114 protein-coding genes, 3 tRNA genes and 1 pseudogene (2 of these 118 only partly in view) are annotated in these 112522 nt (G+C 71.6%); 55 read left to right on the top strand and 63 right to left on the bottom strand.

Annotated features, from left to right (window positions below; genetic code table 11):
• The 4 genes from FB462_RS01710 to FB462_RS01695 form a co-directional block, all read left to right on the top strand.
• Positions 1-617 carry the final stretch of a phosphatidylserine decarboxylase family protein gene (locus FB462_RS01710; protein ID WP_167509965.1) on the top strand. Its footprint begins 658 nt before the window's first position, so the window shows 617 of its 1275 coding nt (coding positions 659-1275); its start codon lies beyond the left edge, outside the window; the stop codon is at positions 615-617.
• Between the two features lie 103 nt (positions 618-720).
• A complete protein-coding gene (locus FB462_RS01705) occupies positions 721-1716 on the top strand; it encodes an SDR family oxidoreductase (RefSeq protein WP_141859748.1) in 996 nt (331 codons plus the stop codon).
• Between the two features lie 35 nt (positions 1717-1751).
• Positions 1752-2045, top strand: coding sequence for a hypothetical protein (locus FB462_RS01700; RefSeq protein ID WP_141859746.1), 294 nt, complete (start codon positions 1752-1754; stop codon positions 2043-2045).
• A gap of 63 nt (positions 2046-2108) precedes the next feature.
• The gene (locus tag FB462_RS01695) at positions 2109-2315 is read left to right on the top strand and encodes a hypothetical protein (protein WP_114850618.1); all 207 of its coding nucleotides are present in this window, start codon (positions 2109-2111) and stop codon (positions 2313-2315) included.
• A 51-nt stretch (positions 2316-2366) separates the two neighbouring features.
• Here FB462_RS01695 and FB462_RS01690 read toward each other — a convergent pair whose 3' ends face one another.
• Together FB462_RS01690 and FB462_RS01685 are read right to left on the bottom strand one after the other, a co-directional pair.
• Complete coding sequence (locus FB462_RS01690; RefSeq protein ID WP_114850617.1) at positions 2367-3122, bottom strand: tyrosine-protein phosphatase; 756 nt, start codon at positions 3120-3122, stop codon at positions 2367-2369.
• Positions 3115-6693: a bifunctional proline dehydrogenase/L-glutamate gamma-semialdehyde dehydrogenase gene (locus FB462_RS01685; protein ID WP_141859744.1), complete on the bottom strand. Its 3579-nt coding sequence runs from the start codon at positions 6691-6693 to the stop codon at positions 3115-3117. The genes FB462_RS01690 and FB462_RS01685 overlap by 8 nt, the downstream gene beginning before the upstream one ends.
• Positions 6694-6812: 119 nt before the next feature.
• On the opposite strand from FB462_RS01685, the gene FB462_RS01680 reads away from it, so the two are divergent.
• Both FB462_RS01680 and FB462_RS01675 read left to right on the top strand, forming a co-directional pair.
• Positions 6813-7289 (top strand): MarR family winged helix-turn-helix transcriptional regulator, encoded by a 477-nt coding sequence (locus FB462_RS01680; RefSeq protein ID WP_167509964.1) that lies wholly within the window; start codon positions 6813-6815, stop codon positions 7287-7289.
• 117 nt (positions 7290-7406) lie between these two features.
• A complete protein-coding gene (locus FB462_RS01675) occupies positions 7407-7652 on the top strand; it encodes a hypothetical protein (RefSeq protein ID WP_141859740.1) in 246 nt (81 codons plus the stop codon).
• Between the two features lie 59 nt (positions 7653-7711).
• On the opposite strand, the gene FB462_RS01670 is transcribed toward FB462_RS01675, so the two are convergent.
• The 4 genes from FB462_RS01670 to FB462_RS01655 all read right to left on the bottom strand — a co-directional run bounded on the left by FB462_RS01670 (position 7712) and on the right by FB462_RS01655 (position 10435).
• The gene (locus FB462_RS01670; protein WP_114850615.1) at positions 7712-8434 is read right to left on the bottom strand and encodes an anti-sigma factor family protein; all 723 of its coding nucleotides are present in this window, start codon (positions 8432-8434) and stop codon (positions 7712-7714) included.
• On the bottom strand, positions 8431-8940 hold the full coding sequence (locus FB462_RS01665) for a sigma-70 family RNA polymerase sigma factor (RefSeq protein ID WP_114850614.1): 510 nt from the start codon (positions 8938-8940) through the stop codon (positions 8431-8433). Before FB462_RS01665 ends, FB462_RS01670 begins: the two co-directional genes overlap by 4 nt.
• A 2-nt stretch (positions 8941-8942) precedes the next feature.
• Positions 8943-9641 (bottom strand): YceI family protein, encoded by a 699-nt coding sequence (locus FB462_RS01660; RefSeq protein WP_058741601.1) that lies wholly within the window; start codon positions 9639-9641, stop codon positions 8943-8945.
• A gap of 116 nt (positions 9642-9757) precedes the next feature.
• Entirely contained in the window at positions 9758-10435 is a 678-nt protein-coding gene (locus FB462_RS01655; protein ID WP_141859738.1) for an ABC transporter substrate-binding protein, read from the bottom strand.
• A 236-nt stretch (positions 10436-10671) separates the two neighbouring features.
• Here FB462_RS01655 and FB462_RS01650 point away from each other — a divergent pair, with 236 nt between their 5' ends.
• Positions 10672-11535 (top strand): NAD-dependent epimerase/dehydratase family protein, encoded by an 864-nt coding sequence (locus tag FB462_RS01650; RefSeq protein ID WP_114851224.1) that lies wholly within the window; start codon positions 10672-10674, stop codon positions 11533-11535.
• A gap of 95 nt (positions 11536-11630) precedes the next feature.
• Here the strand turns inward: FB462_RS01650 and FB462_RS01645 are convergent, their stop codons facing one another.
• From FB462_RS01645 to FB462_RS01630, 4 genes are all read right to left on the bottom strand, one after another.
• Positions 11631-11819, bottom strand: a complete 189-nt coding sequence (locus FB462_RS01645; RefSeq protein WP_114851225.1) for a zinc transporter permease — start codon at positions 11817-11819, stop codon at positions 11631-11633.
• 61 nt (positions 11820-11880) lie between these two features.
• A complete protein-coding gene (locus FB462_RS01640) occupies positions 11881-12060 on the bottom strand; it encodes a hypothetical protein (RefSeq protein WP_114851226.1) in 180 nt (59 codons plus the stop codon).
• A 46-nt stretch (positions 12061-12106) separates the two neighbouring features.
• Positions 12107-12670, bottom strand: a complete 564-nt coding sequence (locus tag FB462_RS01635; protein ID WP_167509963.1) for a M23 family metallopeptidase — start codon at positions 12668-12670, stop codon at positions 12107-12109.
• A gap of 309 nt (positions 12671-12979) precedes the next feature.
• Positions 12980-13933, bottom strand: coding sequence for a DNA-3-methyladenine glycosylase family protein (locus FB462_RS01630; protein ID WP_114851316.1), 954 nt, complete (start codon positions 13931-13933; stop codon positions 12980-12982).
• A 79-nt stretch (positions 13934-14012) separates the two neighbouring features.
• Between FB462_RS01630 and FB462_RS01625 the strand changes: the two genes are divergently transcribed.
• The 4 genes from FB462_RS01625 to FB462_RS01610 all read left to right on the top strand — a co-directional run bounded on the left by FB462_RS01625 (position 14013) and on the right by FB462_RS01610 (position 17789).
• On the top strand, positions 14013-15041 hold the full coding sequence (locus FB462_RS01625; protein ID WP_058741596.1) for a 6-phosphofructokinase: 1029 nt from the start codon (positions 14013-14015) through the stop codon (positions 15039-15041).
• 202 nt (positions 15042-15243) lie between these two features.
• On the top strand, positions 15244-16221 hold the full coding sequence (locus FB462_RS01620) for an MDR family oxidoreductase (protein WP_141859734.1): 978 nt from the start codon (positions 15244-15246) through the stop codon (positions 16219-16221).
• Between the two features lie 108 nt (positions 16222-16329).
• A complete protein-coding gene (locus tag FB462_RS01615) occupies positions 16330-16995 on the top strand; it encodes a GntR family transcriptional regulator (protein WP_114851229.1) in 666 nt (221 codons plus the stop codon).
• Positions 16995-17789 (top strand): ABC transporter ATP-binding protein, encoded by a 795-nt coding sequence (locus tag FB462_RS01610; protein WP_141863205.1) that lies wholly within the window; start codon positions 16995-16997, stop codon positions 17787-17789. The genes FB462_RS01615 and FB462_RS01610 overlap by 1 nt, the downstream gene beginning before the upstream one ends.
• A 104-nt stretch (positions 17790-17893) precedes the next feature.
• Here the strand turns inward: FB462_RS01610 and hemL are convergent, their stop codons facing one another.
• From hemL to hemE, 11 genes are all read right to left on the bottom strand, one after another.
• Complete coding sequence (hemL, locus tag FB462_RS01605) at positions 17894-19264, bottom strand: glutamate-1-semialdehyde 2,1-aminomutase (protein WP_141859732.1); 1371 nt, start codon at positions 19262-19264, stop codon at positions 17894-17896.
• On the bottom strand, positions 19261-20316 hold the full coding sequence (gene hemB, locus FB462_RS01600; RefSeq protein ID WP_167509962.1) for a porphobilinogen synthase: 1056 nt from the start codon (positions 20314-20316) through the stop codon (positions 19261-19263). Before hemB ends, hemL begins: the two co-directional genes overlap by 4 nt.
• Positions 20313-20867 (bottom strand): uroporphyrinogen-III synthase, encoded by a 555-nt coding sequence (locus tag FB462_RS01595; protein WP_229666932.1) that lies wholly within the window; start codon positions 20865-20867, stop codon positions 20313-20315. The genes hemB and FB462_RS01595 overlap by 4 nt, the downstream gene beginning before the upstream one ends.
• Before the next feature lie 285 nt (positions 20868-21152).
• Entirely contained in the window at positions 21153-22232 is a 1080-nt protein-coding gene (hemC, locus tag FB462_RS01590; protein ID WP_373286876.1) for a hydroxymethylbilane synthase, read from the bottom strand.
• Positions 22229-23467 (bottom strand): ferrochelatase, encoded by a 1239-nt coding sequence (locus tag FB462_RS01585; RefSeq protein ID WP_180225874.1) that lies wholly within the window; start codon positions 23465-23467, stop codon positions 22229-22231. Before FB462_RS01585 ends, hemC begins: the two co-directional genes overlap by 4 nt.
• Positions 23464-24189 carry a hydrogen peroxide-dependent heme synthase gene (hemQ, locus tag FB462_RS01580; RefSeq protein ID WP_058741589.1) on the bottom strand — a complete coding sequence of 242 codons (726 nt, stop codon included), beginning with the start codon at positions 24187-24189 and terminating at the stop codon, positions 23464-23466. Before hemQ ends, FB462_RS01585 begins: the two co-directional genes overlap by 4 nt.
• Before the next feature lie 70 nt (positions 24190-24259).
• Positions 24260-24490, bottom strand: coding sequence for a hypothetical protein (locus tag FB462_RS01575; RefSeq protein WP_114851233.1), 231 nt, complete (start codon positions 24488-24490; stop codon positions 24260-24262).
• A 37-nt stretch (positions 24491-24527) separates the two neighbouring features.
• Positions 24528-24959, bottom strand: coding sequence for a phage holin family protein (locus FB462_RS01570; protein ID WP_058741587.1), 432 nt, complete (start codon positions 24957-24959; stop codon positions 24528-24530).
• The gene (locus FB462_RS01565) at positions 24956-25210 is read right to left on the bottom strand and encodes a hypothetical protein (protein WP_058741586.1); all 255 of its coding nucleotides are present in this window, start codon (positions 25208-25210) and stop codon (positions 24956-24958) included. Before FB462_RS01565 ends, FB462_RS01570 begins: the two co-directional genes overlap by 4 nt.
• 98 nt (positions 25211-25308) lie before the next feature.
• Positions 25309-26637: a protoporphyrinogen/coproporphyrinogen oxidase gene (locus FB462_RS01560; RefSeq protein ID WP_141859730.1), complete on the bottom strand. Its 1329-nt coding sequence runs from the start codon at positions 26635-26637 to the stop codon at positions 25309-25311.
• Entirely contained in the window at positions 26634-27776 is a 1143-nt protein-coding gene (gene hemE, locus FB462_RS01555) for a uroporphyrinogen decarboxylase (protein ID WP_229666931.1), read from the bottom strand. The genes FB462_RS01560 and hemE overlap by 4 nt, the downstream gene beginning before the upstream one ends.
• Positions 27777-27865: 89 nt before the next feature.
• Here hemE and FB462_RS01550 point away from each other — a divergent pair, with 89 nt between their 5' ends.
• Complete coding sequence (locus FB462_RS01550; protein WP_141859728.1) at positions 27866-29176, top strand: glutamyl-tRNA reductase; 1311 nt, start codon at positions 27866-27868, stop codon at positions 29174-29176.
• Between the two features lie 29 nt (positions 29177-29205).
• Positions 29206-29604, top strand: a complete 399-nt coding sequence (locus FB462_RS01545) for an NUDIX hydrolase (RefSeq protein ID WP_229666930.1) — start codon at positions 29206-29208, stop codon at positions 29602-29604.
• Positions 29605-29620: 16 nt separating this feature from the next.
• On the opposite strand, the gene FB462_RS01540 is transcribed toward FB462_RS01545, so the two are convergent.
• Complete coding sequence (locus FB462_RS01540; RefSeq protein WP_141859726.1) at positions 29621-29902, bottom strand: hypothetical protein; 282 nt, start codon at positions 29900-29902, stop codon at positions 29621-29623.
• A 100-nt stretch (positions 29903-30002) separates the two neighbouring features.
• The gene (locus FB462_RS01535; RefSeq protein WP_141859724.1) at positions 30003-30650 is read right to left on the bottom strand and encodes a hypothetical protein; all 648 of its coding nucleotides are present in this window, start codon (positions 30648-30650) and stop codon (positions 30003-30005) included.
• Positions 30651-30794: 144 nt separating this feature from the next.
• Here FB462_RS01535 and FB462_RS01530 point away from each other — a divergent pair, with 144 nt between their 5' ends.
• On the top strand, positions 30795-31511 hold the full coding sequence (locus FB462_RS01530; RefSeq protein WP_141859722.1) for a DUF4232 domain-containing protein: 717 nt from the start codon (positions 30795-30797) through the stop codon (positions 31509-31511).
• 31 nt (positions 31512-31542) lie between these two features.
• Complete coding sequence (locus tag FB462_RS01525; protein ID WP_114851242.1) at positions 31543-31959, top strand: GNAT family N-acetyltransferase; 417 nt, start codon at positions 31543-31545, stop codon at positions 31957-31959.
• A gap of 21 nt (positions 31960-31980) precedes the next feature.
• On the opposite strand, the gene FB462_RS01520 is transcribed toward FB462_RS01525, so the two are convergent.
• Both FB462_RS01520 and FB462_RS01515 read right to left on the bottom strand, forming a co-directional pair.
• Positions 31981-32940 carry a serine hydrolase gene (locus FB462_RS01520; RefSeq protein ID WP_114851243.1) on the bottom strand — a complete coding sequence of 320 codons (960 nt, stop codon included), beginning with the start codon at positions 32938-32940 and terminating at the stop codon, positions 31981-31983.
• Positions 32940-34952, bottom strand: a complete 2013-nt coding sequence (locus tag FB462_RS01515; RefSeq protein ID WP_141859720.1) for a M13 family metallopeptidase — start codon at positions 34950-34952, stop codon at positions 32940-32942. Before FB462_RS01515 ends, FB462_RS01520 begins: the two co-directional genes overlap by 1 nt.
• Positions 34953-35049: 97 nt before the next feature.
• On the opposite strand from FB462_RS01515, the gene FB462_RS01510 reads away from it, so the two are divergent.
• Positions 35050-36387: a uracil-xanthine permease family protein gene (locus tag FB462_RS01510; RefSeq protein WP_141859719.1), complete on the top strand. Its 1338-nt coding sequence runs from the start codon at positions 35050-35052 to the stop codon at positions 36385-36387.
• A 186-nt stretch (positions 36388-36573) separates the two neighbouring features.
• Here FB462_RS01510 and FB462_RS01505 read toward each other — a convergent pair whose 3' ends face one another.
• The gene (locus FB462_RS01505) at positions 36574-37236 is read right to left on the bottom strand and encodes a GAP family protein (RefSeq protein ID WP_058741580.1); all 663 of its coding nucleotides are present in this window, start codon (positions 37234-37236) and stop codon (positions 36574-36576) included.
• Between the two features lie 31 nt (positions 37237-37267).
• On the opposite strand from FB462_RS01505, the gene FB462_RS01500 reads away from it, so the two are divergent.
• Positions 37268-38611, top strand: a complete 1344-nt coding sequence (locus tag FB462_RS01500) for an MATE family efflux transporter (protein WP_229666929.1) — start codon at positions 37268-37270, stop codon at positions 38609-38611.
• The gene (locus tag FB462_RS01495; RefSeq protein WP_141859717.1) at positions 38608-39819 is read left to right on the top strand and encodes a lipopolysaccharide biosynthesis protein; all 1212 of its coding nucleotides are present in this window, start codon (positions 38608-38610) and stop codon (positions 39817-39819) included. Before FB462_RS01500 ends, FB462_RS01495 begins: the two co-directional genes overlap by 4 nt.
• Positions 39820-39833: 14 nt before the next feature.
• On the opposite strand, the gene FB462_RS01490 is transcribed toward FB462_RS01495, so the two are convergent.
• From FB462_RS01490 to FB462_RS01460, 7 genes are all read right to left on the bottom strand, one after another.
• On the bottom strand, positions 39834-40091 hold the full coding sequence (locus tag FB462_RS01490) for a hypothetical protein (RefSeq protein WP_141859715.1): 258 nt from the start codon (positions 40089-40091) through the stop codon (positions 39834-39836).
• 1078 nt (positions 40092-41169) lie between these two features.
• Complete coding sequence (locus tag FB462_RS01485) at positions 41170-41493, bottom strand: hypothetical protein (protein ID WP_167509961.1); 324 nt, start codon at positions 41491-41493, stop codon at positions 41170-41172.
• A gap of 1143 nt (positions 41494-42636) precedes the next feature.
• Positions 42637-43419 (bottom strand): hypothetical protein, encoded by a 783-nt coding sequence (locus FB462_RS01480; RefSeq protein ID WP_167509960.1) that lies wholly within the window; start codon positions 43417-43419, stop codon positions 42637-42639.
• A gap of 511 nt (positions 43420-43930) precedes the next feature.
• The gene (locus FB462_RS01475; RefSeq protein WP_141859708.1) at positions 43931-46432 is read right to left on the bottom strand and encodes an RHS repeat-associated core domain-containing protein; all 2502 of its coding nucleotides are present in this window, start codon (positions 46430-46432) and stop codon (positions 43931-43933) included.
• Between the two features lie 42 nt (positions 46433-46474).
• The gene (locus tag FB462_RS01470) at positions 46475-47041 is read right to left on the bottom strand and encodes a PA14 domain-containing protein (RefSeq protein ID WP_208738878.1); all 567 of its coding nucleotides are present in this window, start codon (positions 47039-47041) and stop codon (positions 46475-46477) included.
• Positions 47042-47238: 197 nt separating this feature from the next.
• On the bottom strand, positions 47239-48345 hold the full coding sequence (locus FB462_RS01465) for an alpha/beta hydrolase (protein WP_141859704.1): 1107 nt from the start codon (positions 48343-48345) through the stop codon (positions 47239-47241).
• A 71-nt stretch (positions 48346-48416) separates the two neighbouring features.
• Positions 48417-49568, bottom strand: a complete 1152-nt coding sequence (locus FB462_RS01460; RefSeq protein WP_141859702.1) for a LacI family DNA-binding transcriptional regulator — start codon at positions 49566-49568, stop codon at positions 48417-48419.
• A gap of 84 nt (positions 49569-49652) precedes the next feature.
• Here FB462_RS01460 and FB462_RS01455 point away from each other — a divergent pair, with 84 nt between their 5' ends.
• The 4 genes from FB462_RS01455 to FB462_RS01440 all read left to right on the top strand — a co-directional run bounded on the left by FB462_RS01455 (position 49653) and on the right by FB462_RS01440 (position 53815).
• Positions 49653-51032: an MFS transporter gene (locus tag FB462_RS01455; RefSeq protein ID WP_141859700.1), complete on the top strand. Its 1380-nt coding sequence runs from the start codon at positions 49653-49655 to the stop codon at positions 51030-51032.
• Between the two features lie 9 nt (positions 51033-51041).
• A complete protein-coding gene (gene nucS / locus FB462_RS01450; RefSeq protein WP_141859698.1) occupies positions 51042-51737 on the top strand; it encodes an endonuclease NucS in 696 nt (231 codons plus the stop codon).
• Between the two features lie 165 nt (positions 51738-51902).
• On the top strand, positions 51903-52568 hold the full coding sequence (locus FB462_RS01445; RefSeq protein WP_141859696.1) for an HAD hydrolase-like protein: 666 nt from the start codon (positions 51903-51905) through the stop codon (positions 52566-52568).
• The gene (locus FB462_RS01440; protein ID WP_141859694.1) at positions 52565-53815 is read left to right on the top strand and encodes an MFS transporter; all 1251 of its coding nucleotides are present in this window, start codon (positions 52565-52567) and stop codon (positions 53813-53815) included. Before FB462_RS01445 ends, FB462_RS01440 begins: the two co-directional genes overlap by 4 nt.
• 114 nt (positions 53816-53929) lie before the next feature.
• Here FB462_RS01440 and FB462_RS01435 read toward each other — a convergent pair whose 3' ends face one another.
• From FB462_RS01435 to FB462_RS01425, 3 genes are read right to left on the bottom strand one after another with little or no spacing between them, the layout of a single operon-like run.
• A complete protein-coding gene (locus tag FB462_RS01435; protein ID WP_141859692.1) occupies positions 53930-54763 on the bottom strand; it encodes an SDR family oxidoreductase in 834 nt (277 codons plus the stop codon).
• Between the two features lie 32 nt (positions 54764-54795).
• Positions 54796-55425, bottom strand: coding sequence for a nucleoside/nucleotide kinase family protein (locus FB462_RS01430; protein WP_141859689.1), 630 nt, complete (start codon positions 55423-55425; stop codon positions 54796-54798).
• Positions 55426-55477: 52 nt separating this feature from the next.
• Positions 55478-57217: an alkaline phosphatase family protein gene (locus tag FB462_RS01425; protein ID WP_141859687.1), complete on the bottom strand. Its 1740-nt coding sequence runs from the start codon at positions 57215-57217 to the stop codon at positions 55478-55480.
• Positions 57218-57287: 70 nt separating this feature from the next.
• Here FB462_RS01425 and FB462_RS01420 point away from each other — a divergent pair, with 70 nt between their 5' ends.
• On the top strand, positions 57288-57656 hold the full coding sequence (locus tag FB462_RS01420; RefSeq protein WP_141859685.1) for a VOC family protein: 369 nt from the start codon (positions 57288-57290) through the stop codon (positions 57654-57656).
• Here FB462_RS01420 and FB462_RS01415 read toward each other — a convergent pair.
• Positions 57643-57984 (bottom strand): hypothetical protein, encoded by a 342-nt coding sequence (locus tag FB462_RS01415; protein WP_141859683.1) that lies wholly within the window; start codon positions 57982-57984, stop codon positions 57643-57645. The genes FB462_RS01420 and FB462_RS01415 overlap by 14 nt on opposite strands.
• A gap of 31 nt (positions 57985-58015) precedes the next feature.
• Positions 58016-58456: an NUDIX hydrolase gene (locus FB462_RS01410; RefSeq protein ID WP_114851263.1), complete on the bottom strand. Its 441-nt coding sequence runs from the start codon at positions 58454-58456 to the stop codon at positions 58016-58018.
• Between the two features lie 274 nt (positions 58457-58730).
• Here FB462_RS01410 and FB462_RS01405 point away from each other — a divergent pair, with 274 nt between their 5' ends.
• Genes FB462_RS01405 through FB462_RS01395 form a run of 3 tightly spaced genes read left to right on the top strand, consistent with a single transcriptional unit; the run spans position 58731 to position 61653 of the window.
• Positions 58731-60032, top strand: coding sequence for an alpha/beta hydrolase (locus FB462_RS01405; RefSeq protein ID WP_114851264.1), 1302 nt, complete (start codon positions 58731-58733; stop codon positions 60030-60032).
• Positions 60032-61186 carry a DUF4184 family protein gene (locus tag FB462_RS01400; protein WP_167509959.1) on the top strand — a complete coding sequence of 385 codons (1155 nt, stop codon included), beginning with the start codon at positions 60032-60034 and terminating at the stop codon, positions 61184-61186. The genes FB462_RS01405 and FB462_RS01400 overlap by 1 nt, the downstream gene beginning before the upstream one ends.
• Positions 61183-61653: a DUF4265 domain-containing protein gene (locus tag FB462_RS01395; RefSeq protein WP_167509958.1), complete on the top strand. Its 471-nt coding sequence runs from the start codon at positions 61183-61185 to the stop codon at positions 61651-61653. The genes FB462_RS01400 and FB462_RS01395 overlap by 4 nt, the downstream gene beginning before the upstream one ends.
• A gap of 24 nt (positions 61654-61677) precedes the next feature.
• Here the strand turns inward: FB462_RS01395 and FB462_RS01390 are convergent, their stop codons facing one another.
• The 3 genes from FB462_RS01390 to FB462_RS01380 form a co-directional block, all read right to left on the bottom strand.
• Positions 61678-62256 (bottom strand): TetR/AcrR family transcriptional regulator, encoded by a 579-nt coding sequence (locus tag FB462_RS01390; protein ID WP_141859677.1) that lies wholly within the window; start codon positions 62254-62256, stop codon positions 61678-61680.
• Positions 62257-62437: 181 nt separating this feature from the next.
• Positions 62438-63757, bottom strand: coding sequence for a carboxylesterase family protein (locus tag FB462_RS01385; protein ID WP_141859675.1), 1320 nt, complete (start codon positions 63755-63757; stop codon positions 62438-62440).
• A 102-nt stretch (positions 63758-63859) separates the two neighbouring features.
• Positions 63860-65155 carry an MFS transporter gene (locus FB462_RS01380; protein ID WP_141859673.1) on the bottom strand — a complete coding sequence of 432 codons (1296 nt, stop codon included), beginning with the start codon at positions 65153-65155 and terminating at the stop codon, positions 63860-63862.
• A 234-nt stretch (positions 65156-65389) separates the two neighbouring features.
• On the opposite strand from FB462_RS01380, the gene FB462_RS01375 reads away from it, so the two are divergent.
• The 3 genes from FB462_RS01375 (at position 65390) to FB462_RS01365 (ending at position 67947) form a co-directional block, all read left to right on the top strand.
• Complete coding sequence (locus FB462_RS01375) at positions 65390-66205, top strand: sugar phosphate isomerase/epimerase family protein (RefSeq protein WP_188868877.1); 816 nt, start codon at positions 65390-65392, stop codon at positions 66203-66205.
• Positions 66202-67317, top strand: coding sequence for a Gfo/Idh/MocA family protein (locus tag FB462_RS01370; protein ID WP_058741071.1), 1116 nt, complete (start codon positions 66202-66204; stop codon positions 67315-67317). The genes FB462_RS01375 and FB462_RS01370 overlap by 4 nt, the downstream gene beginning before the upstream one ends.
• Positions 67318-67386: 69 nt before the next feature.
• A complete protein-coding gene (locus FB462_RS01365; RefSeq protein ID WP_141859671.1) occupies positions 67387-67947 on the top strand; it encodes an MOSC domain-containing protein in 561 nt (186 codons plus the stop codon).
• A gap of 45 nt (positions 67948-67992) precedes the next feature.
• On the opposite strand, the gene FB462_RS01360 is transcribed toward FB462_RS01365, so the two are convergent.
• The 4 genes from FB462_RS01360 to FB462_RS01345 all read right to left on the bottom strand — a co-directional run bounded on the left by FB462_RS01360 (position 67993) and on the right by FB462_RS01345 (position 70329).
• Positions 67993-68796 carry an SDR family NAD(P)-dependent oxidoreductase gene (locus FB462_RS01360; RefSeq protein WP_141859669.1) on the bottom strand — a complete coding sequence of 268 codons (804 nt, stop codon included), beginning with the start codon at positions 68794-68796 and terminating at the stop codon, positions 67993-67995.
• A gap of 106 nt (positions 68797-68902) precedes the next feature.
• Positions 68903-69526, bottom strand: a complete 624-nt coding sequence (locus tag FB462_RS01355; RefSeq protein ID WP_141859667.1) for a TetR/AcrR family transcriptional regulator — start codon at positions 69524-69526, stop codon at positions 68903-68905.
• A gap of 41 nt (positions 69527-69567) precedes the next feature.
• Positions 69568-70101 carry a MarR family winged helix-turn-helix transcriptional regulator gene (locus FB462_RS01350; protein ID WP_114851273.1) on the bottom strand — a complete coding sequence of 178 codons (534 nt, stop codon included), beginning with the start codon at positions 70099-70101 and terminating at the stop codon, positions 69568-69570.
• A gap of 45 nt (positions 70102-70146) precedes the next feature.
• Positions 70147-70329 carry a hypothetical protein gene (locus FB462_RS01345; RefSeq protein WP_058741066.1) on the bottom strand — a complete coding sequence of 61 codons (183 nt, stop codon included), beginning with the start codon at positions 70327-70329 and terminating at the stop codon, positions 70147-70149.
• A gap of 234 nt (positions 70330-70563) precedes the next feature.
• Here FB462_RS01345 and FB462_RS01340 point away from each other — a divergent pair, with 234 nt between their 5' ends.
• From FB462_RS01340 to mgrA, 7 genes are all read left to right on the top strand, one after another.
• Positions 70564-71292 carry an HAD family hydrolase gene (locus FB462_RS01340; RefSeq protein WP_141859665.1) on the top strand — a complete coding sequence of 243 codons (729 nt, stop codon included), beginning with the start codon at positions 70564-70566 and terminating at the stop codon, positions 71290-71292.
• A gap of 47 nt (positions 71293-71339) precedes the next feature.
• Positions 71340-72365, top strand: coding sequence for a phosphate/phosphite/phosphonate ABC transporter substrate-binding protein (gene phnD, locus FB462_RS01335; RefSeq protein WP_141859662.1), 1026 nt, complete (start codon positions 71340-71342; stop codon positions 72363-72365).
• Positions 72365-73186, top strand: a complete 822-nt coding sequence (gene phnC / locus FB462_RS01330; RefSeq protein ID WP_141859661.1) for a phosphonate ABC transporter ATP-binding protein — start codon at positions 72365-72367, stop codon at positions 73184-73186. The genes phnD and phnC overlap by 1 nt, the downstream gene beginning before the upstream one ends.
• The gene (phnE, locus tag FB462_RS01325; protein ID WP_141859659.1) at positions 73183-74022 is read left to right on the top strand and encodes a phosphonate ABC transporter, permease protein PhnE; all 840 of its coding nucleotides are present in this window, start codon (positions 73183-73185) and stop codon (positions 74020-74022) included. The genes phnC and phnE (FB462_RS01325) overlap by 4 nt, the downstream gene beginning before the upstream one ends.
• Entirely contained in the window at positions 74019-74939 is a 921-nt protein-coding gene (gene phnE / locus FB462_RS01320) for a phosphonate ABC transporter, permease protein PhnE (protein WP_141859657.1), read from the top strand. The genes phnE (FB462_RS01325) and phnE (FB462_RS01320) overlap by 4 nt, the downstream gene beginning before the upstream one ends.
• Positions 74936-75790, top strand: a complete 855-nt coding sequence (locus tag FB462_RS01315; RefSeq protein ID WP_141859655.1) for a MurR/RpiR family transcriptional regulator — start codon at positions 74936-74938, stop codon at positions 75788-75790. Before phnE (FB462_RS01320) ends, FB462_RS01315 begins: the two co-directional genes overlap by 4 nt.
• A 69-nt stretch (positions 75791-75859) precedes the next feature.
• Entirely contained in the window at positions 75860-76903 is a 1044-nt protein-coding gene (mgrA, locus tag FB462_RS01310; RefSeq protein WP_141859653.1) for an L-glyceraldehyde 3-phosphate reductase, read from the top strand.
• A gap of 443 nt (positions 76904-77346) precedes the next feature.
• Here the strand turns inward: mgrA and FB462_RS01305 are convergent, their stop codons facing one another.
• Positions 77347-78138, bottom strand: coding sequence for an alpha/beta hydrolase (locus tag FB462_RS01305; protein ID WP_141859651.1), 792 nt, complete (start codon positions 78136-78138; stop codon positions 77347-77349).
• Positions 78138-78665: a phenolic acid decarboxylase gene (locus tag FB462_RS01300; RefSeq protein ID WP_114851281.1), complete on the bottom strand. Its 528-nt coding sequence runs from the start codon at positions 78663-78665 to the stop codon at positions 78138-78140. The genes FB462_RS01305 and FB462_RS01300 overlap by 1 nt, the downstream gene beginning before the upstream one ends.
• Positions 78666-78728: 63 nt before the next feature.
• Between FB462_RS01300 and FB462_RS01295 the strand changes: the two genes are divergently transcribed.
• The 3 genes from FB462_RS01295 to FB462_RS01285 all read left to right on the top strand — a co-directional run bounded on the left by FB462_RS01295 (position 78729) and on the right by FB462_RS01285 (position 80112).
• Entirely contained in the window at positions 78729-79223 is a 495-nt protein-coding gene (locus FB462_RS01295; protein WP_141859649.1) for a MarR family winged helix-turn-helix transcriptional regulator, read from the top strand.
• A gap of 123 nt (positions 79224-79346) precedes the next feature.
• On the top strand, positions 79347-79787 hold the full coding sequence (locus FB462_RS01290; RefSeq protein WP_058741058.1) for an Hsp20/alpha crystallin family protein: 441 nt from the start codon (positions 79347-79349) through the stop codon (positions 79785-79787).
• A 19-nt stretch (positions 79788-79806) separates the two neighbouring features.
• Entirely contained in the window at positions 79807-80112 is a 306-nt protein-coding gene (locus FB462_RS01285) for a hypothetical protein (RefSeq protein ID WP_141859647.1), read from the top strand.
• 85 nt (positions 80113-80197) lie between these two features.
• Here FB462_RS01285 and FB462_RS01280 read toward each other — a convergent pair.
• Positions 80198-80422, bottom strand: a pseudogene (locus FB462_RS01280) (manganese catalase family protein); the annotation flags it as partial.
• Positions 80423-80494: 72 nt separating this feature from the next.
• Between FB462_RS01280 and FB462_RS01275 the strand changes: the two are divergent.
• The 4 genes from FB462_RS01275 to FB462_RS01260 all read left to right on the top strand — a co-directional run bounded on the left by FB462_RS01275 (position 80495) and on the right by FB462_RS01260 (position 84471).
• Positions 80495-81178: an SDR family NAD(P)-dependent oxidoreductase gene (locus tag FB462_RS01275; protein WP_141859645.1), complete on the top strand. Its 684-nt coding sequence runs from the start codon at positions 80495-80497 to the stop codon at positions 81176-81178.
• Between the two features lie 663 nt (positions 81179-81841).
• Positions 81842-83101 carry a sensor histidine kinase gene (locus tag FB462_RS01270; RefSeq protein ID WP_229666926.1) on the top strand — a complete coding sequence of 420 codons (1260 nt, stop codon included), beginning with the start codon at positions 81842-81844 and terminating at the stop codon, positions 83099-83101.
• Positions 83098-83775: a response regulator gene (locus FB462_RS01265; RefSeq protein ID WP_114851284.1), complete on the top strand. Its 678-nt coding sequence runs from the start codon at positions 83098-83100 to the stop codon at positions 83773-83775. Before FB462_RS01270 ends, FB462_RS01265 begins: the two co-directional genes overlap by 4 nt.
• A 3-nt stretch (positions 83776-83778) precedes the next feature.
• The gene (locus tag FB462_RS01260) at positions 83779-84471 is read left to right on the top strand and encodes a YdcF family protein (protein ID WP_141859643.1); all 693 of its coding nucleotides are present in this window, start codon (positions 83779-83781) and stop codon (positions 84469-84471) included.
• A 114-nt stretch (positions 84472-84585) separates the two neighbouring features.
• Here the strand turns inward: FB462_RS01260 and FB462_RS01255 are convergent, their stop codons facing one another.
• Positions 84586-85497 carry a GNAT family N-acetyltransferase gene (locus FB462_RS01255; RefSeq protein WP_141859641.1) on the bottom strand — a complete coding sequence of 304 codons (912 nt, stop codon included), beginning with the start codon at positions 85495-85497 and terminating at the stop codon, positions 84586-84588.
• Positions 85498-85581: 84 nt separating this feature from the next.
• Between FB462_RS01255 and FB462_RS01250 the strand changes: the two genes are divergently transcribed.
• Positions 85582-86445: a protein kinase family protein gene (locus FB462_RS01250; protein WP_114851287.1), complete on the top strand. Its 864-nt coding sequence runs from the start codon at positions 85582-85584 to the stop codon at positions 86443-86445.
• A 226-nt stretch (positions 86446-86671) separates the two neighbouring features.
• Here FB462_RS01250 and FB462_RS01245 read toward each other — a convergent pair.
• A tRNA-Leu gene (locus FB462_RS01245) sits at positions 86672-86758 on the bottom strand.
• 110 nt (positions 86759-86868) lie between these two features.
• Here FB462_RS01245 and FB462_RS01240 point away from each other — a divergent pair.
• The 7 genes from FB462_RS01240 (at position 86869) to pknB (ending at position 96013) form a co-directional block, all read left to right on the top strand.
• Positions 86869-87549, top strand: a complete 681-nt coding sequence (locus tag FB462_RS01240; protein WP_114851288.1) for an FhaA domain-containing protein — start codon at positions 86869-86871, stop codon at positions 87547-87549.
• Positions 87546-88103: an FHA domain-containing protein FhaB/FipA gene (locus FB462_RS01235; RefSeq protein WP_141859639.1), complete on the top strand. Its 558-nt coding sequence runs from the start codon at positions 87546-87548 to the stop codon at positions 88101-88103. Before FB462_RS01240 ends, FB462_RS01235 begins: the two co-directional genes overlap by 4 nt.
• Positions 88104-88110: 7 nt before the next feature.
• Positions 88111-89463, top strand: a complete 1353-nt coding sequence (locus FB462_RS01230; RefSeq protein ID WP_058741048.1) for a Stp1/IreP family PP2C-type Ser/Thr phosphatase — start codon at positions 88111-88113, stop codon at positions 89461-89463.
• The gene (locus FB462_RS01225; protein WP_141859637.1) at positions 89460-90896 is read left to right on the top strand and encodes an FtsW/RodA/SpoVE family cell cycle protein; all 1437 of its coding nucleotides are present in this window, start codon (positions 89460-89462) and stop codon (positions 90894-90896) included. Before FB462_RS01230 ends, FB462_RS01225 begins: the two co-directional genes overlap by 4 nt.
• Complete coding sequence (locus FB462_RS01220; protein ID WP_141859635.1) at positions 90893-92347, top strand: peptidoglycan D,D-transpeptidase FtsI family protein; 1455 nt, start codon at positions 90893-90895, stop codon at positions 92345-92347. The genes FB462_RS01225 and FB462_RS01220 overlap by 4 nt, the downstream gene beginning before the upstream one ends.
• Positions 92344-94098, top strand: coding sequence for a protein kinase domain-containing protein (locus FB462_RS01215; RefSeq protein WP_141859633.1), 1755 nt, complete (start codon positions 92344-92346; stop codon positions 94096-94098). The genes FB462_RS01220 and FB462_RS01215 overlap by 4 nt, the downstream gene beginning before the upstream one ends.
• A 121-nt stretch (positions 94099-94219) precedes the next feature.
• Positions 94220-96013, top strand: a complete 1794-nt coding sequence (gene pknB / locus FB462_RS01210) for a Stk1 family PASTA domain-containing Ser/Thr kinase (protein WP_258554896.1) — start codon at positions 94220-94222, stop codon at positions 96011-96013.
• A gap of 299 nt (positions 96014-96312) precedes the next feature.
• Here the strand turns inward: pknB and FB462_RS01205 are convergent, their stop codons facing one another.
• Entirely contained in the window at positions 96313-96957 is a 645-nt protein-coding gene (locus FB462_RS01205) for an anthranilate synthase component II (protein WP_114851291.1), read from the bottom strand.
• Positions 96958-97039: 82 nt separating this feature from the next.
• Here FB462_RS01205 and FB462_RS01200 point away from each other — a divergent pair, with 82 nt between their 5' ends.
• A complete protein-coding gene (locus tag FB462_RS01200) occupies positions 97040-97294 on the top strand; it encodes a cell division protein CrgA (protein WP_058741043.1) in 255 nt (84 codons plus the stop codon).
• Between the two features lie 371 nt (positions 97295-97665).
• On the opposite strand, the gene FB462_RS01195 is transcribed toward FB462_RS01200, so the two are convergent.
• A complete protein-coding gene (locus tag FB462_RS01195; protein WP_114851292.1) occupies positions 97666-98535 on the bottom strand; it encodes a rhomboid family intramembrane serine protease in 870 nt (289 codons plus the stop codon).
• A 5-nt stretch (positions 98536-98540) separates the two neighbouring features.
• A complete protein-coding gene (locus FB462_RS01190; protein WP_058741041.1) occupies positions 98541-99080 on the bottom strand; it encodes a peptidylprolyl isomerase in 540 nt (179 codons plus the stop codon).
• Positions 99081-99196: 116 nt separating this feature from the next.
• Between FB462_RS01190 and FB462_RS01185 the strand changes: the two genes are divergently transcribed.
• A complete protein-coding gene (locus FB462_RS01185) occupies positions 99197-99772 on the top strand; it encodes a hypothetical protein (protein ID WP_058741040.1) in 576 nt (191 codons plus the stop codon).
• A 306-nt stretch (positions 99773-100078) separates the two neighbouring features.
• Here FB462_RS01185 and FB462_RS01180 read toward each other — a convergent pair.
• The 10 genes from FB462_RS01180 to dnaA all read right to left on the bottom strand — a co-directional run bounded on the left by FB462_RS01180 (position 100079) and on the right by dnaA (position 111599).
• A tRNA-Ala gene (locus tag FB462_RS01180) sits at positions 100079-100151 on the bottom strand.
• A 31-nt stretch (positions 100152-100182) separates the two neighbouring features.
• Positions 100183-100259, bottom strand: a tRNA-Ile gene (locus FB462_RS01175).
• A gap of 75 nt (positions 100260-100334) precedes the next feature.
• A complete protein-coding gene (locus FB462_RS01170; protein ID WP_058741039.1) occupies positions 100335-100742 on the bottom strand; it encodes a DUF3566 domain-containing protein in 408 nt (135 codons plus the stop codon).
• Positions 100735-103365, bottom strand: coding sequence for a DNA gyrase subunit A (gene gyrA, locus FB462_RS01165; RefSeq protein ID WP_229666925.1), 2631 nt, complete (start codon positions 103363-103365; stop codon positions 100735-100737). The genes FB462_RS01170 and gyrA overlap by 8 nt, the downstream gene beginning before the upstream one ends.
• Positions 103366-103499: 134 nt before the next feature.
• Positions 103500-105509, bottom strand: coding sequence for a DNA topoisomerase (ATP-hydrolyzing) subunit B (gyrB, locus tag FB462_RS01160; RefSeq protein WP_114851293.1), 2010 nt, complete (start codon positions 105507-105509; stop codon positions 103500-103502).
• 134 nt (positions 105510-105643) lie between these two features.
• Complete coding sequence (locus FB462_RS01155; RefSeq protein ID WP_058741037.1) at positions 105644-106144, bottom strand: DciA family protein; 501 nt, start codon at positions 106142-106144, stop codon at positions 105644-105646.
• Positions 106144-107370 carry a DNA replication/repair protein RecF gene (gene recF / locus FB462_RS01150; RefSeq protein WP_114851294.1) on the bottom strand — a complete coding sequence of 409 codons (1227 nt, stop codon included), beginning with the start codon at positions 107368-107370 and terminating at the stop codon, positions 106144-106146. The genes FB462_RS01155 and recF overlap by 1 nt, the downstream gene beginning before the upstream one ends.
• A gap of 33 nt (positions 107371-107403) precedes the next feature.
• Entirely contained in the window at positions 107404-108291 is an 888-nt protein-coding gene (gene gnd, locus FB462_RS01145) for a phosphogluconate dehydrogenase (NAD(+)-dependent, decarboxylating) (RefSeq protein ID WP_141859631.1), read from the bottom strand.
• 69 nt (positions 108292-108360) lie between these two features.
• Positions 108361-109506 carry a DNA polymerase III subunit beta gene (gene dnaN, locus FB462_RS01140; protein WP_058741034.1) on the bottom strand — a complete coding sequence of 382 codons (1146 nt, stop codon included), beginning with the start codon at positions 109504-109506 and terminating at the stop codon, positions 108361-108363.
• Between the two features lie 626 nt (positions 109507-110132).
• Positions 110133-111599 (bottom strand): chromosomal replication initiator protein DnaA, encoded by a 1467-nt coding sequence (dnaA, locus tag FB462_RS01135; RefSeq protein ID WP_058741033.1) that lies wholly within the window; start codon positions 111597-111599, stop codon positions 110133-110135.
• 570 nt (positions 111600-112169) lie between these two features.
• Here dnaA and rpmH point away from each other — a divergent pair.
• Together rpmH and rnpA are read left to right on the top strand one after the other, a co-directional pair.
• A complete protein-coding gene (gene rpmH / locus FB462_RS01130) occupies positions 112170-112307 on the top strand; it encodes a 50S ribosomal protein L34 (protein WP_019181680.1) in 138 nt (45 codons plus the stop codon).
• 55 nt (positions 112308-112362) lie between these two features.
• On the top strand, positions 112363-112522 hold the 5' end (the start) of the coding sequence (gene rnpA, locus FB462_RS01125) for a ribonuclease P protein component (RefSeq protein ID WP_114851296.1). The gene runs 185 nt beyond the window's last position; 160 of the gene's 345 nt are visible here — the first part of the coding sequence; the start codon lies at positions 112363-112365; its stop codon lies beyond the right edge, outside the window.

The following is a 112522-nucleotide window of genomic DNA, read 5'->3' as shown; positions in this document are numbered from 1 at the left end:
GCCCGTGCGAGGCGACGCCGTACCGGATCGCGAGCGGTGTCCACCGCCGTGACGACTTCTGGATCAAGGCCGAGCCGTACTCCGTCGAGGAGCTGCTCGCCGGCGACGAGTCCGTCGACCTGTTCGTCGACGGCACCGTGTGGCAGGCGTTCCTCAGCGCGCTCGAGTACCACCGCTGGCACAGCCCGGTGGCGGGGACGATCGTGCGCGCCTGGGTCGAGCCGGGCACCTACTACTCCGAGGCCGACTCGCAGGGCACCGACGCCGAGGAGCCGCAGCGGTCGCAGGGGTACCTCGCGCACGTGGCGACCCGGGCGATCGTGCTCGTCGAGGCGGACGACGCGGCGATCGGGACCGTCGCGGTGGTGTTCGTCGGGATGTCCGACGTGTCCTCGTGCGTGATCGGCGAGGGCGTCGAGGAGGGCGCGCACGTCGGCAAGGGCGACGAGCTCGGGTGGTTCCGGTTCGGCGGGTCGAGCGTCTGCGTGCTCTTCGGCCCCGGCGTCGTCGAGTCGTTCTCGCTCGGCGCGGTCCCGCAGGCCCCCGACGAGGAACCCGCCCTGCTGCACGTGCGGTCCCACCTGGCGACGGCCACGCGGCGCACGGACGAGCAGTAGCGCCCGGCCCGGCGCCGCGCGGACGGAGAGTCGCTCCGGTCCGGTCCCCACCGGGGTACGGCCCCTGGGTGGTCCCCCGTCGCGCGGTGCGTACAAGGGGAGCATGACGCGTGTGGCTGTGGTGACCGGAGGATCGGCGGGACCGGGACGGGCGACCGTCCGGGAACTCGCGGCACGCGGGTGGGACGTCGCCGTCCTGGCCCGTGGACGCGACGGGGTCGAGGCCGCGGTCGCCGAGGTCGAGGCCGCCGGTCGTCGGGGCCTGGCGCTCGTCGCCGACGTGTCCGACCGGCAGGCCGTCGAGGACGCCGCGGACCGGGTCGAGCAGGAGCTCGGGCCGATCGACCTGTGGGTGAACGGCGTCATGGTCGGGGTGTTCGGGAAGTTCCTGGACACCGCGGCCGAGGACTTCGAGCGCGCCCTGCACGTCACCTACCTCGGGTTCGTGAACGGCACCCGCGCAGCGCTGCGTCGCATGGTGCCCCGCGACCGCGGACACGTCGTGCAGGTCGGCTCGGCGCTGGGCTTCCGCGGCATCCCGCTGCAGGCCGCCTACTGCGGGGCGAAGCACGCGATCGTCGGGTTCACCGAGTCGGTGGTGTCCGAGCTCGAGCAGCAGGGCAGCAAGGTGGCGGTGTCCCGCGTGGACATGCCTGCGCTCAACACGATCCAGTTCCAGTGGGTGCAGTCGACGCTGCCGCACCTGGCGCAGCCGGTCGCACCGATCTACCAGCCCGAGGTCGGCGCCCGCGCGATCGCCACGGTCGCCGAGCGGCCCCGCCGACGGACCTGGGTGGGCGAGTCGACGGTCTACACGATCCTCGGCAACCGGATCAGCGGGCGCTTCGCCGACTGGTACGCGGCGAAGACCCTCCTCTCGGGGCAGCAGGCGCCGCAGAAGGACGGGAAGCAGATCGGGGTCAACCTGTACGAGCCGGTCCCGGGTGACCACGGCGCGCACGGGGTGTTCGACGACTCCGCGCACGCGCGGTCGCCGCAGACCTGGTGGGTGGAGCACCGCCGGCTCGGCAACGGCCTGCTCGGTGCCGCGCTCGGGATCGCCGGGGCGGTCGCCCTCGCGGCCGGACGTCGTCGATGAGCCGGTCGGCACGGGACGGTCGGGGAGTCGGGGTCGTGCGCGCAGGCGTCGGCGTCGCGCACCTGGTGCTCGCGGGACGACGCGGTGCGCCGCACCGGGTCCTGCACGGGGTGCTCGCCGTCCGACAGACCGGGCAGGCGGCGGTCACCGCACGGGTCGGTACGGCCGTCGCCCACACCGCCGGTGCGGTCGTGGACGTCCTGCACGGCGCGACGATGCTCCCGCTGCTCCTGCTCCCCCGGTTCCGCCGGTTCGCCCTCGGTCAGGCCGTGCTCGCGGTGCTGCTCGCGGTCGCGGAGGTCGCGTCGGTCGGACGCGGACGCCGCTGACGGCAGCGCGCCTTCCGCACAGGGCCACGCTCGCGCACGAGGGCACGGCGTAGCCTCCGGGGCATGAGCAACCACGACGAGGGCGTCCAGACCGAACCGGTGATGGACGGCGCGAACGAGGCCACGAACCACGAGAAGCTGCGCGGGCTGATCGAGCAGGTCGACCACGACCACCACGGCGAGGGCGCCGGCGCGATGGCCGACCACCTCCGCGACCGGATGGACGAGACCGGCGTCGAGGACGAGGACGGCGCAGCCACGGAAGACTGACGGCGCGCGTCCGTCGCGCTCCGGCCGCGTGTTCCGGACTGGAGGCACGGCTCACGTGACGCGCGCGCGGAACGTGCGCAGGGCCTCCAGTCGGTCGTCGTCGAGTCCTGACGACGCGACGAACCCGTCGACGTCGAACGCCGCCAGCGCCGCGCGGAACGCGTCGGCGGACGTCGTGCCGTGCTCCGCGCAGAGCGCGTCGATGCGCACCTGTTGGTCCGGCACCCCGAGCGTCGCCCACAGGGCGGCGAGGTCCGTGACGCTGACCAGGTGGTCGGCGACGATCGCCTCGGGCTCGACGTCGGCGATCGTCAGGAGGGCGAGCGCGACCACGCCCGTGCGGTCCCGGCCGGCGGCGCAGTGGAACAGCACGCCACCCGGGCCCGCGTCCGCGATCGCGGCGAGGGCGGCCCCGGTGCGCTCGGGCAGCTCGCGGAGGTGCGCGCCGTAGTACAGCGGCGTCGCGACGAGACCGTTCTCCCAGTAGCGGTCCCAGAACGCCGGGGCGTCGTCGCGACCGTCGTGGTCGATCGCGACCGTCGTGACCCAGGACGGCCGCGGGCGCTCGTCCCGTGCACGCTCGTCGGGCGCCCGGAGGTCGACGATCGTCCGGATCCCGGCGTCGTGCACCGCGCGCCAGCCCTCCGCCGTCAGCCGGTCGACGTTCTCGGAGCGGAACACGCGGCCGGTCGGGGTCGTCGTGCCGTCCCGTCGCGGCAGGCCGCCGAGGTCGCGGGCGTTCACGAGACCGTCGGCGACGAGCCGGCGCAGGTTCCCGGGCCGGGCGGGTCCGGACGCGTTAGACACGGAGCGCCGCGAAGGCCGGGTCGACGTCGCCGAAGCGGTGCGCGGTGATCGCGATCGACTGCTCCCGCAGGTAGTGCAGCATCTCGACGACGCCGGACTCGACGACCGGGGCGTCCACCACGTCGACGTCCACGCTCGCGCCGAGGGCTTCCTCGAGCGCGAGGGGATCGCCCCCGACGATCCGGATGCGGGCGCCCGGGCCGCCGAACGCCGCGGTCGTCGGGCGGTCCTGGCCCTCGGTCTGGGCGAGCACGGCCTCGAGCGCGTCCTGCGGCTCGTCGCCCGTGCTCCAGTCGCTGCGGAAGACGGCGCCGGACGCCGCACGGCCCAGGAAGTCCTCGTCGGACTCGACGAGGTGGTCGACGACGTCGAGCGGTGACCGGGGTCCGGCGAGCAGCTGGGTGAGGGGGCCGGGCAGGGGACGTGCCGTGCTCAGCAGGACGTGGGCGCGCGCCGAGGTCGCGGCGACGAGCGTCCGGACCAGGGCACCCGTCGGAGCACCCTCGGCGTGCCGGACGACGACCGACCGGGGACGCCAGCGGTGGACGTTCCGCTCGACGCCGAGGCCGGTCGGGTCCTGCGAGCGGCCGTACAGCGACTGACGGGCGCGCACGTCGCTCAGGGCGCCGGCGCGGACGTGGTCGAACTCCTCGAACGACAGGCCGCTGCGGGCCGCCTCGATGAGGGCCGTCACGCGCGACGGCAGCCCGGTGAGCTGGATGCTCTTGTGCACGCTGCGCGGGACGGACTCCCACCGGCCGAGCGTCGCGACGTCGAGCGGACCGCCGGTCTGGGCGCCGGGACCGACCGACGAGGCCTTCCAGCCGCCGGTCGGACGCCGACCCACGACGGCACCGGTGGTCCGACGGTTGACGACGAGTTCGCCGGCCTGGACCGACGCCACCCAGGTGCCGACCTCGTCGACGTCCAGCGAGTGGAGCCCGGCGACGAGCCCGGAGTCGGGGCCGTTCTGCACCGCGATCGCCTGCTCGAGGGTCTCGACGTGCAGGATCCCCAGGACGGGCGCCGCGGCCACGTCGTGGTGGAAGGCGCTGCCCGGACGGACCCCGTCGCGGATGCCCGGCGACCAGAGCCGCCCGGTGTCGTCGAGCGGGGCGGGCTGCACGAGCCACGACTCGCCCGGTCCGAGCTCGGTGAGCGCGCGGAGCACCGCACCGCTCGGCTCCGAGACGAGCGGACCGACCTGGGCGGTGGGGTCGTGCGGCCACGCGACCCGGAGCGTCCGGGTGGCGTCGACGAGCTGTCGGCGGAACCGCTCGCTCTCGACGACGGAGCCGACGAGCACGACGAGGGGCGCGGTGGCGCGGTCCTGGCCCGCCTGGCCGAACGCGGAGTGCACGACGTCCTGGGCCGCCTGGTCGAGGTCGGCGCTCGGCGTCACGACGACGGTGTTCCGGCTGCTCGTCGCCGCGGTGAGCGGCAGACCCGCCCGCCACCAGCGGAACGAGCGCGCGGTGTCGGTCGTCCCCGTCAGGAGCACGCGGTCGACGGTCGGGTGCGCCACGAGGTCACGGCCGAGCTGGTCGACGTCGAGGTCGACGAGCTGCAGCAGGGAGTGCGGGACCCCGGCGTCCCAGAGCACGTCGGCGAGCACCGCGCCGGAGCGTCCGGCTCGCGGCGAGGGCTTGAGGACGACACCGCTGCCCGCGGCCAGCGCGGCCGTGATGCCTGCTGCGGCGATCGCGACGGGCGCGGTCCAGCTCGGGACGACGACGGTCAGGCGCGGGGGCACGAAGCGGGCGCCGTCACCGTCGAGCCCGGCGAGGTGCCGTGCCCGGTCCGCCGCGTGGTGGGCGAGGTCGACCGCCCGGGTGACCTCGGTGTCCGCCTCGGTCAGGGTCTTGCCGGTCTCGGCGACGAGCACCTCGACCAGGTCCGCACGACGGGACGCGAGCTCGTGGCCGATCAGGTCGAGGAGTTCGGCGCGGTCCCCTGGATCCTGGCGACCCCAGTTCACGCCGGCCTGCGCGGTGCGCGCGACGATCCGCTCGAGCTTCGACCGGTCGGCGGTCCGGGCGCCGCGCAGGGTCTGCACCCCGAGCCGCGACGACGGCACCCGGCTCAGGACGTCGGCGGCCCACGCGCGGTTGCCCGGGGTCGAGGGATCGGTGTCGGCAGCGTTCTCGAAGGCCGTCCGGATCGTCGGGCTGCCCAGGGGCTGTCGGCGGTCCTGGGTGCGGTGGGTCGCGGGCACCGGCTCGTCGAGGGCGTCGAGGGCCTCGCGGTGCCGCGCGGTCTGCCGCTCCAGCGCGTCGGGGTCGACCGGCCCGGCGCCGATCGCGGCGACGAAGTGCTCGGGACCGGCGTTCTCCTGCAGGCGTCGGGCCAGGTACCCGATGGCCGCGTCGAAGTGGTCCGGCTGCACGACCGGCACGCCGAGCACGATCGGCCCGACGTCCTGGCGCACGGCGTCGGTCGTGCCCGTGCCCATCCCGAGCAGCATCGCGACCCGGACCCCGTCGGCCACCCCGCGCCGGCCGGCGAGCACCCACGCGGTCGCGAGGTCGAACAGGTTGTGACTGCCGACCTCGACCCGCACGGCGTCGATCCGCTCCGGCGTCAGGGCGGCGTCGAGCAGCCGGAGGTACGCGGTGTCGGTCTCGCGCTTGGATCCCCACGTGGCGAGCGGCCAGCCGCGCAGGACGGACTCGACCCGTTCGGTGGGGAGTTCGGCGCCCTTGACGAGCCGCACCGTGACGGGCGCGCCACCGCGTGCCCGACGCTCCTGCGCCCACGTCGTCAGGTCGTCGAGGGCCGCCGCGGTGTCCGGCAGGGCGGCCTGGAGCGTGATCCCGGCCTGCAGCCCGGTGAACTCGTCGCGGTCGAGCAGCGCCCGGAACACCGCGATCGTCAGGGCCTGGTCGGCGTGCAGGCCGGCCTGCAGGGTGACCGCGCCGGCGGGCCGACCGAGCGCCATCGGAGCGGCAGCCGCCCGGAACAGCGGCACGAGCCGGTCGACCGCGCGCTCGACGGTCCGGTCGGGGGCCCACGGCGCGAGCTGCGGCACGACGCTGCGCAGCGAGACCGCCACGCGGTCCACGTCCGGTCGTTCGAGCAGCTCCACGGTCGCCTGCAGCCGTCGGTCGCTCTCGGCGCTGCCGAGGACGGCGTCGCCGAGCAGGTCGACCTCGACCAGGGTGCCCGCGCCGCAGACCTTCGCCAGGGCGGACCCGAGCTTGGCGGGGGTCGCGTCGACGACGAGGTGTCCGGCGACGCGACGCAGGATCCGGCGCGCGGTCGGCACCACGGCCCACGGCGCCATGGTCGCGAAGCCGCCACCGAGGGTCACCGCGCCGCGGAGGTACCAGGCCAGGTCCTCCGGCACGTCCTGGCTGACCTGCTCGAGCACCCGTGCCGCGACCCGCGGGTCCTCCGGCCGGACCACCCGGTCGAGGAACCCGCGCGTGAAGGCGAGGCCCTGCTCGTCCCGGAGCACCTGGGCCAGTCGGGCTGCGCCGGCGTCGGGCTTGCGTCCCGCGGACGCCGCCGTCCACCGTCGCACCAGGGCGACGGCGTCGTCGGTGCAGTCCTGCAGTCGCGCGCTCGGCATGCCCCTGATCGTATGCCGAGCCGCCGACGCCACCTCGGAGCGTGCTGGACGTGCCGTGGAGGTCGTCCGGACGGATGATCCTGGTGGACGCCGACGCGCCGGTGGATACGCTGAGCGGCATGTCGACGGAGGGCAGCGGTGACCACGACTGGGCCACCTGGGACGCGTACCACGACGCCTGGCGACGGCTCGACCGGGCCCTCGACCGGGCGGTGCAGGAGGGGGCGGGGATCTCCGTCCCCGAGTTCGAGATCCTGATCGGCCTCCACCGCGACCCCGAGCACCGCCTGCGGGTCCGTGACATCTCGACGGGCATCGGCTGGGAGAAGTCGCGCGTCAGCCACCAGGTGACGCGCATGGTCGCGCGCGGTCTGGTCGTCCGCGCCGACTGCCCGCAGGACGGGCGCGGCAGCTGGGTGGAGATGACGCCGGACGGGCGGCGCGCGGTCCTCGCCGGGATCCGGGCGCACACGGGCGCGCTCGAGGAACTGTTCTGGAGGCCCGTGGGGACGGACGCGGACACGCTGCGGTCGGTCAGTGCGCGCCTGGACGAGGCCGTCGGCCCCGACGACCACGAGGGCTCCGCCGCCGATTGAACGGCACGACGAACGCTCCGGCGGTTTGTACATCAGTACTGCAGTTCTACGAGTCAACCACTACCGTCGTGATCGCGGAGTCCAGCGCACTCCGGTTCACCAGCGAAGGAGTTGCCCGTGTCGTTCCGCGCTGCGAGTGAGGGCCGAGCAGCAGTGAAGATCCTGACCGATCTCACGTTCTCGATCACGGTCGCGGGCCTCCTCCTCGCCTCGAGCTCAGCGATGTTCGCCGCCACGCTCGACACCCCTGCCCGCCCACTCGGTGTCCTCGCCTCCGGGGTCGCCGTCGGACTGAGCGGGATCTCCGTCGGCACGGTCGCGCGACTGCGTCACGCGCGCCGACACGGAGATCGGGCCCGCTAGCAACGACGACCCGCTCGATCGCGGGCCTCCCCGGCGCAGCCGGGGAGGCCCGCGATCCGTCAGAGGTGCACGTCGGCCAGGACGCCGGACTCCCCGCGGAGCCGGACCTCGACGGTCGCGATCTCGTCGCGGGGGATGTCGGTCGAGGCGGAGAGCCCGCGGGCCTCGGCGCCGGCGGCCGACCACGACGCCACGGTCTGCACGGTGCCGTCGGTGCGGACCACCACGAGGTCGTACATCACCGAGCCGTCCGACGACCACTGCTTGCCGCCGTACGAGCACCCCCAGTCGAAGCGCGTGCCCCACTGCTCCCCGCTGACCGCGAGGTCGACGTCGAGACCCTGCGAGCCGGTCATCGTGTATCGGTCCCCCGGGCCGGCGGCGGTCCGCGACGCACCGGCCTGGACGGTACCGCGCTCCCCCGCTGTCCCGACGGCGAGCCCGCCGAGCACGGCGGCGACGACCGCGAGCCCCGCGGTGGCCGCGACCCAGACCCGGCGACGACGACGACGGCGCCGGACGCGGTGCGCGACGGAGGCGAGGGTGCCCGCGGAACCGGTGTCGTGCCTCCCGTCCGGTTCGGCGATCTCGATCGCCTGGTCGGCGGGCAGCTTGCCCAGCAGGCCGGGCAGACCGACCAACTCGGCGACCGCTGCGGTGCAGCGGGGGCACGACTCCAGGTGCCGCTCGTACTCCAGGCGCTCGTCGGCGGGCAGGGAGCCCAGCACGTAGGCGGCGTCCCACTCGGCGTAGCGGTCGTGCGCGGTCGGGTCCACGCTCATCGGGTCACTCCTCGTTCCTGCAGGGCGAGCCGGAGGGCTCGCAGCCCGTAGTGCAGCCGCGACTTCGCGGTGCCCTCGGGGATGTCGTGTCGTCGGGCGATCTCGGGGACCGTGTGCCCCAACCAGTAGGCGTCGACCACCACGCGGCGGTGCTCGGCACTCAGCGATGCCAGTGCGTCGGCGACCACGATGCGGTCGAGGACGGCGTCGGTGCGGTCGGCCTCGGCACGGTCGACCGGGTGCTCGGAGCCCTGCTCGCGTCGGTTGCGGGCGGAGCGGGCGTCGTCGACGACCAGGTTGCGGGCGACCGTGAAGAGCCAGGCGCGTGCGCTGTCCGGCGCGAGCTCGAGGACGGCCGGGCGCTGCCACGCGCGGACCATGGTCTCCTGGACGACGTCCTCGACGATCGAGCCGTCCCGCGTCAGGTGCCGGACGTACCGCGTGAGTGCGTCACCGTGCTCGCGGTGCAGCGTCGCCAGCAGTTCGTCGGCGGGACGGCCCGTCATCGTCACTTCCCCAGGTCGAGGGAGAACTCGACGGAACCCTTGTCGTCGACGGTGACGAACCCGAGCGACGGGGCCTGGACGCCGTAGTCGGCGAAGGTGATCGGCACGCTGCCGACGACCTGGACGGTGCCGCCCTGGCCGACGGCGACCTGTGCGTCGGCGGTGACGGGCTTCTCGACGCCGTGCAGGTCCATCGTGCCGGTGAGGGTCACGTCCTGGGCGGTGCCGTCGAGCGCCTTCGAGACGTCGACGGGCTGGGTGAGCGTGAACGTCGCGGTGGGGAACTTGGCGGTCTCGAGTGCCTTGTCGCGGAAGTACGCGTCGCGGGCGGCCTCCGGCGTGCTGATCTTGCCGACCTGCACGGTGACCTCGGCCTTCGTGAGGGAACCGCCGGCGACCTCCGCCGTGCCCTCGACGTCCTTCGTGCGACCGACCACGTTCACATCATTCCCCTGCAGGACCTCGTGCACGCGGTAGCCCGCGTACGACGTGCCCTTGCTCGTCCAGGTGCCGTTCGCCTCGCTCGCGGTGAGCGACCCGGCGGCGCCGGACGCGCTCGCGCTGAGGGAGGGTGCGGCGGCGGCCTGGCCGTTGACCGTGTTCGCGTAGATGACCGGGCCGGCGATCGCGGCGGCGGCCCCGATGACGACGACGCCCGAGGCGATGCCGATGATGACCTTCGTACGTGTGCGGAGTCCCATACCCCGACGACGAGACGGGGCGCCGGATCGTTCAGATCTCGTCCGGTCGTACTGGGGACGTGCGACGACGGCCGGTCCCTTCCGGGGCCGGCCGTCGTTCGTGTGGTGCGGGAGTGTTACTTGATCTGTGCGGTGATGGTCGCGGTCCCGACGAGGAGACCACCCTTGACCGCGTCGGTCTTGAAGGTGCTGTTGAGCAGCTTCGCGGCGTCGTCGGAGACGTGGACCGTGGTGCCGGTCAGGATCGCGTTGTCACCCTCGAGCTGCAGCGGCTTGAGCGTGCCACCGTGCAGCGAGAACAGGTACGCGTTGGACGCGGCGACCTGCCCGTTGACCAGCACGTCACCGTAGAGCTTGGACGAACCCGGGTTCACCACGAAGTTCTCCAGCGTCACCGTCGTGTCACCGGCCTTGAGCGTCAGGCCCGAGTCGTCGTGGTCCAGCAGCCCCTGCACGTACGGGCGGTAGTTGCCGTCCGGCGACCAGTACGTCACCGAACCGGCCGTGATCGGGAACGACACCGACCCGTTCTCCAGCTTCGCGTTGCCCGACACACCCGGGGTCAGGCCCAGCGAGGTCAGCGCGTCGGTGAAGCCCTTGTCCAGCGCGACGGCGGTGTTGCCGCCCTTGACCTCCGGCACCGACGCGACCGGGCCGGGGATCTTCGACGAGGACGAGGAGACGGTGTGGACGGTGCCGTCGGCCTGCGCGGCGGACACACCGAACGCGGCGCCGCCGAGCACCAGGGCGCCCGTGGTGGCGAGGGTGATCGAGGTCTTCAGGCTCTTACGCATGAGTTCGTTCCTTTCGTGGTCGCGCTCGGCGCGATTTCCCTGTATGCGCGCCGAACACACCCCACATGGGGGTGGAGAACCAGCTGACTGCGGCTGGTGAGCGCTCCGGGGTTTTCCCGGCTGTTGCATCTAATTCGGGAGCCTACGGACATCGGTTTGGCCGAATTCAGCGACGTTACCGTTCTGTTACCAAACCGGGGGACGAAGGCGCTCGACGGCCGTGGCAAGGTCGAGGGGTGCAGCACACGAAGACCGCCGTCATCGCCGGGTGCGGGGACCTCGGGACCGAGGCCGGACTCCGCTTCGCCGACCAGGGGTACACGGTGGTCGGGCTCCGGCGCCGAGCCGAACGGATCCCGGCGCCGATCACCGGCCGGAGCGTCGATCTGCGACGGGAGGCGCCGACCATCGACGCGGACACGGCCGTCGTCGTCGTGGCGTTCGCCGCAGGCTCCCGTGACGTCGACGAGTACCGCGCGACCTACGTGGACGGGCTGCGGAACGTGCTCGACGGCGTCGAGGCGTCCGGGGCCTCGCCTCGGGTGGTCGTGGTGTCCTCGACCGCGGTGTACGACGAGTCCGACGGCGGCGAGGTGTCCGAGGAGACCCCGGCACGTGCGGGGACACCGACCGCGGGCGTACTGCTCGAGGCCGAGGAGTTGCTGCGCGCCCGACGCCAGGACGCCGTGCTCGTGCGGCTCTCCGGGATCTACGGACCCGGGCGGGAACGGTTGGTCGACCAGGTGCGGGACGGCTCCGCACGACTGGCCCCCGTCGCGGGCGGCTCACCGCACACGAACCGGATCCACCGGGACGACGCCGCCGCGGCGCTCGTGCACCTGGCGGCCGTCCCGGACCCGGCGCCGACGTACCTGGGGACCGACGACGAGCCGGTCCGGCTCGACGACGTCCTCGTGTTCCTGGCCGGCGAGCTCGGCGTGCCGGAGCCGCCGCGTGCCGAGGCGTCCGGGCGGCAGGCGGGCGGCGACAAGCGGCTGTCGAACGCGCTGCTGCGGTCGACGGGCTGGGAACCGCGGTACCCGACGTTCCGCGAGGGGTACCGCGCGGTGCTCGCGGGCGAGGGCGTCCGGCACCCCTGACGTCGCCGCAGCGACGCGCGTCGGTCGTCGCGACCGACGGGAGGCCGTGGCGACTCCGCCACGGGCCTCCCGTCCGTCAGGTCGCGCTCCGGCGATCAGTGCTCGTCGTAGTGGTCCCCGTGGCGAGCGTGGCGGTGGCCGTCGTGCACGAAGTCGACGTGGTCGCCGTGCTCGACGGTCTCGTGCTCACCGCCGTCCTGCTCGTGGTCGTGCGCCGCGACGTCGTGCTCGGCGACGCGGTGCTCGTCACCCTCGGCTCCGGGGGTGGTGTTCGGGTCGGTCATGGTTCCTCCTGAGATCGGTTCTCAACAGGAGGCTACGCCGTGCTCTGGCATCCGTCCGGGATCAGGCGGTGGTTCCCTGCAGCGCGATGGCCTTCCACACGTCGAACTGACGGTCGTTGCCGATCACCGGCTGACCCCAGGCCATGGTCGCGGCCTGGAGTTCCTCCTGGTTCTTGAGCCCCCGGAAGTACCCGGGGCCGACGACTGCGATGCCGCGGTTGGTGGACTGGATGAGCTTCATGGACTTCTCCTCGTGGTGGGTGCTTCGTGCTTCTCGGTGGAGCGGCTCAGGCCGCGACGGTGCCGCTCAACGCGATGGACTTCCAGACGTCGAACTGGCGGTCGTTGCCCTCGACCGCGGGCCCGGCGAGCGAGACGGCGCACGTCTCGAACTCCGCCGTCGGCAGGGCGCGGAAGTACCCGGCGCCGATGATGGCCGCGCCGCGGCCCGGTGACTTGATGAGCGTGAAGTCGTCGTCGCGCGGTGTGGCAGGCGCGGTCGATCCGTCCGACTTCGGGGCGCCGAGGATGTACGGTGCCGGATCGATGAACGTCGAGCTCGACCCGGTCGACAGGCCCAGGTGCAGGTGCGCACCGCTCGAGATGCCCGTCGACCCGACCTTGCCGATGTACTGACCCGCGGTCACCCGCTGCCCGACCTTCACAGCGATGGAGCTCTGGTGGCCGTACCAACTCATGTACCCGTCGTGCTGGATCCGGGTGAGGTTCCCGAAGGCCCATCCTGCGAGCGGCCCCGCGGTCACCACGGTGCCAGACGCCACCGCGTGGATCGGTGTGCCCGCACTCGCAGCGAAGTCGATGCCCTGGTGGTACGAGCTCCCACCTTCCACGGGCGGCACCCTCGGACCGAACTCGCTCGAGATCGGGTACGCCTGATCGAACGGGTACCGCCACGACGGAGCAGCCTGTGCCGAGGCTCCTCCGGTCACCGCACCACCGAGCGCCGCGACTCCCGCCGCTGCGCCCGCGTAGGCAAGGACCTGGCGCCGCGTCGGCCCCCTACCGAGTTCCGTGTCGTCCACGGTTCCCCTCTCCGGGGACGACCCCTTCGCCCCCGGAGCCGACGCTAGCGGCGCGGCCTGGCTCGCAGAAGTCGGCAGTCCGACGGACGAACCTGTACCCCCGCTCAGCCTCGGGTCTCAGTGGAACCGGTGGTCCTGGATCGTCATGCGCGGCCCGAACGCCGGCTTCCGGAAGCCCGAGCCCCCGATCAGCCGCACGACCCGCTCCCGGTGCCCACGCCAGGGTTCGAGGAGCTCGAGCATCCCGTCGTCGTCCACCGGCGCCCCGGTGAGCGCCCACCCGACGAGCGCCGGCACGTGGAAGTCCCCGACGCTCGGCGAGTCCGGGTCACCGTGCGCACGCTGCGCGGTCTCGGCAGCCGTCCACCGGCCGATCCCGGGCACCGACTGCAGCCGCTCGGCCACGACCGCTCCCCCGCGGCCGAGCCCGAGGGTCCGCTCGAGCGCCGGGGCGACCCGCATCGCCCGCATCACGGTCGCCGACCGACCGGGTTCGATGCCGGCCCGGTGCCACTCCCAGCTCGGGATCCGGGCCCACTGCTCCGCGGTCGGCTGCACGAACATGCCGTCGGGCGCCGGCCCGGGTGCGGGTTCACCGAATCGCCGCAGCAGGTACCGCCAGGCGCGCCAGGCCTGGCGCGAGGTCACCTTCTGCTCCATGACCGCCGGCACGAGCATCGCGACGACCGTGTTCGTGCGGAGCAGGCGGAGCCCCGGTTGGCGGTGGCGCGCCTCGGCCAGGAAGGGGTGCGCCCGTACGTCCAGGTCGGACCAGTCGTCGCCGCGGCCGAGCAGGTCCGGGGCGTGCTCGACCGCCCACCCGGCGCCGTCGCCCCACGCCGACACCGCGACGGCGTCCGCGCCCGCCCGCCGGACGAGCACCGAGGCCGCGCCGGTCGGCGTGCGCAGGGCGAGCCACGTGTCGGCGCCGACCACCTGGAAGGCGGGGTCGCCGGAGCCGCGCTGCAGGGGCCGGAGGGTCGCGCGGACGTCCAACGCGCCTCCAGGCCGGTAGACCGTGTCCACGCGACCGGCCGCAGCCGACGGGGCGGCGGCGACGGGAGACGGCAGGGACACACGGGGATGGTAATGCCACACCACCGTCGGACATGATGGGACCGTCCCCGCACCACCCGACAAGGGAGTCTCCATGCGCATCGGCATCCTCACCTCCGGAGGCGACTGCCCCGGCCTGAACGCGGTCATCCGCGGCATCGTGCTCAAGGGCATCGCGATCCACGGACACGAGTTCGTGGGGTTCCGCGACGGCTGGCGGGGCGTCGTCGACGGCGACATCGTGCCGCTCGGGCGCAAGGACATCCAGGGCATCGCGAAGCAGGGCGGGACCATCCTCGGCACGAGCCGGACGAACCCGTTCGAGGGGCCGAACGGCGGCGTCGAGAACATCACGGCGACGCTCGAGCGGCACGGCATCGACGCGATCGTCGCGATCGGCGGTGAGGGCACCCTCGCGGCCGCGAAGCGCCTGACCGACGCGGGGCTCAAGATCGTGGGCGTCCCGAAGACCGTCGACAACGACCTCGGCGCGACCGACTACACGTTCGGCTTCGACACGGCCGTCGCGATCGCGACCGAGGCGATGGACCGCCTGCGCACCACCGGCGAGTCGCACTCCCGCTGCATGGTCGCCGAGGTGATGGGCCGCCACGTCGGATGGATCGCGCTGCACTCCGGGATGGCCGCCGGCGCACACGCGATCCTCATCCCGGAGCAGAAGACGAGCATGGAACAGATCGCCGAGTGGGTGCGGTCGGCCTACGACCGTGGCCGCGCCCCGCTCGTCGTGGTCGCCGAGGGCTTCGTCCCCGACCACGAGGACAACGCGCACACCGAGCGCGGGCTCGACGCGTTCGGGCGGCCGCGGCTCGGCGGCATCGGGGAGCGCCTGGCGCCGATGATCGAGGAGCTGACGGGCATCGAGACGCGGGCGACGACCCTCGGGCACATCCAGCGCGGCGGGACGCCGACCGCGTACGACCGGGTGCTGTCGACCCGGCTCGGGCTCGCGGCGATCGACTCCGTCGTCGAGGGTCGCTGGGGCCGGATGGTCGCGCTGCAGGGGACGGACATCGTGCACGTCTCGTTCGAGGACGCGCTCGGGGAGCTCAAGACGGTGCCGCAGGACCGCTACGACGAGGCCGCGATCCTGTTCGGGTGAGCGGCGGGTGCCGTTCCGCGCGCGGGGTGCCGTTCCGCGCGTCGGAGGCCGATCCGCGCATGGTGGGGCGTTCCTTCCGGCCCACCACGCGCGGATCGTCCTCCCATCGCGGACGCGATGGGCCGGAACGACGGGTGATGGGCCGGAACGACGGGCGATCGGCCGGGACGACGGACTGGAGGATCGGGGTAGCGTCCGACGCATGACGCGCGCAGTCCTCGTCTCCCGTTCCACCCCGCCCGCCGTCACGCAGGTCGACGTGCCCGAACCCGACGAGGGCGAGGCCCTCGTCGACGTCACGTACTCGAGCGTGAACTACAAGGACGGCCTCGCCCTCGCCGGCAACCCCGGCGTCGCCCGGGTCGACCCGCTCGTCCCGGGCATCGACGTCGTCGGCACGGTGTCCGCGCTCGGCCCCGGGGTGCACGACGTCGCGATCGGGGACCGGGTCGTGTGCAACGGCGCGGGCCTCGGCGAGACGCGGCACGGCGGCTGGGCCGAGCACGCGGTCGTCCCGAGCGGGGCCCTCGTCGTGCTGCCGGACGGCATCGAGGACTCCTTCGCCGCCGCGATCGGCACGGCGGGCTTCACGGCGATGCTGTCGGTCCTCGCCCTCGAGCGTCTGGTCGCGCCGGACGACGGCCCGGTCCTGGTCACCGGCGCCTCGGGCGGGGTCGGCACGGTCGCGATCGCGCTGCTCGCGGCGCGTGGGTACCGGGTCACCGCCTCGACGGGGCGCACGACGAACGAGGCCTCGCTCCGCAGGCTCGGTGCGACCGAGGTCGTCGACCGGAGCACGTTCGCCGCGCTCGGCAAGCCCCTGCAGCGGGCGACGTGGGCGGGCGCGGTGGACAGCGTCGGCGGCGCGACCCTGGCGAACGTCCTCGCCGCGACCCGGTGGGGCGGCGCGGTCACGGCGTGCGGTCTGGCGCAGGACTCGGCGCTCCCGACGACCGTGATGCCCTTCATCCTCCGCGCGGTGTCGCTCCTCGGCATCAACTCCGTCGAGGCCCCGCTGCCCCTGCGGCAGCGGGCGTGGGACCGGCTCGCGACCGACCTCGACCCGGCGCTCCTGGCGGACGTCACACGAACGGTCGACCTCGAGCACGCGATCGGCGTCGGTGCGGACGTCGTCGCCGGGCGGGTGCACGGCCGGACGGTCGTCGACCTCCGCGCCTGAGCAGCGGCGGGGCGCGCGTCGATTCGGCTCGCGGGTGATTTGCCAAACGCTTGCGCACTGACACGCTAGGTTTGGTACACGGCACACACCGGATCCGTGAGGAGCACCATGCCCGTCCCCAAGTCGACCGTCGACAACTCGCCCCGCAAGCTCCTGCGGGACGTCGTGCTCGAGAAGATGCTCGCCGCGATCCAGGACGGCACCCTGCAGGCCGGCGAGCGCCTGAACGACGACGAGCTGGTCTCCTGGCTCGGCGTCAGCCGCACCCCCATCCGCGAGGCCATCGCGAAGCTCGTCGACTACGGCCTGGTGGAGATGGAGGCGAACCGCTACACCCGCGTCGCCTCGCCGACCCGCGAGCAGTTCGACGACGCGCTGCAGCTGTACTACGGCTACGCCGAGCTCGCCGCACGCTGGGCGGTCCCCCGTCTCGACGACGCCGCGTCGAAGAAGGCCCTGAAGCTCCTCGACGAGCTGGCCCGCCGCGCCGCCGCCGAGGACCCGAAGGTCTTCGCGACCCTCGACGAGCTCCTGCGCTTCTTCGTGGCGAACACCGGCAACGCGCTCATGGGGCAGCTCGGCGAGTCGCTCATCGTCCGCACCCAGTTCGTCATGCTCACCGAGCCGCAGTTCATGTTCTGGGACGCCGGCTCGGGCATCGACACCCTCGCCGCCGCGGTCCGCTCGAAGGACGGCGACGCCGCCGGCGCGGTCATCCGTGCCCTCGGCACGGCGCTGTTCGCCCACCTGCGCGAGGTCCGCACCCCAGCATGATGGGGGGCGTGACCGACGCCCTCCTCCACGCCACCGGTCTGCGCGTCACGCGCTCCGGCCGCGACCTGCTCCGCGACGTCGACCTGACGGTCCGGAGCGGCGAGCACTGGGCGCTGCTCGGGCCGAACGGCGCGGGCAAGTCGACGCTCCTCGCGGTCCTCGGTGCGACGAGCCACCCCTCCGCGGGCACCGTCGACGTGCTCGGCCGACGGCTCGGACGCGTCGACGTCCGGGAGCTCCGCGAGCACATCGGGCACGTCGACCCCCGACACCGGGTGACGTCGCCGCTGACCGTGCTCGAGGTCGTGCTCACCGGCGTCACCGGGACGACCGACCTGATGATGCGGTGGTCACCCACCGCCCAGCAGCTCGCCACCGCGCGGGGTCACGTCGCGGACGTCGGCCTGGAGGCACGGGTCGACGCACCCTGGCCCGTCCTGTCCCAGGGTGAGCGGGGTCGTGCACTCATCGCCCGCGCGCTGATGTCCGAGCCACGCCTGCTGCTCCTCGACGAGCCGGCCACGGGACTCGACGTCGCCGCACGGGAGCACCTGCTCGACACCGTCGACGCGCTCCGACTCCGGCGTCCCGGCCTCGGCAGCGTGATGGTCACCCACCACCTCGAGGACCTGCCGACGTCGACCTCGCACGCGATGCTGCTCCGGGACGGGGCCGTCGTGGCGCAGGGTCCCGCCGATCGGGTCATCACGTCCTCCGCGGTCTCGCACGCCTTCGACTTCCCGCTCGCCGTGGTGCGGACCGAGGGCCGCTGGCACGCCCGCCGGGCGGCCTGACCACCGATCCCGCCCCGGTGCCCCGCGAAACGCAACGTCGGCGAGGTCGCGCAGCGGTACGGCGCTGCGAGGAACCGCCGACGTTGCGTTCTGCGAGAGAGGGGCTACGCGGGAGCCGTCGCGGCAGCGGCCGCCTTCGCCGCTGCCGGCAGCGCCTCGAGCACGCGGCTGACGGCACGGTCGTCGTGCGCGGCCGTGACGAACCACGCCTCGAACACGCTCGGCGGCAGGGTCACGTCGGCGTCGAGCATCGCGTGGAAGAACGGCGCGTACCGGAAGGCCTCCTGCGCCCGGACGTCGTCGTAGTTCCGCGGCGCCTCGTCCAGGAACGCGAACGAGAACAGGTTCCCCGCGTGCTGCACGGTGTGCGCCACCCCCTCGGCGGACAGCGCGGCGCTCGTGGCCTCGGCGATCGTCGCCGCGGTCCGGTCCAGGTGCGCGTACACCTCGGGCGTCGCGGCCCGGAGCGTCGCGGTGCCGGCGGCGACGGCGAGCGGGTTCCCGGACAGCGTGCCCGCCTGGTACACGGGGCCGAGCGGGGCGAGGAAGTCCATGACCTCCCGACGGCCGCCGAGGGCCGCGAGGGGCATGCCCCCGCCGATGACCTTGCCGAACGTGACGAGGTCCGGCTTCCACCCGATGCCGTCCGGCACGGTGTTGGACGCCTCGAGCCCCCACCAGCCGGCGGGGCCGACCCGGAAGCCGGTGAGGACCTCGTCGACGATCAGCAGCGCGCCGTTCGCCTTCGTGATCTGCGCGAGCGCCCGGTTGAAGCCCCGCTCCGGGGCGAGGACGCCCATGTTCGCGGCGGCGGCCTCGACGATCACGGCGGCGATGCGCTCGGAGTGCTCGTCGAACGCACGGCGCACGGCGTCCAGGTCGTTGTACGGCAGCACGAGGGTCTGCGCGGCGGTCTCCGCGGTGATGCCCGCGCTGCCGGGGAGCGCGAGCGTCGCGACGCCCGAGCCCGCCTCGGCGAGCAGGGAGTCCGAGTGCCCGTGGTAGTGCCCGGCGAACTTCACGAGGAGGTCGCGGCCGGTGTACCCGCGCGCCAGACGGATGGCGGTCATCGTCGCCTCGGTGCCCGTGGACACCATGCGGAGCTTCTCGATCGGCCCGTCGCCGTCGACCTGCACCCGCTGCTTGACGAGCTCGGCGAGCTCGGTCTCCCCCGGGGTGGACGCCCCGAACGACAGCCCGCGGGACGCCGCCTGCTGCACGGCCTCGACCGTGCCGGGGTGCGCGTGCCCGAGGATCGCCGGGCCCCACGACGCGACGAGGTCGACGTACTCGCGCCCCTCGGCGTCGGTGACGTAGGCGCCCTTCGCGGCGGTCAGGAAGCGCGGGGTGCCCCCGACGGAGCCGTACGCGCGGACGGGCGAGTTCACGCCGCCGGGGATGCTGTTCTTCGCTCGAGCGAAGAGCTGGCCGTTCGCTCCGGACTGCGCTGCCGTGGTCGCCGTCGTGGTGGTCATTCGGGGGCCTTCCCGGTCGAGGCGACGCCGGACACCGCCGCGGTGCTGCCGGTCGTGCGCAGGCCGGCCTCCTGGTTGAGCTGGCGCGCGACGTCCACCGCGAAGTAGGTGAGGATCGCGTCGGCACCGGCACGCTTGATGCCGACGAGGGCCTCCATCGCCGCGGCGTCGCGGTCGATCCACCCGTTCTGGGCGGCTGCCGTGATCATCGCGTACTCGCCGGAGATCTGGTACGCCCACACGGGGACCTCGGAGACGTCGGCGGTGCGGGCGAGCACGTCGAGGTAGCTCATCGCGGGCTTCACCATGACGACGTCAGCGCCCTCCTCGATGTCGAGCAGGACCTCGCGGAGCCCCTGCCGACCGTCGGCGGCGTCGATCTGGTAGGTCCGGCGGTCGCCCTGCAGGGTCGACGCCACGGCCTCGCGGAAGGGCCCGTAGAACGCGCTCGCGTACTTCGCCGAGTACGCCAGGAGCGCGGTGCCGCTGTGCCCGGCGGTGTCGAGGGCGTCGCGGGCGGCGGCGATCTGGCCGTCCATCATGCCGCTCATGCAGACGAGCTCGGCGCCGGCCTCGGCCTGGGCCACCGCCATGTCGCGGTAGCGCAGGAGTGTCGCGTCGTTGTCGACGGAGCCGTCGGCCGCGAGCACACCGCAGTGGCCGTGGTCGGTGAACTCGTCGAGGCACAGGTCGGACTGCACGACGAGCGCGTCGCCCACCTCTTCCTTCGCGATGCGGATCGCGACGTTGAGGATGCCGTCGGGGTCGGTCGCGCCGGACCCCTCGGCGTCCTTCGTCGTCGGCACACCGAACAGGTTCACGCCGCCGACGCCCTGCTCCGCGGCCTCGTGCAGCGCGCGGCGGAACGAGTCGAGGGAGTGCTGCTGCACGCCCGGCATGCTCGAGATCGGGATCGCCGACGTCGTGCCCTCGCGGATGAACATCGGCAGCACGAGCTCGGCGGGGTGGAGCCGGGTCTCGGCGACGAGTCGTCGCATGGCGGGGGTGGCGCGCAGCCGACGGGGGCGGACCTGCGGGAAGCGTCCGGTCACGATGACCTTCCTGTTCTGGGGTTCGGGTGGAGGGTCTCGACGACGGCGTCGAGGAGGGCTGCTGCGGACCGACCGCGGGCGACGACCTGCACGGGCAGCCCGGCTGCACGGGCGGCGTCTGCGGTGGCGGGTCCGATGCACGCGACGAGCGTGCGGGGATCGAGGGGGGTCATCCGGCGGACGACCTGCTGGGCGACGCTCCCGCTCGTCACGAGCACGGCGTCGGGTGGCGGGACGAGCACGACCGGGTCGTCGCCCGTCCCCACGGTACGGTACGCGACCACGTCCGACACGTCGATGCCGCGGGCCCGCAGTCCGTCGACGACCGTGGGTGCGGCGATCTCGGAACGCGGGAACAGGACCGGCCCGGCGGTGTCCGGCAGTGCGGCCACCAGCCCCGCGGCGGACTCGTCGTCCGGCACCAGGTCGACGGGCCAGCCGGCCTCGCGGGCGGCGCGGGCGGTCGCCTCGCCGACGCAGGCCACGGCCACCCCGGCCGGGAGGCGCATGGTGCGTCCGGCGACCACACGGACGGCCGTCGCACTGGTCACCACGAGCCACGGGGCACCGGGCGCGACCCCGTCGTGACCGGTGCGGTCCGCGGGCCGCGCGCCGAGCCTCCTGTCCGGATCCGCCCCGAGGCGGGCGAGGGCCGCGTCGAGGGCTGCCGGGTCCGCCGGCGGTGCGTCCGTGATGAGCGGGACGACGACGGGCTCGAGCCCGCGTGCACGGGCCGCTGCGGCGACCTGGTCGCCCCACGCACCCCCGCGCGGGACGAGGACGACCGGGGGCCGTGCCTCGTCCGCGACGTGGGTGCTGTCGTCCGTGGTGACCGCCTACTCCGCGGGGGTGGCCAGGCCGGGCCCGGCCGAGTGGTCGCCGTCGGCCGGCTCTCGTGACACGGACGAGGCGAGGTCGGCCAGCTCGGCCGCACCGTTCTCGAGCAGCTCCGCGGCGACACGACCGGCGACCGCGAGGGCCTCGTCGAGCCGGTCCTGCGCCGAGCCGTCGAGGTGGGCGGCGTGCGACGCCGTGCGGTACTCGGACCCGTCCGGGCGGTAGACCGTCGCGGAGACGAGCAGCAGCTCGGCGTCCACGACCGCCGTCGCACCGATCGGGGCGGAGCAGCCGGCCTCGAGCTTCGCGAGGACCTCGCGCTCCGCCGTCACCGTCAGGCGCGTCGGGGCGTGGTCGAGCTTCCGGAGTGCGGCGAGCAGGTTCTCGTCCGTCTTCGCCGTGCTGGTCAACACCTCCGTCCGGATCTCGACCGCCAGCGCACCCTGTCCGGGCGCACTCGGCCAGAAGCCGAGGTCGAGGAGCTCCGTCGCGGCGTCCAGCCGGTCGATCCGACCGAGACCGGCGGCGGCGAGCACGACCGCGTCGAGGTCGTCCTCGACCCGGCCGAGCCGGGTGTCGATGTTCCCGCGGATGTCCACGACGTCCAGGTCCGGCCGCTTCGCCCGGAGCTGCGCGACCCGGCGGGGCGAGCCCGTGCCGACCTTCGCGCCCTCGGGCAGGGTGTCGATCGTCGCGGCGTTCCGGGCGACCAGGACGTCACGGGCGTCTGCACGCTTCGGCACCGACGCGATCGTCAGGCCGTCGTACGGCGCCGTCGGGAGGTCCTTGAGCGAGTGCACGAGCACGTCGACCTCGCCCGCGACGAGCGCCTCGCGCAGGGCGCTGGCGAACACGCCCGTGCCGCCGAGGCTCGCGAGCGACGCACGGTTCGTGTCGCCCTCGCTCGTCACCGTGACGAGCTCGACGGGCCGACCGGCGGCCTTCGCCAGCCGGTCGGCGACGTCCTGCGACTGCGCGACCGCGAGCCGGCTGGCGCGGGTGCCGAGCCGGATCGGGGCGGGGCCGTCGGACGCTGCCGAGCCGTCGGTCGTCGTCGGCGCGCTGTCCGCGTCCGTCACGGTGCGACGCCGGCCGCCGCGGGCTTGAACCCGGCGCGGACGTTCTCGCAGCAGCCCGGACGGCACACGTCGTACCAGGGGCCGATGTCGGTCAGGTGCGGGCGCTCGCTCGTCGGCGTGCCGTTGACGCGCTCGAGCACGAGGTCGACCAGGCCGGACACGTACGCCGGGTCCACACCGGGCGTCTGCGTGCGGAGCGACCAGAAGCCGAGCTCACCGGCGGTCTCGGTGGCCTCTTCGTCGAGGTCCCACATGACCTCCATGTGGTCGCTCACGAAGCCGAGCGGGACGATGAGCACGGCGCGGGTCGGGCCGCCCTGGAGCTCGTCGTTCATGTAGTCGTTGATGTCGGGCTCGAGCCACGGCTGCGACGGGGGGCCGGAGCGCGACTGGTAGACGAGCTTCCAGGCCGGCTTCGACGTTCCACGCAGGTGAGCGTGCTCGGGCTGCTCGAGCAGTTCGTTCCACGCCTGCTCGAGGACGACCTCGGCCACGGCGAGGTGCTGCGCCTCGTACGCGCCGTGGTCGTCGAACCCGCGGAAGTCCGGGCCGGACTTCGCGGCGTCCGAGGACGGGATGGAGTGCGTCGAGAACAGGACGTGCAGCTCGGTGGCGACGTCGAGTCCGTCGTTCTCGGCGATCGCGCGGGCCATGCCGTCGCGGACGCCGTCGACGAACGGCCGGACGAAGCCCGGGTGGTCGAAGAACTGGCGGACCTTGTCGACCTGGATCGTGTCGATCAGACCGGTCTCGGTGAGCACCCGGGCGTAGTCCTCGCGGTACTGGCGGCAGCTCGAGAACGACGAGTAGGCGCTCGTGGCGATCGCGATGAGCTTCGTGAAGCCCTTGTCGGCGGCCTCGGTGAAGGCCTCTTCGAGGTAGGGCGCCCAGTTCCGGTTGCCCCACAGCACGGGCAGGTCGATGCCGCGCTGCGCGAGCTCGGCCTCGAGCGCCGCCTTGAGGGCACGGTTCTGCGCGTTGATCGGGCTGACACCGCCGAAGTGCCGGTAGTGGTGCGCGACCTCCTCCAGCCGCTCGTCCGGGATCCCGCGGCCGCGGGTGACGTTGCGGAGGAACGGGATGACGTCGTCCTGGCCCTCGGGACCACCGAAGCCGGCCAGCAGGATCGCGTCGTACGCGGTCGGGACCTCGACGTGCTCGGGGCCGTCGGCCGCGGCGGGCGTCGCGGCGAGGACCGTGCCCCGCCCGTTCGAGATCTGACTGGTGTCGGTCACGACAGCACCTCCGGCAGTTCGGCGGTCGTCACCCGACGACCGGTGAAGAAGGGGACCTCTTCGCGCACGTGCAGGCGCGCCTCGGTGTAGCGCAGGTCGCGCATCAGGTCCACGAGGTCGACGAGCTCCGGGCTCTCGAGCGGCAGGATCCACTCGTAGTCGCTCAGGGCGAACGTCGCGATGGTGTTGGTGAGCACCCGGCGGTACTTCGCGCCGGCGATGCCGTGGTCGCGGAGCATCTTCGAGCGCTCCTCCTCCGGCAGGAGGTACCACTCGAACGACCGGACGAACGGGTACACCGTGATCCAGGCCTCGGGGTCCTTGCCACGCAGGAACGCGGGGGTGTGGCGCTTGTTGAACTCGGCTTCGCGGTGCATGGCCATGACGTGCCAGACCGGCTCGGCGTCCTGGAACAGCCCCGTGCGACGGACCTCGCGCAGGACCGCCTGGATCGCCTGGGCGTCGTCACCGTGCAGCCAGATCATGACGTCGGCGTCCGCGCGGAAACCGGACACGTCGTAGAACCCGCGGATCGTGACACCGCGCTCGGCAGCAGCGGCCACCACTGCGTCGAGTTCGGCGACGGCGTCGTCACCCGGACGGTGGACCGGGCCGAGCGGCCGGCGGAAGACCGCCCACAGGGCGTACGCCGTCAAGAGGTTCGGGTCGATGCCCGAGGAAGGGTCTGTCTCGTGTGCGGGGGACTGCACGTCGGAGCTCATGGGTCCTTGTCCTGTCGGTTGCCTGGGTCGTGGCTGCGCGCCGCGTCCGGAGGACCACCGATGGGGCGGTCTACCGCCGTCGGAGCACCGCTACGACGATACTCCCGACCACTGCCACACCGGCTGCGAGCCCCGCCAGGTAGGGCACGGGCTTCTCGTCGATCCCCCGCTTGACCTTCGACGCGGCGATGCCGAGCTGCTTCGGGACGTTGAGCTTGTCCTCGATCGCGTCGAGGGTCTCGAAGAGCTGGTCGCGGTCCGCCTGGACGCGCTTCGCCAGGTCGTCGTGCTGGTCCGTCACGGTTCCTCCGTCGGGGTGCTGGTCGCGGTCGTGCTCGTCAGGACCGGATGCCGGGTCGGCTCGAGGGCTTGTTGCCCATGCCCTTCACCGCGTTGATGTCGTCCTTGACGCTGTCGATCGTGCGCTTCGGGGTGAGCGGCAACGCCTTCTGGAAGCGCTTCCACCCGATCAGTCCGAGGATCGCGGCGACGATCAGCATGACGACGGCGACGATCAGCGCGGCGAGCCACGCCGGCATCACGACGGCCAGGCCCATCACTGCCGCGGTCAGCAGGACGCCGATCGCGTAGAGCAGGACGACCAGGGCCCCGATGAGCAGCCCGGCGGCGAGGCCGATGATCTTTGCCTTGCCGATGAGCTCGGCCTTGAGCAGGTCGATCTCGCCCTTGACCAGGTTCTTGACGAGCTTCGGGACGTCCCCGACCAGACCGAACAGCGAGCGGGACCCACGGGAGCGGGTGTCGCTCATGAGGTGTGGGCGTCCTTCTTCTGACCGACCTTGCGGACGACCTTCTTCGTCTGCTCGCCGACGAACTCGGCGACGTCCGGGGTCTTGTCCTGGATGAAGTCCTCGGCGACGTGCACGCCCTTCTGGACCCCGTTGCTGTTCCAGATCTTGCCGCTGACGGTCTTGATCTGCTCGTACCGCGCCCGTCCGGCTCGCGATCCCAGGACGTACCCGAGTGCGGCGCCGGCGACGAACAGGAGCTTGCCTCGCATGTGCGAATCCTCCGTGGTTTCGGTGTGCGGTGGTCATGCGCCGAACGGAATACGTCCGGCATCCCACCACAGTAGCCCTCGGGGGGTCCCCGGTCCGCTCAGGATCCCAGGACGCGCTCAGCGGACGCCCGGGCCGCCGCCACGATGCCCGCGAGTCCGCGGCCGCTCGAGGCCTCGCCGATGCCCTCGACGCCCTCGGCCAGACCGGCCGCCGTCAGGTCCGGCCCGTACCAGCGGACGCGGGCCGCGCCGGCCACCCGGTCCGGGGTCACCGGCACGCCGAGCAGGGCGGTGGCGTCGCGGGTGGCGCGGGTCCCGACCGCGTCGTCCGGGTCGACCGGGAGGCTCGTGGCCACGCCCGCCGGGTCCGTCGCGTCGTCGTGCGGTGCGGTCGCGTAGCTGAGGCGCAGGACGTGGCGCCCGCCGGCTGCCTCGGCGAGCCACGGCCACTTCGCGGTCGCGTGCGTCAGGGCCTTCGCGCTGACGCCGTCGGCCTCCGGGTGCACGAGCATCCCGGTGCCGCGCGGCGCGGCGTCGAGCTCGGGCTGGTCGACGACGAGCGTGACGAGCTCGATGCCGGTGCGGTCGGGAGCGGCGGTCCGCATCGGGTCGGCGGTGGACGACAGCACGACCTGCGCAGGGATCCGCTCGCGGGTGCCGCTGGCGGTGACGACCTCGACCGCGTGCCGCTCGACCGTGGTCGCCCGGGTGCGCATCCGGACCTCGACGCCGTACGTCTCGGTGTCCGCCACGAGTTCGTCGACGAGCCGGACGATGCCGCCGCGGATGCCCTGGACCGCGGAGCCGGCGGCGGCACGGGAGCGCAGGGCCAGCACGGCGCGGGCGAGGGACCCCTCGCGCTGCAGGGCCGCGCGGAGCCCGGGGGCGACGCGGTCGGGGTCGAGCTGGTCCGGGTGGGTCGAGTACACGCCGCCCGCGACCGGCACCACCAGGTCGTCGAGCACGCGCTCGCCCATGCGCTTCCGGACCAGGGCGCCGAGCGACGTCGCCTTCGCACCCACCGGGGACGGCAGCAGCGAGTCCATCTGCGCGCGGAAGCCCCCGCCCTGGCCGATCACCGCGGTGACGTCGGCGGCCATCGGGGTCCCGGGGATGCCGAGGAACCCGGTCTGCGGGATCGGGGCCGTGCGGCCGTCGCGGGTCATCAGCCAGGCGCCGCGGGGGTCGGGCGTCACGACGTCGTTGCCCAGGCCGAGCTCGGTCGCGAGCCGCGCGACGGCGTCGGTCCGGGTCGCGAACGACTCCGCGCCCATGTCGAGGTCGAGTCCCGCGACCGTGTGCCTGCGGAGCATCCCGCCCAGTCGGTCCCCCGCCTCGACGAGCACCACGTGCGCGCCGCCCTTCGCGAGGTCCCGGGCGGCGACCAGGCCGGCGACCCCGCCGCCGACCACGACGACGTCGGTCACGCGGCGGTCTCCTCGCCGTCACCAGCGCCGTCGGCCGCGCCGCTCCCGAGCGAGTGGACCAGCTCGACGACGCGGGTCAGCACGGTCGGGTCGGTCTCCGGCGGGACACCGTGCCCGAGGTTCACGACGTGCGACCGGGCCGCCCCGCCGCGGCGGACGACGTCGCGCACGTGGGCCTCGAGCACCGGCCACGGGGCCGCCAGCATCGCGGGGTCGACGTTGCCCTGCACGGTCACACCGGGGCCGACGCGGCGGACGGCCTCGTCCAGGGGCACGCGCCAGTCGACGCCGACCGCGTCCACCGCGAGCGTGTCCGCAGGGTCGCCCATCGTCGTCATCTCGTGCAGGACCTCGCCGCTGCCGACGCCGAAGTGGATCCGCGGGACCCCGAGGTCGGCCACGTGTGCCAGGGCCGTGGCGGAGTGCGGTGCGACCGAGGCGACGTAGTCCGCACGCGAGAGCGAACCGACCCACGAGTCGAACAGCTGCGCGGCGGACGCTCCGGCGGTGACCTGCGCCCGGAGGAACGCCCCGGAGACGCCCGCTGCCCAGTCGAGCAGGCGGGCCCAGGTCTCGGGCTCGGCGTGCATCATCGTGCGGGCGCGGATGTGGTCCTTCGACGGGCCGCCCTCGACCAGGTAGGCGGCGAGCGTGAAGGGCGCCCCGGCGAACCCGATGAGGGGCTTCTCGCCGAGCTCCGCCACGGTCCGCTGCACGGCCTCGGTGATCGGTGCGAGCGCCGCCGGGTCGAGCGGCTCGAGGGCGTCCACGTCGGCCGCGGTGCGGATCGGCGAACCGAGCACCGGACCGCGACCGGGGACGATCTCGACGTCGACCCCCGCGAGCTTGATCGGCACCACGATGTCGCTGAAGAAGATGCCGGCGTCGACCCCGTGGCGGCGCACCGGCTGCAGGGTGATCTCGGACGCGAGCGCCGGGTCGAGGCACGCGTCGAGCATCGCGGTGCCGACCCGCAGCTCCCGGTACTCGGGCAGCGACCGACCGGCCTGCCGCATGAACCACACCGGGAGCGTCTCCGGCCGGTCCCCGCGGAGCGCCCTGACGAGCGGCGACCCCGAGGTCCGACCGGTCACGAGCGGATGGGAGTCGGGCAGCGCAGGGGTGGTGGCGTCGGTCACCGGACGATTCTCCCATCGGTCGCGGGGCTGTCCATGAGCACGCGGTCAGCGAACAGCCCGCGCAGCGATCGCGGGTTACGATGGAAGACGTGCTCATCTGTCTCACGGCGTCGCACCGCAACGCCAGCTTCGATCTCCTGGAGCGACTGAGCATCGGCGCACCGACCGCCGCGAGCCGTCTGGTGACGGACTCCGACGTGCTCGACGGAGCCGTCGTCCTCGCCACCTGCAACCGCTTCGAGGCCTACCTCGACATCGCGGGCGACGACCGCGACTCCGCCGTGTCGGCCACCGTCGACGCCGTCGCGACCGCGAGCGACCTCGTGCCCGCCGAGGTCGCCGAGTCCGTCCAGGTCCTGGGCGGCGGGGACGTCGTGCAGCACCTGTTCGCCGTCTCGAGCGGGCTGGAGTCCGTCGTCGTCGGCGAGACCGAGATCTCCGGCCAGGTCCGACGCGCGCTCGAGGACGCCCGCGCGAACGGCACCACGACCTCCGAGCTCGAGCGGCTCTTCCAGGAGGCCGCGCACACCTCCCGCGGCGTCAAGACCCGCACCCGCATCGGCGCCGCCGGACGCTCGCTCGTCCGCCTCGGCCTCGAGCTCGCCTCCTCGCGCATCACCGACTGGGCGCACACCCGCGTGCTGCTCGTCGGCACCGGCAGCTACGCCGCCACGACGATCGCCGCCCTGCGCGACCGCGGTGCCGCGAACATCCAGGTCTTCTCGCCGTCCGGCCGTGCGCCGTGGTTCGCCGCCAAGCACGACCTGGTCGCCGCCACCGACCTCCGCGGTGCGATCGCGTCGAGCGACGTCGTCATCACGTGCACCTCGAGCGAGGTCCCGGTCGTCGAACCGACCGACCTCGACGACGGGCAGCGCCGCATCGTCATCGACCTCGGTCTCCCCCGGAACGTCGACCCCGACACCGCGGACGTCGACGGTGTCGAGCTCCTCGACCTCGAGACGATCAGCATCCACGCGCCGATCGCCGAGCTGAACGCCGAGTCCGAGGCACGCCAGATGGTGGACGACGCCGTGTCGCGCTTCCGTGCCCAGGCGCTCGAGCAGTCCACGACCCCGGCGCTCGTCGCGTTCCGGAAGCACGTCTTCGACATCCTCGACGACGAGATCGAGCGGGCGAAGCGACGCGACGCCGACCCGGAGTCCGTCGAGCAGACCGAGCGCGCACTCCGGCACCTCGTCGGCGTCCTGCTGCACCGCCCGTCCGTCCGCGCCCGCGAGCTCGGCCGTGCCGGTCGCGGCGAGGAGTTCGTGGGCGCCCTCGACGCCCTCTACGGCGTCCACCCCGAACCCGAGGCCGAGCTGCCGTCCCCCGTCGTCCCGCTGGCCGACCGGACCGCACCCGGGTCGGACCGGACCGACGAGGCGGACGCGAGCTGAGCCTCCTGTCCGGCCCGCACACGCTGCGCGTGAGCGCGGTGCTGCTCGTCCGTGACCGGCGCGTCCTGATGGTGCGTGCGCGCGGACGCGACGTCCTCTACCTGCCCGGCGGCAAGGCGGAGCCGCACGAGACCGACGTCCAGGCCGCGCTGCGCGAGGCCGAAGAGGAGATCGCGGTGCGGCTCACCGCCGCCGACCTCGAGCCCTTCGGAACCGTCACCGAGCCGGCGCACGGACAGGCTCCAGGGACGATCGTCGCGATGGCGCTCTTCCTGGTCCGGCCGGGAGGCGCGTCGGACACCGCCTCGCCGGTCGCCTCCGCAGAGGTGGACGAGGTGGAGTGGGTCACGTCCGCGGACGCGGACCGGTGCCCGCCGGCGGGCATCGAGACGCTCCGCCGGCTGGTCATCGCCGACCTGGTCGACTGAGCCCGACCGCTGCGGGCTACTGGTCCTTGTCGGTGTAGTGCCCCGCTGCCTCACCCAGGGTCGGCTCGGCCTCGCCCGGGATGTCGGACTCGACGTACTCGCCCTCGTCGCGGCCGTCACCGGCGCCCTGGGGTCGGGTCTCGCCGGGGATGTCGCTCGACACGAACTCACCGGCGGGTTCGTTCGTCGTGACGCGCTCGTCACCGGGGATGTCGCTGTCGACGAACGCTCCGGCGCGGGGCTCGACGCCGTCCGCGCGGCCCTCGTCGCCGCGTGCCTGTTCGTGCTTGCCTGCCATGTCCGACCTCCGTCGCTCGTGTGGCGTGGCTGGTGCCTCGTCGTCGCGAGCATGCTCGGCGCGGCTGGACGCCGCCCGAGACCCGTCCCCGCGTCGAGGGTCAGGCAGCGGTCACCGGGATCGTGACCCAGTCGCCGCCCCACGACGAGTGCGGACCGACGGTCTGCTTGACGAAGACCTGGTCACCTGCGTGCAGACCGGCCAGGACGGCGGAGTAGTGGCCGCCGGCGTCGCCGGTCAGCCAGCGCTCCTCACCGTTCGGGAGCGAGACCCAGAGCGCGCCGTCCGGCTGCGCCTGGACGGACAGCTCCGCCTCGGGGCCGCGCTGGACCGCCGTGCCCTCGGGGACGTACGCGTGGGCCAGGAACTCGAGGCGCACGGCTGCGCGCTCGGTCCCCGCCGCGCCGTCGACCTTGATCCAGGCGATGCCGCCCCCCACCGACGCGGCGTCCGCAGTGCAGGTGATCGTTCCGCCGGCCTCGACCTCTCCCGAACAGATGTCGCGTCCCCCGAAGGACATCGTGTAGTGACCCGCCACGGTGCTCGTCGCCGTGATCTCGGGCACTCGGTCGTGGGTGGTCCACTCCAGCGGACCGGTCTTGACGGCACCGGACACCGTGGTGATCGCGACGGGCTCGCTCGCAGGGGCCGGGTCGCCCCAGGCGAACGCAGACGTCGGGACGGCGACGGTGGCGAGCGTCGCGGCGCCGGCCAGGGCGAGGGCGGCGCGACGGATGGGCTGCTTCACGGTGATCCTCCTCAGGATGTTCACGGTCGGCGACCATGCTGGCCGAGCGCGGCTGTCGATATTCCGTATGTCAAGTGATCCAGAGGACGGAGCAGCTGGACGCTCCCCGAGATCCGTCCCCCGGGCCGGGTGTTGCGTTGCGGCATGCAGCGCAACGTGAAGACGATCGTCGTGTCCACCGTCACGGGTCTGCTCGCCCTGGGCGTCCTCGCCGGGTGCTCGTCCGGCGGGAACGCCGCGCCGACCGCGACCAGGACGGTCACGGCGACGGCGAGCGCACCTGCCGCGACGCCGACCTCGGGCGGGTCCGGTGGAACAGACGGTTCCGGCGGATCGTCGGCGGCCGCGGGGTCCTCGGGTTCAGCGGACACCGCTGGCTCGTCGGGGTCCTCCGGCTCGTCCGGGTCCTCGACCGACGGGTCGACCTGTCCGGCGTCGTCGCTCGCCGGCGGCACCGAGGCCGGCAGCGGTGGTGCCGCCGGGAGCACGATCATCCACATCACCCTGCGGAACACCGGCTCGACGACGTGCACGCTCCAGGGCTGGCCGGGCGTCTCGTTCGTGGGCGACGGCGACGGGACGCAGATCGGGGCCGCCGCGGCGCTCGACCAATCGTCCGCGCACCCCATGGTGACGCTCCGGCCGGGCCAGATCGCGGTCGCGCCGTTGAAGATCGCGAACGCGGAGGACTTCTCGAACGCGGCCTGCTCGCCGGTCGCCGCGGACGGGTTCCGCGTCTACCCGCCGGGGTCGAAGGAGTCGCTGTACGTACCGGCCCGCGGCTACACCGCCTGCGCCGAGTCGAGCGCAGCCTTGCTCGACGTCCAGGGGCTCGTGCCCGAGGGTCAGGCGGCCGACTGAGCCCCACCCGCCGATCTGTCACGATGGCCGGGTGACGTCGATCTCCTCGGAACGGCCGACGACCGACGAACTCGTCGACCTGTACGACGCCGTCGGCTGGACGGCGTACACGCGTGACCCGGCGGTCCTGCGTCGTGCGGTCGACGGCTCGCACCGCGTGCTCGCCGCGCGGGATGACGACGGCGTCCTCGTCGGACTCGTGCGCGTCGTGTCGGACGGCGCCACGATCGCGTACGTGCAGGACCTGCTGGTCCGCCCGGCGGCGCAGCGGACCGGTGTGGGCGGGGCGCTGCTCGACGCGGTGCTCGAGCGGTACGGGCACGTCCGGCAGACCGTGCTGCTCACGGACGCCGAGCCGGGACAGCGCGCGTTCTACGAGTCCCGCGGGTTCACCGAGGCACACGACGTCGAGCCGTCGTCGCTCCGGGCGTTCGTCCTGCTGCGCTGAACCCCTGCGGGCGGTCGGCGATCAGCGGTAGGACGGGGCGTGCACGACCTCGAGCACCTCGGTACCGAGTGTCCGGAGCGCCTCCACCACGCCGAGGCGTCGCTGGAGCGAGTCGTCGTCGAACGTCACGGTGACGGCGTAGCTCACCGACGACCCCGGCCCGCGGAGGATGCCGGCCTCCGCCCGCACCCCCGTCGACGACCCCGTGACGACGACCGCCTGCAGGCCGTGGTCGAGCGCCCGGTGCGCCAGGGGGTCGAGGCCGAACGAGCCTGCGACGAGGGACAGGTCGCTCGCGAGGGACAGCCAGCCGAGCACCCGGTTCGACACGGCCTCGTCGACGACCTCGCCGAGCGCCAGACCCCGCATCAGCCAGGCGAGCTCGCCGGTGGGCGCCACCGAGGCGTCCGGGGCGTCGTCAGGACCACGACGGTCCCGCACGCGGTCGATCAGGGCGGTCCGCTCGATCCCGAGCCCCTCGGCCCGCTCGCGCACGGCGTCGATGCCGACCGTGGAGAGCAGCGCGTTCATCGCCCAGGAGTCGGCCGTCGCCCCGACGAGCGTCGCGAGGTCGGGGACCTGCATGGTCGGCTCCTGCAGGAACTGCCAGAGGCCAGCACCCGTGGCGGTGTCCCGCGCCATGCGCTGCAGCCGGTCACCGTGCAGGCGGCCGTCCTCGAGCTGCGCAGCGGTCTCGATGAGGAGCAGGACGCGTCCGAGGCTCGCCACGGGCTGCACGAGCGTGTCGTCCACCGCCAGCAGGGCCTTGCCGGTCGAGGTGTCGATGACGGACGCACTGACGGACGCACCGTCCCGGGCCAGCGCACCCAGTGCCTCCAGGCCGGCCGCGAACCGCTCGTCCGCACCACCGCGGTGCCGTCCGCGCGCACGGACGCCGACCGCGGCGTCGACGTGCTGTCGACGCCGCGGACGGCGTGTGGAACCCGGTTCGGAGGACGCGGACGCGTCCGGTTCGGTCATCACCAGATCGCGACGCGCTCTGCCGGGTCGAGGTACATGGCGTCCTGCTCGGTCACGCCGAAGGCTTCGTAGAAGCCGTCGATGTTCCGCACGACCTGGTTGCAGCGGAACTCCGTGGGCGAGTGCGGGTCGATCGAGAGCAGTCGTGCTGCCTCTTCCGGGCGGATCGCCATCCGCCAGGCCTGGGCCCAGCTGAGGAAGAACCGCTCGGCGCCGCTGAGGCCGTCGACCACGGGCGGCTCCTGGCCGTCGAGGGACAGCAGGTACGCCTTCCACGCGATCGACAGCCCGCCGAGGTCGCCGATGTTCTCGCCGATGGTGAGCGCGCCGTTGACGTGGCCGTCCGGGACCTCGGTCGGGACGAGGGCGTCGTACTGCGCGATGAGTGCCTTCGTGCGGTCCTCGAACGCGGCACGGTCGGCCTCGGTCCACCAGTTCTGCAGGCGGCCGTCACCGTCGTACTGCGAGCCCTGGTCGTCGAAGCCGTGCCCGATCTCGTGGCCGATGACGGCGCCGATCGCGCCGTAGTTCGCGGCGGCGTCGCGGTTCGCGTCGAAGAACGGGAACTGCAGGATCGCCGCGGGGAACACGATCTCGTTGAAGCCCGGGTTGTAGTACGCGTTGATGGTCTGCGGGGTCATGAACCACTCGTCGCGGTCGATCGGCTGACCGATCTTGCCGAGCTCGCGGTCCACCTGGAAGGACGCGACCGCGCGGACGTTCCCGAGCAGGTCGGTCGGGTCGACGGCCAGCGCCGAGTAGTCGCGCCACTTCACCGGGTAGCCGATCTTCGGCGTGAACTTGTCGAGCTTGTCGAGCGCCCGGGCGCGGGTCTCGTCGGTCATCCAGTCGAGCGCGGTGATGCTCTGGCGGTAGGCCTCGACCAGGTTGGCGACGAGGTCGTCCATCTTCGCCTTGGACGTCTCGTCGAAGTGCTCCTGCACGTAGATCCGCCCGACGGCCTCGCCCATCGCACCCTCGACCAGGGAGACGCCGCGCTTCCAGCGCTCGCGCTGCTTCGGCGCACCGGTGAGGGCCGTGCCGTAGAACGAGAAGTTCGTCGCGGACAGCGCGCTCGTCAGGTAGGCCGCGGACCCGCGGACGACCTGCCAGCGCAGCCAGTCCTTCCACGCCTCGACCGGCTCGCGGTGCAGGAGCGCGACCAGCCCCGTGATGAACGAGGGCTCCCGCACGACGACCGTCTCGAAGGCGCCGGCCGGGGCGTCGATGGCGTCCACCCAGTGCTGCAGGTCGGTGCCGTGGGCGAGTCCGGCGATCTCCGCCCAGGGCTTCTTGTTGTAGGTCTTCTGGCTGTCGCGGGTCGTCACGTTGTCCCAGTGCTCCGCGGCGAGCGCCGTCTCGAGCGCGATCACGTGGTCGGTCCGCTCGGCCGCGTCGTCGAAGCCCGCGAGCGGGAACATCGCGGCGACGAACTCGCGGTACTTCGCGCGGATGTCGGCGAACCGGTCCTCGCGGTAGTACGACTCGTCGGGCAGCCCGAGGCCGGACTGCTCGAGGAACACCACGTACGACTCGGGGTCGCCCGGGTCGTTGTCGACGAAGAGCTGCAGGAACCCGGGCAGCCCGAGCCGTTCGAAGCGGCCGACCATGCGGACGACGTCCTCGACGGAGGCGACCGCGTCGACCTCGGCGAGCAGGGGCTCGATCGGCTCCGTGCCGAGCGACTCCAGGTGCTGCTCGTCGGTGAAGGACGTGTAGAGGTCCCCGACCTTCCGCTCCTCGGTCCCCGGAGCGGCCTGCTGGGAGCGCTCGACGATCGCGCGGACGGCTTCCTCGGCGGCCTCGGCCAGCACCGTGAACGAGCCGTACCGCGCCTTGTCGTCGGGGATGGGCGTCGCGTCGATCCACGAGCCGTTCACGTGCCGGTACAGGTCGTCCTGCGGTCGGACCGCGGGGTCGAGCTCGTCGGTCGTGATCCCGGAGCCGAGGGCTCCCGAGGTCTGCGTGGTCCCCGTGCTCGGGTTCCCTGGCGTGGGTGCGACGTCCGTCATGCGTCCACGATAGCCACCACCACCGGCTCGGCACCCGGTCGGTGTCCACCCCTGTGGACGACCGCACAGGGTGCCGGCGGCCCGGTACGGTCATCGCATGGGACTCGGCTGGAAGCTGCACGGGGACGGCGCGACCGTCTCCGCCTCGACGATCGTTGCGCCGGACGAGCGCCTGAGCTGGGGGCGGACGATCGGCCTCGGTGTCCAGCACGTCGTCGCGATGTTCGGCGCGACCTTCCTGGTCCCGCTGCTGACCGGCTTCCCGCCGTCCACGACACTGCTCTTCAGCGGTGTCGGGACCCTCCTCTTCCTGCTCATCACGGGCAACCGGCTGCCGAGCTACCTCGGCTCGTCGTTCGCCTTCATCGCGCCGATCGCGGCCGCGACGAAGATCGGCGGCATCCCCCTCGCCCTGTCCGGCATCATCGTCGTCGGCGCCCTGCTCGCGCTCGTCGGCCTCGTGGTGCACCTGGCCGGCGCGGGCTGGATCGACCGGCTCATGCCACCGGTGGTCTCCGGTGCGATCGTCGCCCTGATCGGGTTCAACCTGGCGCCGGCCGCCCGCGACAACTTCACGAAGGCACCCCTGACCGCGGTGGTCACCCTCGCGGCGATCATCCTGGTGACCGTCCTGTTCAAGGGGCTCGTCGGACGCCTGTCGATCGTGATCGGTGTCGTCGTCGGGTACGTCGTGGCCGCGCTGTCGGGGCAGGTCGACCTGTCGAAGGTGTCCGAGGTCCCCTGGGTCGGCCTGCCGACCTTCACCGCGCCGGCCTTCGACCCCGGGCAGCTCGCCGTGTACCTGGGCTTCGTGCCCGTCGTCCTCGCGCTCGTGGCCGAGAACGTCGGTCACGTGAAGGGCGTCGGGCAGCTGACCGGCCGCGACCTCACGCCGCTGACCGGACGCGCGCTCATGGCGGACGGCCTCTCGACGGTGCTCGCCGGCGTCGGAGGCGGTTCGGCCACGACGACCTACGGCGAGAACATCGGCGTCATGGCCGCCACGCGGGTCTTCTCCACCGCCGCGTACTGGGTCGCGGGCATCGTCGCGATCCTGCTCGGGCTGTCGCCGAAGGTCGGGATGGTCATCTCGTCGGTCCCGGCCGGCGTGCTCGGCGGTGCGACCACGGCGCTGTACGGCCTGATCGGCGTCATCGGCATCCGCATCTGGGTCGAGAACAAGGTGGACTTCGCCAAGCCGAAGAACCAGCTGACCGCGGGCATCGCCCTGATCATGGGCATCGCCGACTTCACGTTCTCGTTCGGTGGCGCCACCTTCGGCGGCATCATCGTCGGCACCGTCGCGGCGATCGTCGTCTACCACCTGATGGACCTGGTCGGCCGGGCACGCGGCACGGAACAGGTCGCGCCGAAGGCCTCGGACGCGGCGCACGCCGCGACCGGTGCGGTCCCGGCGGAGCCGCGCGCGGACTGACGCACGGACCACCGGACGGGAGGATCGTGGCCAGCCCGCCACGATCCTCCCGTCCGGCGTCCCGCCAGCCCGTCAGCCCACTGGGGCGTCCCCGCCCCGTCGTCGATGGAGCAGACGACGTCGGGTGGTCGGGACGGACCCGACGTCTCCTGCTCCACCGAGCGACCTCGGGCGGGACCGGCCGGGTCAGCGGAGGCCGGTGAGGCCGACCACCAGCTGGACCACCGCCAGCACGACGAGCACCACCACCAGGCCGACGGTGCCCCACCGCTCGATGCCCACCCGCAGGGCGGACAGGGGTCGGTGCGCACGCGGACCGGCCGCAGCGGCGACGACCACCGGCGCAGCGACCGTCGAGGCGGCGACGACCACGAACAGCACGGCCGCCACGACGGCCTGCCCCGGCGCGGGGTCAGCGTCGCCGAACGCCAGTCCCGCGGTGAGCGCGAGCACGAGCGCCTTGGGGTTGCAGAACAGGAGCAGGCCGAGGCCGAAGCCGTGACCGGTGCCGAGCCGCTCGACGGCGTCCGACCACCGGGCACTCGACGGACGCCCGTCGGGCAGGCGCCGTGTCGTCCACTGCCAGACGGCGAGTCCGGCGAGCACCGCGGCGGCGGCGAGCGCCACGACGGCCTGCACCGACGACCCGCCGGCGGTCTCGAGCGGGAGCCGCTCGCCGACGAGGACCGCGACCACGAGCGCCACGGCCACCGCCGTCGCCCACCCGACCACGCAGGCGATCGCGGGTCCGTACCCGCGGCGGTGCCCGAGCAGGAAGACGACCGACGCGATCGGCAGGGGGCTCAGGGCGATCCCGACGGCACCGGGCACGAGGGCGGTCAGGTCCACGGTCGGAGCGTACCGCCACCAGAATGGTGCGGTGCCCCGTCCTCCCGCGTCCGCCGAGCGCCCTGCTCGCTCCGAGCAGCGCGGGGTCGACCGGGACATCGTCCGGCTCGCGGTGCCCGCCCTCGGGGCGCTCGTCGTCGAGCCACTCTTCCTGCTGACGGACACCGCGCTCGTCGGGCACCTCGGGGCGACGTCCCTCGCCGCGGTCGGCCTGGCGGGCGCCGTGCTGCAGACCGTGACGGGACTCCTCGTCTTCCTGGCGTACTCGACGACCCCGGCCGTCGCCCGGGCCCTCGGTGGTGGGGACCGTCGCGGCGCGGTGCACGCCGGCATCGACGGGATGTGGCTCGCGCTCGCGCTCGGCGTCGTGCTCGCGCTCGTCGGGTGGCCGCTGGCCGGGCCGCTCGTCGACCTGTTCGGCGCCTCGCCCGCGGTGTCGGCGGCGGCGACGGCGTACCTGACGGTGTCGCTGATCGGCCTGCCCGGGATCCTCGTCGTGACCGCCTCGACCGGACTGCTGCGCGGTCTGCAGGACACCAGGACACCGCTCGTCGTCGCGACCGTCGGCTTCGTGGCGAACGGGCTGCTCAACGCCGTGCTCATCTACGGCGCGGATTGGGGCGTCGAGGGCTCGGCGGCCGGCACCGTCATCGTGCAGTGGGCCATGGCGGCGGTCTACGTCGGCATCGCAGTCCGCGCAGCCCGGGCGTCCGGTGCGCCGCTGCGGCCGGGAGCGTCCGGCGTCGCACGCGCGCTGCGGTCGGGGGCGTGGCTGTTCCTCCGCACCGCCTCGCTGCGGGTCGCGATGCTCGCGACCGTCGGGACCGCGGCGGCGCTCGGGACCACCGGGCTCGCGACGACGCAGGTCGGGCTCACCGTCTTCTCGACCCTGGCGTTCGCGCTGGACGCCCTCGCCATCGCCGGGCAGGCCCTCGTCGGGCACGGCCTCGGCGCGCGCGATCCCGACCGGGTGCGGCTCGTCACCCGGCGGCTGGTGCTGCTCGGCGTCGCCGGCGGCGTGCTCCTCGGGCTCGTGACCGTCGCGGTGAGCGGCCTGCTCGGACCGGTGTTCTCCGACTCCGCCGCGGTCCGGGACGCCCTGCCGCTCGTGCTCGTCCTCATCGCGGTCGGGATGCCCGTCGCGGGCTACGTCTTCGTGCTCGACGGCGTGCTCATCGGCGCGGGTGACGCCCGGTACCTGGCGATCGCCGGCGGGGTGAACCTGGTCGTGTACCTGCCGCTCCTCTGGTGGGCGGGCGGCACGCTCGCGGGACTCTGGGCGGCGTTCGCGCCCGGGTACATCGGGGTCCGGGCGGTGACGCTCGGGCTTCGGGCGCACCGACGAGGCTGGATCGAACAGGCGCTGGCCCGGTGACGCGCTCCGGGGAAGGGACCGCGGTCGCGTCCTCCGCGGTGCTCGCGACGGTCGGCATCGGGGTGCAGGGGGTCGCGAAGCTCCTGGTCACGGTCGTCGTCGGCCGGGTGTTCGGCACCGAGACGCTCGGGCACACCACGGCCCTGCTGTCCCTGTCGGTCTTCGCGGCGCTGCTCTGGCCGAACGCGGCGGGGAACACGGCGTCGCGGTACCTCGCGGTGGCGCTCCGGGCCGGCCGGTCGGACGCCGCGGTGAACCGACTGCTCGGGGCCGCGACGGCGGTGTCGAGCGTCGTGCTCGCCGCGCTGACCGTGCCGATCGCGATCGCGTGGGGCAACGGGCCGTGGACCGTCGTCGGCGGCGTCGCGGTGGTGGTGGCCTACGGCCTCTACTGCCACGCGCGGGGTGCGCAGCTGGGCTACGGTCGTGCGCCGCTGACCGCGCTGTGGGACACCGTTACGAGCGTGCTCGCGCTCGGGCTGCTCGTGGCCGTGTGCGTCGCCCGCCTCGAGCCCCTCGTGCTGCTCCCCCTGGCCGTCGGCTACACGGTGTTCGCGGTGGCGTGCTGGCCCCGGGGCAACCGTGCCGCCGGGCCGCCGGAGCCGACGACCGGGGTGCTCGGCTTCGCGCTGTGGAACGTCCTGGCCGTGACCACCGCGAACGGCCTGCTCCAGCTGACGATGATCGCGGCGCAGGTGAGCGTCTCCGCGCGCGAGGCCGGGGTCTACGCCGCCGCGTTCACGCTCGCGACGCCCGCCTCGATGCTCGGGCAGGCCCTGGGGCAGGTGCTCGTCCCGGCCTTCGCGCACCGGACGGACGGCGGGTCGCTGCGCTCCCGCGGCGCCGCCGTGCTCGTCGGGGGCTTCGCGGGCGGGACCGCGGTCGTGTTCGGACTCGTCGCCCTGCTCGCCGGGTGGTTCCTGCCGATCGTGTACCCGGCCGAGGGGGCGGCAGCCGTGGCGGACCTGCGGTACCTGATGGTCGGCGTGTGGGTGTTCACGGTCGGGCTCGTCCCGGCGGCGCTCCTGCTCGCGGCCGGTCGGTCGCGGGCGGTGGCGCTGGCCTCGGTCGCGGGGTTCGTCGTGGGTGCGGTGCTGATGGCCGTGCTCGCGCCGGTCGCCGGGGTCGCGGGTGGGACGACCGGGTTCCTGGTCGGCAGCGCGGTGAACCTGGTCGCGGTGCTCGGACTCGGGTTGCGGCGGCGCTGAGCACGGCTGCCCCGTCAGTCGAACGTCGGCGTGGTCGCCGAGCACCGCACCGGCTCGCCCGGCGCACTCGAGGTGTCGGAGGCGATCTCGCGCCCGCCGTCGAGCAGGATCCGGCAGGTGGCGGTCGCCCCGGCGGCGGGCGTCGCCCGGACCGATGCCCGGTCCTCCGCGAGCACGACAAGCTCCCGCGTCCAACGCGATCCGCCGTCCGACGCCTTCCGGGTCTTCCGGTCGCCGAGGTCGACCTCGCGGGGCGCGTCCCCACGGCCCACGCGTCGCCCAGCTGCTGGTGGACGACGCTGCAGCCGGTCAGGAGCCCGATGGAGGCGGCTGCGGCGACGAGGGCGGCGGAACGACGGACGGTGGTGCGCGTGCTGGTGCTCATGCTCCGAGCCTGTCCGGTCGGCTCCCGGGGGTCGTCGGCCCGCGGTCCCGACGGGGTTGGCCGACGGGTGCACCCTCGGTCATCCGGACGAGGGGATCGACCACTGCCTGCTGCGGTCGGAGGACCACGAGGGCACGGCGTCGGGGTCACACCGCGAGAGCGATCCGCGCGGCGCGTCGCTCAACGCCGCGGCGTCGGCGAGGACCTCAACAACTCCGCAGACCAGGCCTTCTCTGCCGGTCGCCCGGCACGGACGAACCCAGCCGAGCTCGACCCTCACTGGTCTCTCGGGCCTGATCCTGGTCGTCACGGGTGCGCGGCACCCTCCAGCCAAGCAGAGATCTCCCTCGTCTGCTGTGCGGCACGGGTTGGGCCGCACAACGTCCCCAATGAACGGTGCAAGCGGACTGACCCCTCGTCATCCCTGATGGCGAAAGCCATCACCTTGAGGAATCGGCCACTCCCGTCGAGGTTCCCGGCGTTCAAGAAGCCTTCGTAACTCACGACCCGGCAACTCGTTATCGCAGCACGATTCCATCGTGACGTACGGAACCAGCTCCGAACAACAAGGACCTGCCCGTCGATGTAGATCCCCATGAACAGGCTCCTCACCAGGAAATACCCCATGGCGGACACCACAACACCGAGGATCATCCCGGCCGGAAGAGTGCGCGGCACCGCGGTGCCACTGAGGAGCTTCAGAAGGATGACGGACAACGTAGTTGAGTAGATCGGCAACGCAATCCATCGGGCGGTGTTGCCTGAGTGAGCGACGCGTCGCACTAGCTTCTCCATCCACGCCCCGGAAGCATCTTGCAGTCCCACACCGAAACGGACCCACTTGACCTAGTTACCGATATCCTCCTTCCCATGACCCCTGGTCACAGTCGCGAACACTCACTCCGGCAACTCTTGTGCATGAGCAATCACCCACACGAACGGTAGTCAGTGTCGAATCACGTCGTCTACCATATCTCCTGAATCCGTCGGAGCAACTCCGAGGGACACGCTTCAGCCAGGATCTGTTCGTCGATCACTTGGGTACGGCTTCTCGTTGCCTGAGACCTCAGGGCCAGTATGGCGGTCTCGCGCCAAGAGGATTCGCTTGCGTCTTCACTTCTGAGAGCAACTTCCACAACACCACCAGCCTCCGCAACCATGGTCATCTCCTTGAAACCAGAATCGAAGGCAATTTCTACCTCGAGCGCGAGTTCCCACTCGAAGGCACCCGTGGCAATGTCAGGAAAGGCAACGCGGTAGGGGTGATAGTCCAGGTCAAACGCAATCAAGGGGTATTGGAATGCCAAAAGCGTCCCCCAAATTTTCCAAACTTTCGCCACAGTCGATGCTGCCCAATGTTCCGACTCCCAAGACGAGGATAATGGGGTAGATATCTCGCGATTCCTCGATTGGACTTCACTCGATACCCGTGAATGCAGTGCAGCCCGATCGATTTTTGCGGCAATGACCTGAAGATAGGTGCTGCGCAGCGCGAAGCTTGGCGTTCTACCGGAGCTCGCCGTCCGTCACAGACACGGCTCTTCCTACCTGCGAGGACGGCTCCTACACTTTTCAAGTTCAACCAATGCTTCCATCGCGCCGCGTCGCGCCGACGCAGCGAGCGGACCCGGAGATACCCAAAAGGCAAAAAGCGGTGAGAAGCGTTTGCGGCCGTGTTGATTCCAGCCAATAAAGGGCAACGATACGACATCTTCAGATTGCGGCATGGCAAAGATTGTCGCATATGCAATTCGCCTATCCCGAATCAAGCCCCGTATAACAAGGTGGTCTCGTGCTACTTCCGCGCCGGTTCGTAGCGCGCGCCAAAACATGTAGCCTCCGACTGTCACGCTGATGGCGGAGAGAACTACTGTTACCCACTCGAGTCGAAGATGATTCCCGATCTGCCGCGCGAGCACGATACCGGCTAGCGCTGCCATTGCGTCACATGCTGCAAGTGAGTAGCGAGTGGCAACCGGGCCAAGAAGAACTATTGCGTCTTTTCTCATTTTCGTCAACGCTCTTTCTTGCATGTCGACTCTACCGATACTTGAATCCGTCGCGCGCTCTGGCTCGGACCCAACTTGCGCTTTGATAGATACCGTAGCCGGTATCTGCATAATGATGAGGTCGAATCACGTAACGTTTGAATTTGTAAGCTCGCAGCCTCACGGCATGCCGCGCCACGCGATTAGCTGGTCGACCTCTCACGAATCGAGGAATTCGGGCGAGTGCTCGAGCGCTGTATATGCGATTCCCGACGGAGAGCGCCTTGCCAACCTCAAACGAAGCTGCTCCAACGATATCCAGCCACCATGAACGATCTCCGTGCGCGACCTTGTAGATACCGCACTCAAGCGATGAGCCTTGAGCGCCGCACACTTCATCCTCGGGACCGGCTGCTCCCGGTCTCGGTCAGTCCGCCGCGCACATCAGCTCGACTCTGGAAAGGTAGCGATCGTGCCAGCTCGCGACCGGCGTTCCCGCTCGGCACTGACGACCGCTGGCGCATTGATCAAATGTTCACTCTGAAGCGCTCTTTCTGCGTGCTCGCGGTTGAAGTCGTCGGGATCGGCAGCAAGGAGTTGCAGAGCTTCACGAGGCCGGTCTACTCGGAAGATGACAGCCCAACGAACTGCGGAAGAGCGATCTGCCGCAAATGTCATGAGCTGAGCCTCATCTGGGAAGCGCAAGCCGTTGCCGACCACCGCAGTTCGAACCTCGGCCGTTCGGTCAGTTACGAGCCGCTGCATCTGCTCTCTATTGATCCGGGGATTGCTCGCGCAATAAGCCCGAACCTTCGTCGCTGCATCTTTGAGGAGGTTTTCAAAGATGTCGTTGTCATCGGTGGTTGCCGCCATCCGGCCTTGCACTTCTGCCGACGCGTCCTTCGCTAACCGGTATTGAATGCGCGGTGGGAGGGAAAGCGCGTAGCGCTCGAGGAACATGCTCGCAAGAACTGCCCGAACATCTTCATCCAATGATTGGCCAGCGACGCTGTAGAGGCGCGGCCGAAGCTCAAGATTTTCGGCCGCCGCCACGAGTCGTACAGTCGGGTCCTTATCTGAAAGCAAGACCTTCCCTGCAGCATCAGACGCTGAAAGATTGCTCGCCGCTGCGATACGCACGGTTCGCGAGTCATCAAGTGACAGATCATCAACCACTTGTCGCTCCGAAGATTGTCGAGCAAGGTCAGCAGCTTCCGAGATCTTCATCGTGTCAGCACTCTTTCCGTCGGTCATCTGCAACTAATCCGCGCTGAACAGGTCGCGGCGATCGGCGCAGCTGCCTGAGACGAGGTCGCTATAAGGTCATCCTAGCAAGCCGAATGTGCATTCAACAGGAATCAGCGCCCGGACAGAACTCCTCGAATACAAATCGACGCCGGAGCGGACCACGCCGTACATCGACAGGGAAGTCGAAGCCATCCGCAAAGGATACGAACTCTGGTGTTCGCAGGAGCCCTAGGCGCCCTATCATGGGGCGCATTTCGCTCGCATCGAAGTGTTCCAAGAGCCCAAACACCCGCTCGAGGGGTTCTTCGATGACAATATAGCCATCAAAGGCAGCTACTATTACTTGTTTCTCCCCCAGGGGACTGAGTGTGAGGCGTTGATCGAAAGCTTGACCATGCAACTCCCATTGCTCAATACCCGCATGTTCAATGACAGTAGTTTGGAGGTGCGGCAGACAAGCCCGTCGCAAATCGATGACAGAATTCAAGTTTCAACGCCTTCGGTGGTATGGGCTGCTCGAGACATGACTGAAGGGATGCTTGTGCGATCCAGCCCGTCCAAGTCGCCACACCAATGGCGACTTCTTGCTCACGGCACTTTTCTTGCCCAAGCTCCAACCGAGACGTATCCTACCTCTATTCAGCAATCCACCGGGCCCGAAGAGACGGCTGTTACGGCCAATACCCGGAAGTCTTGTCTGTACAGTCAATGCAGCCCGAGCGATTTTTCCGGCGCGGCCGGCTGACTTCGTTACCAAGGTCGCCGCCCTCACGCCTGGGACGATCCCAGCCAGATTGAGGGCTGCGCAAGACAAGCAACCGCCGGCTAGGGCAAGGCCGGCAGACGCAATCGATGCGACAATACCAATCGGACCGGGGATGAAAGCACCAAAGGAGATTATATCCGCAGCAGCGATCCACCTGTTCTGCTTATAAAGGGACATGCTCCATTCACCGGAGATGTCGGCGTCATTCACGGGATCATTCGGATAGGCGTAGTCGTCGTCGGTGCCGCCTTCGACGGGGTCGACTTGCAGGAACCGGCCGAGGGCTGCGACGTACTGTCGTGCTCCCATCTCGATCGTGGCGATCGAGCCGAGATGTTCGGTGAGCTTCTGGTGCTGGCCGAGCCAGCCGTAGTCGGCGCTCCCTTGTTGCGTGTCTGGCCCTGACTGATTCGCCCGGACCGTGCCGAAGAGGCTGGTGGTTTCGTCCATGACCTGGCCGAACGGGTCGTACACCGGCAGCGTCGGCGTTGTAATCGTTCCAGAACCGTCGGTCGTGATGGTGATATCGCCGTGGCTGTTCGGATACGACCAGACCGCCGCGTTGCTTCGATACTCAACGGTGACACCTCCGGCAAGCGGAAGGTCCCACTCGGTCAGCTTGCTCGCACCGTCGTAGACGAAGTCGGGGGTGTCGCCGTCGCCGGTGAACCCGTACCGGGTCACGGTCTTCGTCCCGTCTGCTGCCTGCTCGGTGCGCTGCACGATCCGGTCAGACGCATCACGCAGGTAGGTGACCTTCGACCCGTCGTCGAGGACGGTCTGCACGTGCCGGTCCTGACCGTCGTAGACGAGCGTCTCGTCGGCGAGCTTCGTGGTGTTCCCGTGCGCGTCGTACACCAGCTGCGAAGCCGTCAGCGACTGGTTCACCGGCGTTGCTCCGGCAACCGGGTTCGTCACCGTCGTCCCGATCAACCGGTCCGCGGCGTCGTAGCAGGACGCGACCTGCGTCGCAGCTCCCACCGGGTTCCCGAGAGCGTCGAGGAGCTGATCCGACGAAGACGTCCGGTTCCCGTTCTTCCCCGCCGCGGCGACCGCACCCGTCTGAGCGCACGCGGCCTGGCCGAACCCGTACGTCATCTGATGTCTGGGGATGGTCGCGGCCACGAGCCGTCCGGCCGTGTCGTAGGAGTACGTCGACGTGTTCGACGTTGCGCCGAGCGTGGTGGTGTCCTTCAGGACGTCACCGGACTGGGAGCGGACGACCTGATCGGTGAGCTGCGGCTGGTTGTTCGGGAACGACCACGCCAACCCGATCAGCTGCCCAGCGCCGTCCTTGGTCACCGTCGCGGACGTGCCGTTGCCGGCGTTGCCGTCCCCGGACGGGTACGAGACCGACGTGACGTCACCCTGCTGGTAGGTGGGCACCGCGACGACCTTGCCGTCAGCGGTGAACTGCGTCACCTTCGAGTCGATGTCGTACGACTGACCCGTCGAGTGCTGCACACCATCCGCCGTCACCGCCAGCGTCGAGGTGACGCGGCCCGCCTGGTCGTAGGACGTGGTCGTCGTCGTGCCCCACACGTCCACGTACTTCGTGACCTGGCCGAGCAGGTTCGACACGGTGGTGATCTTGGATCCGTTCGGTGACCCGGCGACGGCGTCGTCGGTCACCACCGTGGTCAGACCATCCGCGGAGAACGACGTGGTCGCGGTGGTTCCGGGCTGGCCGTTGAATGCCGAGGTCGTGCTCTTCACCGCGCGGCCGCGGGCGTCGTAGACGGTGCAGGACCAGTCGTCGTCCCCGGACTGCTTGGTTCCTGCGGTACGACCCCAGATGTCGTAGAGGTACGACGTCGTGACCGCGTTCCCGGTCGTCGGGATGGCTCCGGTGGTGGTCTTCAACTGGCCGTACTGCGGCGTCGACACGTCCACGCCACAGATCTGCCCGTCTGTTGTCCCGTACGCGGCCTTGATCGTTTCCGTGTCACCGAAGTACGCGTTCGTCGAAGCTGCAGCTGCCTGGGCCGGCAGGGTGCGCGTGAGCTGGCGGAGGTAGCCGGAGTTCTGGGGCTCGTAGCTCGCCGTCTCCTTCAACGCGAGTCCTGACGGGTCGGTGATCGTTGCGGTGGACATCCCGAGCCACGGCTTGTCGAACACCGTCGCGGACGTGGAACCACTGATCTGCGATGCCGAGATGCCAGCGACACCGGTCGGCGCCTGATCGTCCGTCTTCGACGTCGTGGCCAGGCCGTAGTCGGGCGTCAACGCGGTTCCCGGGATCACCGTCGTGGTGCCGCCGTTGATCTTTCACTCGAGCGCCAGGGATGCGTCGACGGTGACCTCGCGGTACTGCAGCCGGATTTTGACCGACTGCCCCTTCTTGAGGGTGACGGTCTGGTTCGCAGCTGTCTCGGTTGCGGAGTGGGGGCCCCAGTCGTCGATGAGCGGTACGTCGTCGACCCAGAGCTGGGCGCCGTCGTCGGACTTGGTCAGGAACGTGTAGGTCCCGTCCTGGGGTGCGGTGACCAGCCCGGTGAGGCGGACGGAGAAGTTGTCCGTCGTGAAGCCGGCGCCGGCTGCTGCCGGGCTGCCCTTGGCCCAGGTCTGGTTGATCGAGCCGTCGCTGCCTCCGACGCCGAGCCCGTAGGACTTGGGCGCTCCCGCGAGGCGGTCGTTGTCGTACCAGGTCGCGTTCAGACCGCGGAGCGGGTTGCCGTTCGCGTCCTGGTCGTACCCGGTGCTTGCACCGGCACCGCGACCAGGACCTCCCCGACCAACGCGATCTTTGTGATCACCGATGCGAGCACTCCGGCCCGCGCGACTCGTCCCCTCATGGGACTCCCCTACTGCTCCGACCGGCCCAGGACCGGTCACCTCCGCTCCCCCACGGGAGCACGGAGACTGAGCGTAAGGACAGTCGCGCTCAGCTGATCCATCGGTTCTGCCCCCCCGTTCGGGGAGGGTGGAACGACCGGGGTACGTCGCCGCTGGGCCGCGCCTTGCGGACAAACAACAGAACCACGAGCACTACCGCCGCGGTACCGGTTTCGGGGTACGACCGCAGACTGAAGCTACGGACCGGGTGCCAGCCCGATCCGCGGCACGAGCCACGCCATGCCGGCGGCGATCGCCGCCCGTGCAGCGAGCCAGTTGTGCTTCACCCCGGGGACCACCCACGTGGTGACGCGCATGCCCGCAGCTGCGGCGTGCGCGGCGACGACAGGCATCGCGGGACCGTACCGCCCGTCGAGCTGCGCCGCGGTGAAGAACGCCGAGCTGTCACGGTACGGACCGTGTGCGGCGAGCAGGGCCTCCGGCTGGGCCGCGCGGTACGCGGCGGCGTCGCCGGAGAAGCCGCGGGCGATCGACTCCCCGGGGCTGCCGAGCGTCGGGCCGAGCTCCCCGGACACGTCGATGATGTTGCCGAAGCGCCCGGGGTCACCGGCGCCGAGCTGGATCGCGCACGTGCCGCCCTGCGAGAACCCGCCGATCGTCCACGCGGACGCCCCCGTCTGGACGCGGAGGTGCGACGTGATCCACGCCGGGACGTCCTGCTCCAGGTACGTTTGGCTGTTGCCGAGCGGGCCGTCGACGCACATCGGGTTGCCGGAGTCCGGGCCGAGCTGGTCCGGCACGACGACGATCGGCGCGAGCCCGGCGTGCATCCCTGCGACCGCGTCCATCGTCTCGGTGAGGTGCCCGCCCGTCTCCAGGTCCTCCGGGCCGGAGCCGCGGGACTGCCCCGGGAGCAGGACCACCACCGGCAGCGCCGGCGGGTCCGGCACCAGGGCGGCCGGCGGCAGCCACAGCAGCCCGGGCCGGGCGGTGAAGTGCGACCGCGTCGCCGGGATGGTGACGCGGAGGAGCCGGCCGGCGGTCGGCAGGTCCGTCCGCGGGGCCCACGTCCGGGCGAGGTCCAGGGTCACCGGCTCCCCGGACGCCGGCGGGTGCTCGGCGAGGGGGATCCCATCGGACCCCGCCGGGTCGGGGAGGACGGTGGGCGTCGGCGTGACGGCCGGGGTGGGGGTGGGGGTGGCCGTCACCGTGACCGCAGAGCGGGGGTCGGCCGACGCCCGGCCCCACCACGTCGCGCCGACCCCGACGTTCACCACGGTCAGGACCAGGACCAGGACGAGCACGGTCCAGACCGTGGCCCCGGGGCGTCGAGCGTGCTGCACGCGCTGAGCGTACGGCGGGTCGCCCGACCACACGGCCCTCAGCGCAGCCGCGGCGCTGAGGGATTCCCCAGTCAGCTCCGAGCGGGGCCCGTCGTGTCGCCGATCCGCAGCTCGGACCGGAACGCCGCGGGGTGCGGCTCACCGCCCTCGAGCATCGCGAGCGCTGCCCGGGCTGCGGCGCGGCCCTTCTGCTCGAAGGGCTGCACGAGCGTCGTGAGCTGCCGGATCGGCGAGCGGTGGAGCAGGCTGTCGTCGACCGTGATGCCGTCGAACCCGACGACGCTGACGTCCTCCGGCACACGGAGTCCGGCGTCCAGTGCGGCCGAGATCACCCCGACGGCGAGCAGGTCGCTCTGCGCCACCACCGCGGTCGGGATCGCGGCCCCGGGAGCTGCTCCAGCGAACAGGGACTGCCCGGCGATGCGGCCCTCCTCGACCGAGCTGCCGGCGGCCTCGACCGCGGGGGCGTCCCCGTACACGCCGCGGACCCCACGGAGCCGCTCGAGGGTGGTGTGGGCGACGCCCTCGGCCTCGCGGGCGGGGTCGACGAGCCCGCGACGGCGGCTCCCGTCGAGGGGCAGCGTCACGACGGTCACGGCGGTGTGCCCGAGGTCGCGCAGGAACGCCGCGGCTCGGCGCGAGGCCTCGCGGTTGTCGAGGTGGATCGGCACCGCACCCTCGATCTCGTCCGCCTCGATCGCCACGACCGGGATCTGCCGGCGTCGGAGCACGGCGACGGCGGGGTCGATCCGGACGTTGCAGCCGACCAGGACCACGGCGTCCATCGGCGCGTCGACGATCGGGCCGGTGCCGCGTTCGTCGTCGAGCGGGCTCCGGACGAGCAGCAGCGACGCCCCCGCCTCGCCGGCGACCTCGGCGATGCCGTCCAGGGTCAGGACGTTCACCGGGTCGCGGAACGCGTCGCTCAGGCGCTCGTCCATCACGACACCGATCACCCCGGACCGACCGCGGCGCAGCGAGCGTGCTCGGGGGTCCGGCCCGCCGTAGCCGAGCTCGGCGGCCGCGGCGAGCACGCGGGCCTTCGCGTCCTCGGAGACCGGTCCCGCACCACTGAAGGCGAGCGACGCCGTGGACGGGGCGACCCCAGCCGCGCGGGCCACGGCGGCGAGGGTCGGGCGGGGTCCACGGCTCGCCCCACCGTCGGCGCCGGTCCGGGACGCTCCGGTCCCGGACGCGCCGGGTCCTGTTGCCGGTTCGTCCATCGCCCGTTAGCGTAGTCACCGAACGGGGTCGAATCGATTCGACACCACCGCGACACGCACCAGCACCGACCCGGAAAGCCCGACATGACGACGACGTCCGCCCGCACCGCCCCGACCACCCGCGTCTGGATCGTCGCGGTCTTCGTGGCCTTCACGCTCTCGGGCCTGGCGATCGCGACCTGGCTCGGCCGCATCCCGAGCGTCCGCGACTCCCTCGGCGCGACGACCTTCGAGATGGGCCTGCTCGTCCTCGGCATGGCGGTGGGCTCGATCGGCGGCCTGACCTTCGCCGGGCACATCGTGTCGAAGCTCGGCGCGCGTCGCGGCGTCCAGGTGGCCTCGGTCTGCCTGGCCGTCGGGCTGACCTTCGCCGGCTTCGCGGTCACGTACGGGTGGGGCTTCGCCGCGATCTGGGTCGGTCTCATCGCGTTCGGCTTCGGCAACGGTCTGGTCGACGTGTCCATGAACGTGTCCGGTGCTGCCGCCGAGAAGGCCGGCGGGCGGACGATCATGCCGCTGTTCCACGCGGCGTTCAGCGTCGGCACGCTCGCCGGCGCCGGGCTCGGGGCCCTGACCGAGGCGCTCGAGGTGCCCGTCGTGCTGCACTTCACCGTCCTCGGCATCGTCACGTGCCTGGTCTTGCTCGCGGCCGCGTCGCGCTTCGGCGACGAGCACCGGTTCGAGGAGCACACGTCGACCGCGACGAGCCCGACCCCCGTGCAGCTCACCCGTTGGCAGGTGTGGGCACAGCCGTCGACCCTGCTGATCGGCGTGATCGTGCTCGGCATGGCGCTGGCCGAGGGGTCCGCGAACGACTGGCTGCCCCTCGCGATGATCGACGGTCACGGCCTCGACAACGCCGCGGGCTCCGCCGTGCTGACCGTGTTCCTGGCCGCCATGACCGCCGGGCGCATCGCCGGCAGCCCGCTCATCGACCGGTTCGGCCGCGTGCCGGTGCTCCGCGTGAGCGCCGCCGTCGCCGTGGTCGGCCTCGGGCTGCTCATCTTCGTCGACGTCATCCCGATCGCCATCGTCGGGGTCGTGCTGTGGGGCCTCGGGGCGAGCCTCGGGTTCCCGATGGGCATGTCCGCCGCAGCTGACGACCCGCGCTCGGCCGCGCTCAAGGTCAGCGCCGTGGCGACGATCGGCTACGTGGCGTTCCTCGCCGGTCCGCCGCTCATCGGCTTCCTCGGCGAGCACATCGGCCTGCTCGGTGCGCTGCTCGTGGTCTTCGTGTTCATCATCGGCGCGGGCCTGGCATCCGGGGCGGCGCGCGAGACGGGCGCCGCGGCCGAGACGCTGCGCCGCCGACGTGCGCAGTCAGCCGGGCGCGACCGCACGACGGGCCGCAGCGGGGACGACGGGGACGACCCGCGCCTCCAGGCCGGGACGCCGACCCCCGCGACGGAAGCCGCCGCACCGACAGCCGACCGTACGGAGAGCGCGACGCGCGACCACCGTTAGGATCGCCGGGTGCGTCTCGTCATCGCCCGCTGCTCCGTCGACTACGCCGGACGCCTGTCGGCCCACCTGCCGCTCGCGACCCGTCTGCTCATGCTCAAGGCGGACGGCTCGCTGCTCGTCCACTCGGACGGCGGCAGCTACAAGCCGCTCAACTGGATGAGCCCGCCGTGCTCGATCGAGATCGGCGAGCCCGACGAGGAGCAGGCCACCGCCGGCATCACCCAGGTCTGGACGGTGACGCAGAAGAAGACCCAGGACAAGCTGATCGTCAGCGTGAACGAGGTCCTCGCGGACGAGTCGCACGACCTGGGAGTCGACCCGGGTCTCGTGAAGGACGGGGTCGAGGCACACCTGCAGCAGCTCCTCGCGGAGCAGATCGAACTGCTCGGCGACGGCCACACGCTCGTCCGCCGCGAGTACATGACCGCGATCGGACCGGTGGACATCCTGGCCCGCGACGACGCGGGTGCGAGCGTGGCCGTCGAGATGAAGCGCAACGCGAACATCGACGCGGTCGAGCAGCTCACCCGGTACCTCGAGCTCATGAACCGCGACCCGCTCCTGCGACCGGTGCAGGGCGTCCTGGCGGCCCAGACGGTGGCACCGCAGGCGCGCACCCTCGCCGAGGACCGCGGAATCCGCGTCCTCGTGCTCGACTACGACGCGATGCGCGGCATCGAGGGCGGGCACACGCGCCTGTTCTGAGCGGAGCGACCGGGCGCCGCGGCCCACGTCCGTCATCGTCACGGCTCGCGCCCGTCGTCGGGACGGCTCCCGTCCGTCGTCGGGACGGCTCCCGTCCGTCGTCGGTGCGGGCACCGGCCTGGAGGCACGGGTCGCCCCCGACACGCCGACTAGGCTGGGCAGGACATGACGCGCCCCTTCACCGCCATCCTGTTCGACCTCGACGGCACCATCAGCGACTCCGCTCCGGGGATCCTCGAGAGCATGACGCACACCTTCCGCACGGTCGGCGTGCCCGTCCCGGACCACGCGACGCTCATGTCGTTCGTCGGCCCGCCGATCATGGACACGTTCCGCACGGCGATGGGGATGGACGAGGCGCAGGCGGAGCACACGCTCGCCGTGTACCGCGAGCACTACCTGTCGCACGGGGCGCTCGACTCGGCGATGTTCCCCGGCATCGACGTCGTGCTGCGGACCCTGCACCAGGCCGGACTGCCGATCTCGACGGCCACGAGCAAGCCCGAGACCCCGGCGACGTACATCCTCGAGCACTACGGGCTCACCGGGGACATCGACGTCATCACGGGCGCGAGCGACGACGAGGTCCGGAGCGCCAAGGCCGACGTCGTCGAGGAAGCGCTCCGCCGCCTGGACGCCCGCGGCTTCGACGTGAGCCGGCCCGTCCTCGTCGGCGACCGCCTGCACGACGTCGAGGGCGCAGCGGCGAATGGCGTCCCCGTGGTCTTCGCCGAGTGGGGCTACGGCTCCCCGGCCGAGGCCACGGGCACCGTCGCACAGGCCGCCACCCCGCTCGACCTGCTGCCGATCCTGCTGCCGGACGCCGCGTGACGACCGCGGCCCGTCGGGGGCTCCGCGGCGCGGCCTGGGTGCTGCCCGCCGCGATCGTCCTGATCGCACTGAACTTCCGCGGGCCGATCGTCGCCCCCGCGCCGGTGATCGGCGACGTCCGTGTCGACCTCGGGCTGACCGCGACGGTCGCCGGCCTGCTGACGACCATCCCCGTCCTGTGCTTCTCGCTCGCGACGCCGTTCGCCAGCTGGGTGATCGCCAAGGCCGACCCCGAGCGCGCGGTGTCCCTGTCGCTCGTGATCGTCCTCGCGGGCACGGTGCTCCGCTCGGTGCCCTCGGCGACGGCGCTGCTCGTCGGCACGGCGGTGATCGGCATCGGCATCACGATCGGCAACGTCGTCGTGCCCGTGGTCATCCGGCGGGACACCTCCCCGGAGCGCGTCGGCCTGGTCACGGGCGTGTACACGTCGGCGCTCAACGTCGGATCGATGATCACCTCGCTCGGCACCGCACCGATCGCCGCCGCGTGGGGCTGGCCGGTCGCGATCGCGGTGTGGGCCGTGTTCGCCGTGGTCGCCGCCGCGGGGTGGACGTACGCCGTCGGCACCCGCGCGGCCTGGCTCCGACCGGAACGCACCGAGCCGGTCCCCGCGACCGGACCCGTCGAGTTGCTCACCGAGACGGGGTCGATCCGCACGGTGTCGACGAGCGGCGCTCCGACGGTCCGGCCCGCTCGACGGCTGATCACGTGGGGGCTGACGCTGGCCTTCGGTGGACAGGCGTTCTCGTACTACGCGCTGACCGCGTGGATCCCGACGCTCCTGCACGACGAGATCGGGTTCTCGGCGGAGTCGTCCGGCGCGAGCTCGTCGGTGTTCCAGATCCTCGCGGTCGTCGGGGCGCTCGGGGTCCCGGTGCTCGCGACGCGCTGGCGGCCGCGGGCGATCGTCGCCCTCGTCGGCACGCTCTGGCTCGCGATGCCGCTCGGGCTGCTGTTCGCGCCGCAGCTCTGGCTGCTCTGGTCGGTCCTCGGCGGGGCGGCCCAGGGCGGCGGCATCACCGTCATCTTCATCATCATCGTGCGCATCGTCACGAGCGACGACGACGCCCGCCGGATGTCCGCGTTCGTGCAGGGCGGCGGCTACCTGATCGGCTCGGCCGGGCCGCTCGTCGCCGGGAGCCTGCACGGCGCGACCGGGGACTGGACGGCACCGCTGCTGGTCGTGCTGGTGGCGGTGCTGACCCTCGGGGTGGTCGGCACCCTCGCCGCCCGTCGCGTGACCTGACCCGCGCCGGACGGGACCCGTCGCGCCGGACGCACCACGTGCCTCCCGGCCGACCTGACGCGTCCATGGAGCAGCAACTGTCGGGTCGGAACCGCAGCCGCGCCCGGGACCGCGTCAGCGCGCCTCGAGCACCTCGCGCAGGATCATCGGCCGGCGGCCGGTGACCCGCTCGACGTCCCCGGAGACCGGCGCGAGCACGCCCTCCGCGATCGCCGTGTACGTGCTCACCCACGCGTCCGCCTGCCACGGTTCCGGATCCCACTTCGCGCGCGACGCGTACGCCTCGTCCAGGGTCTCCTCGTGGTAGCTGACCGGGCGCCCGCGGACCTCGGAGACGATCGCCGCGGCCTCGGCCAGGGTGATCGCGACCGGCCCGGTCAGGTCGTAGGTGCGGTCGAGGTGCGCCGACGGGTGCAGCAGCACCTCGGTCGCGACGCGGGCGACGTCCGCACGCGCCACCGCCGCCATCGCACCGTCGCCGGCCGGACCGCGGATCACGCCGTCCTCGCCGACCAGGTCCTCGACGAAGTCCAGGTAGAACGAGTCGCGCAGGAACGTGTGCGCCATCGAGGTCGCGCGGATCGCCTGCTCCGTGGCCCAGTGGTCGCGACCCAGGGTGAAGGTCGCGTCGGCCGCTGCACCGGCGAACGACGTGTAGACGACGTGCTGCACGCCCGCCGTCGCGGCCGCGCCGACGAAGGCGCGGTGCTGGGCGAGCCGGTCCTCGGCCTCGGCGCCGGACACCATGAGCAGCAGGTCGACGCCCTCGAGGGCCCGGCGCGACGCGTCGACGTCCGCGAAGGACGCGACGGCGACCTCGGCGCCGGGCAGCTCCGGTGCGCGCGACGGGTCGCGGACGAGCATCCGGAACGGCGTGCCCGCCGCGGCGAGCGCGTGGGCGACCGCGCCCCCGATGTTGCCGGTGGCCCCGGTGATGGCGATGGTCATGGTCGCTCCCGTCGTGTCGGTGGGTGCCGGACTCAGGTCCGCACCGTCCTGGAGGCGCGTGGCAGCGTCGCCGCGACCCTCGCGGCGTTCACGCCGTCGACCTCGAGCGCCCAGGCGCGGGCTGCCGCGCGGTCGCGTCCGTGCCGCACGTGTCGTCCGACGAGGCGGTCGACGCGGACGTCGTCGTCGACGACGACCGCCCAGGTCTCGGTGAGCAGCGTCCGCAGCGCGGTCCACGGTGCCTGGTCGTCGAGCAGGTAGTTGCCCTCGGTGACGACGAGCCGGGTGGCGCGCGGGACGGCGATGCTGCCGGCGACGGGCTCGTCGACGCGACGGTCGAAGTCCGGGGCCCAGACGACGTCCTCGTCCGCGGCGACGAGTCGTCGCACCAGGGCGACGTAGCCGTGCGCGTCGAAGGTGTCGATCGCGCCCTTGCGGTCGTGGCGGCCGAGGGCGTCGAGCGCGGCGTTCGCCAGGTGGAAGCCGTCCATCGGCACCTGGACGGCGGTGCCGGGGCCGTGTGCGGCGTCGACGGCCGAGACGACCCGGCGGGCGAGCGTCGACTTGCCGGCTCCGGGGGCGCCGACGATCCCGAGGACGACCCGGCCTGATGCGGCGGCGAGCGTCACGGCGTGGGCGACGGCGGCGTCGGGGTTCGTCACGTGGTCATCATCGCAGCCGGGCGTCGGCGCGGCCCGTGCTCGCGGCGCGCGGTCAGTCACGGTCGCCGAACAGGCCCATGCCGTGCTTCGTCAGCACGTCGTAGGCGTCGCCGAAGGTCTCGGGCACGGGCGCGTCCGGCTCGTAGCGGGCGAGGAGCAGTCCGAGCAGCCCCTTCGCGGGCGCCGTGATCGGCCGGTCGCGCTCGGCGCCGCGGGGACGACGACGGCGGGCGGCGGCCTCCGGGTTGGTGGGCACGTAGGGCGGGGTGACCTCGGGCCAGAGCTGCGGTTGCCAGGGCACCGTGCGGTTCAGGACGTTGTGGATCCCCTCGGCCTCGGCGTCCCGGTGGGTGAGGGGCTCGAGACCGTGCTGCTGGCAGAGGGTGTGCGCGATCGACCCGTGGTGCATCGTGGCGTTCACGATCGTGCCCGGGTCGGTGTACGCCGAGACCACGAAGGTCGGGACCCGGCCGCCGAGCCGGTCGAACCCGAAGCCCATCTCCCCCGCCTCGGGATCGCCGGACGGCGGTGTGGCGGTGGGCGGCGGGACGTGGTCGTAGATGCCGCCGTGCTCGTCGAACGTCACCACGAGCGCCGTGTTCACCGCGTTCGACCCGGTCGTCGAGCGAGCGTCCCGGATCGCGCCGTAGACCTCGGCGAGCAGGGCCTCGGCGGCGCGGACGTCGCTCATCGCACTGTCGAACGTCGCGCCGTCCGGTTCCGCGACGACCTTCGGACGCGAGACCGGCGGGTGCATGTCGTTGTGGTCGAACATCATCCGCGGCTCGACGAAGGCGTAGTCGGGCAGGGTGCCGTTCGCCGCGTCCTCGTGGAACTGCGCCATGCTCCGGAAGTTGGTCTTCCAGTACCGCTCGATCGACGGGGCGTGCAGGAAGCCGGTGAGCGAGACGACCTGGTCGGCGTCGAAGTAGACGCGCCAGCTCTTGCCCGCGTCCTCGAGCCGGGTGAACAGCGTCGGGACGTCCGGGGCGTCGAGCCACTTCGCGGGGCCGTCGGGCTGCCCGTTCGTGACGAACCCGTGCGAGGTGCTCGCGTGGAGGAACGAGCGGTTGCAGAAGGTCTGCGACGGGACGGCGCAGAACCAGTGGTCGTAGACGGCGAAGGACTTCGCCAGGGTCGAGAAGACCGGGAGCATCGCGGGCGAGAAGCCGCCCATCACGCGCTCGTACTCGTCGCGGGTCGGCTCGACACCGCGTTCGAGCCGGTAGTTCACGACGTAGTCCCGGACGAAGCCGGACATGGTGGGGCGGCTCGTGTCCGCCGGGGCGTTGTACGGGGCCGCGTAGCCGTTCCGCCCGGGGTCGGCGTTGCCGGGCGGGTCGACCGTGCCGAACCACTGCGTGTTGACGTGCGGGTAGAACTCTCCCGGGTCGGGGTCCGGCTGGCTCATCACGACGTCGGTGCTGCCCTCGTAGACGTGCGCGGCGACGACCGTGCCGTCCGGGGCGGTGTTCTCGTGGGTCCCGCGCTGCAGTCCGGCGAACGACTGACCGGGTCGGAGCTCGGCGTCGGTGTACAGCCGGCCGAGCACGTGGTCGAAGCTGCGGTTCTCGAACATGAGCACGACGACGTGGTCGAACCCGGGCTCGGCGCGCTCGGGGAGCGGGGCGAACCCGTAGCGCTCGGCATCGGTGCCCCGGGCGGCTGCCACGCCGGCGCCGACCGCACCCGCGCCGACGGCGGCGCCCGCGGCACCGATGCCCGCGCGGCGGAGGAACGCCCGACGGCTCGTGCGGGCGTCGTCCGGGTCGTCGCGCTTCCCTGCGGCCATGCGACGTTCCTACCACCGGAGCGTGCGCGTCCGCGATGCGCGGCGGTGGTCGCGGTGGTTGCCTGGGCGCATGGTCGATGCGACGACGGCGTTCAGCGGGTTCTCGGTCCGGGACGTGCCCGAGGCCCGGTCGTTCTACGAGGGCGTGCTCGGCGTCCCGGTCAGCGAGGAGCACGGGATGCTCACGCTCCACCTCGGCGACGGGCACGGCGTGCTCGTCTACCCGAAGGGCCCTGCCCACGAGCCGGCGTCGTTCACCGTCCTCAACTTCCCGGTGCCCGACGTCGACGCGGCGGTCGACGAGCTCGCGGCGGCCGGGGTCCGGTTCCTGCAGTACGACGGGGTGACGGACGAGCGCGGGGTGAACCGGCAGGGCGGGCCGCTCATCGCGTGGTTCACCGACCCGTCGGGGAACGTGCTGAGCGTCATCGAGCAGTGACGCGGTCCCACCGCTCGCGGACCGGGCCGGGCGGCAGGACGGCGTCGACCTCGTCGTGCAGGGCGGTGATCGCGGCGAGGTGGTCGGGCAGCAGCAGGTTCCACGGCACCGGGGCGACGTCGAGCAGCGCCGGCAGCGTGTGGTCGCGTCCCGGCGCTCCCCACTGCTCGGCGACGGCGTGCACGAGGACGTCCCGCTCGAGCCGGACCTCGCCGAGCCGGTCGAGCACCACGGACCGGGCAGGGTCGTCGACGGCGTCCCGGAGCTGCCCGAGGAGCGCCCGCTCGTCCCAGAGCCGGGCGGACAGGTCGGTGGCTGCGCCGCGCACGTCCGCTCCCCTCGGTCGCCGTGCCCGAACGCTACCGGAGCAGTGCTCCGGCCCACCCCAGTGCGATCGGGACGACCAGGCCGTGCCGCCGGTGCGGGAGGTCGGCGATCGGGACCCAGGCGGCCTCGTCCGTCGTCCCGTCGGTCTCGTTGCGGAGCTCCCCACCCGTGATCGTCGCCCGGAAGACGACCTGCACGGCCTTCATGGGGCGCCCGGTGTCGTGGAACCGACGCTCCTTCGGCACGATGTGGTGCCGGATCCCGAGCAGGGCGCCGCACTCGGCGTGGTAACCGGTCTCCTCGTGGATCTCGCGGACGACGGCCTGCTCGACGGTCTCGTCGAACTCGACACCACCGCCGGGGAGCGTCCACGTCCCGGCCTCGGGCACCCGGAGCCGCGCGAGGAGCACGCGGTCGCCGTCGGTGACCACGCCGTAGGCGGCGAGCCGGGTGTCGTAGTCGGTGTACTCCATCTGCCGACTGTGCCACCGACCCCGGACAGCCGGAGCGGGACGCGCCGCCGCATCGCCCGCGGGGACGGTCCGTCGTGGCCGCCCGGCCAGCGCACCACCGTCGGCCGACCACGCAGGGTGCGGGATGACTCAGGATCAGCCGCGAAGCCGCCGCAGACCGGGCGTCCGGTGCCCTTCGGGACACCTCGGGTCGCTACGGTGCCGGTGACCCCGCCGATCCCGCGGTCCGCCGTGTCGGCGCCGCGTGGAGCCTCCCGACCCACCGGACGACCCGATGACGACCCTCCCGCTGCTCTCCGCGCACCTGCTGCTGCCCCTCTACGCCGTCACGGTGCTCGTCGCCCTCGGGGTGGTCTTCCTGCTGCGGCGGTCCTGGCGGCCGTTCGCGATCGCCCTCGTCGCCGGGGCACTGGCCGGGGCGCTGCTGTCGTGGTTGTTCGGCGACGTCCTCGACGTGCTCGGCATCGCGCCGACGTGGGTCGACCGGATCTGGACCGGGGTGGTCTGCGCGCTCGTCGGGGTCGCCGTCGTCGGGCTCGTCCGAGCCGGGACGCGGGCGCGCGGGCGGCTCGTCGTCCGGGTGCTCGCCGTGGTGCTCGTGCCGCTCGCGGTCCTGTCCGGCGCGCTCGCGATCAACCGCGACGCCGGACTGTTCCCGACGGTCGCGGACGCCCTGGGCGAGTCGCACGTGCCGCCGCTCCGACTGCCCGACGACCCCGCGCCGCGGTCGGGGACGATCGACGCCGCCGACTGGCACGCCCCGGCCGACCTGCCGGAGCACGGCCGCTACGGATCGGTCCGCATCCCCGGGGACGTCTCGCACTTCCGGGCCCGCCCGGCGATCGTGTACCTGCCTCCGGCCGCGCTCGTCGACCACGCCCCGGAGCTGCCGGTCGTCGTGATGCTGTCCGGGCAGGGCCCCGGTGCGGCTCCCGCGAACATCATCGAGGCCGGCCGGATGGTCGAGCGGCTCGACCGGATCGCGGCGCGGCACCACGGGCTGGCCCCGATCGTCGTCATGCCCGACCAGCTCGAGGCGGCGTCGAACAACCCGATGTGCCTGGACGGCCCGCTCGGCAACAGCGCGACCTACCTGACCCAGGACGTGCCGACCTGGGTGAGGGCGAACCTGCACGCGTCGACCCGCGCGTCGGACTGGGCGATCGCGGGCTTCTCGCAGGGCGGCACCTGTGCGCTCCAGCTCGGGGCGACCTTCCCCGACCGGTTCGGCTCGTGGATCGACGTCTCCGGGCAGCGCGGGCCGACGCTCGGCGACGAAGGTGACACCATCAAGCGGGGTTTCAAGGGCGACCGAGCGGCGTACGAGGCCGCGCAGCCGCTCCGGATCCTGGCCGACCGGGCGCCCTACACCGCGTCCGCCGCCTTCATCGCGGCGGGGGCGGACGACAGCCGGTACGGGCCGATCGTGCCGGTCGTCGCGCAGGCCGCACGGGCCGCCGGCGTCGCCGTGACCCAGCGCCTGGTCGAGGACGGCGGGCACGACTGGCACACCGCGGGGACCGCCCTGGCCGAGGGCGTCGAATGGTTCATGCGGCGGACACACCTGGCCCGCTGATGCCGTTCACCGTCAGCCACGCGGTCGTCGCCCTGGCCGCCCGGCGCCTGCCGGTCCCGGTCGCCGCGGTCGCCATCGGGTCGATGGCACCCGACGCCGTGCTCTTCGCGCCGGTGCTCCCGCCGTACGAGGCGGCACACTCCTGGTGGGGCATCCCGACGATCGACCTCGCCGTGTCCCTCGTGGTGCTCGCCACGTGGTGGTTCCTGGTCCGTCCGGCCTGGGCGCCGGTCGTGCCGGGCGTGCGCGACCGCGTGCCCCGCGCCTGGTGGTCGCGCCCGACGCTCGACGTCCGCACGGTGCTGGTCGTCGTGCTCGCGTGCGTCGCCGGCAGCGTGACGCACGTGGTGTGGGACGGCTTCACGCACGGTCACGGCTTCGTCGTCAAGGCGTGGCCGGCGCTCCGCGAGACGTCGATCGGCGGGTACTGGCTGCCGTTCTTCCTGCAGGACGCCTCGAGCGTGCTCGGACTCGCCGCCCTGCTCGTGGCGGCGGCGGTCTGGTGGCGGCGGACCGCTCCGGTGCCCACGGCCCTGCCCAGCCGGGCCGAACGGGTGGTGGTCGTCGTGGTCGCGGCGGTCGTGCTCCTGGCGACGGCGGCCCAGGCGGGGAGGGTCCTGCTGCAGGGCGGCGGTGTCGGGGGCGTCGTCGTCGCACTGTCGTTCCGCGTGCCCGTCTTCGTCGCGCTCGGACTCGTGCTCGGCGCCGTCGTCCTGCTCGCGGTCCGCGGTCGGACCGGGCGGCGCGCGGACGCCCCCGAGCGGCGCACCGGCACCGCCGAACCGCACACGGGCGCCCCGGCGGTCCGCGTCGTCACCGGTCGGGTCGCCCCGCCGCGGACGACCGGCGCGCTGTGGGTCGAGGTGGACGGCTCCGCCTGCACGACGAAGGACGGCATCCTCGCCGAGTTCTCCCGCGCCCTTGCCTTCCCGGGGTACTTCGGTCACAACTGGGACGCGTTCGACGAGTGCGTGCACGACCTGGACTGGCTCGGGGTCGACGCCGTCGTGGTGCACGTCGTCCGGGCCCGGGACGTCGGCAGGGACGACCCGGAGTCGCGGCGGGTGCTGCAGGACGTCCTCGGCCGTACGGACGCGGAGTACGCGCCGGGGTTCCTCACCGTCTGGTTCGACCCACGCGGGGCCCGGTCGTGAGCGATCCCGACGAGTGGGTGCTCCACCCCTGGCCGGTGTGGGGCGACCGCGTGGACTTCGTGGCCAACGTCCGGTTCGGCGACTCGGGCCCGGGCACCCGGCGCTTCGAGCAGCTCCTCCTCGAGCGCCGCGGCGCGGACTCGGCCGTGCTCTGCTGCATCCCGTTCTTCACCTACGGCTACTCACTCGGGGACGTGGTCGAGCTCGTGGACGCCCCGGAGTTCGGCTGGTCCCCGGGCGCTGTCGTCGAACGCAGCGACCAGTGGAGCATGCGCGCCTTCCTCACCGAGGACGCGGGTGCGCCGGCGCTCGAGCAGCTGCTCGTCCGGCACGGCGCGGTCGTCGAGACACGGGGACGGCTGGTCGCGTTCTCCGTCCAGGGCATCGACCGACTCGGGATCGTCCGGGGGGAGTTGGACGCCCTCGGGGCAGCCGGTCTCCTCGCGTACGAGACGGCCTGGCCCTGACGGGAGCGCCGACGGGGCGCGTCCTCACGCCGCGACGTCGACCGCCCACCCCGCCCGCATCCGCGCGACCGCCCGGTCCCACCCGCCGAGCAGGTCGGCGTCCTCCCGCAGCATCGCCTGCAGCTGCAGCCCCTCGTAGAGCGCCACGAGCTGTTCCGCAGCGTGTCTCGGGGACGCACCACGTGCCTCCCGGCCGGCGACCACGTCGCGCACCAGCGCGAGCGTGACGTCCTCGAACGACCGCGTGTACTGCGTCCGGAACCACCCCGACGCCGGGTGCCGGGGACCGGAGGCGGCGCTCAGCAGCGCGACCCGGAGCCGCACGAGTCCTGGCTCGCGCTGCCCGGCCTCGAGCCGCGCGCGCAGGTAGGCGACGGCGCCCTCCTGCTCGGCCACCGGCCGCAGCGCCCGTTCGGTGGCGGCGGCCCAGCGGTCGACGACCGCGACGACGAGCAGGTCCCACGTGGGGAAGGCCCGGTGCACCTCGGCGACGTCGACACCCGCGTGACAGGCGACCTCGTCGGGACCGACGGCGTGGAAGTCGGTGGTGCGGAAGGCGTCGACCGCGGCCGTGACGATGCGGGCGCGGAGGTCAGCGGACATGCGTCGATCCTGCCCACGGTCGGCCCGGGACGCGACCGCCCGTTCGGGGGCGGACCGAGCGGCCAGCACCGAGCGGCAGCACGAAGCGGCCAGCACCGAGCGGGCAGCGCGAAGCGGCCAGCACCGAGCGGGCAGCGCGAAGCGGCCAGCACCCGGCGGCCAGCACCGGAGGGCAGCGCGCCTACCCGCGGTCGAACGCGATCGTCTCGTCGTCGGCCGCCGTCACCCGCCCGGTCCGGGCGAACTCCGCCCACACCGCACGGAGCGCCCGCCCGCGACGATCGACCTCCGGCCAGTCCCGCTCCGGCACGAAGCGGCTGCCCACCCAGGCCTCCCGCCCGCCGAGCAGCATCGGCACGTCGCTCATGTGCACGGCCCCGGTCGGCGTGGCCGTGGCCCCGCGGAGCAGTCGGTACGCGACGGCGTTCCCACCGGCGGCCCGGTGCCGTGCCGCGAACCGACGGACGTCCCGGCCGTAGACGACCTCGGACAGTGGCCGGACGACGAGCCACCGCAGCAGCGACCGCGCGGGACGCCACCGGGCGAGCGTCCGGACGCCGGGGATCATCGGCACGTACATGCCGGTCTCGTCGGACCCGGAGCCGATGAGCACGTCGACCTCCGGGGCGACCGCCCGCCACGCCCGGTCCGTGTCGCGCTCGGCCGGCAGCGGCGCGTGGCCGTACTGCGTCCCGAACGGCATCGCCCCGGCCAGGCCGAAGACCCCGCCGGCCCGCTCGCCGCGGACCTGTCGGTCGAGCACCTCGTCGAGGGGCGTGTCCGGCCCGATGGTCCCGACGGCCCGGAGCACCGCCCGGGTCATGCGCGCGCGACCCCGGGACAGCCCGAGCGGGGCGCTCTGCACGATCGCCCGGCGGAACAGCCCGCGGGCGCCCTCGCTGATCATCAGGTGCGCGGTCGCGTCGCCACCGGCGGACTGCCCGAACACCGTCACGGTGTCCGGGTCGCCGCCGAACGCCGCGATGTTCTCGTGCACCCACCGCAGGGCGGCGACCAGGTCGAGCAGCCCGAGGTTCGCGGGGACGGTCTCGCCGTCGCCGAGGAACCCGAGGACGCCGAGCCGGTAGGTCACCGTCACCACCACGACCCGCTGCTCGGTGACCAGGTCGCGGGGATCGTGGATGGGCAGGTCGCCGCCGCCGATCACGTAGGACCCGCCGTGGATCCACACCATCACGGGGAGTCGCTCGTCGGGTCGGACGTCGCTCGGCACCGTGACGCTCAGCCGCTGGCAGTGCTCGTCCACCTGCAGGTCCATCGGCGGCAGCAGCTGGTCGACGGCCGGCGAGCTCCGCTGCGGCGCGACGGGCGCGGGCGTGGTCGCCGGGTACGGCTCGGTGGTCGCGGGGACCGGCTCCGGCGGCGCGAAGCGCTCGGCCCGCGCGTAGGGGATGCCGAGCGCGCGGGTCACGTCGCCGTCGACGACGGCGGTGAGCGGTCCGGCAGGGGGGTCGAAGGAGCGTGTTGCGGGAGACGGCACCGGCTCACGCTACCGACGTGACCGGGGGACGCAACGGGAGGCACGGTGCCTGCTGGCACCGTGCCTCCCGTTGCGTGGGGTGGTCGCGTGTCGCGACGGGCGCTACCGGACCCGCTTGATCGGGATGACGACCAGCGCGCCCAGCAGGGCGACCGCTCCGGCGGCCCAGCACATGAGCGTGTAGTTGTCGGCGTGCGTGCTGCCGATGGACAGGAAGAACAGCGAGATCGCGGGGGCGAGCGACTGCGGCAGCGCGTTCGCGATGTTGATCACGCCGAGGTCCTTGCCGGGGCGGTCCGCGTTCGGCAGGACGTCCACGACCAGGGCCGTGTCGATGGCCGAGTAGATGCCGTACGCGAAGCCCATGACGACCTCGGCGACGTAGAAGCCGGTGACGCTCTCGGCGTGCGCGAGCACGACCAGCCCGACCGCGAACAGCGCCGTCGACCCGCCGACGAACACCTTGCGGCGACCGAGCCGGTCCGAGGCCCAGCCGGAGAGCGCCGCGCTGACGAGCAGGGCGACCGTGTAGAGCAGCACGCCGAAGGCGACGGCCTCCGTCGCGGCCTTCGCGTCCGCGATGCCCAGGTGCTCCTGCATGTAGAGCAGCCGGTAGGTCGTGAACATGAACGTCGCGAGGATGATGAGGAACCGCGACCACCACGCGAACGCGAAGTCCGGGTTCTTGATCGGGTTCGTCCAGAACGACGACACCAGGTTGAGCCAGGTGAACTTCTTGAGCGGGTACGTCGGCAGGTCGTCCCGCGCGACGAACGCGTAGACGAGGACGAGGAAGATCGCCAGGATGCCGGGCGCGATGAACAGCACCGGCAGGTTCGCGACGAAGAACACCGACAGGTAGGTGCCGGCGAGCACGGCGGTGTTCTGGGCGAGCGCGATGATGCTCGACGACCGGCCGCGCTGCACCTGGGGCACGTTGTCCGCGAAGCTCGCGAGGAGCGTGGCGAGCGTCGCGTTCGCGGCGATCTGCGCGAGCAGCCAGCCGAGCGTCAGGTTGAGGACGTCGGGCGCGTAGGCGATCCAGACGAGGGCGACCGCGAAGAGGACCACGCCACCGACGAGCCACGGCCGACGGCGGCCCCAGCGCGTGCGGGTGCGGTCGGACAGGGCACCGGCGAGCGGGTTCATGAGGAGCGCGCCGAACGCACCGATCGGCAGGACGGAACCGATCACGGTGGCGGCGTCCTCGCCCACCAGGGCCTGCGCCTTGAGCTGCATGCTGACGTAGACCGGGGCCATGAGCGCCACGAAGAGGCCGAACTGCCCGAGGAACAGGGCGATCTGGTAGCCGATCCCCACCCGCATCGTGCTGACCGGTTGGGTGATGCCCTCGTCCGGGTCCAACAGGGCCGGGCCGCTGGGTTCGGGTGTGCTCATGACGCCTCCTTGAGTCGATGCAAAAACCTTGTCCTACAAGGTTTTACGTCGATGAGCATACAACGACACGTGTCGGCTTGTTGCCCAGCGTCTGAGGCACCGTCCGAGGAAAACTACACAGCGGGTGGTTTTTGGGGTAGCGTCGGGATCGGTCTCGCCGGGGAGCATCGCTCCTCGACGGGCTGCGACATCCGATGCCGCGACACCCAGACAGGATCGAAGGAGCCCTCTGCCATGCCCATCACCTCTGTGCAGCTCTACTCGCTGCGCGACGCCATCGCCGAAGACCTCGACAAGGCCATCGCCCGGGTGCGCGAGATCGGTTACGAGAACGTCGAGCCGTACGCGTTCGTCGAGCGTGCCGCGGACCTCGAGAAGGCCTTCGCCGCCACGGGCCTCACGGCCCCGTCCGGCCACGTCGCCGTGATCGACGCCGAGGACACCGCCCCGATCTGGGACGCCGCCGAGCGCCTCGGCATCCAGACAGTCATCGACCCGTTCATCCCGACCGACCGCTGGCAGACCGCCGACGACGTCGCGAAGATCGCCGAGCGTGTCAACGTCCTGACCGCCGAGGCCGCGTCGCGTGGCCTCAAGTTCGGCTACCACAACCACCAGTGGGAGTTCACGAACAAGGTCGACGGCAAGAGCGTCTACGAGCACTTCGTGTCGCAGCTCGCGCCGGAGACCGTGCTCGAGGTCGACACCTTCTGGGCGACCGTCGGCGGCGCGGACGCCCCGGCCGTGCTCCGCTCGCTCGGGGACCGCGTCGTCGCGATCCACGTCAAGGACGGCAAGGTCGACGGTGACATCCTCACCGCGCTGCCGTCGTCGGAGAGCGCCCTCGTCGTGCCCGAGGCCCTGCAGCGCGCCTTCGAGAACCAGACCCCCGCCGGCCAGGGTGACGTCGACGTCGCGGGCATCCTCGCCGCCGCGCCGCAGGCGATCCGCGTCGTCGAGTTCGACGCCTACTCCGGCGACGTCTTCCAGGGCATCACTGAGTCGCTCGAGTGGCTGCAGACGAACGACACCGCCGGGAGCGCCGCGTGAGCCGCGTCGGGATCGGCATCATCGGTGCCGGCAACATCTCGACCCAGTACCTCGAGAACCTGACGCAGTTCGCCGACGTCGAGGTCCGCTTCGTCGCCGACGTGCTGCTCGACCGCGCCGCCGCCCAGGCGGAGGCCTACGGCGTCGCCGCGTCGGGCACCGTCGAGGAGCTCCTGGCACGCGACGACGTCTCGATCGTGATCAACCTGACGATCCCGGCGGCGCACGCCGAGGTCGACCAGCAGATCATCGACGCCGGCAAGCACGTCTGGAGCGAGAAGCCGATCGCGACCGACCACGACTCGGCCGCCGCGGTCCTGGCGTCGGCGAAGGCGAAGGGGCTGCGCGTCGCGACGGCGCCGGACACCGTGCTCGGCGCCGGCATCCAGACGGCGCTCCGGGCCATCGCCCGCGGCGACATCGGCGAGCCGCTCACCGCGACGACGCTGTTCCACGTGCCGGGACCCGAGGCGTGGCACCCGAACCCGGACTTCCTGTTCGCGAAGGGCGCCGGCCCGCTGTTCGACATGGGCCCGTACTACGTCACCACGCTCGTGCACGCCTTCGGCGCCGCGTCGCGCGTGCAGGCCGTCTCGTCGAAGTCGCTCGACCGCCGCACCATCGCGTCCGGTGACCGTGCCGGCGAGACGTTCCCGGTCGAGGTCCCCACGCACCACGCCGCGCTCATCGAGTTCGCCGGCGGGCAGTCCGCCCAGTCGACGTTCTCGTTCCAGCACGCGCTCCCCCGTATGGGCTTCGTCGAGATCAACGGCACGCTCGGCACCATCTCGCTCCCCGACCCGAACACGTTCGAGGGCTCCTCGCAGCTCTGGCGCTACGGGCAGGAGGAGCCGGAGACGCTCGAGGCCGTCGGCTCCACCTGGGGCCGGGGCACCGGCGTCGTCGAGCTCGCCCGCGCGATCGCCGAGGACCGCCCCGAGCGTGCCTCGGGCGAGGTCGCGCTGCACGTGCTCGACGTGCTGCTCGGCATCCGCGACGCCGCCGAGTCCGGGTCCGCCGTCACGATCGAGTCGTCCGTCGAGCGGGTCGCACCGCTGCCCGAGGACTTCGACCCCGCCGCCGCGGTCCTCACCGCCTCGGTGGACGCCTAGGCACCACCCGCACCACCACGACGGCCGGTCCCCTGTCGGGGCCGGCCGTCCGTGCGCCAGGATGGGACCGTGACCGGGGAACAGCACGAGGGACCACACGTCGTCGCGGTGAGCAGGGACGACGAGCACCGCTTCAGCAAGCCCGTCGTCGACGAGGTCGTCCTCGTCGCCGGCTGGGGCATCGAGGGGGACGCGCACGCCGGCACCACCGTGCAGCACCGCTCCCGGGTGGCGCGGGACCCCTCGCAGCCGAACCTCCGTCAGGTGCACCTCGTGCACGCCGAGCTGTTCGACGAGCTCGAGCCGACCGGGCACCACGTGGCACCCGGGGAGCTCGGCGAGAACGTGACCACCCGCGGCGTCGACCTGCTCGGGCTGCCGACCGGCACGGTCCTGCACCTCGGCGCGGACGCCCGGGTGCGGGTGACCGGACTGCGCAACCCCTGCCAGCAGATCAACGACCACGACCCGGGACTGCTCCGCCGGGTACTCGGACGGGCCGAGGACGGCACGGTCGAGCGGAAGGGCGGCGTGATGGGCGTCGTGATCGCGGGCGGCGTCGTGCGTGCCGGTGACCCCGTCGTCGTCGAGCTGCCCGAGGGCGACCAGGAGCCGCTGCAGCCGGTCTGATCCCGCCGTCGTCGCGGGCGGGCAGTCACGAGGTCCGGGCCGGGGTCAGTCGCCCGACATCGCGATCGCCGACATCCTCGCCATCAGGGACCGCGGGACGAACCGATGCACGTTCGCCACCGCCGCGTTCGCCCCGCCGGAGACCACCGTCGGACCGCCGGCGCGACCGAACGCCCGGAGCCCGACCGCCGCGACCTGCGCCGCCGTCTGCCGGCCCCGTTCGAGGAACCGTCCCTGGGCGCCGCCGCGCGTCGCCGCGTCGAAGAACCCGGTCGACGTCGGTCCCGGGCAGAGCGCCAGGATGCGCACGCCGGACCCGCGGGACTCCTGCCAGAGCGCCTCGGTGAACGAGAGCACGAACGCCTTCGTCGCGCCGTAGACCGCCATCGACGGGGTCGGCTGGAACGCGGCGGTCGACGCGACGGTCATCACCCCGCCGACCCGGCGCGCGAGCATCGGCGGCAGGAACGCGTGCACGAGCCGGACGACGGCCGTGCAGTTCAGGTCGACCTGGGTGCGGAGCCGCTCGTCGGTGGCGTCGACGAACGCGCCGTGGTCGCCGACGCCGGCGTTCGCCACGAGGACGTCGACCCGGACGTCGGCGAGCGCCGACACGACCCGGTCGACGCCGTCCGCCTGCGCCAGGTCCGCGGGCACCGTGGTCGCCTCGACGCCGTGCTCCGTGCGGATCCGGGACGCGAGCGCGTCCAGCCGGTCGGCGGACCGGGCGACGAGCACGACGTCGGCACCGGCGGCGGCCAGGCCGAGTGCGAGCTCCTCGCCGATCCCGCCGCTCGCGCCGGTGACGAGGGCACGGAGGCCGTGGAAGGGGCTGCGAGATCGGGGCATGCTCCATGGGTACACCCGGTGGGTGCGCCCGGACGGGAGGCGCGGGGCGGGCCGGGCACGTGCCTCCCGTCCGCCCGTGGCCCGGCCACGCGACCGGGGTGACGGTCTACGGGGCGGGCTGCGCTCCGGGCGGGACGATCGACTCGAGCAGCCGCAGCACCCGCTCGCCGTCCACAGCCTCGGGGTCGAGCAACCACTGCACCTGCAGCCCGTCGGACGCCGCGATGCTCAGGCTCGCCAGGTCGACCGGGTCCAGGTCCGCCCGGATCCGCCCGGCAGCCTGGTCCGCCGCGATGAGCTCCGCCAGGTCTGCCCGGAGCCGCGTGAACCGCTCCCGCATGAAGTCCCGCGTCGTCGGGTGCCCCTCCTGCACGGCGTCGGCCGCGAGGGTCGTGTAGAGCTGCACGAGCCCCGGCACCCCGCGGTTGCGCGAGGCGCTCTCCCGCATGTCGCCGATCGCCGACTTCAGCCGGTCGGGAGCTCCCTGCTCGCGGACCTCGTGCTCCCGGTACACCGCGAGCAGCAGGTCGTCGCGGCTCGGGAAGTAGTGCCGGAGTGCGGCGTGCGTGATGCCGAGCGCATCGGCGACGGAGCGCAGGGACGATGCGTCGACGCCCTGCTCGGCGACCATCCGGATCATCTCGTCGAGGATCTGCGCACGTCGCTCGGCACCCTTGCGGTACCCACCGCGTCGGGGTGGGGTCGCGTCCTCGTCGACCTCGTGCGTCATCCCCCCAACTTACCGCTGGAAGGTTTTCGCGCCACCCCGGGTCAGGCGGGGTCGACCGTGTACTCGTCGACCGGTGTCGGCCGCCCGCCGACCAGGGCGTCGGTGATCTGGTCGAGGCACCGGGTGAGCACGGCGTTGTCCTCGCTCGACAGGTGGTCCATCACCTCGACCACGGCCTCGTGGAACCGCGCGTACGACGAGTCGATCTTCGCGGCGGCCTGCACCGTCGGCTCGAGCACCTGCGCCCGGCGGTCCGTGGGGTGCGGCGCACGGACCAGGTCGCCCTTCGCGACGAGTCCGTCGACGATCTTCGTGACCGACGCGTTCGAGACGCTGAGCATGACCGCGAGGTCCTTCGGTCCCATCGACCGTCCGTCGCGGTGCGCCTGGAGCAGGTAGCGGACGGCCAGGAACTCGTTCTTCGTCAGGCCGCTCTCGGTCCGCGCCTGCTCGAGCTGCTGCTCCTCGGCGTGCTGGAGCCGGAGGAGGGCGTCCACGGCGACCTTGGCCGCACGCGAACGGGGCTCTCGGGCGTAGAGGTGCGTGTGCTCTCGGCGGACGACGGTCAGCGGCATCGGCTCGTGCGGTCTCTCTGTCGGGTGGTCGGCCGACGCGGCGGGTCAGACCGCGGTGGCCGTGAAGAAGTCAGCGTACGACGGTTCGGAGCGGCGCGACAGGAGCGACGGGTCCTGGATCCGGCGCTCGACGTAGGCGTCGATGACCGCGGGGTCGGTCAGACCGACGCGGGTGTGCGTCGCGCCGGCTCGTGTGGTGTGCGGCATCCCGGTGTACGTGCTGTGCATTGTGATCCCGCCTTCCCGTGTCGTGGTCGTCCTCGTCCGGACGCGAGAACTGTTTCACGACGCGAACTACTTGTGCAACGAACTGTTCGATTTCTGTACATTCCGCGCGGGAGCAGCGACGCCACCAGCGGCGACAGCGACGACCGCAGCCGTCTGTGAACACCTCGTGAACGCATGTTTCACAGTCGTCAAAACTCGTGAACCGATCGTCCATCCGGCCCTACGCTGCCCGATGTGTCCTCCGCCACCACCCCCCGCCCCGTGCTCGTCCTCGACTTCGACGGCACGGTGTGCACGGGCGACGCCCCGGTGTGGGCGTACGCGGACGAGGTCACGGCCGCGCTCCGGGGACGCGGGTTGGAGACCGCTGCCGACACGGTCCGCGACGGCCTCCGCGCCTTCCTCGACGGTGCGCCGGACGCCCCCGCGTGGGCGGACGGGTACGAGGCCGTCGCCGAGCTCGCCGTCGCCGCCGACCCCGCCGCCGCACCGCTGCTCGAGGACGCCTACCGCCGCAGCCGGTCGGCCCTCGCGGACGGACGCCTCGCCGTCACCGCCCCCGAGGGACTCGCCGCACACCTCGCCGAGATCGGCGAGCACGCGGACCGGGTGCTCGTGACGAACGCGCCCCTCGCCGGCGTGCTCGAGACGCTCGCCGTCCTCGGACTCACCGAGGTCGTCGACGCCGTGCACGCCGAGGCCCGGAAGCCCGGGGGCTGGGACCTCCTGCTCCCCCGACTGCTCGAGGGCCGCCGCCCGGGCGACCTGCTGTCCGTCGGCGACATCTGGGCGAACGACCTCGCCGCGCCACGCGCCGCCGGGTGCCGGACCGCCCTGATCGACCGGTTCGGGCACGCCGCCGGGCCCGCCGACCTGGTCGCCCGGTCGTTCCCCGAGCTCTACGCCGACATCGCCGCGTGGTCCCGGGACCCCGCCGCGGTCCCCGTGCCCGCCGCCTCCTGACCGCACCACACCACACCCGCTCAGCCCCACACCAGAACGGAATCGTCATGCCCCTCCGCACGACCACGCTCGCGACCGCCACGGGCGTCGCCCTCCTCGCCACGCTGGCGCTCTCCGGCTGCGGTGCCTCGCAGCAGACCGCCTCCGCCGGATCCTCCGGCACCGCCGCGGCCGCGTGCACCGGCCGCTCCGACGACTCGGCCGCCGCGCCGAAGTCCCTCACGCTGGCACTCGTGCCGTCCGGCGACGCGAAGAAGCTCGTCGAGACCGTGAAGCCCCTCGAGGAGGCCCTCACGAAGCGCCTCGGCATCCCCGTGAAGGGCGTCATCACCCAGGACTACCAGGCGTCCGTGGAGGCGATCGGCAGCGACCAGGCCCAGATCGGCATGCTCCCGAGCCTGCAGATGAGCCAGGCGTGCGACAAGTACGGCGCGGTCCCGGCGCTGCAGACCGAGCGGAACGGCAAGCACAGCTACGCCGCGCAGTTCTTCACGAACGACCCCGACAAGTACTGCTCGGACACGCCCGTCGCCGGCGCGAACGGGATGCTCTACTGCAACGGCACCGAGTCGGGCACGGGTCCAGCCGGGCTCGACGCGGTGAAGAAGCTCAAGGGCGCGAAGATCTCGCTCCTGCAGGCCGCCTCGCCCGCCGGCTACATCTTCCCGGTCGCCGCCATGAAGGCCGCCGGCATCGACGTCGACAAGGACGTCTCGGTCACCCAGGTCACCGCGAACGACGCGAGCGTCCTGTCCGTGTACAACGGCGACACCGAGGTCGGCACGAGCTACTGGGACGCCCGCAGCGTCGTCGCCACGGACACCCCCGACGTCGGGAAGAAGGTCGTCGTGTTCGCGCTGACCGACGAGATCCCGAACGACGGCGTCTCGCTGTCCTCCGGCCTGAGCAAGCAGTGGCAGCAGAAGATCACGACGGCCATGAAGGACTACGCCGGCACCGCGGAGGGCAAGCAGGCGCTCACCGCGATCTACCAGATCACCGGGCTGACCGACGCCGACCCGGAGGCGCTGACGAAGACGCAGCAGACCGCCGCGACCATCGGGCTCGGCTGATGACGACGCCCGACCGGACCCACAGCGAGCGGGGAGGTGCCGGCATCCGCTTCTCCGACGTCGGCGTCACCTACCCGAACGGCCACCACGGCCTGCGCGGCATCGACCTCGACATCGCCCCCGGCGAGATGGTCGCCGTAGTGGGTCTGTCGGGCGCCGGCAAGTCGACGCTCATCCGCACGATCAACGGGCTCGTCCCGATCACCTCCGGCGGGATCACCGTCGGCGACACCCGCGTGGACGGCCTCCGCGGTCGGGCGCTCCGGGACCTGCGCGCGGACGTCGGCATGGTCTTCCAGGGGTTCAACCTCGCCAAGCGGACCACCGTCCTGAACAACGTGCTCATGGGCCGGCTGCACCACACCTCGGCCTGGCGGTCGCTCCTCGGCGCGTGGCGCCGGGACGACGTCGAGCTCGCGATGCAGGCCCTCGAGCGGGTCGAGATCGTGCAGAAGGCGTACGTGGGCGCCGCCGAGCTGTCCGGCGGGCAGCAGCAGCGCGTCGCGATCGCCCGGACCCTCGCGCAACGGCCGCGGGTGGTCCTGGCGGACGAGCCGGTCGCCTCGCTCGACCCGCCGACCTCGCACGTCGTGATGCGCGACCTGCAGCGGATCAACGCCGAGCTCGGCATCACGGTCGTCGTGAACCTGCACTTCCTCGACCTCGCCCGTCGGTACGGCACCCGGCTCGTCGGGCTCCGCGCCGGCGAGGTCGTCTACGACGGCCCCGGGGCCGACGCCGACGAGTCGGTGTTCGAGGCGATCTACGGCCGGTCCCTCACCGCCGAGGACGTCCTCGACGCGCCGGCGGTGCAGCTGTGACGACGGCGGACGCGACGCGGTCCGGCGGACGCACCCCGCGCCTCCAGGCCGACGGCACGGGCCGTCCCCGCCGGCCACGCACCCTCGGACGCACGCTCGCCGTCGTGGCGGTCGTCGCCGCGATCACCGTGTGGTCCGCGATCGCCGTGCAGGTCGACGTCGCAGCCCTCGTGACCAACGCGCGGAACGCGTCCTCCACCCTGGTCCAGCTGGTGCAGCCGGACTACTCGTTCATCCCGGAGACGCTCCCTGCGCTCCTGCAGACCGTGCAGATGGCCGTCGTCGCGACGGCCGTCAGCACGGCCGTCGCGATCCCCCTGTCCTTCGCGGCGTCGCGCGCGACGAACCCGAACGGACCCGTCCTGGCGGCCGTCCGTCTCGTCATGAACGTCGTCCGCAGCGTGCCGGACCTGCTGTTCGCGTCGCTGTTCGTGACGGTCGTCGGGACGGGTGCGCTGTCCGGTGTCCTCGCGCTGGTGCTGTTCAACGTCGGGATCCTCGTGAAGCTCGTGTCCGAGGCACTCGACGGTGTCGACCGCGGCGGACAGGAGGCCGCCCTGGCGGCCGGTGCCACCTGGTTCCGCGCGGACCGCGCCGCGGTGCTCCCCGAGGTCGCCCCGTCCGCCGTGTCGCAGGTCGTCTACGTCCTGGAGCTCAACATCCGCGCGTCCACCGTCATCGGCCTGGTCGGCGCCGGCGGGCTCGGCATGCTCATCGACAAGGTGCGGACGTTCTACCAGTACCACTACCTGAGCACCGTCATCCTGGAGGTCCTCGCGCTCGTCGTCCTGCTCGAGCTCCTCAGCTCCGTCACCAGGAAGCGGCTCCTCCGATGAGCGTCGCCGTCGGCCCGGCCCCGACACGCCCCGGCTCCGGCACCGGCCGGGAGGCACGCCCCACCACCGCGCGCCCGACCCGTCCTCGTCGGGTCGGCCGGGCGCTCGTCGCGGTCGCCGTCGTCGCGGTCGTCGCCGCCGCCTCGTGGGGGGTCGACCTCGACTGGGGCGCCCTGCCGGCGCTGCCCGCGAAGTCCGCGCACCTGCTCGGGCTGATGTTCCTGCCCCCGGCGTGGTCGGCACTGCCGGACGCCCTGTCCGCCACCCTGCTGTCCGTCGCGATGGCGTGGTTCGGCACGGTGCTCGGTGCCGTCGTCTCGCTGCCGCTGTCCCTGCTCGCGACCGACCGGCTCGCGCCCGCGGTCGTCCGGGTCCCGCTCCGTGCGGTCTTCGCGGTGCTGCGGGCGGTGCCCGAGGTCGTCATCGCCGTCCTGATGCTGTCCGTCACCGGCCTGACCGCGTGGACCGGGGCGCTGGCGATCGCGATCGGGTCCGTCGGCACGCTCGGCAAGTGGGGCTACGAGGCGTTCGAGTCCGTCGACCGCGGGCCGGTCGAGGCGACGACGGCCGTGGGGGCCTCGCGGTGGCAGGTGATGCGGTGGGGCGTGTGGCCGAGCGCCCGGCCCGACGTGCTCGCGTTCTGGCTGTACCGCTTCGAGATCAACGTCCGGGCGTCGGCGATCCTCGGGCTCATCGGTGCCGGCGGGATCGGGAAGATGCTCGTCGACAACGTGCAGTTCCGCGTGTGGGACGTCGTCGGGATGCTCCTCCTGGTGGTCGTCATCGTGACGATGGCGATCGATCAGCTCAGCGGCGCGGTCCGCACCCGGATCATCACCGGGCGGTGGGGCTTCCCGCTCGTCGGGACGATCCGTCGGGGTCACGGGACGCGCCGGACCCGTAGGGTCGAGCCGTGAACGACCAGCCGGGCGCGGTCATCGCCACCATCCGGAGCCTCATGCCGTCCCTGCTGCCGACCGAGCAGACCGTCGCGGCCGTGCTGCTCGAGCGCTCCGCCGAGATCGTCGAGCTGAGCGCGCAGCAGGTCGCTGACGCCGCCGGGGCGTCGCGCGCGACGGTGGTCAGGACGTGCCAGAGCCTCGGGTACTCCGGGTACCAGCAGCTCCGGGTCCTGCTCGCGCGGGACGCCGCAGCCGCTCCGGTGCGTGCGACGGGCACGACCCCGGACGGCGCCGCCGGGATCGTCACCGCGACGTTCACGCAGCTCGCCGACCGGGTGCACGACATGACGGCACTCCTCGACGGCGGGGCGCTCGACCGCGCGGTCACCCTGCTCGCCGACGCACGCCGGGTCGTCATCGTGGGCAACGGCCTGTCCGCGCCGCTCGCACAGGACGCCGCCGCCCGGCTGTCGAGCATCGGTCGCCCCGCCGAGGCGCAGTCCGACGTCATCGGACAGCAGATCAGCGCGCGGCTCCTGGGACCCGGGGACCTGCTCCTCGTGGTGAGCGGGAGCGGGGCGAACGCGCTGACGCTCCGGACCGTCGCCGCGGCGACCGCGGCCGGGGCGGACGTCGTCGCCGTGACCGCGTTCGGTCGGAGCCCGATCGCGCAGGCCGCCACGGTGGCCCTCGTCGTGACGATGCCGGACCTGACGTTCCGCGACGAGCTGACCCTGGCGTCGCGGTTGCCGCAGGCGATCCTCGTCGAGGGGCTCGTCGCGGCGACGGCGGATCGGCTCGGGGACGTGGCGGTGCGGGCGAAGGCGTTGGCGCTCGACGCCATCAGCGCGAACCTGTCCGACTGACGCCGAGCGCACCGGGCCGCGTCCGGCACGTCGGGCCGCATCCGCGCACGTCGGGCCAGGATGGGACCCATGTCCTACATCGCCGCGGACGACCGCTACGACTCCATGCCCTACCGCCGGACGGGCCGCTCCGGCCTCGACCTGCCACTGCTCTCGCTGGGCTACTGGCACAACTTCGGCGACGACAAGCCGTTCGAGACGCAGCGGGCCATCAGCCGCCGGGCGTTCGACCTCGGCATCACGCACCACGACCTCGCGAACAACTACGGCCCGCCCTACGGCGCCGCCGAGCTGAACTTCGGCCGGCTCATGCGCGAGGACTTCCGCCCCTACCGCGACGAGATGGTCATCTCGACCAAGGCGGGCTGGGACATGTGGCCAGGCCCCTACGGCCAGGGCGGCGGGTCGCGGAAGTACGTGCTCGCCTCGCTCGACCAGTCGCTGCAGCGGATGGGCCTGGACTACGTCGACGTCTTCTACTCGCACCGCCTCGACGCCTCGACCCCGCTCGAGGAGACGATGGGCGCCCTGCACACCGCGGTCCAGCAGGGCAAGGCGCTGTACGTCGGCATCTCGTCGTACGACGCCGAGCGCTCCCGCCAGGCTGCCGAGATCCTCCGTGACCTCGGGACGCCGCTCCTCATCCACCAGCCCTCGTACTCGATGCTCAACCGCTGGATCGAGGACGAGGGCCTGCTCGACGCCGCCGGCGACGTGGGCTTCGGCGTGATCGGGTTCACCGCACTCGCCCAGGGTCTGCTCACCGGGCGCTACCTGGACGGCGTCCCCGAGGACTCGCGCGCCGCGGCGGGCAAGTCCCTCGACGCAGGCTCCCTGACCCCGGAGGTCGTCGAGCACCTGCGCGCGCTGAACGGCATCGCCGAGGCCCGCGGGCAGAGCCTGGCGCAGCTCGCCCTGGCGTGGGCGCTCCGCGACGAACGGGTGACCTCGCTCGTGATCGGCGCCTCCCGCGTCGAGCAGCTCGAGCAGAACGTGGCGGCGCTCGGCAACCTGTCGTTCACCGCGGACGAGCTTGCGGCGATCGACGAGCACTCCGTCGGTGTGCTCGACGTCGACCTGTGGTCGGGCGCCCGCTCGGGCCAGGTGAGCTGACCGCTCGCCCGGGCGCAGCAGCCCGGTACGCTACACATCAGTGGGGCGGTTCGCCGGGTCGTCCTGCGGGCAAGACTGAAGCCCACCACCGCGGCAACGGTGATGGGCTCCGGGTTGCCCTCCGAGTGGAAGGCCGAGGGCGCACGATCGCCCCCGAGTTCACTTGCTCGGGACCAGCATACGCAGGTCCGCCCGCGTGTGCAGCCCTCGGCCGCTTCCGCTCCTCGTGTCCGCCGGCGCTGACACGGAAGGTGGTCTCGATGCCGAAGGACACCGAGCCCGACCGCAGGCGTCAGGTGCCGTGGCTGGGGATCGCGAGCTTGCTCGTGACCCTGGTCCGGCTCCTGCACGACCTGTGGCGGAAGGGCCAGTAGGCACGGCGGCCCGTACCCGATCGGGTACGGGCCGCTCCGGTCACCTGAGTCAGAGGGCCGCGGGGGGCGTCAGGCCAGGCCGAGGCGCTCGTCGAGCAGCGCCAGGAGCCGCTGCCGGAACGGTACCGCCGACCAGCCGTGGTCCGCGCCGTCGACGACCGTGAGCGTCGCCCCGGGCAGGAGCTCGGCGTAGCGGCGGCCGTACGACACCGGGACGATCGCGTCCTCGGTGCCGTGCACGACGTCGGCCGGGCCGGTGTACCCGGCGGCCGGGCCGTAGACGTCGAGCCCGTCCTGGACGTCCGCGATGAACGCCGTCCCGAGCACCATCCCGCCGAAGTCGAACCACCCCTGCTCGCGCGCCGGGGCGAGGGGCTGCCCCTGGATCGCGTCGTGCACGGTGATGTCGTCGACCACGACGCCGGCTGGTGACCACAGGGTCAGGGTCCGGACGGCCTCCGGCACCCGGGCTGCGGCGAGCGCCGACTCCACGGCGCCCAGGCTGTGCGCCACGACGTGCACGCCCTGCCCCCGGTCCGCGGCGCGGATCATCGCGACGACCTGTTCCACCTCGTCGCGGAGGGTGATGTCCGCGAACTCGCCGTCGCTGGCACCCTGGCCGAGCCGGTCGTGGCTCCGGACGAGGGCGCCGCGGGCGACGAGGTGTCGGGCGGTCTGCACGAACAGCTGGTGCCCGCCGAGGGCACTGTCGCTGAACCCGTGCACGAGGAGCACGACGGGGGCGTCCGGGGCGGCGCCGTCCTGCGGTTCCCACTGCCAGCCGCGGATCGTGCGACCACGGTGCTCCAGGGTCGTCGGGGTGGTGCGGGGGTCCGTCCCGTGCAGCGGCACGGCGCCCATCAGTTCGTCCGGTCCGCCCAGCCGGCCGGCAGGTCGCCGGGAGCGGTGTCGACGACGGTCTCGTCGTCCTCGCCGACGTGCTCGAACCGGGTGATGTGGGCGAACTCCGGCACGACGTAGATCGGGTACGTGGGGCCCTCGTCGCGGTAGCGCTGCATCTCGTCCAGGTGGTCGTTCTGGAACAGCACGGTCTTCGAGCCGTCGAGCTCGATCCAGCGCGGGAAGAAGATCGTGCCGTGCAGCACGCGCTGCTCGGGCAGCACGTTGACGACGACGCTCGTGCCGGTGGGCTCGTTCCACGAGACCTTGTAGACGCCCGGCGCGAGGGCGACGAGGTCGACCGTCTGGTCCTTCACCCACCGGCCGCCGACGTGCCCGGTGTGGATCCGGTAGTCGATGGTCGTGGCGTTCTTGACGTACATCTCGTACTGCCAGCCGTTGGCGTACGTGTAGATGAACCGGTGTCCGACGATGCCGGAGAGGTCCTGGGGCGGTTCCGGGTGCTCGACCGAGGTGGTGGTGTCCATGTCCTCGAGTGTGCTCCTGAAGTAGTTTTGTTGCAAACAAAACTTGCTGGTAGGTTGCCGAGCATGACGGGTACAGGCGACGAGACCGCTCGGATCGCCCGACGACTGAGCGACCGGATCGGTCCGTTCCGCCGGACCCTGCTGCGGACCTCCCGCGCCGTGGCGGACCTGCCCGACATCCCGGACGCGCAGGTCGAGGTGCTCCGCGCCCTGGCTGCCGGAGCCGCTGCAGCTCCGGGCGCGGACGCTCCGGGTGCCGCCCCCTCGGCCCTCGCGACCCGCCTCGGCCTCGCCCGATCGACGGTGAGCAACCTCGTGTCCGCGATGGAGCAGTCCGGACTCGTCGAGCGTCGACTGGTCGGGGGCGACGGTCGCCGCACCACCGTGCACCTGACCCCGCTCGCGGTCGACCGCCTCCGCACGTACGACGACGCGGCGACCTCGGTGCTCGTCGACGCCCTCGGGCACCTGTCCGCGGAGGACGTGCACGCCCTCGCCGCGGCACTCCCCGCGCTCGAGCGCCTGCACCGCGGGATCACCCCGCCGCCGGCGCCCTGACCGGCACCGCGCGACCCTCAGCAACCTCGAAGCGATCCTTTGGCACTCCTGAGGCAAGAGTGCTAAAACGGACGCCAGTTGAGTCGAGGGGACTCAACGAGGACCACGAAGGAGTTGATCTCGATGACGATGCAGTTCGACCCGTTCCGCGAGCTCGACCGACTCGCAGGCTCCCTGCTCGGAGCCGGCGCCGGTGCACCCCGGTCGATGCCCATGGACCTCTACCGCAGCGGTGACCACTACGTCCTCGACGTCGACCTGCCGGGCATCGACCCGGGCTCGGTGGACGTGGACGTGGACGGTTCCGTCCTGACCATCCGCGCCGAGCGCACGCTCGGCGCGCCCGAGGGCTCGCAGTGGATCACGCGCGAGCGCCAGCCCGGCACCTTCGTGCGGCAGCTCACGCTCGGTGACCACCTGGACGCCGAGCGCATCAGCGCCGCCTACGACAACGGCGTCCTGAGCGTGACCATCCCGGTCAAGGAGTCCGCGAAGCCCCGTAAGATCCAGGTGTCGACCGGAGGCGGCGCCCAGCAGCTCGCCGTCGGCTCGAGGGGCGAGTGACCGGGAGGGCACGGCAGCGATGGCAGCACTCGGCAACGCGCTCCTCGCCGTCGGCGTCCTGACGGCAGCCCTCACCGCGACGGCCCTCGACCGTCGCACCGCGGCACTCCTCGGAGCCACCGGCGGCACCGTCGGGAGCTTCCTCGCGTGGCTCCTCGCCCCGCAGGCCTGGACCGGCTCCTGGCTGCTCCCGTGGATCGCCGCCGCAGCAGGGACGGTCGCGGTCGTCGCCGGGTGGGCGGCAGCTCGCGCGTACACCGGCCTCACCCGCCCGCCGCGGGAACACGAGGACGACACGACGAGCATCACCACCCTGCCGGGCTGAGTGGATGACGGACGGGAGGCGCGGTGCCAGCCGGCACCGCGCCTCCCGTCCGTCTGCCGGTCGCGCCCCGCGACCGGCGTGAGGATCACTCCTCGTGGAGCGTGTCCTGCACGAGCCCCGCGGTCTTCTCGACCACGTTCGGCAGCTCGGTCGTGCCGGAGAACCGCACGTCGGGGTGCGTCGGCGGCGGCATCGGTAAAGAGGACGTCGGGCCGTCGTGGTACGAGTACTCGCCCTTGCCGTCGAACGAGGGGCCGCTCGCCCAGGGCCCGTCCGCGGCCGCGGCGCCGTCGGAGAAGTTGAGGTACTGGAGGCTGGATCGCGCGGGGGCGGTGGCCGGATCGCGCGGACGGCGTCGGCAGTGCGGCCTACCGTGGCCGTCATGGACCTCGAACTCACCGGCCGTGTCGCGCTCGTCGTCGGCGGCCAGGGCTACATCGGCGCCGTCGTCGCGGAGACCCTCCGCCGCGAGGGCGCGACCGTCGTCGTCGCCTCCCGCAGCGCCGACGGCCCGGGCGCCGTCACGATCGACACCGCGTCGCAGGACTCCATCGACGCGGGGGTCGCCCGCGTGCTCGAACAGCACGGCCGCATCGACGTGCTCGTCGTCACGGCAGCGCCCGCCGCCGGCACCCTCGACCCCGAGAAGGCGTCGGACCCGGAGCAGGTCGCAGCTGCAATCGACGGCAAGGCGCTCGGGTTCCTCCGGGTGGCGAACGCCGTGCTCCCCCACCAGCAGCGCGCCGGCTCCGGCCGCGTCGTCGTCATCAGCGGGCAGAACGCCTACCTCGCGGGGAACATCACGACCTCGCTGCGGAACGCGGCGACGAGCATCATCGCGAAGAACCTCGCCGACCAGGTCGCGGGATCCGGCGTCGCGGTGAACGTCGTGAACCCCGGCACGGTGACGGACGAGCCCGCCGCCGAGGTGCGGCAGGGGGCCGGCGGGGAGTCGAGCCCGCAGCAGATCGCGGACCTGGTCGCGTTCCTCGCCTCACCGCGGTCTGCGGTGAGCGGTGAGTCCGTGTCGATCGCGCACCGCGTGCGCGGGCAGCTCACCATCTAGACGGACCACGGGACGGACGGGAGGCACGTGGTCGCGCGACCACGCGCCTCCCGTCCGTCACGGCCACGCGTCCAGGACAGCCTCGACCACTCGAGCGGCGACCCGCATGAAGCGGTCCCGCCAGGTCCTGGGGCGGATCGGCTCCGGCTGCGCACGTCGGAACAGCTCCGCAGGGACGACAGCACGGCACAGCGTCGCCCCGGGTTCGGCCTGCCCGTGGTCGCGGTCGAACACGCACTCGTCGCAGACCGCGCTCGTCGACGTCGGAGCACCCGGGTGCTCCTCCCACGGATGCCCGCACGTCGGGCAACTCGTCTCCCGGAGGCGGCGGCGAAGCACGCGCGAACCGACCTCGGAGGATGCACCGGTCGTCACGTCGCGATGATGCCACGGTCCTCGTGCCGGCCGGACGTTCCGAGCAGTCGACACGGTCCTCGACCGGTGCGCGCTTCGTCCTCGCGGACGAGGCCGTTCGTCCCTCCGCACGATGCCGGAGGGGCATCCACCACGGGAACCTGGGTGCCATGGAGAGCTCGACCAAGCACGTGATCGCCACCCTCGTGACCTGCGCCGCCATCGTCGCGGTCACCGCCGCCGCCCTCGTGGCGATGTCGCCCGTCCCGTGACGGCCGCCGCGCCCGGCCGTCGTGCGATGATCGACCCGTGAGGGACGGGCGCGGGTTCACCAGACCGCTGCCCCTCCGCAGTGTCGTCGCCGACGTCACCTGGGCGCTCCTGGCGGCGCTGGTGTTCCTCGCCCCGATCGACCTCGAACTCGAGCACGCGAGCCTGCCCGCCGTCGCGACCGCCACCGCCGCGATCGCCGTCCGACGGTTCTCGCCGTCCGGCGCGATGCTCGCCGCGGTCGCCCTCGGGGTGGTGCAGGTGCTCGGCGGCGAGCGCCCCTCCCTCGTGGACCTCGCCCTGTTCGTCGTGATCGGCAGCGTCGCGATCGTCGGCACGCGGCTCGAGGTCGTCCTCGCCGGTCTGCTCGCGGTGGTGGCCGGAGCGACCGCCGCGATGTACCTCTCCAGGACCGGTTACCGCTACGCGCTCCTGCTGAACAGCGGGCCCGCGGACCAGGCGGTCCTCGTGCTCGCCGCTCCGACCCTCGCGCTCGTCGCGGTCTGGGCATCCGGACTCGCGACCCGGGCCGTCCGGTCGCAGAACGCCGAGTCCGTCCGTCGCGCCGACGCCGAGGCCGCCGCGACCCGCGCCGAGGCGGTGGCGAACCGCGCCGAGGCCGTCGCCACGCGCGCGGTCGACGAGGCCGAGGCCGAGCGCATCCGCGCCGACATCGCCCGCGACGTCCACGACGTCGTCGGCCACTCCCTCGCGGTGATCATCGCCCAGGCCGACTCGGTGCCGTTCCTCGACGACGAGGCCCGCATCCGCGAGGTCAGCGCCACGATCGCGAGCACCGCCCGGAGCTCCCTGACCGAGGTGCGTCAGGTCCTCGGGCACATCGACGGCTCCGACGCCACCGCCGACCCGACCTCGTTCGAGGAGATCGTCCGGGGCATCCGGGACGCCGGCGTCGACGTCGAGCACGCCGTCCGCGGGACCGCCCGACCACTCGGGGCCGTGCACGGGACCGCTGCCAGACGGGTGCTGCAGGAGATGCTGACGAACGCGCTCCGGCACGGGGTCCCCGGCGGCGCCGTCGAGGTCCGGGAGACCTGGCGCTCCGCCGACCTCGTGCTCGAGGTCGAGAACGCCGTGCCCCGAGCCGCCCTGCCCGTCGGCGACGGCCTGGGGATCGACGAGCTCGCAGCGCACCCGCGGGGCTCGGGCCGGGGGCTCACCGGCATGCAGACCCGACTCACCACGATCGGCGGCTCGTTCGACGCCGCCGTGCTCGACGACGTGTTCACCGCACGAGCACGCATCCCGTTCGACGTCCGAGGGGGGACGAACCGATGACCGACCCGATCCGCATCCTGCTCACCGACGACCAGGCACTGTTCCGCGCCGGGCTCCGGGTGGTGCTCGACGCCCAGGAGGACATGGTCGTCGTCGGCGAGGCCTCCGACGGCGCCGAGGCCCTCGCCGCGATCCCCGAGCTGCGTCCCGACGTCGTGCTGCTCGACATGCGGATGGCCGGGGTCGACGGCGTCGAGACGGTCCGGCGGCTGTTCGCGGACGACGGGCCGGTCGGTGCGCCGCTCCCCCGGGTGATCGTGCTCACCACGTTCGGCCTCGACCCCGCAGCGGCGACCGCGATCCGCCTCGGCGCGAGCGGGTTCCTGCTCAAGGACACCACCCCGCCCTTCCTGTTCGCCGCCGTCCGCGCCGTGCACGAGGGCAGCTCGGTCATCGCACCGAACGACCTGACGCAGCTGTTCGGCGCCGACGTCGAGCGCGCCCCGGCACCGCAGCCGCCGGCGTTCCAGACCCTGACGGACCGGGAGCGGATCGTGTTCGGGTGGGCGTCCCGCGGGCTGTCGAACGCCGAGATCGCCGCGAAGGAGTTCGTGACCGAGTCCACCGTGAAGACGCAGATCTCGAGCATCCTCGGCAAGCTCGCCCTGCGCGACCGTGTGCAGCTCGTCGTGTACGCGCACGACCACGGGCTCGCCGGGGCACGCGAGCCCTGACCGATGTCGCGCAGCCTCGGCAACCAGCTCTCGCTGCTCGCCGGCATCGCGGTCTTCGCCCTGCCGGTGGCCGCAGTCCTGCTCGTCGTGTGGTTCGGACTCGTCGGGCTGTCCGTCGCCGCACTCCTCGGTCTCGTGTCGGCGTCCGCCAGCGCCGCCTTCGTGTCGTTCGCGGTCTACTCGGTGGTCTACGGCCGGATGCGGCACGGCCTGTCCCCGACCGCCGTCGTCGTGCACGGCGCCGGACTGCGGCGGGACGACACGGTCACCCCGCTGCTGCGCGGCCGGCTCGACCGTGCGCTCCGGGTGTACCGCGGTGAGCGCGACCGGGGGAACCGTCCGCTCCTCGTGCCGTCCGGCGGGCAGGGGTCCGACGAGGTCCGGTCCGAGGCGTCGGCGATGCGGGAGTACCTGCTCGAGCAGGGCGTCCCGGAGCAGGACGTCCTGGCAGAGGACCGCTCGACGACCACCCGCGAGAACATCGAGCGATCGACCGAGCTCCTCCGCGACCACGGTCGGTCGGGGCCGGTCCTGCTCGTCACGAGCGACTACCACGTGCTGCGGACGGCCTCGTTGGCCCGCAGCTCGGCGCGGACGCGCAGGTCGTCGGTTCCCGGACCGCCCGGTACTCCGTCCCGAGCGCGATCCTGCGCGAGTTCGTCGCGTTGCTCGTCGAGCACCGTTGGGTCAGCCTGATCGCCCTCGGACCGTTCGTCGTGGTCGCAGCGGCCGTCGTCACCGGGCAGCTCGTCGGCGTCCGCTGACGGTCGGGAACGGGTCGGGGACGCGCCGACGACGGGTCGGCGCCGGTCAGGGGACCTGCACGAACCGCAGGGCGCCGCGCTCCCGCTGCCGGAAGCCGAGGTGCTCGTACAGGCCGATCGCCCCGGTGTTGCCCGCGGCCGCGTGCATGAGCGGCACCTCACCTCGGGCCCGTATGCCGTGCGCCACCGCGAGCACCAGCCGTCGACCGAACCCCTGCCCGCGGTGCTCGGGGTCCGTGCAGACGGCGCTGATCTCGGTCCACCCCGGCGGGTGCAGCCGCTCACCGGCCATCGCGACGAGCCGCCCGCCGCGACGGATGCCCAGGTAGGTCCCGAGCTCGATCGTCCGCGGCAGGAACGGTCCGGGCTTCGTCCGCTCGACCAGGGCGGTCATCTCCGGCACGTCGTCCGGCGTCAGCACGACGGCCTCGTCGTCGGGTTCTCCTGCCACCGACTCCCCCGTGAGCTGCACGCCGCCGGCGCTCTCGACGGGCAGCCACCCCGCCGGCGTGACGTCATCCAGTCCGACCCGCACCACGGCACCCGAGCCGGCGAGCACCCGGACGTCCTCCCAGTCGTCCGGTGTCGCCCGGGCGGGGATGCCGATCCACACGGACACGTCCGGCAGGTACCGGACGATCCTCCCGCGCCACTCGGCGAACCGCGCGTGGTGGGAGTCGAGCGCCGCGAGCGCCGGGTTGTCGAGGACGCGCGTCGGGGTGCCGTCCGCGGCCCGGGACAGGTCGAGGGCCCACAGGTCCACACCGCGGTCGTCGTCCCGGAACCCCAGGTCGGCCAGGAGTGTGCGCTCGGCTTCGGTCCACCCGGTCGTGTCGGCGAGCACCCCCACCGCGAAGCGGTCGCGTGCCCGGTCGACCACGGCCGCGACGTCCGACGGGCGCGCGGTCGGGAGCTCCCCCGGACGGACGGGCAGGGCGGTGTCGGCGGTGGTCGTCATCCACACATCCTCCGCCCAATGCGTCTGTCCACAGGCATCGTTGCCCCTCGTGACGCGGCCGACCCGAGCGGCTACCGTGCCGACATGGGGTGGGGACGAACCCGGCTGACGCCGGAACAGCGCGAGGCGGTCCGGCGGGTGCTGCCCGACGCCGAGGTCGTCGCCGACGAGTCGTGGGGGCTGCTCGACACGGTCGTGCTGCACGTCCGGGCCGCTGGATCGGAGTGGACGGTCAAGGCGTCGGGCCCCGACAACACGCACTTCCCACGCGAGCTCGAGGCACACCGCGGGTGGACGGCCGCCCTCGTGGCCCACGGCGACGCCGGGCGGCTCCGCGCCGCCGACGAAACCGCACGGGTCCTCGTGCTCGAGCGGGTGCCCGGGCGTCTCGCCCTCGGCACCCCCGACGAGCACGACCCGGCGGTGCACCGGCAGGCCGGGCAGCTCCTTCGGCGACTCCACGACCAGGCGTCCCGGCCCGACGCGACGTGGCTCGAGCGCGAGCGTGCGAAGACGACGGGTCTCCTCGACCACCCGCACGGCATCCCAGCCGACCGGGTCGATCGGCTCCGCACCCTGCTCGCCCACCACCCCGTCGGCCCGGTGGTCCTCGTCCCGACCCACGGCGACTGGCAGGCGCGGAACTGGATCGTCGACGACGGTCGGCTCCGGGCGATCGACTTCGGCCGGTTCGCGTTCCGCCCGGCGATGACCGACTGCACGCGCGTCGCCGTGCAGCACTGGCGGCACGAGCCGGCGCTCGAGCGCGTGTTCACCGACGGCTACGGCGGCGACCCGCGGACCGCCGACGCCTGGCGCTGGCTGCAGCTCCGCGAGGCGATCGGCACCGCGGTGTGGGCGCACGCGGTCGGGGACCGCCGGTTCGAGCAACAGGGAAACGACATGCTCGCCGATGCCCTCGCGGCCTTCACCGACGACCGGTGGTGAGCGGATGCGGACGGTGACCGGACAACGGTCGCGCGCGGCGCGACGGACGGGATCCGCGCCTCCAGTCCGGGGGACGCGCGCGCAGACGGACCGCCGGCCAGGAGGCCCGTGGTACGCCCGCCGCGTCGCTGCCGTCACCCCGTGGCCGGCTCGCGATCACCTGCGCGCCGGCCGTCACCGAGAATGCGAGAAGGCCCCCGGATTCCTCCGGGGGCCTTCTCCTGCGTGGTGCGCGAGGGGGGACTTGAACCCCCACGCCGTTTCCAGCACACGGACCTGAACCGTGCGCGTCTACCAATTCCGCCACTCGCGCCAGCCCGGCAACATTAGCACGCTGCGGAGTGCCTCCATGACCACGTTCAGACGCGCACCGGGGCCAACCACTACCATGCAGGGGTCCCTGACCGACGACACTGGAGACACATGGGCCTGCTGGACAGCTTCGAGCGAGGGTTGGAGCGCGCCGTGAACGGCGCCTTCGCGAAGACCTTCCGCTCCGGCGTGCAGCCCGTCGAGATCTCCAGTGCCCTCCGGCGCGAGCTCGACACGAAGGCCGCCGTGGTCTCGCGGGAGCGCATCCTCGTGCCGAACGAGTTCACGGTGCGCCTCGCGCCGCCGGACCACACTCGCATGCACGACATCGGGCGTCCGCTCATCGACGAGCTGTCCCAGATGGTGCAGCAGCACGCCGTCGCGCAGAACTACTCGTTCTCCGGTCCGGTGACCATCCGACTGCAGCAGGACGGCACGCTGTCGACCGGCATCCTGCAGATCGACTCGTCGACCGTGCAGCGGGACGTCGCCTGGGTCGCCGTCCTCGACATCGGGTCGCAGCGACACAAGCTGCACCGGGGCCGGACCGTCATCGGTCGCGGGACGGATGCCGACATCACGGTCGCGGACACCGGCACGAGCCGCAAGCACGTCGAGATCGTCTGGGACGGCAAGCACGCGCAGGCCAACGACCTCGGCTCCACGAACGGGTCGAAGCTGAACGGCGAACGCTTCCAGCAGGCGATCGTCGAACCGGACTCCACGATCGAGATCGGTCGTACCCGTATGGTGTTCCGGGTGATCCCCGAGAACGACGGAGGTGCTCGATGACCACGGGGCTGACCCTGCTCGTCCTGCGCTTCGCCTTCCTCGCGGTGCTCTGGCTGTTCGTGTTCGTGATCGTCTTCGCCCTGCGGAGCGACCTGTTCGGCCAGCGCGTCCGCACCATCCCGACCGATCCGAAGGCCAGCGCCTCCGGTCCGACGACCCCCGCGATCCCGACGGCGGCCCCCGCGGCCGCGTCTGCATCAGCCGGGGCGTTCACGGAACTCATCGGCCAGTCCCCTGGTTCGACGCAGGCCACCGCCGCCGGGGTGGCCACGCGACTCGTCATCACCGAAGGCTCCCGCGAGGGCATGGAGATGCCGCTCGGCGGCGGGCCCATCACTATCGGGCGCTCGAGCGAGTCGAACGTCGTGATCCGTGACGACTACACCTCGACCAACCACGCCCGCCTCGAGCTCCGCGCTTCCGGCTGGGTCCTCACCGACCTCGACTCCACGAACGGCACCTTCGTCGACGGGCAGAAGGTGACCGCCCCCGTCACCGTCGGGGAGCGGACGCCGATCACCATCGGGACGACGACGTTCGAGCTGCGGCGGTAACCCGGACATGACGGCTCGCACGCTGAGCGCCGCTGTGTCCCACGTCGGGCGCATCCGCGCCAACAACCAGGACTCCGGCTACGCCGGCGCCCACCTGTTCGCGGTCGCGGACGGCATGGGCGGGCACGCCGGCGGCGACGTCGCCTCGGCGATCGCGATCCGGCGCATCCGCGAGGTCGACCGCGAGTTCCCCTCGGCGCACGACGCCGAGTTCGCGCTGCAGTCGGCGCTCATCGCGGCGAACCAGCTCATCACCGAGACCGTCTTCGAGCACCAGGAGCTCACGGGCATGGGCACCACGGTGTCCGCGCTCATCCGGGTCGGCGACCAGATCGCGATCGCGCACATCGGCGACTCCCGCATCTACCGCATGCGCGACGGGGAGCTGCAGCAGATCACCTCGGACCACACGTTCGTCCAGCGACTCGTCGACAGCGGACGGATCACGCCCGAGGAAGCCGCCGTGCACCCGCGCCGCTCGGTCCTCATGCGCGTGCTCGGTGACGTCGACGCCGCGCCCGAGGTCGACACGGCCGTGATGGACATCCAGCCGGGCGACCGCTGGCTGCTCTGCTCCGACGGCCTGTCGTCGTACCTCGCCGAGGAGCGCATCCGCCACGCGCTCGCGTCGACGATGGACGCGAACCAGGTCACGCAGCGGCTCGTCAAGGAGACGCTCGACCACGGCGCCCCGGACAACGTGACGGTCGTCGTGATGGACGTCACCGACGCCGAGGTCGACGACTCCGACGACGCCGCCACGACCGTCGGGTCCGCCGCCGCGCCGCTGACGTTCGAGGCGGCGACCGGCCGCAAGCCGATCCGCCTCCCCACGATCCTGCTGCACCCGCTCAAGGTCTCCACCGCGCCGGAGGACTCGCACTTCGAGCCCGAGTCCGACCAGTACTTCGCGGAGCTGATCGCCGAGGACCGCCGTCGTCGTGTCCGTCGCCGGATCGCCTGGACGGTCGCGCTCGTCGCCGCCGTCGCGCTCCTCGTCGGCGCGGTCTTCCTGGGCTGGCGGATCATACAGGCGCACTACTACGTGGGCAGCGACCGCGGCACCGTCGCGATCTACAAGGGCGTCCAGCAGTCGATCGGTCCGATCGCGCTGTCGGACGTCTACGAGGACAGCGACATCTCGGTCCGCTCCCTGCCCGAGTACACCCGCGAGAACGTCCGCTCGACGATCAACGCCACGTCGCTCGACGACGCCCGCGAGATCGTCGAGCGCCTGCGCAAGGCCGCCGAGACCGGGCAGGACCAGGCCGGGACCGGCGGGGACGGCGCATCGCCGTCGCCGACGTCCACGGCGTCGCCCACGCCGACGGCGTCCCCGACCCCGGGGTCCGGCGGATGAGCGCCACGACCTCCCAGTCCTTCACGCAGGCGATCACGATCAAGCTGCGTGAGCCGGCCCGCGCCCGCAACCTGGAGCTCGTGCTGCTCGTCATCGCCTGCGGCATCTGCGCCGGGGCGATGGTCCTCGTGCAGCTCGGCACGAAGGGTCGGCTCTTCGACACCGGCGTGCTCTGGGTCGGCGCGGGCATCCTCGGGCTCGCGCTCGTCATGCACGTCGTGCTGCGGGTCGTCGCGAAGAACGCCGACCCGTTCGTCCTGCCGGTCGCGCTCGTGCTCAACGGCATCGGCATCGCCGAGATCTACCGGATCGACGTCCACAACGGCCTGACCGGCTGGGACGCGATCGGCGTGAAGCAGATCGTCTGGACGATGCTCGCGATGGTGCTCGCGACGATCACCGTCGTCGTGGTCCGGAACCACCGCTTCCTGCAGCGCTACCGCTACATCTTCATGGCGCTGACGATCTTCCTGCTGCTCATGCCGATGCTGCCCGGGATCGGCGAGAACATCGGCGGCGCCCGGGTCTGGATCCGCATCGGCCCGTTCTCGTTCCAGCCGGGCGAGCTCGCGAAGATCACGATGGCGCTGTTCTTCGCCGGCTACCTCGTCACGGCCCGCGACTCGCTGTCGATCGTCGGTCGGAAGTTCCTCGGCATGACCTTCCCGCGTGCCCGGGACCTCGGTCCGATCCTGGTGATGTGGGGCGCCGCGATGGCGGTCCTCGTCTTCCAGCGCGACCTCGGCACCGCACTGCTCTACTTCGGGCTGTTCCTGGTGATGATCTACGTCGCCACCGGCCGGCTCAGCTGGGTCGCCATCGGTCTGACGCTCTTCGTCGGCGGCGCGATCGTGGCGCAGGCGGCGCTCGTGTACGTGCGCGGCCGCTTCGAGCAGTGGCTCGACCCGTTCGACCAGACCATCTACGACCGCGCGACGCAGGGCAGCTACCAGCTCGTGCAGGGCCTGTTCGGCTTCGCGAACGGCGGCATCACGGGCACCGGGCTCGGTCAGGGCCGCCCGTACATCACCCCGGTCGCGAACGCCGACTACATCGTCGCGTCCCTCGGCGAGGAACTCGGCCTGATCGGCGTCTTCGCGATCCTGGCGCTGTTCATCGTCCTGGCGTCCCGAGGCCTCCGGGTCGCGTTCATGGCGCAGGACGACTTCGGCAAGCTGCTCGGTGTGGGCTTCGGCTTCACGATCGCGCTGCAGGTGTTCGTCGTCGTCGGCGGCATCACCCGGATCATCCCCGTCACCGGCCTGACGACACCGTTCATGGCCGCTGGTGGCTCCTCCCTCATCGCCAACTGGATCATCGCCGCGATGCTGCTGCGACTGACCGACGCCATCCCCGCCGAACAGCGCGTCCAGCAGGGTGCGATCCCCGCACCGCGGGGGAAGGCCGCGCGCGGGAAGGAGGCCAGCCGGTGAACCGACAGCTCCGCGGCGTCTCGACCGTGATCGTGCTCATGTTCGTCGCGCTCTTCGTGTCGACGACGTCCATCCAGTTCTTCGCGTCCGACTCCCTGCGCGCCGACGCACGCAACTCCCGCACCATCCTCGACAGCTACTCGACGAAGCGCGGCGCCATCCTCGTGAACGGCAGCCCGATCGCCGAGTCGACCCCGTCGGACGACCAGTACCAGTACCAGCGCAAGTACACGAACGGCGCGCTCTACTCGGCCGTCACCGGGTACTTCACGATCGGCCAGGGCAACGCCGGCATCGAGAGCGCCGAGAACGCCGTCCTGTCCGGCAACTCCGACGCATCGTTCTTCCAGAACCTCAACGCGATCCTCACCGGCCAGGACGTCCAGGGCGACAACGTCAACCTGACGATCGACCCCGACGTGCAGCAGGCCGCGTACGACGCCCTCGGGCAGAACACCGGCGCGGTCGTGGCCATCCAGCCGAAGACCGGCAAGATCCTCGCGATGGTGTCGAAGCCCGACTACGACCCGAACGCGCTGACCTCGCACGACACCGCGGCCGTCAAGCAGCAGTACGACGCGCTGCTGGCGCAGAGCCCGACGCCGCTGCAGAACCGCGCCATCGGCGGCGACCTGTACACGCCGGGATCGGTGTTCAAGCTCGTCGTCGCCTCCGCCGCGCTCAAGGACGGCAAGTACGACCTCGACTCCGAGTTCCCGAACCCGTCGCGGCTGCAGCTGCCGGGCACGAGCACGTACATCAACAACGCCGAGGGTGGTTCCTGCGGCGGCGGCGACACCGTCAAGCTGCGGACGGCCATCCAGTACTCCTGCAACATCCCGTTCGCGGAGCTCGGGCAGAAGCTCGGGTACGACGAGATCAAGTCGATGGCCGACGAGTACGGCTTCGGCGACCAGATCGAGGTCCCGATGAAGGCGACCGCGAGCCAGTACCCGGACGTCGACTCGACCGCCCAGCTCATGCTGAGCGCCTTCGGCCAGGCCAGCGTGCGCGTCTCGCCGCTGCAGATGGCGATGGTGTCCGCCGGGATCGCGAACGGCGGCAAGGTCATGCAGCCGTCCCTCGTCGACTCGATCACGACGAGCGACCTCAAGACCGTCGAGTCCTTCTCGCCGAAGCAGTACAGCGACCCGCTGTCCGCCTCGGAGTCGGCCGACCTGACCGAGGCGATGCAGAGCGTCGTGAACGCCGGGACCGGCACCAATGCCAAGATCGACGGTGTCGACGTCGCAGGGAAGACCGGCACGGCAGAGGGCGGTACGGGCAGCCCGTACACGCTCTGGTTCACGGGGTTCGCCCCCGCGAAGGACCCGGAGGTGGCCGTCGCGGTCGTCGTCGGCAACGGCGGCGGGCTCGGGCAGTCCGGCGTCGGCAACACGGTCGCGGCCCCGGTCGCGAAGAAAGTCATGGAGGCGGTGCTGAACAAATGAGACCCACCAGCGGACTCACCTTCGGTGGGCGGTACCAGCTCTCCTCCCGCGTCGCGATCGGCGGCATGGGCGAGGTCTGGCAGGCCACCGACCTGGTCATCGGGCGGACCGTCGCACTCAAGATCCTCAAGGACGAGTACCTCGGTGACCCGGGCTTCCTCGAGCGCTTCCGCGCCGAGGCCCGGCACGCTGCGCTCGTCAACCACGAGGGCATCGCGAACGTCTTCGACTACGGCGAAGAGGACGGCAGCGCCTACCTCGTGATGGAGCTCGTCCCCGGCGAAGCCCTGTCCACGATGATCGAGCGCGAGCACACGCTCCCCGTCGACAAGGTGCTCGACATCGTCGCGCAGACGGCGAACGCGCTCCAGGCCGCGCACGCGGTCGGGCTCGTGCACCGCGACATCAAGCCCGGCAACCTGCTCATCACGCCGGACGGTCGCGTCAAGATCACCGACTTCGGCATCGCCCGCATCGCCGACCAGGTCCCGCTCACCGCGACCGGCCAGGTGATGGGCACGGTCCAGTACCTGTCGCCCGAGCAGGCGAGCGGTCACCCCGCGTCGCCCTCGACGGACGTCTACTCGCTCGGCATCGTGGCGTACGAGGCCCTCGCCGGTCGCCGTCCGTTCACGGGCGAGTCGCAGGTCGCCATCGCGATGGCGCACATCAACGAGCAGCCGCCTGCGCTGCCGTCGGACGTGCCGGAGCCCGTCGCCGCCCTCGTGCTGTCCTGCATCGCGAAGAAGCCGGCCGACCGTCCCGCGACCGCCGCGAACCTGGCACGTGCGGCACAGGCGCTGCGCCGCGGGGACGTCGCCGCGGCCACGGTCGCGGTGCCCGCGATCGGCGGTGCCGGTACGGTGGCGTTCAACCCGCCGCAGGGCCAGGGCGACGACCAGGCGACGGCGCTCATCGGCACCCAGGCCGGTTCACTGAGCGGTCCGCCGCGGACGCCCGGCTCGCCCGTGACGCCCGAGGACGAGGAACCGAAGAAGAAGCGCGCCTGGATCTGGTGGCTCGTCGGTGCCCTCGCGGTCCTGGTGATCGCGGGCGTCATCGCAGCCCTCGCGCTGAACAACGGCGGCTCCGCGGACCCGACGCCGTCGGCGACCGCCACCCAGTCGACCCCGAAGCCGAGCAACACCCCGACGCCCAGCCCGACCCAGGTGCGCCAGTTCCTCGACAAGTCGCAGTACGTCGGGCAGCCGACGGACCAGGTGCGCTCGGCGCTCGAGGGGCTGGGCTTCGTCGTCGACGTCCAGGACGGCAGCCCGGCACCGACCGCCGACCAGGCGAACACCGTCGCCGACCTGACGCCGACCGGCAGCGTCGTCGAGGGCACGACCATCACGGTCACGCAGTACACGACCCCGCCGACGGCGAACAAGCCGAACACCCCCACGGCGGGCCCGGTCTCGAGCAGCGGCTCGGTCACGTTCAGCTGGTCCGCCGCGACCTGCCCGGACGGCTACTCGGTGTCGAAGTACTCGTGGAAGGTCACCGGCGGGAAGGACGCCTCCGGCGCGACCTCCGGCGACACGAGCTCGACGGCGGTCACGATCCAGGCGGACGCCGCCGGCGACGACGTCACCTTCACGTACAACGTGACGTGCGGGAGCCTCGCCGCCTCCGAGGACTCGGACCCCGCCACCGCGACGTGGACGGTCACGCCCTCCCCGACGCCCACCGGCAACGGGAACGGCACCGGCAACGGCAACGGCAACGGGAACGGCTCGTCGAACGGCTGATCGCCACCCGGACGGGGGCTTCCGACACCGTTGCGTAACGGTTGTCCGGAGGTCCCCGTCACCAGCCTCCCGCCAGGAAGTGCTGCCGTACACTGTCCCGGACGGACATTCGGAGGAGTACGTGCCAGAAGGTGTGACCGCGGGGATCACGCTCCTCGCCAACCGCTACGAGATCGGTGACGTCATCGGTCGCGGCGGCATGGCGACGGTGCACGTCGGCAACGACACCCGTCTCGGCCGCAAGGTCGCGGTGAAGCTCCTCAAGCCGAGCCTCGCGAACGACCCGTCCTTCCGCATCCGCTTCCGACAGGAAGCCCAGGCGGCCGCACGCATGGCGCACCCGACGATCGTCCGTGTCTACGACGCCGGCGAAGAGACCGTCGCCGAGCACTCCGGCGCCGAGGTGCAGGTCCCCTACATCGTCATGGAGTACGTCGAGGGCCGTGCGCTCTCCGACATCGTCGCCGACGGGCCCATCGCTCCGGACGAGGCGATCCGCATCACCGAGGGCATCCTGACCGCCCTCGAGTACTCGCACCGCGCGGGCGTCGTGCACCGGGACATCAAGCCCGCGAACGTCATGGTCACGAACACCGGCCAGGTCAAGGTCATGGACTTCGGGATCGCCCGCGCGATCACGGACACGTCGGCCACGGTGGCGCAGACCACGTCGATCCTCGGGACCGCCTCGTACTTCTCCCCGGAGCAGGCGCGCGGCGAGACCGTCGACGCCCGCACCGACATCTACTCCACCGGTGTCGTGCTCTTCGAGCTCCTCACCGGCCGCCCGCCCTTCGTCGGGGACTCCCCGGTCGCCGTCGCCTACCAGCACGTCAGCGAGCAGCCCGTCGCGCCGTCGACGATCTCGGCCGACGTCTCACCGGCGCTCGACGCGGTGACCCTGCACGCCCTGGTGAAGGACCGGACGCGACGCTTCCAGAACGCGGCCGAGTTCCGAACCGACCTGCAGCAGGCAGCGCAGGGCAAGGTCCCGACATCGACCCGGAAGCTGGCGCAGAACGCCGCCAACGACGCATCGACGATGCTCTTCGGCGTCAACCCGCGGACGACCTCCAACCCGGCGGTCGCCTTCCGCGAGCTCGACGACGACACGGCGGAGCACCGCCCGCAGCGCACACAGAACCGTCCCCCGGTCGCGTGGATCTGGCTCGGCATCATCCTGACGGTCGCCGTGATCGTCGGCGTCGGCTTCTTCGTCGCGAACCTGCAGCCCGGCAAGGCGCCGGTCTCGTCGTCGGTCTCCGTCCCGAACGTGGTCGGCGCGACGTGGGACTCCGCGAAGTCGGACCTCGACAAGCGCGACCTCAGCCCGGTCGAGGTCGGCGAGAACTCCGACAGTGTCCCGAAGGACACCGTCATCCGCACCGAGCCGGGCTCGGGCACGAACGTTGCGCGCAACCAGAGCATCCGGGTCGTGGTGTCGCTCGGGCCGGAGCAGGTTGCGGTACCGGACACCGCCGGGCAGACCCAGGACGCCGCACAACAGGCACTCGAGGCTGCCGGCCTCCAGGTCGGCGCGATCAACACCGACTACTCGCCCGACGTGCCCGAGGGCACCGTGATGAGCTCTGACCCCGGGTCCGCCACGCAGCTCGCCAAGGGTTCGGTCGTCAACCTCACCGTCTCGAACGGCAAGGTCCAGCTGCCGAACGTCACGCAGCAGCCGTTCCAGACGGCGAACGCGACCCTGGCACAGCTCGGTCTGACGGTGCAGCCCGCCCCGGCGTACTCGTGCACCGGCGGCACGGTGCTGCAGCAGAGCGCGCCCGCCGGCGACGTCGCGCAGGGCAGCACGATCGTGCTCACGTACTGCGCGGCCTCTGCACAGAAGCCCACCCAGCAGCCGTCCGCGCCCGCCACGGGCGCACCGGCCTCGGGTTCCAGCGGCCTCTAGACCGCAGCGCCTCGCTGGGCTCGCGTCCGGCGCGGTGTCGGCTCGCCGGTCTGGAGGATCGTGGGCGCGTCGGCGCGCTGGCCCACGCTGGTGTTCCTGCTCACGTCTGCGGGCAGGCTCACGCTGCTGCTCCGGCCCACGTCAGCGGACCGGTCGATACCGGTACTCCTGCTGGCGTCAGCGCCCCGGCATGCGTCAGCGCCCCGGCATGCGTCAGGGCCCTGGCGTCTGCACTCCTCGCGGGCTGGGCTGCTCCGCCGGTCCCGCTCGGTCAGGCCGGCTCCGCTGGCGCGGCCGGCTCAGGCACGCGGCGTCGCGATGAGAGGGGTCAGGTCGGCAGCCCGCTCGGCAGCCCCGTGCAGGCCGGTGGTCTCGAGCCAGTTGCCCACCATCCGGTAGCCGCCTTCGGTGAGCACGGACTCGGGATGGAACTGCACGCCGTACACGGGGGCCTCGCGGTGCTGCACGCCCATGATGACGCCGCCACCGGTTCGCGCCGTGACGGTGAGTTCGTCGGGCACGGTGCCGTCGACGATCGCGAGCGAGTGGTACCGGGTGGCCGTGAACGGGTGCGGGACGCCGGCGAAGAGCATGCTGTCGTCGTGGTCGACCTGCGAGGTCTTGCCGTGCATGAGTTCTTCGGCGTGGGTCACCGTCGCACCGAGGGCCTCCGCGATGGCCTGATGTCCGAGGCACACACCGAGCAACGGCTTGTCGGCAGCGATCGCCGCCCGGACGGTCGGGATCGAGACGCCTGCGTCCGCGGGGGTGCCGGGACCCGGGGAGAGCAGAACGCCGTCGTAGTCCGCGATGCGCTCGGCGATCTCGGACTCCGGGAAGGCGTCGTTGCGGACGACGTCGGTCTCCGCTCCGAGCTGCTGCACGTAGCCGTTCAGCGTGTAGACGAAGCTGTCGTAGTTGTCGACGACGAGGATCTTGGTCATGGTCGGATCACCGTACTCGTGGAGGATGTGCGCGGGCTCCTGAGGGTCTTCCCACACACGCGGTCACGGTAGGATACCGGCCATGGCCAAGGACAAGGACCGCACCAAGCCCGCCCGGAGGACCCGAGCCGACTCGGTCGACACGGCGGGGGACCAGCCCAACCCCGTGTGGTTCAAGCCCGTCATGTTCGGGTTCATGCTCGTCGGGCTCGCCTGGGTCATCGTCTTCTACATCTCGAACACGACCCTGCCGGTGCCGTCCCTTGGTTCGTGGAACATCCTCATCGGGTTCGGAATCATGTTCGTCGGCTTCCTGATGACCACCCGCTGGCGCTAGTCACCCCACCCGTACACGACGCCCGTCGGACCCTGCACGGTCCGGCGGGCGTCGTCGTTCGTCCAGCCCTCGGCTTGCCACGTCCTGTCCACAGGCGGAGCGGGCCCGAGGACGCGCTCTCCACATCGAGCAGCCCCTTCTCCACAGTTCTCCACACTTTCCACACGGACATCCACACCACGATCCCCGAGTTATCCACACCTGATTCCACAGTGGGGATAATCACACGCGTGTAACTCACCGACTTGTCCACAGCTGTGGAGAAATTGCGCCGGTCGTGTGGAAAAGCCGCTCCGCGACGGTCAGTACGGCGAACGCCCCGCCGCACCAGGGGGTGCGACGGGGCGTCAGGCGGTTCGGACGGGTGCGACTCAGCGGAGCAGGCCGTACCCGCCGATGGCGACGTAGGCCGCCGCGATGGCGCCGAGCAGGACGACCGCCTCGGCGACGAGCAGGCCGATCTGCAGCCCGCGCTGCTTGACGTTCCGCGTCCGCGCGAACACGAGCCCGGTCAGGAAGCCGATCACGATTCCACCGACGTGTGCCTGCCACGAGATGTTCGTCCCGGGCAGGAAGCCGACGAGCAGGTTCAACCCCATCACGACGAGCAGCTGGACGGCGTTGTACCCGAGGCTGCGCTGGATGATGAAGAACGCCGCGAACAGACCGAAGATCGCGCCGGACGCCCCGACCACCGGCGTCCCGGGAGTCAGGAACGACACTGCGACGTCGCCGCCGAGGCCCGCGAGGAAGTACAGCGCGAGGAAGCGCCACGTCCCGAGCAGGTTCTCGAGGATCCGGCCGAAGATGTACACCGCGAACATGTTGAAGGCGATGTGCAGGATCGAGGAGTGGACGAACAGCCCTGTGACGATCCGCCACGGCTGCGTGCCGACGAGGGGCGTGTAGTACGCGAACCACGTCGTGAAGAACCGACCGGTGATCTGGTCGAGCAGCCAGATGACCACCGACACCGCGATGATGACGACGGTGGCCTTCTGGTCGAGCATGGCGAAGCGGCGGCGGGCGACCGTCAGGCCGCTCGCCGCCCCCGACGCACGTCGGTTCGCCGTGTAGGCCGCGCGCTGCTCACGCACGCACTCCGGGCAGTGCACGCCGACCGCTGCCGGCGTCTGGCACTCGGTGCAGACCGTCCGCCCGCACCGCTGGCACAGGATGAAGCTCTGCCGGTCCGGGTGCCGGTAGCAGTAGTCGGCGCGGTTCGCGGCCTGGTCCGTCACCGAGCTCAGACGTCCTCGACGTCGATGCTCTGGATGACGACGTCCTCGACGGGCTTGTCGCGACCGTCGGTGGCGACGCCCTCGATCGCGTCGACGACGGCGCGGGACTCGTCGTCCGCGACCTCACCGAAGATGGTGTGCTTGCCCTGCAGCCACGGGGTGGCAACGGTCGTGATGAAGAACTGCGAGCCGTTCGTGCCGCGGCCACCCTGGATGCCGGCGTTCGCCATCGCGAGGATGTACGGCTCCTGGAAGGTCAGCTCGGGGTGGATCTCGTCGTCGAACCGGTAGCCGGGGCCGCCGATGCCCTGACCGAGCGGGTCGCCGCCCTGGATCATGAAGTCCTTGATGATGCGGTGGAAGACGACACCGTCGTAGAGCTTGTCGGTGGAGACCTTGCCGGTGCCGGGGTGCGTCCACTCCTGCTTGCCCGTCGCGAGGTCGACGAAGTTCTTGACGGTCTTCGGGGCGTGGTTGCCGAACAGGTTGACGCGGATGTCGCCCTTGTTCGTGTGGATCGTTGCGACAGCGGTGTGCAGAGACATGTTCCGATTCTCGCATGTACGGCTGACGGTGACACGGATCACACAGCAGAGGCTCCGTGACCTGTCAGGCGTCGCGGTGGCAGGATGGGGACACGCCGATCCGATGGAGGTACCAGATGACGACGATCGAGATCCCGCGCAAGCGTCGGAAGCAGATCAAGAAGCTCAAGGGCAAGACCGCCTCGCTCCTCGGCGAGCAGCGCAAGGTCCTCGAGCATGCGAACGCGATCCTCGCCGAGGCCCGCTCGCACGCTGCCGACGCAGCCCGCAAGGACATCGCGCCCCGCGTGCAGAACGCGATCGACAACGGGATCCGTCCCGCGGTCGCCACGAGCGTGCACGCTGCGACCTCTGCCGCGCAGAACGCCTCGCACCGCTTCCAGACCGAGGTCGTCCCCGGCCTGGTCGCGACTGCCGGCTCGGTCCTCAGCGTGAAGGACCTCGCGAAGGACCCGCGCGTCAAGAAGATCGTGAAGGACGCCCAGAAGAAGGGCAAGAAGGCCAAGAAGGCCGCCGCGAAGTACACGCCCGGACACCAGAAGAAGGGCCTCGGCTTCGGTGGGGTCGCCCTGATCGTGGTCGGTGTCGTCGCGGTCGCCGGTGCGGCCTACGCTGCGTACCAGACGCTCCGCGCGGACGACGACCTCTGGGTCGCCGACGACGCGGACACGGCGGAGAAGCCCGCCGCCTGACCTCCTCGGTTCGTACGAAGGGCCCCGGCACACGCCGGGGCCCTTCGTCGTCCCCGCCGACGGGTCCGCAACACCCCCGAGCGCGCCACGTCGAAGCGCCGCAACACTCCGCACGAAGCGCTCCGGGGTGCCAATCAGAGCCCGCGGCGACCCCGAGATGCCGCAATTTCGGAACCTCGACGAGGACACCCGAGGGTGCCGCGCGCGCGGGACGCTCCCATCGCGGAGCGGCGCGCCGAAGGCGCTGACAAGCACAGAACGAAGCCCCTGGGAAGCCACGAAGTGGCGACCAGGGGCTTCTGCGAGTGGAGCCTAGGAGAATCGAACTCCTGACATCCTGCTTGCAAAGCAGGCGCTCTACCAACTGAGCTAAGGCCCCGGAGCGTCCAGCGTACTGGACGGGGAGTGGATGGTGGGGCTACAAGGACTTGAACCTTGGACCTCTTCGTTATCAGCGAAGCGCTCTAACCGCCTGAGCTATAGCCCCTCAGACCGGATGAAAGCCTACCGTACCGATCCCGAAGTGCGAAATCGAGCGGCGGATGCCATCCGGCCGGGTGTGTCAGTTGTTCGTGAAGCCGACGAGCAGGCCGCCGGTGATCCGCACGCTGAGGTTGTAGAGGACGCTCACGATCGCGCCGAGCACGGTGCCGACGACCACGTTGAGGATGCCCACCACGACGGAGAACCCGAGCACCTGGCCCAGCGAGAACTGGTCCATGATCGAGTAGTTGTTCTGCCCGGTGACGTCCTTCAGCAGGGAGTCCACCTGGGTGAACACGCCCGTCTGGTTCAGGATGACCCACACCAGCGCCGTGGCGACGACGATCACGATGGACCCGGCCAGGGCGATGAGGAAGGACAGCTTCACCATCGACCAGAAGTCGAGGTACACGAGCCGCAGCCGCACCTGACGGGTGCCGACGGGCCGCTTCGCCTTCTTCTGGAGCTTCTCGGCGACACTACTCATTGGTTGACTGGTCCTCTCCGGCCACGGTCTCGGTCGGTTCGGGGGCCGCTTCGTCAGGGCTGACCGTCTCCACCGGGCCCGCGGGCTCGATCTCGGCGTCGTCCTGGTCGTCCAGGTTCCGCTCACTGTTCCGGGCCACCGCGATGATCCGGTCGTTCTCCGCGAACCTCGCGAAGACCACACCCATCGTGTCGCGACCCTTGGCGGGCACCTCGGACACGGCAGACCTTACCACCTTGCCCGATTGCAGCACGACGAGCACCTCGTCGTCCTCACCGACGATGAGAGCGCCCACGAGGTCGCCCCGGTCGGCGGCCAACTTGGCGACCTTGATGCCGAGACCGCCGCGGCCCTGGACCCGGTACTGGTCGACACCGGTGCGCTTGGCGTAGCCGCCCTCGGTCATCACCCAGACGTAGCCGTCGTCCGAGACGACCCGAGCCGCGAGCAGCGCGTCGTCGTCGCGGAAGGACATCCCCTTCACGCCCGAGGTCGACCGCCCCATCGGGCGGAGGGTGTCGTTCGTCGCGGTGAAGCGCAGCGACATGCCGTGCTTCGACACGAGGAGCAGGTCGTCGGTCTCGTCGACGAGCAGCGCCTGGACGAGCTTGTCGCCGTCGCGCAGGTTGATCGCGATGATGCCGCCGGTGCGGTTCGTGTCGTACTCGGTCAGCGCGGTCTTCTTCACGAGGCCCTGCGAGGTCGCGAGCACGAGGTACTGCGCGGCTTCGTAGTCGCGGATGTCGAGCACCTGCTGGATCTGCTCGTCGGGCTGCATCGCGAGCAGGTTGGCGACGTGCTGGCCCTTCGCGTCTCGGCCGCCCTCCTGCAGTTCGTACGCCTTCGCCCGGTAGACGCGACCCTGGTCGGTCAGGAACAGCAGCCAGTGGTGCGTCGTCGTGACGAAGAAGTGCTCGACGATGTCGTCCGCGCGGAGCTGGGCGCCCTTCACGCCGCGGCCGCCGCGGTGCTGCGAGCGGTAGTTGTCGCTCCGCGTGCGCTTGACGTAGCCGCCGCGGGTGATGGTGACGACCATCTCCTCTTCGGGGATGAGGTCCTCGATGGACATGTCGCCGTCGTACCCGAGCAGGATCTCGCTGCGGCGGTCGTCACCGAAGCGGTCGACGATCTCGGCCAGTTCCTCGCCGATGATCGTGCGCTGGCGGGTCTCCGACGCCAGGATGTCCTGGAAGTCGGCGATCCTCCGCTCGAGCTCGTCGGCCTCGTCGTGGATCTTCTGGCGCTCGAGGGCGGCCAGGCGACGGAGCTGCAGCTCGAGGATCGCGCGCGCCTGGATCTCGTCGACGCTGAGCAGGTCCATCAGCCCGGTGCGGGCTTCCTCGACGTCGGGCGAGCGGCGGATGAGCGCGATGACCTCGTCGAGGGCGTCGAGCGCGGCGAGGTAGCCCCGCAGGATGTGCGCACGCTTCTCGGCCTCGCGCAGGCGGTACTGGGTCCGACGCACGATGACGTCGATCTGGTGGTCGACCCACGCCGAGATGAACCCGTCGAGCGCCAGGGTGCGGGGGACCCCGTCGACGATCGCGAGCATGTTCGCGCCGAAGTTCTCCTGCAGCTGCGTGTGCTTGTACAGGTTGTTCAGCACGACCTTCGCCACGGCGTCGCGCTTCAGCACGATCACCAGGCGCTGGCCGGTGCGGCCGGAGGTCTCGTCGCGGATGTCCGCGATGCCGGCGAGCTTGCCGTCCTTCACGCCCTCGGCGATCTTGATCGCGAGGTTGTCCGGGTTCACCTGGTACGGCAGCTCGGTGACGACCAGGCACGTGCGGCCCTGGATCTCCTCGACGTTGACGACCGCGCGCATCGTGATCGAGCCACGACCGGTCCGGTAGGCGTCCTGGATGCCCTTGGTGCCGAGGATCTGGGCGCCGGTCGGGAAGTCCGGACCCTTGATCCGCTGCATGAGCGCCCCGAGGAGTTCCTCGCGGGTGGCGTCCGGGTGCTCGAGTGCCCACTGGGCGCCGGCGGCCACCTCGCGCAGGTTGTGCGGCGGGATGTTCGTCGCCATGCCGACCGCGATGCCGACCGACCCGTTGACGAGCAGGTTCGGGAAGCGCGCCGGCAGGATCGACGGCTCCTGGGTGCGGCCGTCGTAGTTGTCCTGGAAGTCGACGGTGTCCTCGTCGATGTCCCGGACCATCTCCATGGCGAGCGGCGCCATCTTGGTCTCGGTGTACCGCGGGGCGGCGGCGCCGTCGTTGCCCGGCGAGCCGAAGTTGCCCTGGCCGAGCGCGAGCGGGTACCGGAGCGACCACGGCTGCACCAGGCGCACGAGGGCGTCGTAGATGGCGCTGTCACCATGCGGGTGGAACTGCCCCATCACGTCGCCGACGACGCGCGAGCACTTCGAGAACGCGCGGTCCGGGCGGTAGCCGCCGTCGAACATCGCGTAGATCACGCGACGGTGCACCGGCTTCAGGCCGTCGCGGACCTCGGGCAGGGCGCGTCCGACGATGACGGACATCGCGTAGTCGAGGTACGACCGCTGCATCTCGAGCTGCAGGTCGACCTGCGAGATGCGGTCACCGGAGACGACGATGTCGCCGGAGTCGCCGTGCACGATCTCGGGCTGCTCGTCGTTCGTCTCGTTGTCGTCAGCCATGTGGCCTGGTCACCTTTCTGCACTGCCTGGAGGCAGGGGTTCCGTCGGTCGCGCCGGGCGCGACCACAGGTGGTCGGGACTGGTCGACGCGGCTGGCACCGCGCCTCCAGGCCGGGATCAGATGTCGAGCCTGTTCAGATGTCCAAGAACCGGACGTCCTTGGCGTTCTGCTGGATGAACTGGCGACGCGACTCGACGTCCTCGCCCATGAGCGTCGCGAAGACGCTGTCCACCGCCGCCGCGTCCTCGAGCGTGACCTGCAGGAGCGTCCGGGTGTCCGGGTTCATCGTGGTGTCCCACAGCTCCTTGTAGTCCATCTCGCCCAGACCCTTGTAACGCTGGATCCCGTTGTCCTTGGGGATGCGCTTGCCGGCGGCCAGGCCGGCGGTCATCAGCGCGTCGCGCTCCCGGTCGCTGAACACGTACTCGTGCGCCGAGTTCGACCACTTCAGGCGGTACAGCGGCGGCTGCGCGAGGTACACGTAGCCGCGCTCGATGAGCGGCCGCATGTAGCGGAACAGCAGCGTGAGCAGCAGCGTCGTGATGTGCTGGCCGTCGACGTCGGCATCGGCCATCAGCACGATCTTGTGGTACCGGGCCTTGTCCGGGTCGAAGTCCTCACCGATGCCGGCGCCGAACGCCGTGATCATCGACTGGATCTCCTGGTTCGCGAGCGCGCGGTCGAGCCGGGCCTTCTCGACGTTCAGGATCTTCCCGCGCAGCGGGAGGATCGCCTGGGTCATGGGGTTGCGCCCCTGGACCGCCGAGCCGCCGGCCGAGTCGCCCTCGACCATGAAGATCTCGGAGACCGTCGGGTCCTTCGACTGGCAGTCCTTGAGCTTGCCGGGCATGCCGCCCGACTCGAGCAGCCCCTTGCGGCGGGTGGTCTCACGCGCCTTGCGGGCGGCGATGCGCGCCTGCGAGGCCTGGATCGCCTTGCGGATGACGTCGCGCGCCTGCGTGGGGTTGCGGTCGAACCAGTCGGCGAGCTCGGTGCCGACGACCCGCTGGACGAAGGACTTCGCCTCGGTGTTGCCGAGCTTCGTCTTCGTCTGGCCCTCGAACTGCGGCTCGCCGAGCTTCACGGAGATGACGGCCGTCAGGCCTTCGCGGATGTCGTCACCCGTGAGGTTGTCGTCCTTCTCCTTGATGATCTTGGCCTCGCGCGCGTAGCGGTTCACCAGCGAGGTCAGCGCGGCGCGGAAGCCCTCTTCGTGGGTACCACCCTCGTGCGTGTTGATCGTGTTCGCGAAGGTGTGGACGCTCTCCTGGTACGAGGTGTTCCACTGCATCGCGAGCTCGAGCGCGATCTTGCGGTCGGTGTCCTCGGCCTCGATGGCGATGACGTCCGGGTGGACCAGGTCGGCCTTCTTCTGCGAGTTCAGGTACTCGACGTAGTCCGGCAGGCCGCGCTCGTACCGGAAGGAGTCCTTGCGCGACTCCTCGCCTTCGTCCGGGGTGCGCTCGTCGCGCAGGCTGATCCGCAGGCCCTTGTTGAGGAAGGCCATCTGCTGGAAGCGCGTGCGGAGCGTCTCGTAGTCGAACTCGACGGTCTCGAAGATGTCGGCGTTCGGCCAGAAGGTGATCGTGGTGCCGGTCTCGTCCGTGGCTTCGTCCTGCGACACCGGGGCCACGGGCACGCCGTCGGTGTAGCTCTGGCGCCACACGTGACCCTGTCGCCGGACCTCGACGTCGAGCTCGGAGCTGAGCGCGTTCACGACCGAGGAGCCGACGCCGTGCAGACCACCGGAGACCGCGTACCCGCCGCCGCCGAACTTGCCGCCGGCGTGCAGGACGGTCAGCACGACCTGGAGCGTCGAGACGCCCTCGGCCGCGTGCACGTCGACCGGGATGCCGCGGCCGTTGTCGACGACGCGGACGCCACCGTCCTCGCGGATGGTGACGTCGATCGTGTCGCAGTAGCCCGCGAGGGCCTCGTCGACGGAGTTGTCGACGATCTCCTGCACGAGGTGGTGCAGACCGCGCGGGCCCGTCGAACCGATGTACATGCCGGGGCGCTTGCGGACGGCTTCGAGCCCCTCGAGCACCTGGATCTGATCTGCGCCGTACGATGGTTCCGACTGCGGAGCCTGTTCGGTCTCGCCCTGCGGGATCGTCCGGTCGTCGTCAGATTCTGCTGCCATGTCGTAGGTGCTCCTGCCTGCGCGCGGAACACCCGCACACTGCACTCCCCAGTCTACCGCAGGGACCCCCCTCCTCGAGGGCGTATCCGGCCCCCAGACGGGCTTTTTTCGTCCCTGAGGACGATTTCGTCTGGCTAGCCGTAGGTGTCGCGGGGGCCGCGCCCCTGAACGGTCCTGGGACCGCGTTTCCACGTGGGGACGTCCGGCCCGGAAACCCGGATGGACTGTACGCCCGCCTCCGGGTGCCGCTCGGCGATGGTCGTCGTGATGGTCGACCGCATCAGCCGGAGCTGCGTCGCCCACGCCGTCGAGTCGCAGCGGATGACGAGTGCGCCGTCGTCGATGGTCATGGGCCGGGAGTGCTTCGCGAGCTCGTCGCCGACCACGGCGGGCCAGTCCACGAAGAGCTCGGAGCGGGCGAGGGGTTCGGTCCAGCCGAGCTCGGCGGCCAGCGAGCCGACGACGTCGCCCAGGCCGCGGGGCTCGCGCCCCTTGCCGTACGGGACGGTGTCGGCGTCGAGTTCGCGGGCCCGCCGGCGGCGGGCGTCGACGGTGCGGAGCGACGGGTCCCCGTAGACCGCGCGCAGGTGGCGGTAGACCCGGGCGGGCTCGGTGGGCTTGACGGGCTTCGGCATCAGACGCCGTCGACCGTCGTGCTCGGGGCGGTCGGACTGGAGGCACGGCTCGCGTCCGCCCCGTCGGTCACGATGGTGCCCGCCGCGATCCGGACGGTGTGTGCCGCGAGCTGCTCCGGCACGTCGCCGAACACGGCCGCGGTGATGAGCACCTGCTCGTAGTCGGCGACCGCGCCGGCCAGGCGCTCCCTGCGGGACTCGTCGAGTTCGGCGAACACGTCGTCGAGGATGATGATCGGGTCCCCCAGCGAGGACTCCGCCCGGAGCACGGCGGCACTGGCGAGCTGGACGGCCAGTGCGAAGGACCACGATTCACCGTGTGAGGCGTAACCACGCGCAGGTAACCCGTTGAGCTGGAACAGGACGTCGTCGCGGTGCGGCCCGACGAGGGTGAGTCCGCGGTCGAGTTCGTCCCGTCGACGCCGCTCGAGGGCGGCCCGGAAGGCATCGGCCGCCGCGGTGACCGAGACCGGCTCGTCCGGGGTGCCGAGCACGGGATCGGTCGCCGCCGCGTCCTCGGGGTCGCCGCCGCGCACGCTCAGGACGCCGGCGATGCTCGCCTCGTGGCGTTCACCGGCGACGGTCGCGTAGGCCTCGGTGACGAAGGGGGCGAGTCGCCGGGTCAGGTGGTCGCGTGCGGCGATGATCTCGGCGCCGAACGCGACGAGGCGTTCGTCCCAGACGTCGAGCGTCGCGAGCGACCCGGACCGTGACCCGGTGGCTCGCGCGGACTTCAGCAGGGTGTTGCGCTGGCGGAGCGTCCGGTCGTAGTCGGCGAGCACGCCCTGCATGCGCGGGGCGATCTGGCCGAGGAGCTCGTCGAGCATGCGTCGCCGGCCAGAGGGTTCGCCGCGGACGAGGGCGAGGTCCTCGGGGGCGAACAGCACGCTCGTGCAGTAGCGCGGAAGCTCGCGGGGCTTGATCGCGGCGCGGTTCACCTGCGCCCGGTTCGAGCCGGTGCGGTTGATCTGCACCTCGGCGAGGATGCTGCGGTCCTCGTGGGCGAGGCGCGCGCGGACGATCGCGGCATCGCAGCCCTGCCGGACGAGGGCGGCGTCGGTCGGGACCCGGTGCGACCCGAGGGTGGACAGGTACCCGATCGCCTCGACCAGGTTCGTCTTGCCCTGGCCGTTCCGTCCGACGAACAGGTTCGGCCCGCGTACGAGGTCGACCTCCGCCTCCCGGTAGTTCCGGAAGTCGGTGAGTTGCAGGTGGTCGACGTGCACGCGGGCCGAGACGAGCTCAGGTGGTTACCTGAACTACGCCTTCTTGACGGCGTGGCCGCCGAACTGGTTGCGGAGCGCCGCGACGGCCTTCATCGTCGGGGACTGGCTGCCCTGACGCGAGACGAAGCGGGCGAACATGGCCGCCGAGAGCGCGGGCATCGGCACCGCGAGCTCGATCGCCTCTTCGAGGGTCCAACGGCCCTCGCCGGAGTCGTCGACGTAGCCCTCGAGCTCGTCGAGCTTCGGGTCCTCGTTGATGGCGAGCACGAGCAGGTCGAGCAGCCAGGAACGGACGACCGTACCGCGCTGCCACCCGGCGAAGACCGCGGGGACGTCGTGGACGATGTCCTTGGCCTCGAGGAGCTCGTAGCCCTCGCCGTAGGCCTGCATGATCGCGTACTCGATGCCGTTGTGGACCATCTTGGCGTAGTGCCCGGCGCCGACACCGCCGGCGTGCGAGAAGCCCTCTTCGCGCGGGCCCTCGGGGCGGAGCGCGTCGAAGACCGGCATGGCGAACTCGACGTCCTCGGCCGCGCCGCCCACCATGAGGCCGTAGCCGTTGTCCTTGCCCCAGACGCCACCGGAGACACCGGCGTCCATGTAGCGGATGCCCTTGGCGTCGAGCTGCTTCGCGTGCACCTCGTCGTCGAGCCACTTCGAGTTGCCGCCGTCGATGACCAGGTCACCGGGGCTGAGGACCTCGGCGAGGTCCGTGATGACGTCGTCGGTGATCTTGCCGTGGGGGACCATGACCCACACGAGCTTCTTGCCCTCGGGCAGTGCGGCGGCGAGTGCGCCGAGGTCGGCGACGTCGGAGACGACGGGGTTCGCGTCGTACCCGGTGACCTCGATGCCTGCGTTGCGGAGACGGGCACGCATGTTGTTGCCCATGCGACCGAGGCCGACAAGACCGATGTGCATGATTTCCTCTTCTGTTCGTCGTCGCGCTGGTGCGTCGAGCACGTCAGCGCAGTGGTACGGCTGTTGCGCTCACCGCAGCAGGAGATTGGGCTGCAGCAGGTACCGGTATCCGTCCGTGGCCGGGGCCTCTTGCGAGGTCTGCCCGGTGATGAGCACCGGACCCGGCTTGTTGGGGTTCTCCGTCTTGGTGAAGGAGATGCGGACGAACTCGGAGTGCACCGCGTTCAACCCGTCCAGGAGGAAGGCGGGCTTCAGCGAGACCACCGTTTCCTCACCGGTCAGCAACGCACTGATCGACTCTGACGCCTGCGCTTGTTCGGAACCGATCGCCTCGAGCGTGAGCCCGTCGACCGAGAAGGAGAACCGGAGCGCCGCTTCGCGCTCCAGGACGAGGGAGACCCGTCGGACGGCCTCGACCAGTTCCGCGGTGTTGATCACCGCGTGGTCCTGGACCGTGTCGGGGAACAGCCGGCGGACCGGCGGGTAGTTGCCCTTGATGAGCAGGGAGGTGACGGTCTTGTCGTCGGCGTGGAACGCGATGAGCTCGCGGTCCGAGCTGCCCGAGATCGAGACCGAGACGGTGGACGCCGACCCGAAGGTGCGGCCGACTTCCTGCAGGGTGCGGGCCGGGACGAGGGCGTGCAGCGGCTCGGAGCCGACGCGGCCGGAGTCCCACGCGATCGTGCGGATCGCGACGCGGTACCGGTCGGTCGCCGTGAGCGAGAGGTCGTTGTCCCCGACCTCGAGCTGCACGCCGGTGATGACCGGGGTGACGTCGTCACGGCTCGCGGCGACGGCGACCTGGGAGACGGCCTCGGAGAACGCGTCGCCGGGGATCACGCCGGTCTGCTCGCCGATCTCCGGGAGCGTCGGGTACTCCTCGACCGGCATGGACAGCAGCGTGAAGTGCGCCGAACCGCAGGTGACCGAGATCTTGGTGTCCTCGGTCGTGAAGGTCACCGGGGCGTTCGGCAGTCGGCTCGCGATGTCGTTGAGCAGGCGGCCGGAGACCAGGACCGTGCCCGGGTCGTCGATCTGCGCCGTGATGGACGTCTGCGCCGAGACCTCGTAGTCGAAGGACGACAGCGTGAGACGGTCGCCTTCGGCGTGGATGAGGACACCGGACAGGATCGGGAGGGTCGTGCGCTGTGGGAGGAGCTTCACCGCGAAGGAGACGGCTTCGGAGAAGACGTCCCGGTTGACCTCGAACTTCACAGCTGGGACCCCTGTCGATCGGTTGGACTGTCCGGCCGCCCCATTGTGGCACAGCGGGAGGAGCGCCGGATTTCTTGTCATCCCGCCGTCCACAAGGTTGGCCCCTCCAACCAGATCGTTAACCAGGATCAATGGTGTTAACGCCTGTGCACAGTGTGGATAACTCTGTGCATCCCGCTTCTCCACAGGGAACTACACACGTGTGAGTTGTGAGTCGCGTGTTGGCGGCGTCTGGATGAACAAATCTCATCTATCCACTTCCATCCCCAGTCTCCACAGGCGGGGTCAGATCTGTGAACAACGCGACCGCGTGTCCTCCACAGTTATCCACAGGCTTTCCACACTGTGTGAATCTCGGCGCATGGAACCGTCTCAGATGGTGGATCATGGCTCGGGCGGGCTGATCCGGGATGGTGATCCGTGCCTCCAGGCCGCCCTTCCTGCGATCACGGAGGCGGGCGCGACGACGGACGCGAGCCCGGAGGCTCGCGTCGACGGCACGGATGCCGGTGCGGATCAGCGGTAGCGGCGGTCCTGCTTGATGCGGCTGGTCAGTTCGGTGACCTGGTTGGAGATCGACCGACGCTCCTTCGCAGGCGTCGGTGGTGCTGTCTCGGTGATCTGCGTCAGCGGTAGCGGCGGTCCTGCTTGATGCGGCTGGTCAGTTCGGTGACCTGGTTGTAGATCGACCGACGCTCCTTCATGAGCTCGGTGATCTTCTTGTTCGCGTACATCACGGTCGTGTGGTCGCGGTTGCCGAACAGCTGGCCGATCTTCGGCAGCGACAGGCTCGTCATCTCGCGGCAGAGGTACATCGCGATCTGCCGAGCCGTCGCGATCGCCTGCGAGCGGGAGGACCCGTAGAGGTCGTCCACGGAGAGCTTGAAGTACTCCGCGGTGTGGTTGATGATGTCCGTCGGCGCGATCACGTTGTCGTCGTCGAGCGTGATGAGGTCCTTCAGGACCGTCTGCACCAGGGCCATGTCGACGGCCGTCCGGTTGAGGCTCGCGAAGGCCGTGACGCGGATGAGCGTCCCCTCGAGCTCCCGGATGTTGCTCGACACCTTCGAGGCCATGAACTCGAGGATGTCGTCCGGCACCTGCAGGTGGTCGGACTGCGCCTTCTTCCGGAGGATCGCGATGCGCGTCTCCAGGTCCGGGGCCTGCACGTCGGTGATGAGGCCCCACTCGAAGCGCGAGCGCATCCGGTCCTCGAACCCGGTCAGGTGCTTCGGCGCGACGTCCGACGTGATGACGACCTGCTTGTTGTGGTCGTGCAGCGTGTTGAACGTGTGGAAGAAGGCCTCCTGCGTGGAGTCCTTGCCCTGCAGGAACTGGATGTCGTCGATCAGCAGGATGTCGATGTCGCGGTACCGCTGCTGGAACTGGTTCGAGCGGTTGTTCGCGATCGAGTTGATGAAGTCGTTCGTGAACTCCTCGCTCGACACGTACCGCACCCGGATCCCGGGGTAGAGGCTCTCGGCGTAGTGGCCGATCGCGTGCAGCAGGTGCGTCTTGCCGAGGCCGGAGTCGCCGTAGATGAAGAGCGGGTTGTACGCCTTCGCGGGGGCCTCGGCGACCGCGACCGCTGCGGCGTGCGCGAAGCGGTTCGAGGAGCCGATGACGAAGTTGTCGAAGTTGTACTTCGGGTTGAGCCGCGACTCCGGGCGACCGCTGGTTCCCGGGGCGTCGATCTGGCTCGGGACGAACGGCGCCTCGATGTACTGGCGGGGCGCGGCGCTCTGCTCGACCGGTTGCTGCACGGGCTCGGCGTACTCCGGGACGTGGCTCGGCACGACGGTGTCCACCCGGGGCTCCGACGCCATGTCCGGGTTGACCGTGATGGCGAAGTTCGCAACCGAGTCGTCACCGACGCGCGAGACGGCCTCGGTGATCGGGATCCGGATGCGCTGTTCGAGCATCCCGCGGGTCAGGTCGTTCGGGACCTCGAGGTAGAGGGTGCCGGCGAGGACGCCCTTCGGTTCGACCAGGTTGAGGAAGCCGTGCAGCTGCGGCGTGATGCGGTCGTCCTCCGACAGGAGGCCCAGGACGGAGGACCAGAGGTCCTCGACGGGATCGGCCGGCATCGTCATGTCGCGCTCGTCTCCTGCTTCGCTGTCGTGGTGTGGTCGGGTCTTCGGTGGTCAGGTGGTCAGGTGGTCGCTGTGCCGCGGCCGCCGCGGCTGGCTGCGCCCGGTCGTCTGGCCTCGCTCGGTCGTCTGACGCTGCTGGCCCCGTCGCCTGCCGGCGTGCTCGGGCGGTCGTGTCCGAGCGGCACCGTCGGGCCCGGACCACTGTCGCCCCGCGGCGGTGATCCACAGGGTTGTCCACAGTCCTGTCCACGTCGGTCCGGTGGCGGGCGGAGAGGTGACTCCCCCGTCGCTCCGCGGAACGGGCCGATCGATCACACCACTGTAAAGGGTCCGAGTGAATGGCACCGAACGCACGTTTTCCCCAATGTGGATGATGATCGTGCGCGCGCCCCGTCCGACGGGCTCCCCGGGACCGTTTGACCTGCTCGCCGCTGTCACGTACCGTTAACCAGTTGACTGCGGCCATTCGGTCGCGCCCATCGTGCTGTTCGATCCTGTCGAGCGGCTGTCCAGACATACGTGTCGGCTCGCGCTGAGCCAGTCCTCGAGCGCAGCCGTGTGGAGATCATCATGAGCAAGCGCACCTTCCAGCCGAACAACCGCCGCCGCGCCAAGAAGCACGGCTTCCGCGCCCGCATGCGCACCCGTGCCGGCCGCGCCATCCTCGCCGCGCGCCGTTCCAAGGGCCGCACCGAGCTCAGCGCCTGATCAGGCTCCGCCTGGTCGAGCTGGTCCGGTCCCGGTCGGGAACCCGGTAGCGATCGTGTTGGCACGCGCCAACCGCATCGTGCGGGGTGACGACTACCGGACCGTCGTGCGTCGTGGTCGCAGGAGCGCCACGGCGCACGTCGTCGTATCCGTTGTCCGACGGTCCGACGGAGCCCCGACCCGCTTCGGCTTCATCGTGGCGAAGACCGTGGGCA

It is taken from the genome of Curtobacterium citreum (genome assembly GCF_006715175.1).
GTDB lineage: Bacteria > Actinomycetota > Actinomycetes > Actinomycetales > Microbacteriaceae > Curtobacterium > Curtobacterium citreum.
The sequence above is the reverse complement of the archived record's forward strand: the minus strand, read 5'-3'. Positions and strand labels throughout refer to the sequence as shown.

Coding starts and splice junctions, on each gene's coding strand:
- phnC (WP_141859661.1), top strand. CDS start 72,365: ATGACGACGCCCGACCGGACCCACAGCGAGCGGGGAGGTGCCGGCATC.
- FB462_RS01640 (WP_114851226.1), bottom strand. CDS start 12,060: ATGAAGCTCATCCAGTCCACCAACCGCGGCATCGCAGTCGTCGGCCCC.
- FB462_RS01520 (WP_114851243.1), bottom strand. CDS start 32,940: ATGACCGAACCGGACGCGTCCGCGTCCTCCGAACCGGGTTCCACACGC.
- FB462_RS01345 (WP_058741066.1), bottom strand. CDS start 70,329: ATGCACAGCACGTACACCGGGATGCCGCACACCACACGAGCCGGCGCG.
- FB462_RS01275 (WP_141859645.1), top strand. CDS start 80,495: ATGGACCTCGAACTCACCGGCCGTGTCGCGCTCGTCGTCGGCGGCCAG.
- FB462_RS01705 (WP_141859748.1), top strand. CDS start 721: ATGACGCGTGTGGCTGTGGTGACCGGAGGATCGGCGGGACCGGGACGG.
- FB462_RS01460 (WP_141859702.1), bottom strand. CDS start 49,568: ATGGACGAACCGGCAACAGGACCCGGCGCGTCCGGGACCGGAGCGTCC.
- FB462_RS01390 (WP_141859677.1), bottom strand. CDS start 62,256: ATGTCCGCTGACCTCCGCGCCCGCATCGTCACGGCCGCGGTCGACGCC.
- FB462_RS01680 (WP_167509964.1), top strand. CDS start 6,813: ATGTCGACGGAGGGCAGCGGTGACCACGACTGGGCCACCTGGGACGCG.
- FB462_RS01360 (WP_141859669.1), bottom strand. CDS start 68,796: ATGCCCCGATCTCGCAGCCCCTTCCACGGCCTCCGTGCCCTCGTCACC.
- FB462_RS01565 (WP_058741586.1), bottom strand. CDS start 25,210: ATGCGAGGCAAGCTCCTGTTCGTCGCCGGCGCCGCACTCGGGTACGTC.
- FB462_RS01290 (WP_058741058.1), top strand. CDS start 79,347: ATGACGATGCAGTTCGACCCGTTCCGCGAGCTCGACCGACTCGCAGGC.
- FB462_RS01250 (WP_114851287.1), top strand. CDS start 85,582: ATGGGGTGGGGACGAACCCGGCTGACGCCGGAACAGCGCGAGGCGGTC.
- FB462_RS01380 (WP_141859673.1), bottom strand. CDS start 65,155: ATGAGCACACCCGAACCCAGCGGCCCGGCCCTGTTGGACCCGGACGAG.
- FB462_RS01480 (WP_167509960.1), bottom strand. CDS start 43,419: ATGAAGATCTCGGAAGCTGCTGACCTTGCTCGACAATCTTCGGAGCGA.
- FB462_RS01530 (WP_141859722.1), top strand. CDS start 30,795: ATGCAGCGCAACGTGAAGACGATCGTCGTGTCCACCGTCACGGGTCTG.
- FB462_RS01305 (WP_141859651.1), bottom strand. CDS start 78,138: ATGGGCGCCGTGCCGCTGCACGGGACGGACCCCCGCACCACCCCGACG.
- FB462_RS01670 (WP_114850615.1), bottom strand. CDS start 8,434: ATGAGCGTGGACCCGACCGCGCACGACCGCTACGCCGAGTGGGACGCC.
- phnD (WP_141859662.1), top strand. CDS start 71,340: ATGCCCCTCCGCACGACCACGCTCGCGACCGCCACGGGCGTCGCCCTC.
- hemL (WP_141859732.1), bottom strand. CDS start 19,264: ATGACCACCACGACGGCGACCACGGCAGCGCAGTCCGGAGCGAACGGC.
- FB462_RS01455 (WP_141859700.1), top strand. CDS start 49,653: ATGACGACGACGTCCGCCCGCACCGCCCCGACCACCCGCGTCTGGATC.
- FB462_RS01225 (WP_141859637.1), top strand. CDS start 89,460: ATGAGCGCCACGACCTCCCAGTCCTTCACGCAGGCGATCACGATCAAG.
- FB462_RS01515 (WP_141859720.1), bottom strand. CDS start 34,952: ATGACGGACGTCGCACCCACGCCAGGGAACCCGAGCACGGGGACCACG.
- FB462_RS01240 (WP_114851288.1), top strand. CDS start 86,869: ATGGGCCTGCTGGACAGCTTCGAGCGAGGGTTGGAGCGCGCCGTGAAC.
- FB462_RS01190 (WP_058741041.1), bottom strand. CDS start 99,080: ATGTCTCTGCACACCGCTGTCGCAACGATCCACACGAACAAGGGCGAC.
- FB462_RS01405 (WP_114851264.1), top strand. CDS start 58,731: ATGACGACCCTCCCGCTGCTCTCCGCGCACCTGCTGCTGCCCCTCTAC.
- FB462_RS01255 (WP_141859641.1), bottom strand. CDS start 85,497: ATGACGACCACCGCCGACACCGCCCTGCCCGTCCGTCCGGGGGAGCTC.
- gyrA (WP_229666925.1), bottom strand. CDS start 103,365: ATGGCTGACGACAACGAGACGAACGACGAGCAGCCCGAGATCGTGCAC.
- hemQ (WP_058741589.1), bottom strand. CDS start 24,189: ATGAGCTCCGACGTGCAGTCCCCCGCACACGAGACAGACCCTTCCTCG.
- gyrB (WP_114851293.1), bottom strand. CDS start 105,509: ATGGCAGCAGAATCTGACGACGACCGGACGATCCCGCAGGGCGAGACC.
- FB462_RS01620 (WP_141859734.1), top strand. CDS start 15,244: ATGACGCGCGCAGTCCTCGTCTCCCGTTCCACCCCGCCCGCCGTCACG.
- FB462_RS01400 (WP_167509959.1), top strand. CDS start 60,032: ATGCCGTTCACCGTCAGCCACGCGGTCGTCGCCCTGGCCGCCCGGCGC.
- FB462_RS01445 (WP_141859696.1), top strand. CDS start 51,903: ATGACGCGCCCCTTCACCGCCATCCTGTTCGACCTCGACGGCACCATC.
- FB462_RS01170 (WP_058741039.1), bottom strand. CDS start 100,742: ATGAGTAGTGTCGCCGAGAAGCTCCAGAAGAAGGCGAAGCGGCCCGTC.
- FB462_RS01300 (WP_114851281.1), bottom strand. CDS start 78,665: ATGGACACCACCACCTCGGTCGAGCACCCGGAACCGCCCCAGGACCTC.
- rpmH (WP_019181680.1), top strand. CDS start 112,170: ATGAGCAAGCGCACCTTCCAGCCGAACAACCGCCGCCGCGCCAAGAAG.
- FB462_RS01660 (WP_058741601.1), bottom strand. CDS start 9,641: ATGGGACTCCGCACACGTACGAAGGTCATCATCGGCATCGCCTCGGGC.
- FB462_RS01230 (WP_058741048.1), top strand. CDS start 88,111: ATGACGGCTCGCACGCTGAGCGCCGCTGTGTCCCACGTCGGGCGCATC.
- FB462_RS01420 (WP_141859685.1), top strand. CDS start 57,288: ATGGTCGATGCGACGACGGCGTTCAGCGGGTTCTCGGTCCGGGACGTG.
- FB462_RS01185 (WP_058741040.1), top strand. CDS start 99,197: ATGACGACGATCGAGATCCCGCGCAAGCGTCGGAAGCAGATCAAGAAG.
- FB462_RS01235 (WP_141859639.1), top strand. CDS start 87,546: ATGACCACGGGGCTGACCCTGCTCGTCCTGCGCTTCGCCTTCCTCGCG.
- FB462_RS01615 (WP_114851229.1), top strand. CDS start 16,330: ATGCCCGTCCCCAAGTCGACCGTCGACAACTCGCCCCGCAAGCTCCTG.
- FB462_RS01155 (WP_058741037.1), bottom strand. CDS start 106,144: ATGCCGAAGCCCGTCAAGCCCACCGAGCCCGCCCGGGTCTACCGCCAC.
- FB462_RS01260 (WP_141859643.1), top strand. CDS start 83,779: ATGTCGCGCAGCCTCGGCAACCAGCTCTCGCTGCTCGCCGGCATCGCG.
- FB462_RS01685 (WP_141859744.1), bottom strand. CDS start 6,693: ATGCCGAGCGCGCGACTGCAGGACTGCACCGACGACGCCGTCGCCCTG.
- FB462_RS01510 (WP_141859719.1), top strand. CDS start 35,050: ATGGGACTCGGCTGGAAGCTGCACGGGGACGGCGCGACCGTCTCCGCC.
- FB462_RS01655 (WP_141859738.1), bottom strand. CDS start 10,435: ATGCGTAAGAGCCTGAAGACCTCGATCACCCTCGCCACCACGGGCGCC.
- FB462_RS01375 (WP_188868877.1), top strand. CDS start 65,390: ATGCCCATCACCTCTGTGCAGCTCTACTCGCTGCGCGACGCCATCGCC.
- FB462_RS01610 (WP_141863205.1), top strand. CDS start 16,995: ATGGGGGGCGTGACCGACGCCCTCCTCCACGCCACCGGTCTGCGCGTC.
- FB462_RS01265 (WP_114851284.1), top strand. CDS start 83,098: ATGACCGACCCGATCCGCATCCTGCTCACCGACGACCAGGCACTGTTC.
- mgrA (WP_141859653.1), top strand. CDS start 75,860: ATGTCCTACATCGCCGCGGACGACCGCTACGACTCCATGCCCTACCGC.
- FB462_RS01695 (WP_114850618.1), top strand. CDS start 2,109: ATGAGCAACCACGACGAGGGCGTCCAGACCGAACCGGTGATGGACGGC.
- FB462_RS01540 (WP_141859726.1), bottom strand. CDS start 29,902: ATGGCAGGCAAGCACGAACAGGCACGCGGCGACGAGGGCCGCGCGGAC.
- FB462_RS01215 (WP_141859633.1), top strand. CDS start 92,344: ATGAGACCCACCAGCGGACTCACCTTCGGTGGGCGGTACCAGCTCTCC.
- FB462_RS01435 (WP_141859692.1), bottom strand. CDS start 54,763: ATGACCATCGCCATCACCGGGGCCACCGGCAACATCGGGGGCGCGGTC.
- FB462_RS01625 (WP_058741596.1), top strand. CDS start 14,013: ATGCGCATCGGCATCCTCACCTCCGGAGGCGACTGCCCCGGCCTGAAC.
- FB462_RS01350 (WP_114851273.1), bottom strand. CDS start 70,101: ATGCCGCTGACCGTCGTCCGCCGAGAGCACACGCACCTCTACGCCCGA.
- FB462_RS01425 (WP_141859687.1), bottom strand. CDS start 57,217: ATGGCCGCAGGGAAGCGCGACGACCCGGACGACGCCCGCACGAGCCGT.
- FB462_RS01295 (WP_141859649.1), top strand. CDS start 78,729: ATGACGGGTACAGGCGACGAGACCGCTCGGATCGCCCGACGACTGAGC.
- gnd (WP_141859631.1), bottom strand. CDS start 108,291: ATGCACATCGGTCTTGTCGGCCTCGGTCGCATGGGCAACAACATGCGT.
- FB462_RS01200 (WP_058741043.1), top strand. CDS start 97,040: ATGGCCAAGGACAAGGACCGCACCAAGCCCGCCCGGAGGACCCGAGCC.
- FB462_RS01410 (WP_114851263.1), bottom strand. CDS start 58,456: ATGGAGTACACCGACTACGACACCCGGCTCGCCGCCTACGGCGTGGTC.
- FB462_RS01285 (WP_141859647.1), top strand. CDS start 79,807: ATGGCAGCACTCGGCAACGCGCTCCTCGCCGTCGGCGTCCTGACGGCA.
- phnE (WP_141859657.1), top strand. CDS start 74,019: ATGAGCGTCGCCGTCGGCCCGGCCCCGACACGCCCCGGCTCCGGCACC.
- dnaA (WP_058741033.1), bottom strand. CDS start 111,599: ATGACGATGCCGGCCGATCCCGTCGAGGACCTCTGGTCCTCCGTCCTG.
- FB462_RS01355 (WP_141859667.1), bottom strand. CDS start 69,526: ATGACGCACGAGGTCGACGAGGACGCGACCCCACCCCGACGCGGTGGG.
- FB462_RS01570 (WP_058741587.1), bottom strand. CDS start 24,959: ATGAGCGACACCCGCTCCCGTGGGTCCCGCTCGCTGTTCGGTCTGGTC.
- FB462_RS01665 (WP_114850614.1), bottom strand. CDS start 8,940: ATGACGGGCCGTCCCGCCGACGAACTGCTGGCGACGCTGCACCGCGAG.
- FB462_RS01645 (WP_114851225.1), bottom strand. CDS start 11,819: ATGACCGACCCGAACACCACCCCCGGAGCCGAGGGTGACGAGCACCGC.
- FB462_RS01205 (WP_114851291.1), bottom strand. CDS start 96,957: ATGACCAAGATCCTCGTCGTCGACAACTACGACAGCTTCGTCTACACG.